Origin of the sequence: Streptomyces sp. SirexAA-E (assembly GCF_000177195.2) — a bacterium.
Classification (GTDB): Bacteria; Actinomycetota; Actinomycetes; order Streptomycetales; family Streptomycetaceae; genus Streptomyces; species Streptomyces flavovirens.
In genome coordinates this window covers 3,893,435-4,008,777 of sequence record NC_015953.1, presented here as the reverse complement: position 1 = coordinate 4,008,777, position 115,343 = coordinate 3,893,435, and the positions used below count along the sequence as shown (strand labels likewise).

At 71.3% G+C, this 115,343-nt stretch carries 91 protein-coding genes, 10 tRNA genes, 3 rRNA genes, 1 other RNA gene, 2 pseudogenes and 1 riboswitch (2 of these 108 running past the window's edge); of the genes and pseudogenes, 55 read left to right on the top strand and 52 right to left on the bottom strand.

The window, feature by feature from the left end; genetic code table 11:
- The 6 genes from SACTE_RS17840 to pstB form a co-directional block, all read left to right on the top strand.
- Window positions 1-679 carry the 3' portion of a CHAD domain-containing protein gene (locus SACTE_RS17840; RefSeq protein WP_014047416.1) on the top strand. The gene continues 302 nt to the left of window position 1, outside the view, so the window shows 679 of its 981 coding nt (coding positions 303-981); its start codon lies beyond the left edge, outside the window; the stop codon is at window positions 677-679.
- Window positions 676-1,077 carry an NUDIX hydrolase gene (locus SACTE_RS17835; protein WP_014047415.1) on the top strand — a complete coding sequence of 134 codons (402 nt, stop codon included), beginning with the start codon at window positions 676-678 and terminating at the stop codon, window positions 1,075-1,077. Before SACTE_RS17840 ends, SACTE_RS17835 begins: the two co-directional genes overlap by 4 nt.
- A 407-nt stretch (window positions 1,078-1,484) precedes the next feature.
- The gene (pstS, locus tag SACTE_RS17830) at window positions 1,485-2,621 is read left to right on the top strand and encodes a phosphate ABC transporter substrate-binding protein PstS (RefSeq protein WP_014047414.1); all 1,137 of its coding nucleotides are present in this window, start codon (window positions 1,485-1,487) and stop codon (window positions 2,619-2,621) included.
- Window positions 2,622-2,744: 123 nt separating this feature from the next.
- Window positions 2,745-3,737: a phosphate ABC transporter permease subunit PstC gene (gene pstC, locus SACTE_RS17825; protein ID WP_014047413.1), complete on the top strand. Its 993-nt coding sequence runs from the start codon at window positions 2,745-2,747 to the stop codon at window positions 3,735-3,737.
- The gene (pstA, locus tag SACTE_RS17820; RefSeq protein WP_014047412.1) at window positions 3,734-4,822 is read left to right on the top strand and encodes a phosphate ABC transporter permease PstA; all 1,089 of its coding nucleotides are present in this window, start codon (window positions 3,734-3,736) and stop codon (window positions 4,820-4,822) included. The genes pstC and pstA overlap by 4 nt, the downstream gene beginning before the upstream one ends.
- Window positions 4,823-4,863: 41 nt before the next feature.
- Entirely contained in the window at window positions 4,864-5,640 is a 777-nt protein-coding gene (gene pstB / locus SACTE_RS17815; protein WP_014047411.1) for a phosphate ABC transporter ATP-binding protein PstB, read from the top strand.
- 173 nt (window positions 5,641-5,813) lie between these two features.
- Here the strand turns inward: pstB and SACTE_RS17810 are convergent, their stop codons facing one another.
- Complete coding sequence (locus SACTE_RS17810; RefSeq protein WP_014047410.1) at window positions 5,814-6,812, bottom strand: inorganic phosphate transporter; 999 nt, start codon at window positions 6,810-6,812, stop codon at window positions 5,814-5,816.
- A 5-nt stretch (window positions 6,813-6,817) separates the two neighbouring features.
- Window positions 6,818-7,438: a DUF47 family protein gene (locus SACTE_RS17805; RefSeq protein WP_014047409.1), complete on the bottom strand. Its 621-nt coding sequence runs from the start codon at window positions 7,436-7,438 to the stop codon at window positions 6,818-6,820.
- A 188-nt stretch (window positions 7,439-7,626) separates the two neighbouring features.
- Here SACTE_RS17805 and SACTE_RS17800 point away from each other — a divergent pair, with 188 nt between their 5' ends.
- Window positions 7,627-7,986, top strand: coding sequence for a metal-sensitive transcriptional regulator (locus SACTE_RS17800; protein WP_014047408.1), 360 nt, complete (start codon window positions 7,627-7,629; stop codon window positions 7,984-7,986).
- A gap of 67 nt (window positions 7,987-8,053) precedes the next feature.
- Here the strand turns inward: SACTE_RS17800 and SACTE_RS17795 are convergent, their stop codons facing one another.
- Together SACTE_RS17795 and SACTE_RS17790 are read right to left on the bottom strand one after the other, a co-directional pair.
- Window positions 8,054-8,263 carry a hypothetical protein gene (locus SACTE_RS17795; RefSeq protein WP_019993444.1) on the bottom strand — a complete coding sequence of 70 codons (210 nt, stop codon included), beginning with the start codon at window positions 8,261-8,263 and terminating at the stop codon, window positions 8,054-8,056.
- A gap of 99 nt (window positions 8,264-8,362) precedes the next feature.
- A complete protein-coding gene (locus SACTE_RS17790; protein ID WP_026359162.1) occupies window positions 8,363-9,265 on the bottom strand; it encodes a hypothetical protein in 903 nt (300 codons plus the stop codon).
- A gap of 155 nt (window positions 9,266-9,420) precedes the next feature.
- Here SACTE_RS17790 and SACTE_RS17785 point away from each other — a divergent pair, with 155 nt between their 5' ends.
- Window positions 9,421-9,612: a hypothetical protein gene (locus SACTE_RS17785; protein ID WP_026359163.1), complete on the top strand. Its 192-nt coding sequence runs from the start codon at window positions 9,421-9,423 to the stop codon at window positions 9,610-9,612.
- Between the two features lie 107 nt (window positions 9,613-9,719).
- Here SACTE_RS17785 and SACTE_RS17780 read toward each other — a convergent pair whose 3' ends face one another.
- The 4 genes from SACTE_RS17780 to SACTE_RS17765 all read right to left on the bottom strand — a co-directional run bounded on the left by SACTE_RS17780 (window position 9,720) and on the right by SACTE_RS17765 (window position 14,571).
- A complete protein-coding gene (locus SACTE_RS17780) occupies window positions 9,720-10,454 on the bottom strand; it encodes a phosphatase PAP2 family protein (protein WP_014047404.1) in 735 nt (244 codons plus the stop codon).
- Between the two features lie 300 nt (window positions 10,455-10,754).
- Window positions 10,755-11,744, bottom strand: coding sequence for a bifunctional lytic transglycosylase/C40 family peptidase (locus SACTE_RS17775; RefSeq protein ID WP_019993445.1), 990 nt, complete (start codon window positions 11,742-11,744; stop codon window positions 10,755-10,757).
- Between the two features lie 665 nt (window positions 11,745-12,409).
- On the bottom strand, window positions 12,410-14,194 hold the full coding sequence (locus tag SACTE_RS17770; RefSeq protein WP_014047401.1) for an alpha/beta hydrolase: 1,785 nt from the start codon (window positions 14,192-14,194) through the stop codon (window positions 12,410-12,412).
- Complete coding sequence (locus SACTE_RS17765) at window positions 14,191-14,571, bottom strand: hypothetical protein (protein ID WP_014047400.1); 381 nt, start codon at window positions 14,569-14,571, stop codon at window positions 14,191-14,193. Before SACTE_RS17765 ends, SACTE_RS17770 begins: the two co-directional genes overlap by 4 nt.
- 171 nt (window positions 14,572-14,742) lie before the next feature.
- On the opposite strand from SACTE_RS17765, the gene SACTE_RS17760 reads away from it, so the two are divergent.
- Together SACTE_RS17760 and SACTE_RS17755 are read left to right on the top strand one after the other, a co-directional pair.
- Window positions 14,743-15,444: a histidine phosphatase family protein gene (locus tag SACTE_RS17760; protein ID WP_014047399.1), complete on the top strand. Its 702-nt coding sequence runs from the start codon at window positions 14,743-14,745 to the stop codon at window positions 15,442-15,444.
- Window positions 15,445-15,535: 91 nt separating this feature from the next.
- The gene (locus SACTE_RS17755) at window positions 15,536-17,125 is read left to right on the top strand and encodes an adenosine deaminase (RefSeq protein ID WP_014047398.1); all 1,590 of its coding nucleotides are present in this window, start codon (window positions 15,536-15,538) and stop codon (window positions 17,123-17,125) included.
- A 103-nt stretch (window positions 17,126-17,228) separates the two neighbouring features.
- On the opposite strand, the gene SACTE_RS17750 is transcribed toward SACTE_RS17755, so the two are convergent.
- Complete coding sequence (locus SACTE_RS17750) at window positions 17,229-17,666, bottom strand: ATP-binding protein (RefSeq protein ID WP_014047397.1); 438 nt, start codon at window positions 17,664-17,666, stop codon at window positions 17,229-17,231.
- A gap of 208 nt (window positions 17,667-17,874) precedes the next feature.
- Between SACTE_RS17750 and SACTE_RS17745 the strand changes: the two genes are divergently transcribed.
- The 9 genes and pseudogenes from SACTE_RS17745 to SACTE_RS17710 all read left to right on the top strand — a co-directional run bounded on the left by SACTE_RS17745 (window position 17,875) and on the right by SACTE_RS17710 (window position 27,638).
- Window positions 17,875-18,726: a helix-turn-helix transcriptional regulator gene (locus SACTE_RS17745; protein ID WP_014047396.1), complete on the top strand. Its 852-nt coding sequence runs from the start codon at window positions 17,875-17,877 to the stop codon at window positions 18,724-18,726.
- Window positions 18,727-18,757: 31 nt separating this feature from the next.
- Window positions 18,758-18,991 (top strand): annotated as a pseudogene (locus SACTE_RS35090) (DUF397 domain-containing protein); the annotation flags it as partial.
- On the top strand, window positions 18,972-19,874 hold the full coding sequence (locus SACTE_RS17740; RefSeq protein WP_014047395.1) for an oxidoreductase: 903 nt from the start codon (window positions 18,972-18,974) through the stop codon (window positions 19,872-19,874). The pseudogene SACTE_RS35090 and the gene SACTE_RS17740, both read left to right, overlap by 20 nt.
- Window positions 19,875-20,364: 490 nt before the next feature.
- Entirely contained in the window at window positions 20,365-20,673 is a 309-nt protein-coding gene (locus tag SACTE_RS17735) for a hypothetical protein (protein ID WP_014047394.1), read from the top strand.
- A gap of 182 nt (window positions 20,674-20,855) precedes the next feature.
- The gene (locus tag SACTE_RS17730) at window positions 20,856-21,725 is read left to right on the top strand and encodes a membrane protein (protein WP_014047393.1); all 870 of its coding nucleotides are present in this window, start codon (window positions 20,856-20,858) and stop codon (window positions 21,723-21,725) included.
- Window positions 21,715-23,052: a hypothetical protein gene (locus SACTE_RS17725; RefSeq protein WP_014047392.1), complete on the top strand. Its 1,338-nt coding sequence runs from the start codon at window positions 21,715-21,717 to the stop codon at window positions 23,050-23,052. Before SACTE_RS17730 ends, SACTE_RS17725 begins: the two co-directional genes overlap by 11 nt.
- Window positions 23,049-24,599 carry an SCO6880 family protein gene (locus SACTE_RS17720; protein ID WP_014047391.1) on the top strand — a complete coding sequence of 517 codons (1,551 nt, stop codon included), beginning with the start codon at window positions 23,049-23,051 and terminating at the stop codon, window positions 24,597-24,599. The genes SACTE_RS17725 and SACTE_RS17720 overlap by 4 nt, the downstream gene beginning before the upstream one ends.
- Window positions 24,600-24,675: 76 nt before the next feature.
- The gene (locus tag SACTE_RS17715) at window positions 24,676-26,094 is read left to right on the top strand and encodes an ATP-binding protein (protein ID WP_014047390.1); all 1,419 of its coding nucleotides are present in this window, start codon (window positions 24,676-24,678) and stop codon (window positions 26,092-26,094) included.
- 2 nt (window positions 26,095-26,096) lie between these two features.
- Complete coding sequence (locus tag SACTE_RS17710) at window positions 26,097-27,638, top strand: type IV secretory system conjugative DNA transfer family protein (protein ID WP_014047389.1); 1,542 nt, start codon at window positions 26,097-26,099, stop codon at window positions 27,636-27,638.
- A 51-nt stretch (window positions 27,639-27,689) separates the two neighbouring features.
- On the opposite strand, the gene SACTE_RS17705 is transcribed toward SACTE_RS17710, so the two are convergent.
- Complete coding sequence (locus SACTE_RS17705) at window positions 27,690-28,253, bottom strand: GNAT family N-acetyltransferase (protein ID WP_019993450.1); 564 nt, start codon at window positions 28,251-28,253, stop codon at window positions 27,690-27,692.
- A 153-nt stretch (window positions 28,254-28,406) separates the two neighbouring features.
- On the opposite strand from SACTE_RS17705, the gene SACTE_RS17700 reads away from it, so the two are divergent.
- The 5 genes from SACTE_RS17700 (at window position 28,407) to SACTE_RS34615 (ending at window position 32,473) form a co-directional block, all read left to right on the top strand.
- On the top strand, window positions 28,407-29,342 hold the full coding sequence (locus SACTE_RS17700) for an ATP-binding cassette domain-containing protein (protein WP_014047387.1): 936 nt from the start codon (window positions 28,407-28,409) through the stop codon (window positions 29,340-29,342).
- Window positions 29,339-30,133, top strand: coding sequence for an ABC transporter permease (locus SACTE_RS17695; protein ID WP_014047386.1), 795 nt, complete (start codon window positions 29,339-29,341; stop codon window positions 30,131-30,133). The genes SACTE_RS17700 and SACTE_RS17695 overlap by 4 nt, the downstream gene beginning before the upstream one ends.
- 115 nt (window positions 30,134-30,248) lie before the next feature.
- On the top strand, window positions 30,249-31,454 hold the full coding sequence (locus SACTE_RS17690; RefSeq protein ID WP_202434119.1) for a histidine kinase: 1,206 nt from the start codon (window positions 30,249-30,251) through the stop codon (window positions 31,452-31,454).
- Window positions 31,451-32,119, top strand: coding sequence for a response regulator transcription factor (locus tag SACTE_RS17685; protein WP_014047384.1), 669 nt, complete (start codon window positions 31,451-31,453; stop codon window positions 32,117-32,119). Before SACTE_RS17690 ends, SACTE_RS17685 begins: the two co-directional genes overlap by 4 nt.
- A 198-nt stretch (window positions 32,120-32,317) precedes the next feature.
- Window positions 32,318-32,473, top strand: coding sequence for a hypothetical protein (locus SACTE_RS34615; RefSeq protein ID WP_014047383.1), 156 nt, complete (start codon window positions 32,318-32,320; stop codon window positions 32,471-32,473).
- 143 nt (window positions 32,474-32,616) lie between these two features.
- Here SACTE_RS34615 and rrf read toward each other — a convergent pair.
- From rrf to SACTE_RS17665, 4 genes are all read right to left on the bottom strand, one after another.
- A 5S ribosomal RNA gene (gene rrf, locus SACTE_RS17680) occupies window positions 32,617-32,733 on the bottom strand.
- Between the two features lie 78 nt (window positions 32,734-32,811).
- Window positions 32,812-35,936 (bottom strand): 23S ribosomal RNA (locus SACTE_RS17675).
- 302 nt (window positions 35,937-36,238) lie between these two features.
- Window positions 36,239-37,764 (bottom strand): 16S ribosomal RNA (locus tag SACTE_RS17670).
- Together the 16S, 23S and 5S rRNA genes form the textbook arrangement of a ribosomal RNA operon.
- Window positions 37,765-38,521: 757 nt before the next feature.
- Entirely contained in the window at window positions 38,522-39,079 is a 558-nt protein-coding gene (locus SACTE_RS17665) for a MarR family transcriptional regulator (protein WP_014047382.1), read from the bottom strand.
- 142 nt (window positions 39,080-39,221) lie between these two features.
- Between SACTE_RS17665 and SACTE_RS17660 the strand changes: the two genes are divergently transcribed.
- The gene (locus tag SACTE_RS17660) at window positions 39,222-40,538 is read left to right on the top strand and encodes an MFS transporter (protein WP_019992420.1); all 1,317 of its coding nucleotides are present in this window, start codon (window positions 39,222-39,224) and stop codon (window positions 40,536-40,538) included.
- 28 nt (window positions 40,539-40,566) lie between these two features.
- Here SACTE_RS17660 and SACTE_RS17655 read toward each other — a convergent pair whose 3' ends face one another.
- Both SACTE_RS17655 and SACTE_RS17650 read right to left on the bottom strand, forming a co-directional pair.
- The gene (locus SACTE_RS17655; RefSeq protein ID WP_014047380.1) at window positions 40,567-42,225 is read right to left on the bottom strand and encodes a SpoIIE family protein phosphatase; all 1,659 of its coding nucleotides are present in this window, start codon (window positions 42,223-42,225) and stop codon (window positions 40,567-40,569) included.
- Between the two features lie 349 nt (window positions 42,226-42,574).
- On the bottom strand, window positions 42,575-44,050 hold the full coding sequence (locus tag SACTE_RS17650) for an NAD(P)/FAD-dependent oxidoreductase (protein WP_014047379.1): 1,476 nt from the start codon (window positions 44,048-44,050) through the stop codon (window positions 42,575-42,577).
- Between the two features lie 339 nt (window positions 44,051-44,389).
- Between SACTE_RS17650 and SACTE_RS17645 the strand changes: the two genes are divergently transcribed.
- Both SACTE_RS17645 and SACTE_RS17640 read left to right on the top strand, forming a co-directional pair.
- Window positions 44,390-45,184, top strand: a complete 795-nt coding sequence (locus SACTE_RS17645; RefSeq protein WP_014047378.1) for a TetR/AcrR family transcriptional regulator — start codon at window positions 44,390-44,392, stop codon at window positions 45,182-45,184.
- A gap of 178 nt (window positions 45,185-45,362) precedes the next feature.
- The gene (locus SACTE_RS17640) at window positions 45,363-47,483 is read left to right on the top strand and encodes a sigma-70 family RNA polymerase sigma factor (protein ID WP_026358947.1); all 2,121 of its coding nucleotides are present in this window, start codon (window positions 45,363-45,365) and stop codon (window positions 47,481-47,483) included.
- Here the strand turns inward: SACTE_RS17640 and SACTE_RS17635 are convergent.
- Window positions 47,470-50,877 carry a BTAD domain-containing putative transcriptional regulator gene (locus SACTE_RS17635; protein WP_014047376.1) on the bottom strand — a complete coding sequence of 1,136 codons (3,408 nt, stop codon included), beginning with the start codon at window positions 50,875-50,877 and terminating at the stop codon, window positions 47,470-47,472. The two genes, SACTE_RS17640 and SACTE_RS17635, sit on opposite strands and share 14 nt — an antisense overlap.
- Before the next feature lie 76 nt (window positions 50,878-50,953).
- Window positions 50,954-53,065, bottom strand: coding sequence for an asparagine synthase-related protein (locus tag SACTE_RS17630; RefSeq protein ID WP_014047375.1), 2,112 nt, complete (start codon window positions 53,063-53,065; stop codon window positions 50,954-50,956).
- 992 nt (window positions 53,066-54,057) lie between these two features.
- On the opposite strand from SACTE_RS17630, the gene SACTE_RS17625 reads away from it, so the two are divergent.
- From SACTE_RS17625 to SACTE_RS17610, 4 genes are all read left to right on the top strand, one after another.
- Entirely contained in the window at window positions 54,058-55,584 is a 1,527-nt protein-coding gene (locus SACTE_RS17625) for a hypothetical protein (protein ID WP_014047374.1), read from the top strand.
- 390 nt (window positions 55,585-55,974) lie between these two features.
- Window positions 55,975-57,213, top strand: a complete 1,239-nt coding sequence (gene lhgO / locus SACTE_RS17620; RefSeq protein ID WP_014047373.1) for an L-2-hydroxyglutarate oxidase — start codon at window positions 55,975-55,977, stop codon at window positions 57,211-57,213.
- A gap of 4 nt (window positions 57,214-57,217) precedes the next feature.
- Window positions 57,218-58,132: a tRNA (guanosine(46)-N7)-methyltransferase TrmB gene (trmB, locus tag SACTE_RS17615; RefSeq protein ID WP_014047372.1), complete on the top strand. Its 915-nt coding sequence runs from the start codon at window positions 57,218-57,220 to the stop codon at window positions 58,130-58,132.
- Between the two features lie 59 nt (window positions 58,133-58,191).
- A complete protein-coding gene (locus SACTE_RS17610; protein ID WP_014047371.1) occupies window positions 58,192-59,661 on the top strand; it encodes a PrsW family intramembrane metalloprotease in 1,470 nt (489 codons plus the stop codon).
- Window positions 59,662-59,720: 59 nt separating this feature from the next.
- On the opposite strand, the gene SACTE_RS17605 is transcribed toward SACTE_RS17610, so the two are convergent.
- From SACTE_RS17605 to SACTE_RS17585, 5 genes are all read right to left on the bottom strand, one after another.
- Window positions 59,721-60,665, bottom strand: a complete 945-nt coding sequence (locus SACTE_RS17605) for an aldo/keto reductase (protein WP_014047370.1) — start codon at window positions 60,663-60,665, stop codon at window positions 59,721-59,723.
- A gap of 144 nt (window positions 60,666-60,809) precedes the next feature.
- Window positions 60,810-61,850 carry a M23 family metallopeptidase gene (locus SACTE_RS17600; RefSeq protein WP_014047369.1) on the bottom strand — a complete coding sequence of 347 codons (1,041 nt, stop codon included), beginning with the start codon at window positions 61,848-61,850 and terminating at the stop codon, window positions 60,810-60,812.
- 11 nt (window positions 61,851-61,861) lie between these two features.
- Window positions 61,862-62,016: riboswitch (cyclic di-AMP (ydaO/yuaA leader) on the bottom strand.
- Between the two features lie 234 nt (window positions 62,017-62,250).
- Window positions 62,251-63,408, bottom strand: a complete 1,158-nt coding sequence (locus SACTE_RS17595) for a PP2C family protein-serine/threonine phosphatase (protein ID WP_014047368.1) — start codon at window positions 63,406-63,408, stop codon at window positions 62,251-62,253.
- Between the two features lie 135 nt (window positions 63,409-63,543).
- On the bottom strand, window positions 63,544-64,290 hold the full coding sequence (locus SACTE_RS17590) for a MerR family transcriptional regulator (protein WP_014047367.1): 747 nt from the start codon (window positions 64,288-64,290) through the stop codon (window positions 63,544-63,546).
- A gap of 137 nt (window positions 64,291-64,427) precedes the next feature.
- Window positions 64,428-64,501, bottom strand: a tRNA-Met gene (locus SACTE_RS17585).
- Window positions 64,502-65,164: 663 nt separating this feature from the next.
- On the opposite strand from SACTE_RS17585, the gene SACTE_RS34610 reads away from it, so the two are divergent.
- A complete protein-coding gene (locus SACTE_RS34610) occupies window positions 65,165-65,320 on the top strand; it encodes a hypothetical protein (RefSeq protein WP_014047366.1) in 156 nt (51 codons plus the stop codon).
- A gap of 76 nt (window positions 65,321-65,396) precedes the next feature.
- Window positions 65,397-65,618: a hypothetical protein gene (locus SACTE_RS17580; protein ID WP_014047365.1), complete on the top strand. Its 222-nt coding sequence runs from the start codon at window positions 65,397-65,399 to the stop codon at window positions 65,616-65,618.
- Between the two features lie 32 nt (window positions 65,619-65,650).
- On the opposite strand, the gene SACTE_RS17575 is transcribed toward SACTE_RS17580, so the two are convergent.
- The gene (locus SACTE_RS17575; protein ID WP_014047364.1) at window positions 65,651-66,235 is read right to left on the bottom strand and encodes a hypothetical protein; all 585 of its coding nucleotides are present in this window, start codon (window positions 66,233-66,235) and stop codon (window positions 65,651-65,653) included.
- A 79-nt stretch (window positions 66,236-66,314) separates the two neighbouring features.
- Here SACTE_RS17575 and SACTE_RS17570 point away from each other — a divergent pair, with 79 nt between their 5' ends.
- Both SACTE_RS17570 and SACTE_RS17565 read left to right on the top strand, forming a co-directional pair.
- Window positions 66,315-69,149: a TIR domain-containing protein gene (locus SACTE_RS17570; protein WP_014047363.1), complete on the top strand. Its 2,835-nt coding sequence runs from the start codon at window positions 66,315-66,317 to the stop codon at window positions 69,147-69,149.
- Window positions 69,150-69,270: 121 nt separating this feature from the next.
- Window positions 69,271-69,771, top strand: coding sequence for a SigE family RNA polymerase sigma factor (locus SACTE_RS17565; protein WP_014047362.1), 501 nt, complete (start codon window positions 69,271-69,273; stop codon window positions 69,769-69,771).
- A gap of 261 nt (window positions 69,772-70,032) precedes the next feature.
- Here SACTE_RS17565 and SACTE_RS35580 read toward each other — a convergent pair whose 3' ends face one another.
- Window positions 70,033-70,212, bottom strand: coding sequence for a hypothetical protein (locus SACTE_RS35580; protein WP_014047361.1), 180 nt, complete (start codon window positions 70,210-70,212; stop codon window positions 70,033-70,035).
- Window positions 70,213-70,337: 125 nt separating this feature from the next.
- On the opposite strand from SACTE_RS35580, the gene SACTE_RS17555 reads away from it, so the two are divergent.
- Together SACTE_RS17555 and SACTE_RS17550 are read left to right on the top strand one after the other, a co-directional pair.
- Window positions 70,338-71,576, top strand: a complete 1,239-nt coding sequence (locus tag SACTE_RS17555) for a mannosyltransferase family protein (RefSeq protein ID WP_014047360.1) — start codon at window positions 70,338-70,340, stop codon at window positions 71,574-71,576.
- Between the two features lie 17 nt (window positions 71,577-71,593).
- Window positions 71,594-71,794 (top strand): annotated as a pseudogene (locus SACTE_RS17550) (tRNA (adenosine(37)-N6)-threonylcarbamoyltransferase complex transferase subunit TsaD); the annotation flags it as partial.
- A gap of 88 nt (window positions 71,795-71,882) precedes the next feature.
- On the opposite strand, the gene SACTE_RS17545 reads toward SACTE_RS17550, so the two are convergent.
- From SACTE_RS17545 to SACTE_RS17525, 5 genes are all read right to left on the bottom strand, one after another.
- Window positions 71,883-71,956: transfer RNA gene (locus SACTE_RS17545), tRNA-Lys, on the bottom strand.
- Window positions 71,957-72,049: 93 nt separating this feature from the next.
- The gene (locus tag SACTE_RS17540) at window positions 72,050-73,618 is read right to left on the bottom strand and encodes an amino acid permease (RefSeq protein ID WP_014047359.1); all 1,569 of its coding nucleotides are present in this window, start codon (window positions 73,616-73,618) and stop codon (window positions 72,050-72,052) included.
- Window positions 73,619-73,718: 100 nt separating this feature from the next.
- Complete coding sequence (locus SACTE_RS17535) at window positions 73,719-75,929, bottom strand: DEAD/DEAH box helicase (RefSeq protein ID WP_019992428.1); 2,211 nt, start codon at window positions 75,927-75,929, stop codon at window positions 73,719-73,721.
- Between the two features lie 209 nt (window positions 75,930-76,138).
- Window positions 76,139-76,699, bottom strand: a complete 561-nt coding sequence (locus tag SACTE_RS17530) for a hypothetical protein (protein WP_014047357.1) — start codon at window positions 76,697-76,699, stop codon at window positions 76,139-76,141.
- 233 nt (window positions 76,700-76,932) lie between these two features.
- Window positions 76,933-77,277: a metallopeptidase family protein gene (locus SACTE_RS17525; protein WP_014047356.1), complete on the bottom strand. Its 345-nt coding sequence runs from the start codon at window positions 77,275-77,277 to the stop codon at window positions 76,933-76,935.
- A 162-nt stretch (window positions 77,278-77,439) separates the two neighbouring features.
- Between SACTE_RS17525 and SACTE_RS17520 the strand changes: the two genes are divergently transcribed.
- From SACTE_RS17520 to SACTE_RS17505, 4 genes are all read left to right on the top strand, one after another.
- Window positions 77,440-78,966: a metallophosphoesterase gene (locus tag SACTE_RS17520; RefSeq protein WP_026358950.1), complete on the top strand. Its 1,527-nt coding sequence runs from the start codon at window positions 77,440-77,442 to the stop codon at window positions 78,964-78,966.
- Between the two features lie 80 nt (window positions 78,967-79,046).
- A tRNA-Glu gene (locus SACTE_RS17515) sits at window positions 79,047-79,119 on the top strand.
- A gap of 39 nt (window positions 79,120-79,158) precedes the next feature.
- Window positions 79,159-79,233: transfer RNA gene (locus SACTE_RS17510), tRNA-Asp, on the top strand.
- A gap of 20 nt (window positions 79,234-79,253) precedes the next feature.
- A tRNA-Phe gene (locus SACTE_RS17505) sits at window positions 79,254-79,327 on the top strand.
- 41 nt (window positions 79,328-79,368) lie between these two features.
- Here SACTE_RS17505 and SACTE_RS17500 read toward each other — a convergent pair.
- The 3 genes from SACTE_RS17500 to SACTE_RS17490 all read right to left on the bottom strand — a co-directional run bounded on the left by SACTE_RS17500 (window position 79,369) and on the right by SACTE_RS17490 (window position 81,396).
- Window positions 79,369-80,214 carry a cytochrome c biogenesis CcdA family protein gene (locus SACTE_RS17500; RefSeq protein ID WP_014047354.1) on the bottom strand — a complete coding sequence of 282 codons (846 nt, stop codon included), beginning with the start codon at window positions 80,212-80,214 and terminating at the stop codon, window positions 79,369-79,371.
- Complete coding sequence (locus SACTE_RS17495; RefSeq protein WP_014047353.1) at window positions 80,211-80,978, bottom strand: DsbA family protein; 768 nt, start codon at window positions 80,976-80,978, stop codon at window positions 80,211-80,213. Before SACTE_RS17495 ends, SACTE_RS17500 begins: the two co-directional genes overlap by 4 nt.
- 61 nt (window positions 80,979-81,039) lie before the next feature.
- Entirely contained in the window at window positions 81,040-81,396 is a 357-nt protein-coding gene (locus SACTE_RS17490) for a hypothetical protein (RefSeq protein ID WP_014047352.1), read from the bottom strand.
- A 284-nt stretch (window positions 81,397-81,680) separates the two neighbouring features.
- Between SACTE_RS17490 and hrpA the strand changes: the two genes are divergently transcribed.
- From hrpA to SACTE_RS17475, 3 genes are all read left to right on the top strand, one after another.
- Complete coding sequence (gene hrpA / locus SACTE_RS17485) at window positions 81,681-85,601, top strand: ATP-dependent RNA helicase HrpA (RefSeq protein ID WP_014047351.1); 3,921 nt, start codon at window positions 81,681-81,683, stop codon at window positions 85,599-85,601.
- A gap of 118 nt (window positions 85,602-85,719) precedes the next feature.
- Window positions 85,720-85,794: transfer RNA gene (locus SACTE_RS17480), tRNA-Asp, on the top strand.
- A 141-nt stretch (window positions 85,795-85,935) separates the two neighbouring features.
- Entirely contained in the window at window positions 85,936-86,220 is a 285-nt protein-coding gene (locus tag SACTE_RS17475; RefSeq protein WP_014047350.1) for a DUF6274 family protein, read from the top strand.
- A 583-nt stretch (window positions 86,221-86,803) separates the two neighbouring features.
- Here the strand turns inward: SACTE_RS17475 and bldC are convergent.
- Together bldC and SACTE_RS17465 are read right to left on the bottom strand one after the other, a co-directional pair.
- The gene (gene bldC, locus SACTE_RS17470) at window positions 86,804-87,010 is read right to left on the bottom strand and encodes a developmental transcriptional regulator BldC (protein ID WP_003949541.1); all 207 of its coding nucleotides are present in this window, start codon (window positions 87,008-87,010) and stop codon (window positions 86,804-86,806) included.
- Between the two features lie 684 nt (window positions 87,011-87,694).
- Window positions 87,695-88,537: a hypothetical protein gene (locus SACTE_RS17465; protein WP_019992432.1), complete on the bottom strand. Its 843-nt coding sequence runs from the start codon at window positions 88,535-88,537 to the stop codon at window positions 87,695-87,697.
- A gap of 176 nt (window positions 88,538-88,713) precedes the next feature.
- Here SACTE_RS17465 and SACTE_RS17460 point away from each other — a divergent pair, with 176 nt between their 5' ends.
- Window positions 88,714-89,805, top strand: coding sequence for a Glu/Leu/Phe/Val dehydrogenase dimerization domain-containing protein (locus tag SACTE_RS17460; RefSeq protein WP_014047348.1), 1,092 nt, complete (start codon window positions 88,714-88,716; stop codon window positions 89,803-89,805).
- A gap of 323 nt (window positions 89,806-90,128) precedes the next feature.
- On the top strand, window positions 90,129-90,380 hold the full coding sequence (locus tag SACTE_RS17455) for a DUF3073 domain-containing protein (RefSeq protein WP_014047347.1): 252 nt from the start codon (window positions 90,129-90,131) through the stop codon (window positions 90,378-90,380).
- A 156-nt stretch (window positions 90,381-90,536) separates the two neighbouring features.
- On the opposite strand, the gene purM is transcribed toward SACTE_RS17455, so the two are convergent.
- The 10 genes from purM to purS all read right to left on the bottom strand — a co-directional run bounded on the left by purM (window position 90,537) and on the right by purS (window position 100,576).
- Window positions 90,537-91,610, bottom strand: coding sequence for a phosphoribosylformylglycinamidine cyclo-ligase (gene purM / locus SACTE_RS17450; RefSeq protein WP_014047346.1), 1,074 nt, complete (start codon window positions 91,608-91,610; stop codon window positions 90,537-90,539).
- A gap of 60 nt (window positions 91,611-91,670) precedes the next feature.
- The gene (purF, locus tag SACTE_RS17445; protein ID WP_014047345.1) at window positions 91,671-93,197 is read right to left on the bottom strand and encodes an amidophosphoribosyltransferase; all 1,527 of its coding nucleotides are present in this window, start codon (window positions 93,195-93,197) and stop codon (window positions 91,671-91,673) included.
- 459 nt (window positions 93,198-93,656) lie between these two features.
- Window positions 93,657-94,472: an META domain-containing protein gene (locus SACTE_RS17440; protein WP_014047344.1), complete on the bottom strand. Its 816-nt coding sequence runs from the start codon at window positions 94,470-94,472 to the stop codon at window positions 93,657-93,659.
- Window positions 94,473-94,509: 37 nt separating this feature from the next.
- Complete coding sequence (locus SACTE_RS17435; protein WP_014047343.1) at window positions 94,510-95,313, bottom strand: maleylpyruvate isomerase family mycothiol-dependent enzyme; 804 nt, start codon at window positions 95,311-95,313, stop codon at window positions 94,510-94,512.
- A 50-nt stretch (window positions 95,314-95,363) separates the two neighbouring features.
- The gene (locus SACTE_RS17430; protein ID WP_014047342.1) at window positions 95,364-95,660 is read right to left on the bottom strand and encodes a hypothetical protein; all 297 of its coding nucleotides are present in this window, start codon (window positions 95,658-95,660) and stop codon (window positions 95,364-95,366) included.
- Between the two features lie 253 nt (window positions 95,661-95,913).
- Entirely contained in the window at window positions 95,914-96,747 is an 834-nt protein-coding gene (locus SACTE_RS17425) for a M23 family metallopeptidase (RefSeq protein WP_014047341.1), read from the bottom strand.
- Between the two features lie 24 nt (window positions 96,748-96,771).
- Window positions 96,772-97,299, bottom strand: coding sequence for a helix-turn-helix domain-containing protein (locus tag SACTE_RS17420; protein WP_014047340.1), 528 nt, complete (start codon window positions 97,297-97,299; stop codon window positions 96,772-96,774).
- 102 nt (window positions 97,300-97,401) lie between these two features.
- Entirely contained in the window at window positions 97,402-99,651 is a 2,250-nt protein-coding gene (gene purL, locus SACTE_RS17415; RefSeq protein WP_014047339.1) for a phosphoribosylformylglycinamidine synthase subunit PurL, read from the bottom strand.
- A complete protein-coding gene (gene purQ / locus SACTE_RS17410; protein WP_014047338.1) occupies window positions 99,648-100,328 on the bottom strand; it encodes a phosphoribosylformylglycinamidine synthase subunit PurQ in 681 nt (226 codons plus the stop codon). The genes purL and purQ overlap by 4 nt, the downstream gene beginning before the upstream one ends.
- Window positions 100,325-100,576 (bottom strand): phosphoribosylformylglycinamidine synthase subunit PurS, encoded by a 252-nt coding sequence (purS, locus tag SACTE_RS17405; RefSeq protein WP_014047337.1) that lies wholly within the window; start codon window positions 100,574-100,576, stop codon window positions 100,325-100,327. Before purS ends, purQ begins: the two co-directional genes overlap by 4 nt.
- Before the next feature lie 371 nt (window positions 100,577-100,947).
- Between purS and SACTE_RS17400 the strand changes: the two genes are divergently transcribed.
- The 8 genes from SACTE_RS17400 to SACTE_RS17365 all read left to right on the top strand — a co-directional run bounded on the left by SACTE_RS17400 (window position 100,948) and on the right by SACTE_RS17365 (window position 105,524).
- Window positions 100,948-101,283 (top strand): Lsr2 family protein, encoded by a 336-nt coding sequence (locus SACTE_RS17400; RefSeq protein WP_014047336.1) that lies wholly within the window; start codon window positions 100,948-100,950, stop codon window positions 101,281-101,283.
- A gap of 152 nt (window positions 101,284-101,435) precedes the next feature.
- Window positions 101,436-101,507 (top strand) — tRNA-Gly (locus tag SACTE_RS17395).
- Between the two features lie 79 nt (window positions 101,508-101,586).
- Window positions 101,587-101,659 (top strand) — tRNA-Gly (locus tag SACTE_RS17390).
- A gap of 129 nt (window positions 101,660-101,788) precedes the next feature.
- Window positions 101,789-102,733, top strand: coding sequence for an ABC transporter ATP-binding protein (locus tag SACTE_RS17385; RefSeq protein ID WP_014047335.1), 945 nt, complete (start codon window positions 101,789-101,791; stop codon window positions 102,731-102,733).
- Complete coding sequence (locus SACTE_RS17380) at window positions 102,730-103,500, top strand: ABC transporter permease (protein ID WP_014047334.1); 771 nt, start codon at window positions 102,730-102,732, stop codon at window positions 103,498-103,500. Before SACTE_RS17385 ends, SACTE_RS17380 begins: the two co-directional genes overlap by 4 nt.
- Before the next feature lie 28 nt (window positions 103,501-103,528).
- The gene (locus SACTE_RS17375) at window positions 103,529-104,803 is read left to right on the top strand and encodes a histidine kinase (protein WP_014047333.1); all 1,275 of its coding nucleotides are present in this window, start codon (window positions 103,529-103,531) and stop codon (window positions 104,801-104,803) included.
- The gene (locus SACTE_RS17370) at window positions 104,800-105,429 is read left to right on the top strand and encodes a response regulator transcription factor (protein WP_014047332.1); all 630 of its coding nucleotides are present in this window, start codon (window positions 104,800-104,802) and stop codon (window positions 105,427-105,429) included. Before SACTE_RS17375 ends, SACTE_RS17370 begins: the two co-directional genes overlap by 4 nt.
- Window positions 105,430-105,451: 22 nt before the next feature.
- Window positions 105,452-105,524: transfer RNA gene (locus tag SACTE_RS17365), tRNA-Gly, on the top strand.
- A gap of 43 nt (window positions 105,525-105,567) precedes the next feature.
- On the opposite strand, the gene SACTE_RS17360 is transcribed toward SACTE_RS17365, so the two are convergent.
- The 6 genes from SACTE_RS17360 to ffs form a co-directional block, all read right to left on the bottom strand.
- Complete coding sequence (locus SACTE_RS17360) at window positions 105,568-106,497, bottom strand: phosphoribosylaminoimidazolesuccinocarboxamide synthase (protein WP_014047331.1); 930 nt, start codon at window positions 106,495-106,497, stop codon at window positions 105,568-105,570.
- Window positions 106,498-106,599: 102 nt separating this feature from the next.
- Entirely contained in the window at window positions 106,600-108,063 is a 1,464-nt protein-coding gene (locus tag SACTE_RS17355) for a N,N-dimethylformamidase beta subunit family domain-containing protein (RefSeq protein WP_014047330.1), read from the bottom strand.
- Window positions 108,064-108,460: 397 nt separating this feature from the next.
- A complete protein-coding gene (locus SACTE_RS17350; protein WP_014047329.1) occupies window positions 108,461-110,176 on the bottom strand; it encodes a hypothetical protein in 1,716 nt (571 codons plus the stop codon).
- A gap of 510 nt (window positions 110,177-110,686) precedes the next feature.
- Window positions 110,687-111,940 carry a phosphoribosylamine--glycine ligase gene (gene purD / locus SACTE_RS17345; protein WP_014047328.1) on the bottom strand — a complete coding sequence of 418 codons (1,254 nt, stop codon included), beginning with the start codon at window positions 111,938-111,940 and terminating at the stop codon, window positions 110,687-110,689.
- Window positions 111,941-112,288: 348 nt separating this feature from the next.
- Window positions 112,289-114,589, bottom strand: coding sequence for a DNA polymerase III subunit gamma and tau (locus SACTE_RS17340; protein WP_019992437.1), 2,301 nt, complete (start codon window positions 114,587-114,589; stop codon window positions 112,289-112,291).
- A 102-nt stretch (window positions 114,590-114,691) separates the two neighbouring features.
- An RNA gene (gene ffs / locus SACTE_RS32635) (signal recognition particle sRNA small type) lies at window positions 114,692-114,788 on the bottom strand.
- A 132-nt stretch (window positions 114,789-114,920) separates the two neighbouring features.
- Here ffs and SACTE_RS17335 point away from each other — a divergent pair.
- Window positions 114,921-115,008, top strand: a tRNA-Ser gene (locus tag SACTE_RS17335).
- A 91-nt stretch (window positions 115,009-115,099) separates the two neighbouring features.
- On the opposite strand, the gene SACTE_RS17330 is transcribed toward SACTE_RS17335, so the two are convergent.
- On the bottom strand, window positions 115,100-115,343 hold the 3' portion of the coding sequence (locus SACTE_RS17330) for a hypothetical protein (protein WP_019992438.1). 1,007 nt of this gene lie beyond the right edge of the window; the window shows 244 of its 1,251 coding nt (coding positions 1,008-1,251); the start codon falls outside the window, past its right edge — the gene reads right to left on this strand; its stop codon occupies window positions 115,100-115,102.

The following is a 115,343-nucleotide window of genomic DNA, read 5'->3' as shown; positions in this document are numbered from 1 at the left end:
CCGACTGGTACGCCTGCTGGAATCCCTGCACCAGCTCTCGGGAGCCCCGCTGCCCTCCGCCCGGCCCCCGGTACCGGCCGACGGCGGCAAGGAGAGGGCCGCCCTCGGCATCGGCGCCGCCCGGGCCGGCGCGCTCCTCGAACGCCGCCTGACCCTCGCCCGGACCCGCGCCCACTCCGAGGCGCTCCAGGCCCTGGGGTCCGCCCGCTTCCACGCGGTGGCCGACGCCGTCGCGCTGCTCGCCTCCGACGTACCCCTGTCCGCCTCGGCCGCCGGTCCGGCCGCCGAGGTCCTGCACGCCCCCGCCGACCTGGCCGAGCAGCGCATGCTGACCGCGGTCGCCGCGCTGCCGCCCGACGAGGCGGTCGAGCCGTACAACGAGGCCCAGGACGCCCCCTGGCACCACGCCCGGCGGCTGCTCCGGCTGCACCGGTACGCCCGCGAGGTCGTCCAGGGCGCCCCCGACCCGGCCCTGGCCGACGCCGGACGCGCACTCGACCTGCACCAGGACGCGGCGGACGCGGCGGCGGCGGCCTCGGCGGCGGCCCGCACCCCGCGGATCGCCCCGGCGACGGCGTACGCACTGGGCGTGCTGCACGCGGCCCAGCGGCACGAGGTGGAGGCGGCACGCGGAGTGTTCCGGGAGACCTGGCCGTACGCGGCGGTGACCGCCCCATGAGCGACCCGGTACGGGCGGCGGGCTGCGTCCTGTGGCGCCGCGCCGCGCACGGCGGGACCGAGATCTGCCTGGTCCACCGGCCCCGCTATGACGACTGGTCCTTCCCCAAAGGCAAGCTGAAGCGGGGTGAGAGCCCCATCGAGGCCGCCCTGCGCGAGGTCCTGGAGGAGACGGGCCACCACTGCGCGCCGGGTGCCGCCCTGCCCACCGCCCGCTACCTTGCGAACGGCCGCCCGAAAGAGGTCAGTTACTGGGCGGCCGAGGCGACGCGGGGCACCTTCGTCCCCAACGACGAGGTCGACCGGCTGGCCTGGCTCGCCCCGTCCGCCGCCCGGACCCGGCTGACCCGCCCCGGCGACCGCGTCCAGCTCGACGCCTTCCTGAGCACCCAGCACTGACCGACAGCGCCCCGCGCCACGCTCGGGCGCACCCGAGCACCCGACAACGCGTCCGCAGACGCACGACGGCCGGCCCTGGGGCGCGCAGGAGGGTCCCCGGCCCCCACCGGCAGAACCGCGACGCCCCGGGCCGGGGCAGCCACGCCGCCCGCGCCCCGGACCGGCCGGCATCCGCACCGCCGAGCCGGGCCGCCCCCCACCGTCCGCGCCACGGACCGGCCCAATACACCGAAACCGGCCCGCCCGGCACGGTTCACCTCCCGTTCACTCCTCCCCGTAGGCCGCTTCACCTGTTCTGCCTAATTTCGGACGTACCCGGTGCACGGCGCCACGCCACCGCACCACTCCTCATCGCACGCCGCCCCGCACCACCAGCCGCGGCGGCTCCTGGAAGGAACACCCCGAAAGTGAAGCTTCAGCGCAAGAACCGGCTTCGTGCCACCGCGCTCGGTGCCCTCGCCGTCTCCGGCGCCCTGGTCCTCACGGCGTGCGGTTCGGACGACAACAGCGGCGCCGACGCGGACGGCGGCGGCAAGACCACGACCGCCGCGTCCACCATCAAGTGCGACGGTGCCAAGGGCCAGCTTCGCGCCTCCGGGTCCAGCGCCCAGAAGAACGCGATGGACCTCTGGGTCAAGAACTACATGGCCGCCTGCTCCGGCGTGCAGGTCAACTACAACTCCTCGTCCTCCGGCGAGGGCATCGTCGCCTTCAACCAGGGCACCGTCGGCTTCGCCGGCTCCGACTCGGCGCTGAAGCCCGAGGAGGCCGCCGAGTCGAAGAAGATCTGCGGGACCGGCCAGGGCATCAACCTCCCGATGGTGGGCGGCCCCATCGCGGTCGGCTTCCACCTGGAAGGCGTCGACAACCTCGTGCTGGACGCCCCCACGCTCGCCAAGATCTTCGACACCAAGATCAAGAAGTGGAACGACCCGGCGATCGCCGAGCTCAACGAGGGCGCCAAGCTCCCGGACAAGGCGATCCAGCCCTTCCACCGCTCCGAGGACTCCGGCACCACGCAGAACCTCGGCAAGTACCTGGCCGCCGCGGCCCCGGCCGACTGGAAGTACGAGGCCGAGAAGAAGTGGCCCGCCCCCGGTGGCCAGGCCGCGTCCGGCTCCTCCGGTGTCGCCTCCCAGGTGAAGGCCGTCGACGGCTCGATCGGTTACTTCGAGCTCTCCTACGCCGCCTCCCAGGACATCAGCACCGTGGCCATCGACACCGGCGGCTCCGCCCCGGTCGAGGCCACCTCGGAGAACGCCTCCAAGGCCATCGCCGCCGCCAAGGTCAAGGGCACCGGCAAGGACCTGGCGCTCGACCTCGACTACACCACCAAGGCCGAAGGCGCCTACCCGCTGGTGCTGGTGACGTACGAGGTCGTCTGCGACACCGGCAACAAGGCCGACACCCTCGGCACCGTCAAGTCCTTCCTGACCTACACCTCCTCCGAGGACGGCCAGAAGGTCCTCACCGACGCCGGCTACGCCCCGATCCCCGAGGCGATCAACGCCAAGGTCCGCGAGACCGTCGCCGGCCTGTCGTAACCCGCACGACGCCCCAGGCGAGCCGGTCCGGCGCACCCCTCCGGACCGGCCCCCGCCACCGACCCCATCCGGTGCACCGCCGCCAGGGGAGCGTGCCGCTCCCCCACACAGACCGGAAAGACCATGGCTTCCACCACACCGCTCGACCTCCCACCGGCTCCGCCGGCCCCACGCGGGCGCCCCGGCTCCACCGGGCGCGCAGGCGACAAGATCTTCATCGGCCTCTCCCGGGGCTCCGGCATCCTGCTCCTCGTGGTCATGGCCTCGATCGCCGTGTTCCTGAGCTACCGGGCCGTCCTCGCGATATCCAAGGACGAGGGCAACTTCCTCACCACCCTCGACTGGAACCCGGCCGGTGACCCGCCGGTCTTCGGCATCGCGGTCCTGCTCTTCGGCACCGTCGTCAGCTCGGTCATCGCGATGGTCATCGCGGTCCCGGTCGCCATCGGGATCGCCCTGTTCATCTCGCACTACGCGCCGCGCAAGCTGGCCGCACCCCTCGGGTACGTGATCGACCTGCTCGCCGCCGTGCCCAGCATCGTCTACGGCATCTGGGGCGCCCTCGTCCTCGTGCCGTACCTGGAGGGCCTGAACCTCTGGCTCGACCAGTTCTTCGGCTGGACGTACGTCTTCGAGAAGACCGAGGTCGGCATCCCCCGCTCGCTCTTCACCGTCGGCATCCTGCTCGCGATCATGATCCTGCCGATCGTGACCAGCGTCAGCCGCGAGGTCTTCCTCCAGGTCCCGAAGATGAACGAGGAAGCCGCACTCGCCCTCGGGGCCACCCGCTGGGAGGTCATCCGCCTCTCGGTCCTGCCCTTCGGCCGCTCCGGGATCATCTCCGCCTCGATGCTCGGCCTCGGCCGCGCGCTCGGCGAGACGATGGCCGTCGCCACGGTCCTGTCGCCCAGCTTCATCATCTCGCTGCACGTGCTCGACCCCGGCGGCGGCACGTTCGCCCAGAACATCGCCGCCGGCTTCGGCGAGGCCGACGAATTCGGGCGCGACGCCCTGATCGCCTCCGGCCTCGTCCTCTTCGTCCTGACCCTGCTGGTCAACGGCGCGGCCCGGCTCATCATCGCCCGCCGCAAGGAGTACTCGGGGGCCAACGCATGAGCCACGCCACCACCACCGACGTCCAGGACGACCGTCCGCGGACCACGCCCGAGCCGCGCACCGGCGGCCTCAGCAGCCGCAGCCTCCCCCGCTGGGCCCCCCTCGGCTTCGCCGCCGTGTCCCTCGCCCTCGGTGTCGGTATCGGCGCCGCCGCCGGCTGGCACAGCCGCACCCAGTGGGGCCTGCTCGCCGCACTGCTCTTCCTGGCCATCTCGTACGCCGCGACCACCGCGGTCGAGAACCAGCGCCAGGCCAAGGACCGCCTCGCCACCAGCGTCGTCTGGGTGTGCTTCCTGGCCGCCGTCGTCCCCCTCGCCTCCCTGCTGTGGACGACGGTCAGCCGCGGCGCCGAACGCCTGGACGGCTACTTCCTCACCCACTCCATGGCGGGCGTCCTCGGCTTCGAGGACACCGGCGGGGTCTACCACGCCCTGATCGGCACCCTGGAGCAGGTCGGGATCGCCACGGTGATCTCCGCCCCCCTGGGCCTGCTGACCGCCGTCTACCTCGTCGAGTACGGCAAGGGCTCGCTCGCCAAGGCCGTCACCTTCTTCGTCGACGTGATGACGGGCATCCCGTCCATCGTGGCCGGCCTCTTCATCCTGTCGATCATGCTGATGGCGAAGATCGAACCGTCCGGCCTGATGGGCGCGCTGGCGCTGACCATCCTGATGGTCCCGGTCGTGGTCCGTTCCACCGAGGAGATGCTCAAGCTCGTCCCCAACGAGCTCCGTGAGGCCTCCCTCGCCCTGGGCATCCCGAAGTGGCGCACGATCCTCAAGGTGGTCCTGCCCACCGCGATCGGCGGCATCACCACCGGCGTCATGCTCGCCATCGCCCGCATCGCGGGGGAGACGGCCCCGATCATCCTGCTGGTCTTCGGCAGCCAGCTGATCAACACGAACCCCTTCTCCGGGGCCCAGTCCTCCCTGCCGTTCTACATCTACGAGCAGTACAAGGTCGGCGAGGCGGCCTCCTACGACCGCGCCTGGGCCGCCGCCCTGGTGCTGATCGCCTTCGTCATGATCCTCAACCTGGCGGCCCGCGGCATCGCCCGCTGGAAGGCCCCCCGGACCGGTCGCTGACGCGGCCCCTCAGCGACCTTTCGAAAGAAGCAGTGATTCACATGGCCAAGCGCATCGACGTCGGCGGCCTCACCGCCTACTACGGCTCCCACAAGGCCATCGAGGACATCTCGATGACCGTGGAACCCCGCTCCGTGACCGCCTTCATCGGCCCCTCCGGCTGCGGCAAGTCCACCTTCCTGCGCACCCTGAACCGCATGCACGAGGTGACCCCCGGCGGCCGCGTCGAGGGCAAGGTGCTGCTGGACGACGAGGACCTGTACGGCTCCGGGGTCGACCCGGTCACCGTGCGCCGCACGGTCGGGATGGTCTTCCAGCGTCCGAACCCGTTCCCCACCATGTCGATCTTCGACAACGTCGCGGCGGGCCTGCGGCTGAACGGCTCATACCGCAAGAACCAGCTCGCCGACATCGTCGAGAAGTCCCTCCGGGGCGCCAACCTCTGGAACGAGGTCAAGGACCGGCTGAACAAGCCCGGCTCCGGCCTCTCCGGCGGCCAGCAGCAGCGCCTGTGCATCGCCCGCGCCATCGCGGTCGAGCCCGACGTGCTGCTGATGGACGAGCCGTGCTCGGCGCTCGACCCGATCTCGACCCTCGCCATCGAGGACCTGATCGGCGAGCTGAAGGAACGCTTCACCATCGTCATCGTGACGCACAACATGCAGCAGGCCGCACGCGTCTCCGACCGCACGGCGTTCTTCAACCTCGCGGCGGTCGGCAAGCCCGGCCGGCTGGTCGAGATCGACGAGACGGAGCGGATCTTCTCCAACCCGTCCGTACAGGCCACCGAGGACTACATCTCCGGCCGCTTCGGATAACCCCAGACGGCCTTGGGGTGCTGCATGGCGGTGCCACCACAAGGCGAAGGGTCCGCCCCCGCTCTCCCCGGAACCCAGGAGAGCAGGGGCGGACCCATGTCCGTACCGTCCGACGGGACCGGGCGGGCCGAAGGCCCGTGGGCTGGGCAGGGCCCCCGCCGTCCGGATCCGCGTCAGCCGAAGAGCAGGACCACGACCCCGTAGCTCAGCGCGGCGACGAGCGCCGCGGCCGGCATCGTGATGAACCACCCGAGGATGATGTTCTTGGCCACGCCCCAGCGGACCGCGTTCACCCGCTTCGTGGCGCCCACGCCCATGATCGCCGAGGTGATCACATGAGTCGTGGAGATCGGCGCGTGGAACAGGAACGCCGAGCCGAACATGATCGAGGCGCCGGTCGTCTCCGCCGCGAACCCCTGCGGCGGGTCCAGCTCGATGATCTTGCGGCCCAGGGTGCGCATGATGCGCCAACCGCCGGCGTACGTCCCGAGCGACAGCATCATCGCGCAGACGATCTTCACCCAGACCGGGATCTGGTCGTTCGGCCCCTCGACGTCGGCGATGACCAGGGCCATCACCACGATGCCCATCGTCTTCTGGGCGTCCTGCAGGCCGTGGCCCAGCGCCATGCCCGCCGCCGAGACCGTCTGCGCGATACGGAAGCCGCGCTTGGCCTTGTGCGGGTTGGAGTTCCGGAACAGCCACATGATGCCGACCATCACCAGATAGCCGACGACCAGGCCGATGACCGGGGAGAGGAACATCGGGATGACGATCTTGGAGAGCACGCCGTCCCAGTGCACCATCGTCCCGCCGGCCAGCGCCGCGCCGACCATGCCGCCGAACAACGCGTGCGAGGACGAGGACGGCAGACCGTAGTACCAGGTGACGAGGTTCCAGATGATCGCGCCGACCAGCGCCGCGAAGAGGATGCCCATCCCCTTCTGGCCCTCGGGCGTGGCGATGAGCCCTTCGCTGACGGTCTTGGCGACCCCCTGGCCCAGGAAGGCGCCCGCGAGGTTCATCACCGCGGCCATCGCCAGAGCCGCACGCGGGGTCAGCGCCCGGGTGGAGACCGAGGTGGCGATGGCGTTCGCCGAGTCGTGGAAGCCGTTCGTATACGTGAAGCCGAGCGCGACACCGATGGTCACGATCAGCGCAAAGGTGTCCACGAGGTTCAGGACTCCTTGACCGCGATGGTCTCCACGGTGTTGGCGACGTGCTCGAACGCGTCCGCCGCCTCTTCCAGCACGTCCACGATCTGCTTGAGCTTCAGCACGTCCATGGCGTCGTACTTGCCGTTGAACAGGTGCGCCAGCAGCTTCCGGTGGATCTGGTCGGCCTGGTTCTCCAGACGGTTGACCTCGATCCAGTACTCGGTGAGGTTGTCCATCGTGCGCAGCCCCGGCATGGCCTCCGCCGTCAGCTCGGCCGCCCGGGCCAGCACCTCGATCTGCTGCTCGACACCCTTCGGCAGTTCCTCGATCTGGTACAGCACGACCAGGTCGACCGCTTCCTCCATGAAGTCCATGATGTCGTCGAGCTGCGAGGCGAGGTTGTAGATGTCCTCGCGGTCGAACGGCGTGATGAAGGAGGAGTTCAGCTGGTGGAAGATCGCGTGGGTCGCGTCGTCCCCCGCGTGTTCCGCTGCCCGCATACGCTCCGCGATCTCGGCTCGGGAGGCAGAATCCGCCCCGAGCAGTTCCATCAGGAGCTTGGAGCCCGTGACGATGTTGTCCGCGGATGCGGAAAACATGTCGTAGAAGCTCGTCTCCCTGGGGGTCAGACGAAAGCGCACGTGGGGTCCTCGGGGTGCTTTGGATTCGGTCAGGCTGATGCTAGGCGCATCATCCGGCCACGGCTAACCGGCATTCTTCAGTGTCGCGCATCGGGCGGGACGATCAGCACGGACCCCCGGTCACGTTTCGGCTGTATTCGTTACGCTATACCCGGCAGGGGTATACAGAAGAAAAGCGGGAGGACCCCATGACCACCACAGACGCCGCCGAAGCGGCCGGTACGGAAACCGGCCCGGAGGAAATCGTCACCGATCACGACCGCGGTATCCACGGCTACCACCACCAGAAGGCCGAGCACCTCAAGCGCCTGCGCCGCATCGAGGGCCAGGTCCGCGGGCTCCAGCGGATGGTGGACGAGGACGTCTACTGCATCGACATACTCACCCAGGTCTCGGCCTCCACCAAGGCCCTCCAGTCCTTCGCGCTCCAGCTGCTGGAGGAGCATCTGCGCCACTGCGTCGCCGATGCCGCCGTCAAGGGCGGCGAGGAGATCGACGCCAAGGTCGAGGAGGCCACCAAGGCCATCGCCCGGCTCCTCCGCACCTGAGCCCCCGCCCGCCGCCTCCCGGCGGGACGGGCCCTGCCCCGGGTCCTCCCAGGCGAGCGGGCCGGCGTCACACCCGGTGGTAGAGCTGCCGGGGTACGGTCGCCGCCCGCTCGGGGCCGTCCGCCCCCACCTTGAGCACCTCGTCGATACGGTCCGGGCTCAGCCGGTCCTCCAGCGCGGCCGACGCCGCGATCATGAGTTCACCGCACAGTTCGATCTCGGCAAGGGCCACACGGTCCTGGGCGGTCGGAGCGCTGAGCGTCACCACCTGCGTCACCTCTCTCTGCCGTCGCCGACTCCGGGCGCACCGGCTTCCTAGGGTAGGGATCACGCCACAGCCCGCGCATGGCACGGACGGACCATTTCGGCCCCCTCCCTACGGCGCTTCCGGGCCATCCGGATCCTCCGCGCCCTGCTGGACACTCCCCGTGTAGAGGTCCGCCTCGGGCGGCATCTCCACGGCGACCGGCACCCCGAACCCGTACAGCAGCATCGTCGAGACCACCGCCACCGGCGGGCCCTCGGCCGCGAAGCTGAACCGGTGGCGCACCTTGCGCAGCAGCCCGTCGTCGTCCAGGTACGCGTCGAACGGCACCGCGCCCGAGCTGAACCCTTTCGCCGCCGCGGCCATCGCCCCGCGCGAGGAGGGTGAGGCCGCCTCCGCCGCCCGCCCCAGATCGGCCGTCCCCCGGTAGTGCCGGACCCGCACCCCGGCCAGCTCGGTCCGTCCCACGTACCGCACGCCGTCCGCCCCGCGCAGCAGTTCGGCGGCAGCCATGGGATCGGTCACACCGCCGGTGACCAGGTTGCCGTCCTCCAGGGCCGTCGTGTCGATCCGGACCCACTTGTCCTCGGGCACCCCGGCGCCCCGGTTCTTCATGTACAGCGCCCCCGGGGTCAGCAGCTCCGTGATCGGCAGGTGCCCGTCCGGCGTCCCGGCGGCGTCCTTCGGCAGCACCACCTTGATCCGGCCGAGCTGCCGGCGGAAGTCGTAGACCCCCTGGCCCCGGATCGTCAGCCGGGTCCCGCCGGCCGCGGTCTCCATCGACGTACGCGCCTCGGCGCTGCCCGCACGGGCCAGGGCGTCGGCCGCCCGCCCGACCACAGCGGCCGGGGTGTCCGCGACGCCGCTCCCGCCTGCCACCGCCCGGCCGCCGGCCCGGTCGGCGCCGTCCGCGTCCGTGCCGGAGCAGCCCGTGGCCGCGGCCATCGCACCCGCCACGGCGAGGGCGCACACAGCCAGTGCCCTGCCCTTGCACCTGTGCTGTCGCACCACCATCGCCTGCCAACCCCCAACGACCGTCACACCTGACCCAGCCCCCACCCGCCTCGCCTAACGACCACCGGGGCGCCCCGTCACGCCGCCTCACCCCCCGCACAAGCCGATCGGCCCACTTGTTCACGCCCAGGAGGACCGCCGGTACCGTGGACCGGGTGTACGAGGACTCCCCGGCCCGCCCGGACTCCGCCGCCCGGGCACCCGCCCCGGCCCACACCACGTCCACCGTCGAGCGGGGGTCGTTCTGCCTCGCCCGCTGTGCCTGCGGCTGGTCGGGACCGGCCCGGCGCGCCCGCGACCGGGCCCGCACCGACGCCCACGACCACGAAACGGCCGCCGCCGGCTGATCCGGCGTACGGGCGTTCCGGGCGGAACCACGGCGCGGCCGTCCCGGCCCGTACGCATGAAGGGGCGCCCCGACCGGGGCGCCCCTTCATGCTCGGTCCCACACGGTCTACGCCGCGAGGTCCTTCTCGTCGGGCGAGCCGCCACGGCCCGCTCCCGGCCGCGGCTCGGGAATCCCGCGCGCGTCGCCCCGCTCGTCGGCCGCGGCCACGACCGGCCGCCGGGAGCGCACCAGCCGGCCCGCCGATCCGGAGCGGGCCACCGCACCCACCAGCGGGGTCAGCAGCATCATCGCGAGCGGAGCCAGCAGCAGGGCCACCGCCGTACCGAGCGCGAAGCCGCCGATGACGTCGGTCGGGTAGTGCACGCCCATGTAGACGCGGCAGAAGCCTTCGAGCACCGCGAGGACGAGCGCGATCAGGCCGAACTTCCGGTTGGCCACGAACAGACCGACCGCGATGGCCATCGCCATCGTGGCGTGGTCACTGACGAAGGAGAAGTCCTCCTTGCCCTCCACCAGGACGTCCAGCCCCTGGTGGTCCTTGAACGGGCGCGGCCTCTCGACGAATCCACGGATCGGAATGTTGATGATCAACGCGATCCCGGCCGCGAGGGGCGCCCACACGAGCCCGGCGACCGACGTCACCGAGTCCTCGGTCGTCCCGCGTCGGCGTACGCTCCACCAGCACCACAGGCCGACCGCGACCATGCCGAACATGATCCCGTACTCACCGACGAACTCCATGACCCGGTCGAACCAGGTAGGAGCGGCTTTCGCCAGCCCATTGATGTCGTAGAGCAGGCTGACGTCGGGGTTCGACCCATCGAGTGCGAGTCCAGCCATCTCCTGCGGCCCCTTGCCTTGTCTGCTGCTGCGACGCACAACGGTGTGCGTCGCCTTGGTCGGACCCCCGTAGTCGGTGCGGATTCCCTCACACGCAACGGCGTGACGTCGTGACGTGGAACCGCGCTGGCCAGTGCCGCATGGTCAGTGCGCATGCTGTCCCAGTCCAGGGAACGGTCTGCCGGCCCTCTGCGTTCCGCCCTCCACCGAATGATCACCATGACGTTATCGAAGAGAGACTCGTCGTCGCAGCTCAGGGCCCAGGCTTTACGGACAGTTCCAGCCATGGCCGACTCCCCGTCAGCTCCCGGGCAGCGCGGTCGGAAGAGCCGCCGCCCCGTCCTTGGTGACCCTGGTCGCGCCGAAGTAGTCGGGCGTGTCGATCTTGTCGAACCGGATGACCGCCCCGGTGTACGGCGCGTTGATCATGTACCCGCCTCCGACATAGAGCCCCACGTGCCTGATGGCCCGGGAGTTGGTCAGGTCGTCGGAGAAGAACACCAGGTCGCCGGGGAGCAGTTCCTCCCGTGAGGGGTGCGGCCCGGCGTTGTACTGGTCGTTGGCCACCCGGGGCAACTCGATGTCGACGGTCCGGTACGCGGCCTGGGTCAACCCGGAACAGTCGAACCGGCCCCCTTGGTCCGCCGTTCCGTTTCCGCCCCAGAGATAGGGCGTACCCAGCTTCTTCTGGGCGAAGTAGATCGCGCCCGCCGCCTGCCGGGACGGCGACACCCGGCCGACCGGCGCGGCGAAGCTCTCCTCCAGCGAACGGATGATCTTGACGTAGTTCTGCGTCTCGCTGATCGCGGGGATGCCGCCGGACCGGATCACCCGGTAGGCCCCGGCGTTGTAGGCGGCGAGCATGTTGTCGGTCTGGTCGCCCGGGACCTTCTTGACGTACCCGGCGAGCTCGCAGTCGTAGGAGGCCGCAGACGGAATCGCGTCGGCCGGATCCCATACGTCCCGGTCCCCGTCGCCGTCCCCGTCGATGCTGTGCGCGGCCCAGGTCCCGGGGATGAACTGCGCGATGCCCTGCGCGGCGGCGTGACTCTGAGCACGCGGATTCCAGCCACTTTCCTGATACAGCTGCGCCGCCAGCAAGGCGGGGTTGATGGCGGCGCAGAGGTTGCCCCACTTCTCCACCAGGGGCTTGTACTGGGCGGGCACCGCCCCCTTGGCCAACCCGACGGACCCGCTCACCCCGGCGATCCCGGCGGCGGCGGAGTACGTCCCCACGACGAGCAGGGCGATGAAGCACAGGACCAGCCCGATCCCACCGCCGACGAACACCCAGTATTTCCGCACGCACCAACCATCCCCCATTCAGGCGGGGTTCACGTGCCGATTCGCAGGTGTGTGCGGATGGCCGGGGGCATGAGGGGGCGTCAGGGGCGGTCACGGGGCTCAGGGGGCGCCGGCTGACCAGAAGGGGGAGCGGACGTTGGGGCGGGGGAGGGGGTAGACGCCCTCGTAGGCCGGACCGTTCGGTGGGGTGGTCGACTCTGCGACGTCGGACTTGTCGACGCAGGGGCTGTCGACCTGAAAGAACGCCTGCCCTTTTCCTCCGAAACGGAGACTTACACCAAAACCATCTTTCGTCTGCGCATAAATTGCAGGGAGTTCGACACTGTCGTTGACCGCTTTCATCAGATATCCGCTTCCACGCCAGTGCCGGTCGACCAGGCCAAGAAAATTCCCTCTACGGTCTGCAGACACCACGGTCATCACGATCCGCCTACGGGATACATCGCAGCCCCCTGTAGTAGTTACCCCATGCGCCCACTGCACCGGAGGCCGGATACCGCTTAGGACAGAATCGAGGATCTCATCCGCACGGCCCGCAGCTTCTTGCATATCCATTTCGGATCGACTTCCACTAGCCATCGAGCCCTCCTCACCAGTACACCCCGTCAGCAAAAAACATAGCAGCAGTGCAGCGCCAGGCGACAATCTCATCATCGGGCCTCCGCCATCTTCACTTCACTGGAACGTCCGGCAGCGATCAGGGCAATACTGTCCGCCGAAACCGCATCTCTTTGCGGGTCAAAATACTGGGAGTGGGCATCAATCGAAAGGCCACGACCACTGACTAACCTCGGACCGTCATCAACCGGAAAGCGTCGTGCTCCAAAGGCCACACTTGCTGGATCCTTACCGAACCAAAGATCATCGTCACCCGGATCGGCCAGGTCACCGGCCACATACGCAAAAGGACCCGCGAGCGCCCCAGCTACGACCTGCGACTTAGAAGGAAGCTTAGTCACGATGTCATTTTCCGCCGCGCCCACAAACACGTGGCCCCTTCCCACTCCAAGCTCCTCAGCACTGTCCACTCCTACTCCAGGGCTACCTACCAAAACAATCTCATCCGCACCCGGGATTCCACCCTCATACTGAGTCGCCGCCCCGACCGTACGGGATCCATAAGAATGACCAATTACCGTGACGTGCGGATCTTCATATCTGCTTGCAGCAGCCAACCCGCCCATGAACGAGTTGAAGGACTTTCCTCCCCTCTCTGCCCGCCCCTCTCCCATGACAGCAAGGCTCCCGAGTCCGTCCGGAATCTGAGGAGCGTCATAACCAAGCCAGACAAGTGCAGCACTTGAATGGTCGAGGTCATGGGTAGCGATAGCCGTATCCCGAGCCCGCTTGAGGTCCCCCTCCGCAAACTCCTTGTCCAGCGACGTATTCAGCCCCGGCACATACGCCGCCACATTCCGCGCCGTGTCCGGGTCCCCGTAGGACACGATCGCCCGGCCGTTGCCCTCTTCGCCGATGCCGAGCAGGAACATCGGAGGGTCGGTCCCGGCCTGCAACTGCCGGTCGATCTCCCGCAGGCCCGCCAGCTTCGCCACGGAATCCGCGTCGTCGCGGCCCGCAAGCGTGCCGATCAGCAGTTGCAAGTTGTCGCGGTTCGCCGCGTCCCTGACCGCTGCCGGGATCCCGTCCAGGTTGCCGATCACGTCCGGGTACACCGCCAGGTACTCCTCGCGCTGCTCCTGGGTCAGGCCCGCCCACCACGCGTTGCGTTCCGCCGGGCTCGCGGTCCGGGGGATGGCGTCTCGCAGGTAGGTCCTCGCCGCGTCCCGGACGTCCGCCGCGTCGGACGCGGCGTCCTTCCACGTCGACGTCGGGACCGCCAGGCCCTCCTCGGCCTTCAGGCGCCGGAGGATTCCCGCGTAGCGCCAGTCGATCTCGGCCGCCGCCCGTACCGCCCCCACCACCCGGTCCGCGATGTCCTGCGCCTTCGCGACGTTCGGGTTCGGGGCCGCCAGGCCCGAGGGCGGCACCAGGTCCGGCAGGCCGTTCGACGTCGTCGTACCGCCCTGGAGCGGGCGGCCGTCGATCATCCCCTCGCCGGCCGCCGGGTACGACACCGAGCCATCCGCCTGCACCGTGAACTTCAGGGCCGCCGCGTCCTCCAGCGCCAGCATCAGCGCACGCTGCTGGGCCTTCATCTCGTGGGCCAGGCTGTTGAGCGTGGTACGGATCAGCCCGCACTCCGTGTGCACGTACTGGAAGTTCCGGTTCAGCCGCCGCAACCGTGCCGCCGCCGACTCCGCCGCCGCACCTTGCTGCGTCTCGCGCAGGCCGTTCAGCAGGTGCTTGTCGATCCGGTCCCGCGCCGCATCGGCCCGGTTGCCGACCCGGCCCCACCCGTCGGCCGCGCTCTCCAGCTCCGCGCACCTCAGGTCCCGTAAGGCCGCCCAGGACAGGGCGGCGGTCCCGGTCGTCACCGCGGTACGGCCCCGCCGGTCACCGGGGCGAAGGACGAGCGCACGGCCTCGTTCGTCCCGCCCTGGGCCCGTGCCACCGCCCTGAGCTTCCCCGCGAGACTCGCGCACTCGCTCTCCGCGGCGGCGAACCGCCGTTCCCAGGAGGTGCGCACGGTACCGAGTTCCGCGAGGGCCGACAGGGCGCCCGCTCCCACCGAGAGCCCCTCGTGCGCCGCGGCGAGCTCGGCGGGCACGGGTCCCAGGTGCGTACGCAGCGCCTCCGCGCCGTCGGCCGCCCGCATCCACGGCCCGTCGCTGTGCCGCAGCTCCGCCCGGTCACCGCCCCCGGCCGGACCCGCCAAATCGCTGAGTCTCCGCACCACGGCCACACCGCTCACCCCGTTCCCGATCGTGGAGCGGCACTGTGCCAAAACCGGCGTACCCGACACGCCCGGCACATCCAGGCCGGGGCCGCCCTCCCCCGGCGCCCCAAGGAATCGGCGCTCCCCGCTTCACCCGAACGCGCGACGACGTCCGCCCGCCCGCTCTCCGCCGACGCGGGCGGAACCATGTCCCGCCCCCTCGACGTCCACCCCTTCACCTGCGCGAAAGCCCGTACGAACTGCGAAGCCGAGGGACGAACCGTGACCGAGAAAGCCGCCGCCCGCTACCTCTACGTCGCCCGTCACGCCGAGGCGTTGCCGGACGAATCGGGGCTGACGGAACGAGGCCGGCGCCAGGCCGGACTGCTCGGCGAGCGGCTCCGAGGCACTCCGCTGACCGCGGTCCACCACGGCCCGCTGCCCCGCGCCGCGCAGACGGCCGAGCTGATCGGCGCACACCTCGACGGCGTACCCCTGCACGTCTCGGAGGAGGCCGGCGACTACGTCCCGTACGTCCCCGGGCGTGAGGAGCTCCCGGGGCACTCGGCGGACCGCCTGCTCGGCTTCCTGGAACAGTTCCCCGCCGAGGAGACCGCCCGTGGTCCGGAGCTGACACGCGCCGCGACCGACCGGTTCACCGGGCCCGTGGACGGGGACGAGCCACGCCACGAACTGGTCGTCACCCACGCGTTCCTGGCCGCCTGGCTCGTACGGGACGCCCTCGACGCGCCCCCGTGGCGCTGGATGGGCCTGAACCACGCCAACGCCGCCCTCACCGTCATCCGCTACTCCCCCGGCAGGCCCGCCGCGCTCATGACGGTCAACAACATGGGTCACCTGCCGCCGGAGCTGCACTGGACCGGCTTCCCGCCGGAGCTGCGTATCTGAACCGGGTGCCACCGACACCGGTCACTCGGACGGATGGTTTACGGTGCGGCGCTTCCGCGTTACGGGGTGGCGTACCCCGGAGTTCGTGATCATGCGATGCGTGATCTTCGAACACCGCACCTCATCGCGTGGCCGACGGCTGTTGCTGTGCTCGGCGCTGGCCGCGGCGGCCACCGTCGTGTCGGCCCTGCCCGCCGGACCGCCGGCCAGGGCCGCCGCTGCCGTCGCCCCCGCACCGCCCCGGCCCACGACCGCCGCCGAGGCCCGGACCGCCGCCTGGCTGGACGCCCACCAGGGCCGCACCGGGGTGGCCGGCCGCTTCTTCCGGGAGCTGCCCAAGGGAGGGGACCTGCACAACCACCTCTCGGGCGCGGTGAGGACCGAGTACCTCATCCAGCTGGCCGCCGACGACGGGCTGTGCGTCGACGCCACCATGACCGCCGTCGCGCCCCCGTGCGGACCCGGCAAGCGGCCCGCCGCCGACGCGCTCACCGACACCGCGTTCCGGCAGAGCATCGTCCGGGCCTGGTCCATGCAGGATTTCCCGCAGGGCGAGTCCGGGCACGACCACTTCTTCGACACGTTCGGGAAGTTCGGCGCGGCGACGGCGCACCGCGGGAAGATGCTGGCCGATGTGGCGGGCACCGCGGCCGCCCAGAACCAAAGCTATCTGGAGACGATGGTCACCCCGGCCTCCGCGGGCGCCAAGAAGCTCGCCGACGACGTCGGGTGGAACCCGGACTTCGCCGCCCTGCACAGCAAGCTGCTCGCCGGTGGCCGCCTGGACCAGCTGATCGCCGACGCCGTGCAGGAAGCGGACGCCTCCGATGCGGAGTTCCGCGAGACCGCGCGCTGCGCCACCGCCAGCCCCACCCCGGCCTGCCGGATCACCGTGCGCTGGGTCTCCCAGGTCTCCCGCAACAGTGCCCCCGAGAGGGTCTTCACGCAGATCGCCCTGGGGTTGCGGCTGGCCGAGCGGGACCAGCGGTTCGTCGCGGTGAACCTGGTCCAGCCGGAGGACGGTGAGATCTCGCTGCGTGACTACCGCCTCCAGATGCGGATGCTCGACTACCTCCACCGGGTCTACCCGCGCGCCCACATCACGCTGCACGCGGGCGAACTCGTCCCCGGTCTGGTGAAGCCCGAGGACCTCACCTTCCACATCGACGACGCCGTCCGCACCGGCCAGGCCGAGCGGATCGGCCACGGCGTCGACCTGGTCCACGAGGACAACTGGCGTCGGCTGGCCCGCGACATGGCACGCCGTCAGGTTGCCGTGGAGGTCCCGCTCACCAGCAACGCGCAGATCCTCCAGGTGGAGGGCGCCGAGCACCCCTTCCCGGTCTACCGGGCGTACGGAGTGCCCGTGGTGCTGTCGACGGACGACCCGGGCGTCTCGCGAGGCGACATCGGCCAGGAGTACCAGCGCGCGGCGCGCACGTACGAGCTCGGCTACCCCGAGCTGAAGGATCTGGCGCGTGCGTCGCTGGAGTACTCCTTCCTCCCGGGCCGCAGCCTGTGGCGCGCCGACCCCGCACGGAAGGGGTTCCGGCTGGTGGACGAGTGCCGGGTCCCGCAGTCGGACCGATGTGGCCGCCTGCTCTCCGCGAGCCCGAAGGCACGGCTGGAGTGGCGCCAGGAGCAGTCCTTCCAGGCGTTCGAGGCGCGGTACGCGGGGTGACCTGCTGAGGTACGGGCACCGGCCCGGACGTCCGCCGAGTCGGGCCTTCGCGCCTTCGTCCTCGAACACCGGGTGCCGGGACGCTCGTCCCCGCACCCGGTGCTCACTCCGGTCTCCCCGCACATTCGACCCACAGCAGCTTCCCGCCCTGCCCCGGCAGCGCCCCGTCCATCGGGTACGCGCCCCAGCTCTCCGCCCAGAGGCTGACGAGGTGGAGACCGCGCCCACGCTCGGCCATGTCCGACGGCGGCTCCGCGCTCCAGCTGAACGGCGCCGGGATGTGCGGGTCGGTGTCCCGGACGCTGAGCCTGACGCGCTGCCGGCCGGCCCCGCGCAGCCGCAGTGAGTACGCGCCCTTCGAATGCAGGTACGCGTTGGTGACCAGCTCGCTGGCCAGCAGCTCGGCCGTATCCGTGAGTTCGGCCAGCCCGTGGGCGCGCAGCACCGCCCGCAGGGTGGATCGGGCGACGCCGGGTGCGCGGGGATCTCTCGGAAGTTGGAGGGTGTAGGCCCAGGGCGGCGATACGGTGGCAGCGGGCATGGAAGTCTCCGTTCACGGAGGATGGTTGGGGTGCTCTGCGTTACCCGGTGACCAGGTCGCTCCGTCGAGCGGGGTTCTTCCGGGCGGGAGGCCTGAGTCACAGGTTAGGGTTCCACAAGGAGTGTTTGTCCCCATCGACAGGAATCCTTGCTCAGAACCACTCGTGTGAGTGACCGCGCCACCCCAGACGACCCCGAGGAAGGTTCACATGGCAGGCCGGGCAGCCCCCACGGCGCGCCGCGCACGGCTGGGCGCCGAGCTGCGCAAGCTACGCGAGCGTGCCGGGATGACCACCACACAGGCGGCCGCGCTGCTGGGGACGAGTTCAGGCCAGCTCAGCAACATCGAGGTCGCGCGGTTCGGCGTCAGCGCCGAACGCATCCGCGTCGCGGCGGGTGCCTACTCCTGCACGGACCAAGCCCTCATCGAAGCCCTGGTGGCCATGACCGGCGACCGGAGAAGAGGCTGGTGGGAGGAGTACCGGGACAGGATTCCGTCGAAGCTCCTCGATCTGGCGGAGATCGAGCACCACGGCATCAGCCTGCGGGCGGCCCACAGCATCCACATCCCGGATCTGCTGCAAACCGCCGAGCACGCACGGGAGATCCACCGGCAAGCCGTTCCCGAGATGTCGCCGCCCGAGATCGAGCACCGCGTCTCGTACAGGATCAAGCGCCAGGACGTCCTGTACCGCGAAGGCGCCGCGCCCTACCGCTCGATCATCCACGAAGCGGCCCTGCGGATGAGATTCGGCGGCCCCGACGTCGCCCGGAACCAGCTCCGCCACCTGTTGGACCTGGGCGAACGCCCTCACGTGTCGATCCGCGTCATCCCCTTCGCGGCCACGGACTACCCCGGGTCGGGCCAGGCCGTGTACTACGTGCAGGGGCCCGTGCGCGCGCTCGACACCGTGCAGCTCGACCAGTCCCACGGGCCGGTGTTCATCGACTCCGAGGCCCATCTCGCGCAGTACCGCCTGCTGTTCGAACGCCTCGAAGCCGTCGCTCTGCCCCACTCCGCGTCACGCGACCTCATCCACGCCATCGCACGGGAACTGTGAAGCGACACGGGATGACCGCCTCCTCCTCCGGGTCGAGATCGCGTTCGACCCCGGCGACCTCGTCCACCTCCGGGAGACCGACGCCCCGGGCACGGTCGTCACCACCACCCGCACCAAGTGGGACGCGTTCACCCAGGGCGTCCGTGCGGGCGAGTTCGACCACTTCGCCGAACCCGACCACCCGGGGCCGCGATCACCGCATCCCGTCACCGCCCCAGGAGAACACCCTCCGGTGCGAGAATCAGATGATGACCTCAGCCCCTGAAACGATCGGCGCGGCGGCATCCGGAACGTGGAAGCTCGGCGATCTGCCCGTCCACCGGATCGGTTTCGGCGCCATGCGCATCACCCAGCCCGGTGCCGCCTTCTCGCGGGGCCCCTCCAGCGACCGGGGCAGGTCCATCGCCGTACTACGGCGCGCGATCGAGCTCGGTGTGAACCACATCGACACCGCCGCGTTCTACTTCTCCCCGCTGCGGTCCGCCAACGAGCTCATCAACAGCGCGCTCGCCCCGTACGCCGACGATCTGGTGATCACGACCAAGGTCGGCCCCGGGCGGGACCCCTCCGGCGCGTGGACTTGGGCGACCCCTGAGCAGCTGCGCGGCCAGGTCGAGGAGAACCTGCGCCAGCTCGGCCGCGACCACCTGGACGTGGTGAACCTCCGGATCGCGCGGAGCCACCGGTCGGCATCGGTCGCCGAGCACTTCGGTGCCCTGGCCGAACTGCGGGAGGCCGGCCTGATCCGCCACCTGGGCATGTCCCACACCACACCGGACCAGCTCGCCGAGGCCCAGGGCATCGCTCCCGTGGTCTGCGTACAGAACCGGTACGGCATCGGGTCGTCGCCCGAGGACCAGGCGTTGGTGCGTGCGTGCGGCGAGCAGGGCATCGCGTTCGTGCCGTTCTTCGCCATCGCCGGCACCGGGGCCGAGGAGGGGGCGAGCGGAGCCGAGAGCGAGGAGGTGCTGGCCGTCGCCCGCGCCCACGGCGCGACACCCGCGCAGGTACGGCTCGCCTGGACGCTGCACCAAGGGCCGCACGTCCTGGCCATCCCCGGCACCGGCAACCCCGATCACCTCGCCGAGAACGTCGCCGCCGGGGCACTTGGACTCACCTCCGACGAAATGGCCCTGCTGACCCCCTGACCGGAGAAGGTGAGCTCGTTCCGGGGATGGAAGGACGAGCGGTCGTTCGCCGATTTCCGGCCACGCTCACACTGATCCAAGCCGCCCCACACGACAGCCCCGGCACGCGCTGCCATCCGAGGACCGGGGCATCAGCCCCTTCCCCGCAAGGCCCGTGACGAAGCGTCGTCCGGAAGCCACCGGCGCACGACCGGCTCTCGAACAGCGCGTACGAACATTTCTCGCCCGCCGAACGCTGCAATCACATCCCCAACCCATGGCCACTGTCGTTGCTAGCCGTCACAGAGCGTGATACACAGAGTAACCGTGCATATGCGCCCGGATCCTGAGGCGAGCCGCAGGTCAGCGCTGCCACACCGGTCAAACGTGCGAGATCCGGGTAAAGAGACCCGGAAGACGTCGTGCGATGCGGGTTTCATCAGCGAAGATAGAGAGCGACCCGTTCCGTACGGCGCGGGCATCGAACTACCCAACAGGGGCGGTGACTTACATGATCCTGGCAGCTGAAAAGGGCGACATCACCACCATCATCGGCGGAATCGCCCCGAACTGGGGGCCGTTCGGGACCCTGGGCAATGAGGCTCGCATCATGATCGAGGTGGTGATGGCGGTGGCCATCCTGCTCTGCCTCGGCATCGCGATCTGGGGAGCGGCGAAGCAGCGCATCGGGGCGACGGCCCTGCGTGACACGTTCAGCGCGGAACAGGGCAAGGGGCTGATCGTGGCGGGCCTGACCGGCGTCTTCATCATCGGGTCGCTGGGCACACTGTTCACGATCGTGTACGGAATGGCCGTCTGACCTGACGTCAGGCCACCACCCCGGGTCCGTCCCACGCCCGCCTCCACACCATCCGTCCGTTGTGCCCACCGGCAGAGGTTGCGTCCCCTGATGTCGAGTCACCACTCCCCGCCCACGCGGGAACCAGCACGGCTACCGTCGTACCAGGCGGCACTGCACACGGCTGAGGGAGCGTACGCGGCATGAGCCAGGGCGACGAGCGCGGCTACGGCAGCGAACCGGGCGGCCGCACGGAGGACCCGTACAGCACCATCGGCGGGACGCGCCAGACACGGACGCGCCTTCCCGGCGGCGACGACACCGACGGTTACGGCCGGCGTCCCGCGCGGAGCTCACGCTCGCTGGTGATGGTGGTGGGTGTCGTCGTCCTCCTCGTGGCGGCCATCGCGTTCGCGAACCTGGGCGACGGCAGGAGCAAGGAGCCGGGAGGAGGCGGCGGCAAGGAGTCGTCCGCCGCCGGAGCGGGCCCCACCTCGGCAACGGGCACGAAGCCGGTACAGGGCAAGAACGGCACGATCGCTGCGGGCTTCGCACACGACGAGCAGGGGGCGCAGAGCGCGGCGGCGAATTATGCGGTGGCTCTGGTCTCTGCCGAAATCCTCAAGCCCGACCGACGCAGTGAGATCGTCCGTCAGATCTTCGTGACCGCCAGAGTTGATGAGCTCGAAGCGAAGTTCAATCAGGCCTACAACCAGGAATTCCTCAACAGAGTCGGGCTTGACAGCAACGGCAACGCTGCGGCAGGTATGACCTATGTGTCACGGACGGCCCCGGTGGGGACCAAGGTGACCTCTTACTCACAAAACGACGCCACAGTCGAGGTGTGGTGCACCGGTGTCTTCGGCACAGCCGGCGTCGGATCCACCAACCCGGTCAGTAACGACTGGTTCACCATGACCCTGCAACTGCAGTGGGCGGACAGCGACTGGAAGGTCGACGCGTTCTCTCAAAAGGACGGCCCTGCCCCGGTGAACACAGACCGCACGGCCTCCGACGCCGACGAGATCGCCGAGGCAGTCGAGGAGTACGGAGGGTTCACGTATGCCCGCTAGCCTGCGTCCGGTGCTTCGCGTCGGGGCCGTTCTCGCCAGCCTCCAGGTAACGGCGGTAGTCGTCGCCAGTCGCGCTGTCGCGGACCCGTCACCGAGCCCCACTCCCTCTGCCAAGAGTGACTGCGATCTCATCGTCGGCCCTGCCAAGGACTACTGCGAGGGCGGCAGCGGCGCCGACAGCCGCACCCCACCGACCACCAGCGACGCCCTGGACCCCCTCTCCTCCCTGGCCCGCGGCTGCGCCGACGCCGCGTCCTGGACCATCGGGAAGCTCAGCGACGCCGTCGAGGGGACCGCGAACGTCGACTTCACGAACCCCACCTTCCTCAAGCAGTACTCCGTGGTCTTCGCGGCCTCCACCATCCTCACCCTCGTCCTGTGGCTGTTCGCCGTGGCCAAGCGCGCGATGCGCGGGGTCCCGTTCGCCACCGCGATGTCCGAGGCCGTCGGCTTCCTCTGGCTGACCGTCCTCGCGTCCGCGTTCACCCCGCTCATCCTCTACGTGGTCGTCTCCGCCACCGACGGCGTCACCTCGGTCATCTCCACCGCCACCGGGTCCCAGAGCGACGTCTTCTTCGGCTCCTTCGCCGAGGCGCTCAAGAAGGGCACCGACATCGGCGGCGGCCCGATCATGCTCATCGTCGTCTCGCTGGTGTCGGTCCTCGCCGCAGGCATCCTGTGGCTGGAGCTCGTCATCCGGGCCGCCCTCCTCTATGTGGGCGCCCTGCTCGGCGTCGTCGTCTACGCCGGGCTGGTCGACAAGAACATGTGGGGCCACGTCCGCCGCTGGGCGGGCATCATGATCGCCGTGATCATGGTGAAGCCGGTCATCGTCATCGTGCTCGGACTGGCCGGTGCCCTCACCGAGGGCGACGGACCGAACGCGATGTCCGCCGTCGTCTCCGGGCTCGCCATCATCCTCCTGGCGATCTTCGCCTCCGCCATGATCTACCGCTTCGTGCCCGGTTTCGGCGACGAGATCCAGGGCGCCCGCACCAACCGCAAGCAGGCCACGGACGGCTCCCAGGCCGCCGCGCTGATCAGTTCGCCCGCCGCGCTCGTCTCCCAGGGCATCAAGACCCACAGCGGCCGCAGCGGCGGCGGAGACGGCGGCAGCGGCGGTGGCGGGCGCCCGGCCAACCCGGTCAGCGGCGGTGTCGCGGCGCACAGCTCCCGCGGTCCCGGAGCGGGCGGCGGCGGTGCCTCCGGCGCGCCTTCTCCCCGCAGCGGGTCCGGGCCCACCTCCGGCACCCCCCACAGCAGCCGTCCCTCGCGGGGCGGTTCCGGCAGCACAGGTAGCACGAGCACAGGAGGTGGCGGGCGTTGACGACCCAGTCCCACACCATCGCACCCCGCCGTACGTATCTCATCGGCCGCGCCCGGCCGAACGCGATCGTCGGCAAGAACCGCGAGACGGGCGAGATCGCACTGATCATCGTCGGGGCGTTCCTCGGCATGATGAGCGGGCTCCTCGTCCCGGTACTCTCCCTGCGCATCGTGTCGCTCGTGGGCTTCCCCATGCTCGCCCTCGCCATCGTGTACCTGCCCTACAAGGGACGTACGTTCTACAAGTGGTTCGAGATCAACCGCAGCTTCAAGCGCACCCTGCGCCGGGGCACCACCTACCGTTCGGCCGCGATGGAGGCGGGGGTGAGCGCCGACGGCCGTGAGGTCGAGATCGGGCCGCCCCCGGGCATCGGCCGGATCAGCTGGCTCGCCGCCCCCTTCGGGCCGGACGAGATCGCCGTCCTGCTGCACGCCGACCGGCGCACGGTGACCGCCGCCATCGAGATCGAGGGCCCCGGCGTGGGCCTGCGGGACAGCGAGGACCAGGAGGCCCTGGTCGACCGGTTCGGCACCCTGCTCAAGCACGTCGCCAACGGCGACGGGTTCGTGACGCGCCTCCAGATGCTGGCCCGCACCCTCCCCGCCGACCCCGACGCCCACGCCAAGGACGTCGCCCAGCGCGGCGACCAGGCCGCCCCCGGCTGGCTGCGCGACTCCTACGACCAGCTGCAGTCGATGGTCTCCACCTCCAGCGAGCAGCACCGCGCCTACCTCGTCGCCTGCATGCACTACAGCCGTGAGCTGGCCGCGGAGGCCAACGCCATGGCCCGCGCCGCCCGCCCTCGCAACGGGCGCAAGATCGACCGCGACGCCGGCCTCGCCGTCGTCATGGCCCGCGAACTGACCGACATCTGCGCCCGCCTCGCCGAGGCCGACATCCGGGTGCGCCAGCCGCTCGGGCAGAGCCGGCTGGCCTCCCTCGTGCACTCGATGTACGACCCGGACCACCCCATCGACCACATCCAGGCCATGACCAAGCGCAACGCCTGGCCCGCCGAACTCGACGCGGTCGAACCGACCTTCCTCCAGGCCAAGACCCGTGAGTCCACCACCCGCGCCCCTTGGTGCCACGCCACGGCCTGGGTGAAGGAATGGCCGATGACCCCCGTCGGGGTGAACTTCCTGGCCCCGCTGCTCGTCCACACACCCGACGTGATCCGTACGGTCGCGGTGTGCATGGACCTCGAACCCACCGAGGTCGCCATCGAGCGGATGCTGACCGAGAAGACGAACGACGAGGCCGAGGCGAGTCGCCAGGCCAAGATGAACCGCACGGTCGACCCGCGTGACATCGCCGCCCACGGGCGGCTCGACCAGCGGGGCGAGGACCTGGCGAGCGGAGCGGCCGGGGTCAACCTGGTCGGGTACATCACCGTGTCGTCCCGGTCCCCCGAAGCCCTGGCCCGCGACAAGCGGACGATCCGGGCGTCCGCCGGCAAGTCCTACCTCAAGCTCGAATGGTGCGACCGCGAGCACCACCGCGCCTTCGTCAACACCCTGCCGTTCGCCACCGGCATCCGCCGCTGACCCGCCGACAACCCGCACCCACCACACCGACCGCACCCACCGCACAGACCGAACCGAGAGGGAGGGCCGTCACGCCATGCGAGACCCACTGTCCGCGTTGTCGGATGCCTTCACGTCCTTCCTCTTCGGGAAGGTGGAGACGACCCGGCTGCCGGTCCGTACGTCGACGGGCCAGGCCCAGGCCGTCTACCTGCCGACCGCCGCTCCCGGCCTCGGTGACTCCGGTGTGATCATCGGGCGTGAGGTGTACTCCGGCAAGGGCTACATCTACGACCCGTTCCAGCTGTACGGTCAGCAGCTCCCCGCACCGCACTGGCTGGTCCTCGGCGAGTCCGGGAACGGCAAGTCGGCGCTGGAGAAGACGTACGTGCTCCGCCAGCTCCGCTTCCGTGACCGCCAGGTCGTCGTGCTGGACGCCCAGGGCGAGGACGGCGTCGGCGAGTGGAACCTCATCGCCCAGGAGCTGGGCATCACCCCCATCCGCCTCGACCCGACCGCGGCCCTGAACGACGGCATCCGGCTCAACCCGCTCGACCCGACGATCACCACCACCGGCCAGCTCGCCCTGCTGCGCACGATCATCGAGGTCGCCATGGGTCACGGCCTCGACGAGCGTTCCGGCTTCGCGCTCAAGGTCGCCCACGCCTACGTCAACGCGACCATCACCGACCGCCAGCCGGTCCTGATGGACATCGTCGAACAGCTCCGCCACCCGGAACCCGAGTCCGCGGAGGCGATGAACGTCGACCTGGACGACGTACGGGCCTGGGGCCTGGACGTCGCTCTCGTCCTGGACCGTCTCGTCGACGGTGACCTGCGCGGCATGTTCGACGGCCCGACCACCATCGGCATCGACCTCGACGCACCGCTGATCGTCTTCGACCTCTCGCACATCGACCGCAACTCCATCGCGATGCCCATCCTCATGGCCATCGTCGGTGTGTGGCTGGAGCACACCTGGATCAGGCCGGACCGGAAGAAGCGCATCTTCCTGGTCGAGGAGGCCTGGCACATCATCAACTCCCCGTTCGTCGCGCAGCTCTTCCAGCGTCTGCTGAAGTTCGGCCGACGGCTCGGCCTGTCCTTCGTCGCCGTCGTCCACCACCTCAGCGACGTCGTCGACGGGGCGGCGGCCAAGGAAGCGGCGGCCATCCTGAAGATGGCCTCCACCCGCACCATCTACGCCCAGAAGGCCGACGAGGCCAGAGCCACCGGCAAGGTCATCGGCCTGCCCCGGTGGGCGGTCGAGATCATCCCGACCCTGACCCCCGGCATCGCGGTCTGGGACGTCAACGGAAACGTCCAGGTCGTCAAACACCTGATCACGGAAGCCGAACGCCCCCTGGTCTTCACCGACCGCGCCATGACCGAGGGCTCCGTGCCGGACCTGCTCCCCGACGACGTACGGGCCGCGGAGCTGGAGGCGGAGGAACGGGCGGCCAGGATCGAGCGTCAGCAGCGGCTGGCCGAGTCCTCCGAGTCGACGGTGGCCTGACCATGGCACGCCCGGTACCTTCCCGTACGGAGAACGGCGGCCAGGCCGGCGGTATCCCGGACGGCCTGCTGATAGGGCTGCTGAGCTTCCTGTTCGGCGTCACGGTCCTGGCCTGGACGGCAACCGGCCTCGCCGGCCTGTTCGCCCACGGCGGCTGGCCGGGCGGCGTCACGTTCACCCGGACACCGCTCGCCCTGCGCGCCCTGGCCACCGCACCGCAGGACCTGCCTGCCGCCTGGCCCGACACCCCGGAGGGTGAGCTCTCCGGATACGGGCTGTTCTGGGGCCTGTTCATCGGCGAGCTCATGGTGCTGATCGTCCTGACCGTCTTCGTCCTGGGCGTGGTGACCCGCTGGCGCCTCGTCCGCAGACGCCGGGCGGCGGAAGCGGCGGAAGCGGCGGATGCGGCCGAGACGGCGGCGGAGACGGCGACGGCGTACGAGCAGCGGCCCCCCACGTACGAGGCCCCGGCCCCACGCGAACCGGTGCGCAGAGCGGAGCGCGCCCCCGCACCCGAGCCCGCGCCCGCGCCCGCAGCACCCTCGCCGACACCCATGGCCCCCGCAACCGCCTTCCTCGAAGTGGCCCCGGACGTCGTCCCCTCGCCCCGAGGCCCGGTCCTCCTCTACGGCGCCGCCCCCACCCGGCGCCCGACCGCGGTCCAGGCCGTCCAGGATGCCGAGGGTCCGGCCCTCGTCGTGACCTCCGACCCCACGCTCTGGGACGAGACGAAGGACGCCCGCGCCAAGCTCGGCCCCGTCCTCGTCTACGACCCCGGCCACCTCTGCGACACCCCGGATCGCCTGCACTGGTCGCCCACCGCCGGCTGCGAGGACCCCGCCGTCGCCGCCGCACGGGCCGCGGCCCTTCTCGCCCCGGTGCGCCCCCGGGCCCGGGTCGACGCGGCCGTCGCCGACACCGCGCAGACCCTCCTGCAGTGCTGGCTGCACGCCGCGGCCGTGGACGGCCGCCCCTTCCGCCAGGTCCACCGCTGGGCCTCCGGGGGCAGCGCCCACGAACCGGTCCGGCTGCTCCGTACGCACCCCAAGGCAGCCTCCGGACTCGCCGGACTCCTGGAGTCCTCGCTCACCGCGTATCCCGAACGCCGCGAGGTGGCACAGGAACTGACGGCACGTGCCTTCGGCGCGCTCTCCTCGGTCCATGTCCGCGAGGCGTGCACCCCGAACCGAAACGACGCCCTCGTGCTGGATTCTTTTACCGCCGAGGGGGGAACGCTTTATGTGGTGGGTGAATCCATCGAGGATCCTCGCCACCGCCCCGGCGCGATGCCCCTCCTCACCGCGCTCGCCTCACACGTGGTCGAGCACGGCCGCCGCATGGCCGCACGGTCACCCGACGGTCGGCTCGACCCACCAATGGCCCTCGTCCTCGACGACGTCGCGGCTGTGGCGCCCCTCCCCCAGCTCCCCGAGCTGCTGAGCTCCGGCCAGGACCGGGGCATGCCCGCACTGGCCCTGCTCCGCTCCCAGGAACAGGCCCGCGCCCGCTGGCAGGACCCCCTCCCCACCCCTCAGCCGTACTGACCCCCGGCCACCGGCCACGGATGCACTCGGGCGGCGGACGGTGTCCGGGAGTCAGACCGCCGCCTGCTCCCTGCGGATCTCGTACTCCAGCTCCCGGGCGTCCGGATCGCCCTCCACCGGTACCGACGCACCGCTCGGAACGAAGCCGATCCGCCGGTAGGAGGCGGCTGCCCGCACGTTGTCCTGGTGGACGTAGAGCCGTACGCGTTCCACCGGCGGGCCGGTCAGCGACCACGACCAGTCGATCGCCTCACGGAACAACGCGTCCACGACGCCGCGCGCCCGGTGCGCGGGCCGGACGAACACCCCCACCACGTGCGTCTGGTCGACCTCGGCAGCCGCCCCGAAGCGCACCCCGTCCGACGGCCGCTCGACGAGCACCGACACGGTCCCCGCCCACCGGCCGTCCGGGGCCTCGGCGACGAACTGCCGTACGTGCTGTCCGGCGGCCCCCGCCACGGTCCGCTCCCGCCAGAACGCGTCAGACCTGGCCGACGCGTCCTCGTACGTCTCCAGGAAGGCGATCGACGCGACCGGGTCCCGCAGCGCGGCCAGCCGGAGCTCCCGGACGCTCTCCCACTCATCGGCCCGTACACCGCGCATCACGTAGTCCATACGGCGATCGTGCCCGGCACCTCCGCACCCGGGCAACCGAGATCCAGGCCGGTGAGGGAACGCCCACCGTGTCGTACCCCGGTACTACGGACGCCGCCACCTCCCGCCCCGGGTCGGACGACCACGCCAGGCCCGATCCGTAGCGTCGTCAGCATGATCAGGGCATACGAACTCACCAAACGCTACGGGGACACCACCGTCGTCCACGGCCTCGACCTCACCGTGCACCCCGGCACCGTCACCGGATTCCTCGGCCCCAACGGGGCCGGTAAGTCGACCACGCTGCGCATGCTGCTCGGCCTGGACGCACCCACCCGCGGCCGGTCCACCATCGGCGGCCGGGACTACACCACCCACCCGGCACCGCTCACCGAGGTCGGTGCGCTCCTGGAGGCCCGCTCGGTGCACCCGGGGCGCACCGCGTTCCACCACCTCATGGCCCTCGCCCACACCCACGGCATCCCGCGCGGCCGTGTCGAACGCGTCCTCGACATGGTGGGCCTCACCGGGGCGGCCCACCGGCGGGTCAAGGGCTTCTCGCTCGGCATGGGGCAGCGGCTCGGCATCGCCGCGGCCCTGCTCGGCGACCCCGCCACCCTCATCCTGGACGAGCCGGTCAACGGGCTGGACCCCGAGGGGGTGCTCTGGATCCGCACCCTGCTCACCTCCCTCGCCGCCGAAGGCCGCACCGTCCTCGTCTCGTCCCACCTGATGAGCGAGATGGCCCTCACCGCCGACCACCTCGTCGTCATCGGCCGCGGCCGGCTCCTCGCAGACACCACCGTCGACGCACTCATCCGCGACGCGGGCGGCGCCTTCGTCAAGGTCGTCACCCCGCAGGCCGACACCCTGCGCACACTCCTGGCCGGGCCGGGCGTGGAGGTCGGCACCGACACGGATACCGGCCCGGACCACCTGGTCGTCCGCGGCACGGACGCCGCCCACATCGGCCGGACCGCCGCCGCCCACGGCATCCCGCTCCTCGAACTGACCCCGCAGCAGGTCTCCTTGGAGCAGGCATTCATGGACCTCACCCAGGAGTCCGTCGACCACCGGACCACCGCACCCCTGACCGGAGCCTCCGCATGACCGCCACCGCGCCTACCACCCCCTCCCCCTACCGCGTCACCACGGGCCGCGTCCTGCGCTCCGAGTGGCACAAGCTCCGGTCCCTGCGCTCCACCTGGATCACGCTCCTCTCGGCGGCCGCACTGGTGCTCGGTGTCGGGCTGGTCATGGGAACCACCTACACCTCGGACGGCGGTGACTCCGACATCGACACCGTCGTCCTGGTCCTCTACGGAAGCCTCCTCGGCCAGCTCTGCGTCGTCGTGCTCGGCATCCTCGTGACGGCCGGCGAGTACTCCACCGGCATGATCCGCGCCTCGCTGACCGTCGTGCCACGGCGTCTGCCCGTACTGCGGGCCAAGGCCGCGGTGTTCACGGCCGTCGCGTTCACCACGATGCTCGCCACCGACCTGGTCACCTTCCTGGCCGCACAGCTCTTCCTCCACGACACCGACCAGGCCGCAGGGCTCACCGACCCCGGCGTCCTGCGCGCGATCGCCGGCAGCGCCGCGGGGGTCACCCTGCTCAGCCTGATCGCCCTCGGACTCGGCTGCGCGCTCCGCTCCGTCCCCGGCAGCATCGGGGCGTTCATCGGGGGCGTCCTGGTCCTGCCCGAGGTGCTCGGCATGCTTCCGTACGATGCCGTGGACAGCGCCCTCACCTACTTCCCGACCCAGGCCGCCGGCGCACTCGGCTCGTCCACCCCGCTACCAGGGGCCACGGCGCCCGGACCGGCTCTGCTGGCCCTGTGCCTGTGGGCAGGGGCGTCCCTGGCCGCGGCCGCCCTGGTGCTGCGCCGCCGGGACGCGTGACGAGCAGGTGCGGGCAGGCCGGCGGGGACGGACCGAGGGGCACACGGTGGCTGACGACGGTACAAGGGGCCCGCGGCGGCACGAGGTCAGGGGCAGCAGCACCGGAACGGCGACCCTGACCGGGTACATCCGCGCACGCCTGGAACGCCTCCGAGCCCTCGACCGTCGGCGGCCGGTGCTCTGGGACCTCACGGTGACGGGCTTCTGGACGGCCTTCGCGGTCCTCGACTTCACCAGCGGCGGCTGGCGCACGGTCGCCCGCAACGTGGAGGCGCCGGAACCGCTGGTCCTCCTCATGAGCCTCTGCTTCTCCGTCCCCCTGCTGTGGCGCCGCCGCCATCCGGTGGCCGTGCTCGTCGCCATGGCACCGGTCTCCGTCCTCAACATCTGGACCGGCGCCGTGGTGCAGGCGGCCTTCTTCCAGCTCATCCCCGCGTACACGGTCGCGCTACGGCTCCCCCTGCGGACGCTCGCGTGGTCGGGCGTGCTGATGTGCCTGCCCGCCGCGGCGGGCGCCGTACACATCCCCGGCACGCTCGACCGGCAGCTGGTCTCCTACCTGTGGGGCCTCGCCTTCGTGGCCCTGCTCGGCATCGCGGTCCGCACCCGACGGGACTACACGGAGGCGCTCCTGGACCGCGCCGACCGGCTCGAACGCGAGCGCGACCAGCAGGCCCAGCTCGCGGCCGCCGCCGAACGCACCAGAATCGCACGGGAGATGCACGACATCATCGGCCACAACCTGTCCGTCATCACCGGCCTGGCCGACGGCGGCGCCTACGCGGCGGCCACGAACCCGGAACGTGCCGGACAGGCCCTCCAAGCCATCGGCACCACCAGCCGCCAGGCCATGGCGGAGCTGCGCCGCGTGCTCGGCGTGCTGCGCGAAACCGGTCCGGCCGCCGAGCTGGCTCCTCAGCCCTCGCTCGACGACCTGGACACACTGGTGGCGGGGGTGCGCGAAGCCGGGCTGCCCGTACGGCTGACCGTCCACGGGCACCCACCGCCGGTCCCGGCCTCACCTGGGCGGCAGCTCGCCGTCTACCGGGTGGTCCAGGAGGCCCTGACGAACACCCTCAAGCACGCGGGCCCGGGCACCACGGCCCACGTGACCCTGACATACACGCCCTCGGCTCTGGAGATGCTGGCCACGGACACGGGCCAGGGCGGTGCCGCACACGTCGGCGCGGGCGGCGGCCGGGGCATCAGCGGTATGCGCGAGCGCGCGTCGCTCTACCACGGCACACTCGAAGCGGGCCGGCTCCCGACGAACGGCTGGCGCATACGACTTCGCCTTCCCCTGGAGGACTCACCCGCGTGACGAGCGTACTGATCGCCGACGACCAAGCCCTGCAACGGTTCGGCTTCCGCATGCTGTTGGAGAGCCAGGAGGACATGACCGTCGTCGCCGAGGCCGCGGACGGGACGGAGGCCGTGCACCTCGTGGCCCGTCACCAACCGGACGTCGCCCTCATGGACATCCGGATGCCGGGCCTCGACGGCATCGAGGCGACCCGTCGCATCCTCACCTCCGGCGCCCGCACCAGGGTGCTCATCGTGACGACGTTCGACCTGGACGAGTACGCGCACGACGGTCTGCGGGCCGGGGCCAGCGGGTTCCTGGTGAAGGACGCGATGCCCGAGGAACTCCTGTCGGGCATCCGGGCCGTGGCGAGCGGGGACGCGGTCGTCGCACCCAGCCTCACCCGCCGGCTCCTGGACGCCTACGCACACCATCTGCCCTCCACACCCGGGGCCCGTCCCGAGCGGGAGAACCCACGCATCGCCTCGCTGACGGAACGGGAGAGGGAGATCCTCACGGTCATCGGGCAAGGCTGGACGAACACCGAGATCGCCACTCGCCTCCACCTCGCCGAATCGACGGTGAAGACGCACGTCACCCGCATCCTCGCCAAGACGGGATCCCGCGACCGCGTCCAAGCCGTCATCCTGGCGTACGACACACGCCTGGTGAACCCGCGCTAGCCGCTACGGTCCCACGGGCTCGTACAACGCCGACGACGGCGGCGACAAGCGGCGCCGACGGCGCTGCTGACGGTGGCGCTGACGACTACTCAGGGCTCGCGTACGAACATCGCACAGTCCGGGCACTCGTCGAGAGTCCTGCGACGGCTTCCCCGATCGTCCTCACGTCTTGCACCTTGCCTTCTGACGGGGCCCGAGGTGCTCGGCCGCTCCGACCAGGTCGACCTCCTCGAGGCCGCACTCCGGCGCCGTCTGCGCTTCGAAGCGGTCCCCGCCGGTCTCGCCCGCGCCCGCATGCTCGCGGACGGGCCCCCGAAGCGACTGGTGGAAGCCCTGATCCGGCGCCTGACCTGACGGGGATTGTCCGGCCCGCGTCGCGGGCAGCACGGCTGGACCAGCTCGAAACTGCTACCACGCCGGCGTGGTGGACACCGACGGACGCTCAGAACGCAGAAAAGCCCCGTGCCACAAGGGCACGGGGCTTTCCCGAAATAATAGTTCGGCGGCGTCCTACTCTCCCACAGGGTCCCCCCTGCAGTACCATCGGCGCTGAAAGGCTTAGCTTCCGGGTTCGGAATGTAACCGGGCGTTTCCCTAACGCAATGACCACCGAAACACTATGAAATTAACCAACACCGGAGAAAACACGGCAGTTCGTTATTTCAGAACCAACACAGTGGACGCGAGCAACTGAGGACAAGCCCTCGGCCTATTAGTACCAGTCAGCTCCACCCGTTACCGGGCTTCCACATCTGGCCTATCAACCCAGTCGTCTACTGGGAGCCTTAACCACTCAAGGTGGTGGGAATACTCATCTCGAAGCAGGCTTCCCGCTTAGATGCTTTCAGCGGTTATCCTTTCCGAACGTAGCCAACCAGCCATGCCCTTGGCAGGACAACTGGCACACCAGAGGTTCGTCCGTCCCGGTCCTCTCGTACTAGGGACAGCCCTTCTCAATATTCCTACGCGCACAGCGGATAGGGACCGAACTGTCTCACGACGTTCTAAACCCAGCTCGCGTACCGCTTTAATGGGCGAACAGCCCAACCCTTGGGACCGACTCCAGCCCCAGGATGCGACGAGCCGACATCGAGGTGCCAAACCATCCCGTCGATATGGACTCTTGGGGAAGATCAGCCTGTTATCCCCGGGGTACCTTTTATCCGTTGAGCGACAGCGCTTCCACAAGCCACTGCCGGATCACTAGTCCCGACTTTCGTCCCTGCTCGACCCGTCGGTCTCACAGTCAAGCTCCCTTGTGCACTTACACTCAACACCTGATTGCCAACCAGGCTGAGGGAACCTTTGGGCGCCTCCGTTACTCTTTAGGAGGCAACCGCCCCAGTTAAACTACCCATCAGACACTGTCCCTGATCCGGATCACGGACCCAGGTTAGACATCCAGCACGACCAGAGTGGTATTTCAACGGCGACTCCACAACCACTGGCGTGGCTGCTTCAAAGTCTCCCACCTATCCTACACAAGCCGAACCGAACACCAATATCAAACTATAGTAAAGGTCCCGGGGTCTTTCCGTCCTGCTGCGCGAAACGAGCATCTTTACTCGTAGTGCAATTTCACCGGGCCTATGGTTGAGACAGTCGAGAAGTCGTTACGCCATTCGTGCAGGTCGGAACTTACCCGACAAGGAATTTCGCTACCTTAGGATGGTTATAGTTACCACCGCCGTTTACTGGCGCTTAAGTTCTCAGCTTCGCACACCCGAAAGTGCACTAACCGGTCCCCTTAACGTTCCAGCACCGGGCAGGCGTCAGTCCGTATACATCGCCTTACGGCTTCGCACGGACCTGTGTTTTTAGTAAACAGTCGCTTCTCGCTGGTCTCTGCGGCCACCCCCAGCTCAGGAAGCAAGTCCCCTCACCAGTGATGGCCCCCCTTCTCCCGAAGTTACGGGGGCATTTTGCCGAGTTCCTTAACCATAGTTCACCCGAACGCCTCGGTATTCTCTACCTGACTACCTGAGTCGGTTTAGGGTACGGGCCGCCATGAAACTCGCTAGAGGCTTTTCTCGACAGCATAGGATCATCCACTTCACCACAATCGGCTCGGCATCAGGTCTCAGACTATATGCACGACGGATTTGCCTACCGTGCGTCCTACACCCTTACCCCGGGACAACCACCGCCCGGGCTGGACTACCTTCCTGCGTCACCCCATCGCTTACCTACTACAAGTCTGGTTCATCGGCTCCACCACTACCCTCAACTCCGAAGAGATCGGGCCGGCTTCACGGACTTAGCATCGCCTGATTCAGTACTGGGCGTTTCAAAGCGGGTACCGGAATATCAACCGGTTGTCCATCGACTACGCCTGTCGGCCTCGCCTTAGGTCCCGACTTACCCTGGGCAGATCAGCTTGACCCAGGAACCCTTAGTCAATCGGCGCACACGTTTCTCACGTGTGTATCGCTACTCATGCCTGCATTCTCACTCGTGAACCGTCCACAACTCGCTTCCGCGGCTGCTTCACCCGGCACACGACGCTCCCCTACCCATCCATACTCCCGTTGAGGATATGTGTATGAATGACACGACTTCGGCGGTACGCTTGAGCCCCGCTACATTGTCGGCGCGGAATCACTTGACCAGTGAGCTATTACGCACTCTTTCAAGGGTGGCTGCTTCTAAGCCAACCTCCTGGTTGTCTCTGCGACTCCACATCCTTTCCCACTTAGCGTACGCTTAGGGGCCTTAGTCGATGCTCTGGGCTGTTTCCCTCTCGACCATGGAGCTTATCCCCCACAGTCTCACTGCCGCGCTCTCACTTACCGGCATTCGGAGTTTGGCTAAGGTCAGTAACCCGGTAGGGCCCATCGCCTATCCAGTGCTCTACCTCCGGCAAGAAACACACGACGCTGCACCTAAATGCATTTCGGGGAGAACCAGCTATCACGGAGTTTGATTGGCCTTTCACCCCTAACCACAGGTCATCCCCCAGGTTTTCAACCCTGGTGGGTTCGGTCCTCCACGAAGTCTTACCTCCGCTTCAACCTGCCCATGGCTAGATCACTCCGCTTCGGGTCTAGAGCGTGCAACTCAAACGCCCTATTCGGACTCGCTTTCGCTACGGCTTCCCCACACGGGTTAACCTCGCTACACACCGCTAACTCGCAGGCTCATTCTTCAAAAGGCACGCAGTCACGACGCACCGAGCAAGCTCGATGCGCGACGCTCCCACGGCTTGTAGGCACACGGTTTCAGGTACTATTTCACTCCGCTCCCGCGGTACTTTTCACCATTCCCTCACGGTACTATCCGCTATCGGTCACCAGGGAATATTTAGGCTTAGCGGGTGGTCCCGCCAGATTCACACGGGATTTCTCGGGCCCCGTGCTACTTGGGTGTCTCTCAAACGAGCCGTTAATGTTTCAGCTACGGGGGTCTTACCCTCTACGCCGGACCTTTCGCATGTCCTTCGCCTACATCAACGGTTTCTGACTCGCCTCACAGCCGGCAGACTGTGAAAAAGAGATCCCACAACCCCGCATGCGCAACCCCTGCCGGGTATCACACGCATACGGTTTGGCCTCATCCAGTTTCGCTCGCCACTACTCCCGGAATCACGGTTGTTTTCTCTTCCTGAGGGTACTGAGATGTTTCACTTCCCCTCGTTCCCTCCACACTGCCTATGTGTTCAGCAGCGGGTGACAGCCCATGACGACTGCCGGGTTTCCCCATTCGGAAACCCCCGGATCAAAGCTTGGTTGACAGCTCCCCGGGGACTATCGTGGCCTCCCACGTCCTTCATCGGTTCCTGGTGCCAAGGCATCCACCGTGCGCCCTTAAAAACTTGGCCACAGATGCTCGCGTCCACTGTGCAGTTCTCAAACAACGACCAGCCACCCATCACCCCGTTCTGACGAACGAGTGCACTGGGGCCGGCAACCAAAGGGACAGACTCAAACGAGCCCGTACCTTCAGATACCCAACAGCGTGCCCGACCCGACCAACCCGTTCCCGTTTTCCACGCCGAAGCAGTACTAACGAAACCGTGCTCATCGTGCCGAATAGTCAACGTTCCACCCATGAGCTAACCACCGTCGAACATTTGCCGACGTAGTGGCCCTGGATTCCTTGCGGAACCTAGATGCTCCTTAGAAAGGAGGTGATCCAGCCGCACCTTCCGGTACGGCTACCTTGTTACGACTTCGTCCCAATCGCCAGTCCCACCTTCGACAGCTCCCTCCCACAAGGGGTTGGGCCACCGGCTTCGGGTGTTACCGACTTTCGTGACGTGACGGGCGGTGTGTACAAGGCCCGGGAACGTATTCACCGCAGCAATGCTGATCTGCGATTACTAGCAACTCCGACTTCATGGGGTCGAGTTGCAGACCCCAATCCGAACTGAGACCGGCTTTTTGAGATTCGCTCCGCCTCACGACTTCGCAGCTCATTGTACCGGCCATTGTAGCACGTGTGCAGCCCAAGACATAAGGGGCATGATGACTTGACGTCGTCCCCACCTTCCTCCGAGTTGACCCCGGCAGTCTCCTGTGAGTCCCCATCACCCCGAAGGGCATGCTGGCAACACAGAACAAGGGTTGCGCTCGTTGCGGGACTTAACCCAACATCTCACGACACGAGCTGACGACAGCCATGCACCACCTGTATACCGACCACAAGGGGGGCACCATCTCTGATGCTTTCCGGTATATGTCAAGCCTTGGTAAGGTTCTTCGCGTTGCGTCGAATTAAGCCACATGCTCCGCTGCTTGTGCGGGCCCCCGTCAATTCCTTTGAGTTTTAGCCTTGCGGCCGTACTCCCCAGGCGGGGAACTTAATGCGTTAGCTGCGGCACCGACGACGTGGAATGTCGCCAACACCTAGTTCCCAACGTTTACGGCGTGGACTACCAGGGTATCTAATCCTGTTCGCTCCCCACGCTTTCGCTCCTCAGCGTCAGTAATGGCCCAGAGATCCGCCTTCGCCACCGGTGTTCCTCCTGATATCTGCGCATTTCACCGCTACACCAGGAATTCCGATCTCCCCTACCACACTCTAGCTAGCCCGTATCGAATGCAGACCCGGGGTTAAGCCCCGGGCTTTCACATCCGACGTGACAAGCCGCCTACGAGCTCTTTACGCCCAATAATTCCGGACAACGCTTGCGCCCTACGTATTACCGCGGCTGCTGGCACGTAGTTAGCCGGCGCTTCTTCTGCAGGTACCGTCACTTTCGCTTCTTCCCTGCTGAAAGAGGTTTACAACCCGAAGGCCGTCATCCCTCACGCGGCGTCGCTGCATCAGGCTTTCGCCCATTGTGCAATATTCCCCACTGCTGCCTCCCGTAGGAGTCTGGGCCGTGTCTCAGTCCCAGTGTGGCCGGTCGCCCTCTCAGGCCGGCTACCCGTCGTCGCCTTGGTAGGCCATCACCCCACCAACAAGCTGATAGGCCGCGGGCTCATCCTTCACCGCCGGAGCTTTTAACCCCGTCCCATGCGGGACAGAGTGTTATCCGGTATTAGACCCCGTTTCCAGGGCTTGTCCCAGAGTGAAGGGCAGATTGCCCACGTGTTACTCACCCGTTCGCCACTAATCCACCCCGAAGGGCTTCATCGTTCGACTTGCATGTGTTAAGCACGCCGCCAGCGTTCGTCCTGAGCCAGGATCAAACTCTCCGTGAATGTTTTCCCGTAATCGGGATGAACACCACGAGAGCGGAACGACCAGGTCGGAATAAGACCGGTCGTTCACAGCGTCCTCGCTGTGTTTCGCCTACCAGCACCCAAGGGCCTGGCAGGTCTTTTCAAAGGAACCACCAACCTGCCGAAGCAGGCCGGGGTATCAACATATCTGGCGTTGACTTTTGGCACGCTGTTGAGTTCTCAAGGAACGGACGCTTCCTTCGGTCCCGTTTCACCGGGGCCCTCCGGGCGCTTCCCTTCGTTCTTGCGTTTCCGACTCTATCAGACTCTTTCGTGTCCGATTCCCGGTCGAAGCGGGTTCCTGCTCGGCGGTTGATTCACCACCATGCTTTCCAGTTCTTCGCTTTCGCGTTTCCCTTTCCGGCGGTTCCGACTCTATCAGATCCTTTCGGGCCTGATTCCCAGTCAGCGGGCTTCGTCTTCCCGGCCGTTGGGCCGTTCCGACGCTCAAACTCTAGCGGATTCTCCCGGCGACTCATAATCGAGCCTTCGAATTGAATTCCGGCATGCCGAAATTCTCCCCGGTGGGAGATCGTGCTGAGTTTGTGTGCCGCATGAGCGGCGGGATCGTCGCCGCGAAGCCGTACCGGCTCCGTGACAACTCGAAGAACCTTACGGACCGGTCCGGGGCGTGTCAACCCCGTTCTTCCGCTCCCCGCTCTCAGTGTCCGCGGCCCCTCCCTGGCCGCTCCACAGCCCATCGGCGTCCGTCCGTGGGCGCGGCTCACCCGGCACGTCAGTCCAGGTCGGTGAGACGGCCGCCCGCGTCCGGCTGCTCGTGCTCCACTCGGCGCAACAGCCGGATCAGGACCTCGCCCAGGGCTCCGCGCTCCTGGTCCGAGAGGTCCTGGAGGAGGTCCCCCTCGAACGTGGTGGCCATCCGCATCGCCTCGAGCCACTTCGTGCGGCCCTCGTCCGTCACCTCGACGATGACGCGCACCCGGTTGTTCTCGTCCCTGTCCCGGGTGACCAGTCCTTCGCCCGCCATCCGGTCGATGCGGTGCGTCATCGCCGCCGGGGTGAGGCCCAGGCGCTTCGCGAGCTCGCCGGGCCCCAGGCGGTAGGGCTCTCCGGCCAGCACCAGGGTCTTCAGGACCTCCCACTCGGCGTTGCTGATGCCGAGGTCGGCGAGCTGTCTGCCGTACGCGACGTTCATCCGGCGGTTCAGCCGGCCGAGGGCGGAGACGATCTGCTCGACCTGGGGATCGAGGTCCCGGAACTCTCGCTGGTACGCGGCGATCTGCTCGTCGAGGCTCGGCTCCTGGAGCCCGGGCTGCTCGGGGGTGTCAGACATGGCGGGAGTATTGCACGCCTGCCCAGCCCATCTAAGTCCTTCGCTCTGAAGTGTTGAGCTTCGAACTTTAGTGGTAAAGTCTATTGGTCTGTGTTCTTCAAAGTTCTTCGATGTCTGAGGTAGGTGAGTGTTGACCAGGGAGATGGGCGCGGCGCTGCGGCGGATCCAGGTGGGGAGCGCGCTGAGTGCGTTCGGCCTCGGGTTCACCGTTCCGTATCTGTACGTCTACGTGGCGCAGGTGCGTGATCTCGGTGCCGGCACGGCGGGTGTCGTGCTGGCTGTCTTCGCCATGGCGGCTCTGGCCGTCCTGCCGTTCACCGGGCGGGCCATCGACCGGCGTGGCCCGCTGTCCGTGCTGGTGGTGGCCTCGGCCGCCGCGGCCGTCGGTGCCGTCGCGCTGGGTGTGTCGAGCGGAGTGGCCTCCGCGGTGCTCTCCGCCGCCGTCCTCGGAGCGGGTACCGCCGTGATGCAGCCGGCTCTCGCGACAATGCTGGTGCGGTGCTCGGACGCCACGACGCGCACCCGGGTCTTCGCCATGCAGTTCTTCCTGCAGAACCTGGGGCTCGGTATCGGTGGGCTGGTCGGAGGGCAGCTGGTCGACGTCGACCGGCCGTCGAGCTTCACCGTGCTCTTCCTGATCGAGGCGGCGATGTTCGTCGTGCTCGGTGTCGTCGCGGCCACCGTGCGCATGCCGCACACCCCCGCCGCCCCCGTCGTCGGCCGGGACGGCGGGGCCGCCCCGAAGGCCGGGCTGCGGGTCCTGCTCTCGCACCGGGCGATGGTGCAGCTGTGCGTGCTGGGCTTCGTGATCTTCTTCGCCTGCTACGGGCAGTTCGAGTCCGGTCTCGCGGCGTACGGCACCGAGGCCGCCGGGATCGCCCCGTCGACCCTGGGTGTCGCGCTGGCGGCCAACACGGCGGTCATCGTGCTGGCACAGTTCGTCGTCCTGCGTCTCGTGGAGCGCCGCCGGCGCAGCCGCGTCATCGCGTGGGTCGGTCTGATCTGGGCCTTCGCGTGGATCGTGGCCGGGTACGCGGGTCTCGGGCACGGCAGCCAGACCATGGCGACGGCCGCGATGATCTCGACGTACGCGCTGTTCGGGCTCGGTGAGTCCATGCTGTCCCCGACCGTGGCGCCGCTGGTCGCCGATCTGGCCCCGGAGGCCATGGTCGGCCAGTACAACTCGGCGTTCGCCCTGGTGAAGCAGCTGGCTCTGGCGGTCGGTCCGGCCGTGGGCGGCCCCATGGGGGCGTCGTTGCACGGGCCGTACATCGTGACCTTCGTGCTCTTCTCCCTGGGCATCACCGTGCTCGCGCTGAAGCTGGGACGACGGCTCACCGCCGTCCAGGACAACCCGTCCCTCGCGTCGGCGCCGTCCCGGGTGGTGGCCGTGTCCCTCCCGGAGGCCGTGTCCCTCCCGGAGAGCGAACAGGCCGCGGCCCCCGCCGCCGCCCACTGATCCACCCGGGCCAGGCGGGTCGCGCGGTTCAGGCCGGCAGGGCGAACTCGCACCAGACGGCTTTGCCGCCCCCGGGGGTGCGGCGGCTTCCCCAGGACGTGGCGATCGTCGCGACGATGGAGATGCCGCGGCCCGCCTCGTCCGCCGGTTCGGCCTGGCGCCGACGCGGAAGGTGCTCGTCGCCGTCGGTGACCTCGATGATCAGCCGCCGGTCGGTGCGTCGCAGTCCCAGACGCATGGGCGGGGTGCCGTGCTGGAGGGAGTTCGCCACGAGTTCGCTCGCGGCCAGCACCCCCAGGTCGCAGAGCTCCACGGGGAAGCGCCAGGAGGTCAGGACCCCGGTGGCGAATGCCCGGGCCCGGGGAGCCGCCTCGACACCGCCGAGGAGATCGAGCGAGGCGTTGTGGAAGAGCTCGGCGCTCGCTCCCGTGCGGGCGGGGTGCTGGACGACGAGCACCGCCACGTCGTCGTCGTGTTCCGCGGTCACGCCCAGCGAACGGATGAGCCGGTCGCAGACCACCTGGGGCGATCCGACCGCCCCGGACAGGGCACGCTCCAGGGCGGCGACCCCCTCGTCGATGTCCTCGCTGCGGCGCTCGACCAGACCGTCGGTGTACAGCACGGCCGTCGACCCGGGAGGCAGCGCGATCGTCCCGGAGGTGTGGACCCAGCCGCCGGTGCCCAGCGGCGGCCCGGGTGGCTCCTCGGCACGGTGGACCGTGCCGTCCTCGTCTCGGACGAGGACCGGGAGATGACCGGCGGAGGAATAGACGAGCTGCCCCTCGTTGGGGTCGTGGACGGCGTAGACGCAGGTGGCGATCTGGCTGGCGTCGATCTCGGCTGCGAGTACGTCCAGGAGCTGGAGCACCTCGTGGGGCGGCAGGTCGAGGCGCGCGTACGCGCGGACCGCGGTGCGCAGCTGGCCCATGACCGCGGCGGCGCGTACCCCGCGTCCCATCACGTCGCCGATGACCAGCGCGGTCCGTCCGGCGCCCAGGGTGATCACGTCGTACCAGTCGCCGCCGACGGCCGCGTCCGTACCACCCGGCTGGTAGGTCGCCGCGATCCGCAGGTCGTCGGGCTGTTCGAGGTCCTGGGGCAGCAGGGAGCGCTGGAGGGTGACGGCCGTGTCCCGGTGGCGGCGCTCGCTGGTGCGGAGCCGCTCCGCCGCTTCTGCGTGGTCGGTGACGTCGGTGGCGTAGACGAGCACGCCCGCCTCGCCGTCCGTCCCGTCCGGGTCGCCGACGGCCACGGGGGTGCAGGTGACCGTGTACGACTGGCCCGCCCGCACCTTGCGGGACTTGACCGTGCGGGGCGTGCCGCTGCGCAGGACCTGGCCCACGAGGGGCAGCAGGCTGAGCTCGGTGAGTTCCGGCATCGCCTCGGCGGCGGGCGCGCCGTGGGGTCGCTCGCCGAAGGCCGCCGTGTAGGCGTCGTTGACGTAGGTGATGCGCAGGTCGGGGCCGTGGAGCAGCGCGACCGGGGCGGGGAGACGGCCGAGGATCTCGCTCGCGGAGAGCGCTTCGAGCGGGGCGCCGGACGGATCCGGCGTGTCCGCCTGGGGGGTCGGACCGGACGCCGGCCGCGTCGACTCGGCGCGGGCGGCGGGCACGGAGCCCTGGTCGTCCCGTACGGCGGCTCGACGCTGTGTTCCGGGGAGGCGGGCGCTCCAGCGCGTGAAGTTCACGGAATTTCTGGCCTCGTGTGTCGGTCTGGTCCGCTCGGGCGAGCTGCTTCGTCTGCTGGGTCCTGAGCCGGTCCCTCGCCGGTGTCTCGCCGGGCCGGGGGCTCCGGGGCCGGATCCTCGGGAGAGGGGGGCCGGCCAGGCCACTTCGTCTTGTCGGTCGTCTGCGACGGTCACTGTAGGTGACTGCCTGCCGAGTCACTCTGTGCAGGTGCGGGCCCACCTATGGTCACACGCCCAGTGTGACCGACCGTACTGACAGTTGCCGTACGGCAGTCGGTCGAGCGGCTGAACTGCGGGCCTTCGATCCTCACAGAAATACGGCGGGACGGCGCGCCGCCCCGGGGCCGGATCAGCCGGACGCACCCGGGGGGCCGCCGTCCCCTTGGGTGCCGCCCCCGGGTTCTCCGTCCCCCGGGTGCGGGCGTTTCCGCTCGGCCCCGGGCTGGGCCGGAAAGGGGTGGCCGCCCGCCGCGAGCGCGAACTCGGCGCGCGGGTGTTCGAGCGAGCCGAGGGAGACGATCTCGCGCTTGAAGAGCCCGGCCAGGGTCCATTCGGCGAGCACCCGCGCCTTCCGGTTGAACGTCGGCACCCGGCTGAGGTGGTACACGCGGTGCATCAGCCAGGCCGGATATCCCTTGATCTTGCGCCCGTACACATGGGCCACACCCTTGTGCAGTCCCAGGGACGCGACGGACCCGACGGTGGCGTGCCGGTAGTCCATGGGCGGCCGCCCGTCGAGTACGGCTAGGACGTTGTCCGCGAGGACCTTGGCCTGGCGTACCGCGTGCTGGGCGTTCGGCGCGGTCTCGGCGCCCTTCTCGGGCGAGGTGAGATCCGGCACGGACGCCGCGTCTCCGGCCGCCCAGGCGTGCTCGGTGCCCTCGACGGCCAGCGCGGCGGTGCAGCGCAGCCGGCCGCGCTCCGTGAGCGGCAGGCCGGAAGCGGCAAGGATCGGCGCGGGGTTGACCCCGGCGGTCCACACGAGCGTGCGTGTCGGGAAGCGCGAGCCGTCGCTGAGAACGGCGATCCGGTCCTCGCAGCTGTCCAGCCGGGTGTCGAGACGGACATCGATGTTGCGTCCCCGCAGCTCCCGGACGGCGTATCCGCCGAGGTCCTCGCCGACCTCGGGGAGGATGCGCCCGGTGGCCTCGACGAGGATCCACCGCAGGTCCTCGGGTTTGATGTTGTGGTAGTACCGCGAGGTGTAGCGGGCCATGTCCTCCAGCTCGGCCAGTGCCTCGACGCCCGCGTAACCGCCCCCGACGAAGACGAAGGTGAGGGCGGCGTCGCGAAGGGCGGGGTCGCGGGTGGCGGAGGCGATGTCCATCTGCTCGATCACGTGGTTGCGCAGGCCGATGGCCTCCTCGACCGTCTTGAAGCCGATGCCGAAGTCGGCCAGGCCCGGCACCGGAAGGGTCCGGGAGACCGATCCGGGTGCGAGGACGAGCTCGTCGTACGGGATGTGGACGGCACCGGTGCCGTCCTCACCGGTGGCCGGGGTCGTGACGGTCGCGGTGCGCTCGGCGTGGTCGATCCGCCGGACCTCGCCGATGACGACCCGGCACAGGCGCAGGACCCGGCGGAGCGGCACGACGACGTGGCGCGGCGAGATCGAACCGGCCGCCGCCTCCGGGAGGAACGGCTGATACGTCATATAGGGCTCGGGGGTGACCACCACGATCTCGGCCTCGCCGCTCCGCAGTCTCTGCCGGAGCTTGTGCTGGAGACGCAGCGCCGTGTACATCCCGACGTAGCCGCCACCGACGACGAGAACACGTACGGCCGGCCGGGTGCCGGGGGCCGTCCCCCGGGAATCTGGAGCCATCACCATCCCATGACGCAACGGAGTCCGGTGTTTGTCCACAGGCCCGGCAATTTGTGTGACCGGAGCTCTTCGCTCATCCGCCGAGACGCGCCCGGCGCACGGCCCCCCTGCCATGCAGGTCAGGCATAGCGGAAGCGACCGGCGAGCCGGGTCGAATCGGGGTCCAACCGGTCCTTGCTCCGATCGGGGGGCGCTCCGTGCGGAACCAACCTCTTCTGAATTGAGTCGGGCTCAACTATGTTCGTACCCCGTCGGGGTGTCGGTTTCGGAGCATGACCCGCACAACGACTGACACGGCGGGGAAGTCTCCGGGGGGAGACGTCATAACCGGGGGAAGTTATGCACATTCAGGATCTGCATGGGCAGAGCGCTGTCGCCACCTCTCCGGAGGTTCATGGGCGATTGGGCGCGGTAGCGGTGGTCGGCGCGGCGGCGGTGGCGGCGCCCGGCGGAGTCGGGCCGCGCTCGGCGCCGCTCCGCGTGGACGCACAGCGCAATCTGGAACACGTCCTGCGCGCCGCGCGCGAGGTGTTCGGTGAGCTGGGGTACGGCGCGCCGATGGAGGACGTGGCACGCCGGGCCAGGGTCGGGGTCGGCACGGTGTACCGGCGGTTCCCCAGCAAGGACGTCCTGGTGCGCCGGATAGCCGAGGAGGAGACCGCCCGGCTGACCGACCAGGCGCGGTCGGCGCTGGGGCAGGAGGAGGAGCCGTGGTCGGCGCTCTCCCGGTTCCTGCGGACGTCGGTGGCCTCCGGCGCGGGGCGGCTGCTGCCGCCGCACGTCCTGCGGGTCGGCGCCGCCCAGGACGAGCCCGCCGCGATACCGGCCGAGGACGAGCAGCGGGTTCCGCACCAGCGTCAGGGGGTGGCGCAGTCCGAGCCCCGGACGGTCTCCTCGCTGTCCGCCGAGGGGGAGCCCGACGACGCGGGCGCGTCCGAGTTGCTGGAGGTGGTGGGCCGACTGGTCGACCGGGCACGCGAGTCGGGTGAGCTGCGGCGTGATGTGACGGTGGCCGACGTGCTGTTGGTCATCGCCACGGCGGCTCCGGCGCTGCCGGACCCCGCCCATCAGGCGGCCGCCTCCGCCCGGTTGCTGGACATCCTGCTGGAGGGGCTCCGCTCCCGTCCCGTGTGAGCACACGTCGGCCCGGCCCGAAGGGGGAATGATCCCCGATGGGGTGACGTCGCGCGGCCTGTGTACGGGAAGTCACCCCGGACGAGTGGTTGCCTTCGCCGGGGGCCGGTGGCGGTGAGGGCCTGTGGCACGCTTGCCCGAGAGTTCGGGTCCGAGGGTGCAGACGGGGGCTTCCGCTATGAGCGGTGACGCGCAGCAGGACGAGCCGTCCGCCGCTGCCACGGGCGGAGGGGCGGAGACCGACGGGCCGTCGGCCGGCCCGGTGCCTGAGCAGAGTGGGCCGGCCTCGTCGGCCGGCCGCCCGGGGAGCCGACCCGGCGGGCCTGCCGGTGCGTCTGCCGGAGGCGGGTCCTCGGGCGGGGGCACCGTTCTTCCCGGGCCCTGGTCGGCACCCGCCGAGGAAGCGGCGCCCGGCGGTCCGGGGCCGGAGCGCGGTGTGGGGCCGGAGCGCGGTGTGGGGCCGGAGCGCGGTGTGGGGCCGGAGCGCGGTGTGGCGTTCGCCGTGCCCGTGCAGCGCGAGGGCCGCGGTGGCGGCTCCGCCGATCTCGGGGCCTCCGACGCGCAGTTGCTCCAGAGGATGCGTACCGGTGACGACCGGGCGTACGAGGAGCTGTTCCGCCGCCACTCGGGGGCCGTACGCCGCTACGCCCGGACCTGCTGCCGGGACGCGCACACCGCCGACGACCTGACGGCCGAGGTCTTCGCCAGGACCTTGCAGGCCGTGCGCGGCGGCAAGGGGCCCCAGGAGGCGGTCCGCGCCTACCTCATGACGGCGGTCCGGCACGTCGCCGCGGCCTGGACGAAGAGCGCCCGGCGGGAGCAGCTGGTCGACGACTTCGCCGTGTTCGCGGCGCAGGCCACCCGCGCGGCGGAGCTGTCGGAGACCGACACCGTCGAACTGGGCGCCGACGTGCGGGCGATGCACGAGGCGGACCGGTCGATGGCCATGCAGGCGTTCCGCAGTCTGCCCGAGCGCTGGCAGGCGGTGCTGTGGCACACCACGGTGGAGGAGGAGTCGCCGAGCGAGGTAGCCCCGCTGTTCGGTCTGACGGCCAACGCCACGGCGGTGCTGGCGGTCAGGGCCCGCGAGGGGCTCAAGCAGGCCTATCTGCAGGCACACGTGAGTCAGGCCCTCACGGCGGGCGGCGACTGCGCCCGGTACGCCGACCGGCTGGGTGCCCATGCCCGGGGCGGTCTGCGCACCCGGGCGGAACGCGGGCTGCGCAAGCATCTGGAGGAGTGTGCGAAGTGCCGGATCGCCGCCGGTGAGCTGGAGAGCGTGAACGCCGGTATCCCGGCACTGCTCCCGGTCGCCGTCATCGGCTGGTTCGCCGCCGGTTACGCCCTGAAGGCGGCGGGCGTCGTGGCCGGCGGGGCGGTCGGCGCCGCGGGCGCCGGCGCGGCAGCGGCGGCGACGGGCGGCGGGTCCTCTTCGGGGGGCGCCGCCGGCGGGGCCGCCGCCGAGGGGCTCGGCGCGCCGGCGAAGGCCGGGATCGCCGCGGCGGTGGCCGTGGCGGCCGCCGCCGGGCTCGTCTGGGCCCTGGTCGGCGGCGACGGACCGGCCCCGGAGCCGGAGCCGGTGGCGAAGCCCCCGGTGGCGGCCCCGGCCGTACCGTCGCCCGCTCCCCCGCCGGCGTCCGAGCCGGCCCCTCCGGCGCCTCCCGCGCCCGTGGCGCCCTCGCCCGCCCCGACGCGTGCACCCCGGCCCGAACCCACCCCGACCCCGGCTCCGCAGCCCCCGGCCGCGAAGCCCGCGCCCGAGCCCACGCGGGAGCGGCCCGAGCCCGCCCCGACGCCGTCACCGACCCCCACGCCCACCCCGGCTCCCGAGCCGCCCGAGGTCTACCAGGTCAACGAGTTGCCGTACTCCGTCGCCGGGGACCACACCGCTCCGGAGATCGTGCTGAGCGAGACCCGTGGCGCGGTCTGGCAGCGCACGGGGCTGTCGATAGGCGGCACGGCGTACGCGCACGGGGTGACCGTCCAGCCGCACTCGTCGGTCACCATCCGGCTCAACCGTCCGTGCACGCGCTACGAGGCGTCGGTCGGCGTCGACGACCTGGCGAAGGGGAGCGACGCGGCGCCGTTCCCGGTGAGTTTCCCGGTGCGGTTCTCCGTATGGGGCGGTGACGGGTCACGGCTCTGGGTGTCGCCCGTGATGCGGGGCGGGGACGCCGCGGTGCCGATGGGTGTCGCCGTCGGCGGCCAGGAGACGATCCGGCTCGTCGTGGAGCCGGCGGGGAGTTTCGGCGGGGTGTCGCCGGCCGACTGGGCGCAGTCGCGGATCAGCTGCCGCTGAGCTCTCCGGTGGCGTCGGCGAGGAACGCCACGACGTCCGCCGGGGTCATCGCCTGTCCCGCGGCCCACTCGGCCGCGTACAGCACCGGGCCGAGGCGGTCACGCACGAGTTCCAGCGCGGCCGCGACCTCGCCCTCCTCCACCGCGGTCCGGGGGCCCCGCTCCCGCCAGCCCTCGGCGGCCGCGAGGACCCGGGCCGCTGCGGCGTGGTTCCCCGCCCGGGACAGGGTGATGCCCGCCGCCTCGGCCGGCTGCGCGGTGAAGACCTCCGCGCAGCCGGCCGCGACGGCCGTGCCCAGGGCCTCGGTCATCCCGCGCAGCCCCGCCACGGGCCCGCCGGACGGTTCGAGGACGGTGACGCGTGCCGACAGGCCGGTGACCGCAGAGGTGAACTGCGGCGGCCGACTGCCGTAGACCTGGGCGTCGCCCGCCCGGTCGACGAAGCGCCGCGCCTCGGGGAGATCACCGGCGGCCAGGGCGACCGAGGCCCGCAGGAAGTCGATGTACGCGCGGGCGTCGTACACCTGCTGCCGCTCGGCCGCCGCCTCCGCCTCGTCCAGACCCGCGCGGGCGGTGTCGAGGTCGCCGGTGCGGTGGGCGAGTTCGGCGAGGCGCGCGATCAGGAACGGTTCCTCCGCGTGGGCACCGATCTCGCGGGCCAGCTCGAGCGCCTCCGCGTAGGCGGCCCGCGACTCCTCGTACCGTCCGCGTGTCATTCCCGCCTCGGCGGCGGCGCTCGCCACCTGGGCGCGCAGATAGCGGTCGCCGATCCGGCGGCCGAGCACGCGCAGTTCGGCGAGGTCCTCGTCGACGCCGTCCATCCCCCGGGGCGTGTCCACCAGCATGTGGGTACGGAACATCAGGATGACGGCGTACTCCCAGTCGCCGCCGTGGGCCCGCGCGTTGCCGACGGCCGCGTCGAAGTGCGCGCGGACGTCGGGGATGTCCTCACGGCGCATGTAACCGGTCAGCGGCCAGAGGACTCCGGGGAAACGCGCGGCCTGCGGTCCGCCCCGGACACGGAAGTCCTCGGTCACCCGGCTCACCAGGGACTGGAGCTCCTCGTCCCCGTGGATGTCGTCGACCGGGTTGCTCTCCGCCGCGAGGAAGAACCGCAGCATGTGCAGGTGCCTCCGCGGCCAGTGCAGCGGGTCATCGGGGTCCTCCGGGTCATCGCCCAGTGCGGCCGCGCGGTCGGCCCAGCCCAGGCCCTCGGACCGCAGGTTGCGCAGCCACCAGAACCAGCCCATGGCGAGCACCAGCCGCACGGCTTCCGGTTCGTCGGGGGCGGTGACGACCGTGCGGTGCAGGGCCGCCCGGATGTTGTCGAGGTCCGCCTCCAGCCGCCGGATCCAGCTCAGCTGGTCCGCGGAGCGGAGCAGCGGGTCCGCCTTCCGCGCGAGCGCGCCGAAGTGGGCGGTGTGGGCGGCGGCCGCGTCCGCGAGCAGCCGCGGTGTCTCGGCGGCGCGTTCGGCGGCGTACTCCTGGATGGTCTCCAGGAGGCGGTACCGCATCTCGCCGGTGTCGGCCGGGGTGGCGACGACGAGTGACTTGTCGACGAGCGCGCCGAGCAGCACGGCGGTGTCGGGACCCGCCGTCACCGCCTCGGCGGCGGTGAGGTCCCAGCCGCCCGCGAAGACGGACACCTGGCGCAGGACGGTGCGTTCGTCCTCCTCCAGCAGGTCCCAGGACCAGTCCACGACCGCCCGCAGGGTCTGCTGGCGGGGCAGTACGGTGCGGCTTCCGCTGGTCAGCAAACGGAATCGGTCGTCGAGGCGGTCGGCTATCTGGCGCGGGGTGAGCAGCCGGAGCCGGGCGGCGGCGAGTTCGATGGCGAGCGGCAGCCCGTCGAGGCGGCGGCAGATCTCGGCCACGGCCCCCCGGGCCCCGTCGGCCTCCGTCGACCATTCGAAGTCGGGCCGTACGGCGCGGGCCCGCTCCGCGAAGAGGCGGTGTGCGGGATCGGGCGGCAGGGGCCCCACGGGGCGCACGGCCTCGCCGGGGACGCCGAGGGGTTCGCGGCTGGTGGCGAGGACGCGCAGCCCCGGGCAGTGGGTGAGCAGGGTCTCCGCGAGGGTCGCGGCCGCCTCGACGACGTGTTCGCAGTTGTCGAGCAGGAGGAGGAACGGCCGCGTGCGGGACCGGTGGGCGAGGTGCTCGACCAGGCGGCCGGTGGGGTCGTCGGGCGCGGCGGTCCCGTCGCGGGTGGTGTCCCGCAGCAGGGCCGTCTCGCGCAGGCCGAGCGCGGTGAGCACCGCCCCGGGTACGGCGGCGGGGTCGTCGAGCGGGGCGAGTTCGGCGATCCAGGCGCCCTGCCCCGCCGCGGCCTCCTCGGCCAGCCGGGTCTTCCCGGAGCCGCCGGGCCCGGTGAGGGTGACCAGCCGGGCGCGGGTCAGGTCGGCGCGGATGTCCCGGAGCTCGTCCGCGCGGCCGACGAAGGAGGTGAGCCGGGGGCGGATGTTGCCCTCGTACGCCGGCTCCGGGGCGGCGGGGGCCGCCGGGCCGGCACCGGGGTGCCCCGGACGCGTCCCGGAGGCCCGGTCGCCGGGACTCGGCGGACGGCCCGGGGCCGCGTAAGCGTCGCCGGGGCCCGGTCCCGTCGGCGGACCGGGAACGGGCCGTACGGTCGCGGCCCGCCCGTAACCCTCCGGCGGGCCGGTCTGCCGGGGCGGGTCGGGGTCGAGGAGTTCCCTGTGGAGCGCGGTGAGTTCCGGGCCCGGGTCGGCCCCCAGGCCGTCGGCGAGCGCCCGCCGGGCCTCCTCGTACGCGAGGAGGGCGTCCGCCTGCCGGCCTTCGGCGCGGAGCACCCGGACGAGCTGCGCGTGCAGGGGCTCGTCGTAGGGGTGGGCCGTCGTGAGCCCCCTCAGCTCGGGTACGAGGCCCGTCAGCGCGCCGCGCCGGAAGTCGGCCTCCACGCGCTGCCGGACAGCGGTGAGCCGGTGGGCCCTGGCCCGCACCGCGTAGGCACGCTCGGCTCCGGGGAGGTCGGCGAGCGCGGGGCCGCGCCACAGGGCGAGGGCCGTGCGCAGGGTGCGGGCGGCGGACTCGGCGTCCCCCGAGGCGAGTTCCGCCCCTCCCCGGCGGGCGAGCCGCTCGAAGACGTACAGGTCGATGTCGTCCGGCCCCGCGTCCAGCCGGTAGCCGGCCGGGGCACCCGGGACCGCCTCTTTCCCCAGGACGCGGCGCAGTCGGCCCACGAGGGCCTGCAGGGCGGCCGTGGCGTCGTGCGGCCGGTCGCCGTCCCACACGTCCTCGACGAGCGCGGCGACGTCGGCCGGACGGCCGGCCCGTAGGGCCAGGGCCGTGAGGAGGGCGCGCAACCGGGGGCCGCCGACGGGCAGCGGGCCGCCGTTCTCGTCTCGCGCCTCGGTGACGCCCAGGATCAGGTACCGCACCCGGCCATTGTGTCCCGCCCGCGGTACGCCGGGTGCCGGGCGGAACCTTCGTGCCAACCGGCCAGGGGCCGGACCGTCACGGCTGGAGCGTGCGGTGGGCCGGGACCACACCGCCGGCCACCGCCCGTCGGCGCGGCGCCGCCGTGCCCGTCCAGCAGGTGCCCCTCCGGGTCACCAGGCGGCGGAGCCAGAGCTCCGTGGAGACCAGGTCGGCCAGGCCGTCCAGGGGCAGCGGTTCGCCCTCGGAGGCCGCGCGCAGGGCCTTGCGTACGACGCGGGCCTCGATCAGGCCCGCGTCCGCCAGCAGCGGTGCGTCGAAGAGGGCGATCAGTTCCGGGAGGGCGGTGCGCAGACCGATGCGGCCCGCCGCGTTCGCCGTGGCCTGGGAGGGCGCGCCCCAGCCGGGCGGCAGGTCGTGGATGCCCGCGCCCGCGAGCACCCGGCGCAGGATCGCGGCCCGGGCCCCCGGCTGGACCCGGAGCGACTCGGGCAGCGCGCGGGCCGCCCGCACCACCTGGTTGTCGAGGAAGGGGGCGTGCAGCCGCTGGCTGCGCACCTCCGCGGCCTGCTCCAGGATCCGCTGGTCGGCCGCGTGCCGGGCGAGGGCCGCGCGGGCCCGGGCCTCGCCCGGGCGCTGCACCGAGGCGGGACGGATGGCCGCACCCTGGAGCCGAACCGATACTTCGGCGAGCGCCTCCCCGGTGAGCCAGCGGGCGGCCGGGCCCGGGCGGGACCAGGCGAGGGCGGCGAGCGAGGCGTCGGCGGGGGTGTCGAGATCGGGCGCGAAGCGGTTGGCGTCGGGCAGCAGGCCGGCGGCCTCCTCGAGGCCGGTGCGGTAGGAGGTGCGGGCCAGCCTGCGGGCGGCGCGGTAGACGGACAGCGGGACGGACAAGGAGTGCGCGAAGGGGCCTTCGGCCCGGGCGAGCGCGGCGACGGGCCGCAGGAGGTGGCGTCTGCGCCGGTCCATGAGGAGGTCGGCCAGCCGGGCCGGGTGCGCGTCGAGCACCTGCCGCGCACCGTGCCCGACGAAGTGGTCGGCGCTGCCCGCGGCCAGCCGGCGCCGGTGGCGTTCGGCGACGACGAGCGAGGGGGCGGGTTCGTCGGTGAGCGGGCCGCTCTCCAGAGCGGCGTACGGCAGGGCCTCCTCGCCCGCGGCGACGACGACGTGGTGCAGCCGCGGGTTGGCGGCGATGGCGCGGGCGCGTTCCAGCTCGCCCTCGTGGCCCTGGGCGGACAGGTCGTTGAACGTGACGGCCAGCAGCCGCTCCCCCGCGCCCGTGCCGTGGCCGAGGACCGTGCCCGGCAGTCCGGGCAGTCCGGCGGCCAGCAGGGCGAGCGTGGCGGACGCGCTGCCCCCGGAGAGGTCCGCGCCGATCCCGGGTACGGGCGCGCCCCGGGCCGCCCGGCGGTCGGCGGGGCCCATCCCCGGGACCGGCCCGGGGTCGGGCGGCAGGGTGCCGGGGGCGTGCCGGGGTGCCGTGAGCCGGGCCCGTACGGCCTCGACCAGCGCGTCCCGGACGCCCTCGACCGCGCTCACCGGGTCGGTCTGCGGGGCGGCGACGGCGAGCGAGGCCACCGCTTCGTAGCCGGTGACCTCGCGCGATCCCTCCCGGAGGATCAGCGCGTGGCCCGGCGGGACCCGCTTCACTCCCTCGTACGGGGTGCCGTCGCCCAGTGCCTCGGGGGACTCGGGGCAGGCGAGCAGGGCCGCCAAGTGGCCGATGTCCAGCTGGGCCTCGATCAGGTCGGCCAGCGGGAGGGCCGCCGTGGCGTACGCGGTGCCGTTGGCCCAGGGCGTGTGGAAGACGGGCCTGGCCCCGGCGAGGTCACCGGCGACGGTGACGCGGCGGCCGATCTGGACGACGGCCGTGTAGCTGCCCGGCCAGGCGGTGAGATGGCGCAGGGCCCCGCCCCGGGCGGCGAGGAGGCCGATCCGCAGTTGTTCGTCGGTGGCCCCGCAGCAGCCCAGTACCGCGAGACGGATGGCGGGTGCGCCCTTCGGGGTCGCGGCCGTGACGACCCGCACCTCGTCGGGGCGCCAGTCGCCGACGGCCCACAGCGGATCCGGGTCGCCCCACAGGAGTTGGGAGCCGACCGGCTGGATCGTGCGCCCCTCCCCCTGGCTGCCGACCGCGCCCACGGTGCCGAAGCTCGCGGCGATACTGCTCCACCCCACCAACCAACGCACCGCCGCCTCCACAGGCTGTGGACGAACCGGCGTGCCAGGACCACGGGAACGCCGCTGCGGGACATGCTGCCACGACAACGGCGGCGGGGAGGGGGTACGGGCGGCGCACACCGGATGCGCATGCGCCCCTGGCAAAGGCCCGACCGGGGCTCCGCCGCTTCTCGGGTAACGGGACCACGGGCTCCGGCAGTTGCTCCGTACCACCCTCTGCGGGCGCGGCCCGGACCCGTCCGCACCAGATGCGATCCGGCCAGATTCGGCGCACCACCCACCGATCCGAACGACCGTCGGAATTCGGCCAATCTCCGTCCGCGTCGCAACCGCGCGTTTCGCCTCCGGGAGCTTCCGGGAGCCCCGGGAGGACTGCCGGTGGACTCGGCCCGCGTGGCCTCCGGGACACCGCCGGGCGCCTGGGACGTACCGGCCGGCGCATCCCCCCGGTGCGCCGGCCGGCCCACCCGCCCCCCGTGGAACCGCTCAAGGCACGGCCCGGGAGGTGTGCGTCACCTCCCGGGCCGGTTCGCCGCCCGCGGGGATTGGAGCGGCGGTCTCCCCCAGCCCGCTGAGTCCAGTGCAGCGGGCCGACCCACGCAGGACCAGCGAAGCGCTTGCGTCCTGGCCGGGCCAGAGCGCACGGCCGGGCGCACGGCCACACACCAGGAGCACGCCCTCAGGTCCCCTCGGGGGACCGCTCCACCCCCTGAGCCGGACACGGGGCGCGGCGCGGCGGACCGGCGCGCGGCTCCCCGGGACGCGCCACTCCGCCCGCACGGGCAACTTTCCCGCCATCCGGACGACTGACCCTTAACGGTAGGGATGCGGCGAACTACGCTGTGTTTACTGATGTTCTCAGCAGGGCGGCATATTCCACGGGGCTCGGCCAAATGCCTGTGCGCCGGGAGTGCCCGGGACCGCACCTGGGGAGAACACGGTACGAATGCCGCGCGCCCCACGGGTGACGCGGCGGCCGTCTGTGTGTCGAGGGGTGGCGCATGTCCAGGGAGCAACGCGGGCCGAACGAGAAGCTCGGCACAGTTCTCGCCCTCGCGGGAATCAGCAACGCCGGGCTCGCCCGGCGGGTCAACGACCTCGGAGCGCAGCGCGGACTGACACTTCGTTACGACAAGACCTCGGTGGCCCGGTGGGTCGCCAAGGGCATGGTGCCGCAGGGCGCCGCGCCCCATCTCATCGCCGCGGCGATAGGGGCCAAACTCGGCCGTCCCGTACCGCTGCACGAGATCGGGCTGGCCGACGCCGACCCGGCACCGGAGGTGGGACTGGCCTTCCCCCGTGACGTGGGCGAGGCGGTGCGTTCGGCGACGGACCTGTACCGGCTGGATCCCGCCGGGCGCCGGGGTGGCGGGATCTGGCAGTCGCTGGCCGGCTCCTTCGCGGTGAGCGCGTACGCCACGCCTGCCTCCCGGTGGCTCATCACCCCCGCCGACCCCTCGGTCGCACGGGACTCGACGGCTGCCCAGGACGCGCTCCTGGGTGCCCAGGGCGCACCCGGGGCGCACGGTGCGGCCTCGTCCGCCGGGATGTCCGCGGGTGTGCCCGCGCAGCCCGGACCGGACACGGCACCCGACGCCTCCGCCTCACTCCTGCGGGTCGGCCACAGCGACGTGGCCAAGCTGCGCGAGGCCGCCCAGGACGCCCGGCGCTGGGACTCCAAGTACGGCGGAGGGGACTGGCGTTCGTCCATGGTCCCGGAGTGCTTACGCGTCGACGCCGCACCGCTGCTGCTGGGTTCGTACAGCGACGAGGTGGGCCGGGCGCTGTTCGGCGCGTCGGCCGAACTGACGCGTCTCGCCGGGTGGATGGCCTTCGACACCGGCCAGCAGGAGGCCGCCCAGCGCTACTACATCCAGGCCCTGCGTCTCGCCCGGGCCGCCGCCGACGTACCGCTCGGGGGATACGTCCTGGCGTCGATGTCGCTTCAGGCGACCTACCGGGGCTTCGCGGACGAGGGGGTGGACCTGGCGCAGGCCGCCGTCGAGCGCAACCGGGGCCTGGCCACCGCGCGGACCATGAGCTTCTTCCGGCTGGTGGAGGCGCGTGCCCATGCGAAGGCGGGCGACGCACCGGCCGCGGGGGCCGCGCTCAGGGCTGCCGAGAGCTGGCTGGAGCGTTCCCGGGCCGGCGACTGCGATCCGACCTGGCTCGGCTTCTACTCGTACGACAGGTTCGCCGCCGACGCCGCCGAGTGCTACCGCGATCTGAAGGCTCCCCGGCAGGTGCGGCGGTTCACGGAGCAGGCGCTGTCCAGACCGACGGAGGAATTCGTCCGCTCGCACGGCCTGCGGCTCGTGGTGTCGGCGGTCGCGGAGCTGGAGTCCGGCAACCTGGACGCGGCCTGCGCGGCGGGAACCCGCGCCGTCGAGGTGGCGGGACGTATCTCCTCGGCCCGTACCACGGAGTACGTACGCGACCTGCTGCACCGGCTCGAACCGTACGGGGACGAGCCACGCGTCGCGGAGCTGCGGGAGCGGGCACGTCCGCTCCTGGTGGCCCCGGCCTAGGGCTTGTTTCGAAAGTAGCGCCGTCCGCCCGGAGGGCGGGTCCGACGGCGTCTGGTGCGTGCGATCGCAAGGCGGAGGGTCGCCCCGATACTGGATGTATCGGGGCGATACCGACAACGCAGCGAGCGTGCGTGCCAGACGCCGCCGGACAGGCGGGACTTTCGAAACAAGCCCTAGTACCTGCCTGTCGTTCGGATCCGGCCGGATCGAGGAAGAACGGGCTTCGACCGGACCAGGCGGGGCAGCTGTGGTTCGGGCCCGGCGCGAGCAGGCCGTGGGGGCGTCCGGAGCGCCCTCCGCGCGCGGGGCGCACCACCACACACGCCCGCACGCCCTGGTTCGGGTCCGTTGTCAGTGGGGCGGTGCAGTATCGGGGTGGGAGGTGGCGTGATGGCGACGCACGCGGCGTACGACTGCGACGTGCTGGTGATCGGTGGCGGGATCGTCGGTCTGTCGAGCGCGTACGCGCTCACGCGCACCGCGCCCGGGACCCGGGTCACGGTGCTGGAGAAGGAGCGGGGCCCCGGCCGGACCCCGCCCGGCGGCGGCATGGTCCACACGGGCATCCAGCACGCCCCCGGCTCGCTCCAGGCCCGCTGGACCGTGCGCGGCGCCGCCGAGCTGGCCGATTTCTGCGCGGAGCACGGCCTCGCGCACACGGTGACCGGCAAGCTGATCGTGGCGACCGCCGGCGCCGAGCTGCCCCGGCTGCACGGCCTGGTGCAGCGCGGCCGGGCCCACGGCCTGCCGGTGCGGGAGCTCGGCCCCGCCCAGATCGCGGAGTACGAACCACGGGTGCGGGGACTCGCCGCGATCCGGGTCGGCACCGGCGGGGTCTGCGACTTCGCCGCGGTGGCCGCCCGTCTCGCCGCCGAGGTGAGCGACGCCGGCGGGCGGATCCGGTACGGCGCGGACGTGGTCGCCGTCGACCGGCGCCCCTGGGGCGTCGCGGTGCGGACCTCCGACGGCCGGGTGGTGCGCGCCCGCGTCCTGGTGAACTGCGCCGGACCGCACAGCGACCGGATCGCGCGCCTCGCCGGCGACGACCCGGGCGTGCGGACGGTCCTGCTGCGCGAGGCGTCCTACGAGCTGACCGCGCCCGACCAGGTGCGCGGGCTGGTCCACCAGGTGCCGGACCCCGCGCTGCGGCACCCCGGGGCGCGGCTGACCCGCGGCCTCGACGGCGTGGTCCGCCTCGGCCCGGCCGCCGTGCCCGCCCGTGCCGAGGCGGAGTACGCCCGGTCCGGCGGATTCCTGCGCGAGCCGGCGTCCGTCCTGGGCCGCACCGGTGCCTGGCGGATCACCCTGCGCCGTCGCCACGACGCGGAGGGGGCGCACGGCCGGCCGACGGTCGCCCGGGCCGTGCGGCGGCTGCTGCCCGGGGTGACCGAGGACGATCTGCGGCCGTCCCCGTCCGGTGCCCGTGCCCAGGCGTTCCTGCGGGACGGCACACCGGTGAACGACTTCCTGCTCCGGGACGCCCCGCACGCCGTCCATGTGCTGCACGCCCCGCCGACCGCCGCCACCGCCTCGCTGCCCCTGGGAAGGGAGGTGGCACGGCGGGCCCTGCTGCGGGCGCGGGCGACGGGGTGGAGACCGCCCGCCGTAGAATCGGGTCATTGTGTCTGAGCCTGTGAACCCCACCCCCAAGACCTCCGGCGCCACGGCCGAACCGGCACCGGCCGCCGCGGCCGCCCCGCCCTCCGGCGCCCCCACCGGAGGGGCTCCGGTGCCCCGTACGGACGAGGAGGCCCGCCGCGAGGCCTCCTTCGAGCGGCAGCGCAGGCTCCGCCAGGAGCCGCGCTTCCCCGGTGGCCCGGCCGCCGATCCGGCGGGCTCGCACCACGAGCGCCGCATCCGCAGCTTCCAGCCGCGCCGCAGCCGGGTCACCACCGGGCAGGAGGACGCCCTCCAGCGGCTCTGGCCCCTCTGGGGCCTGGACATCGACGGCCGCCGCGTCCTCGACCTGCCCACGCTCTTCGGCGGTCTCCCGGTGGTCCTGGAGATCGGCTTCGGCATGGGTGAGGCCACCGCGCAGATGGCGGCCGACGACCCGGGCACCGGCATCCTCGCCGTCGACGTGCACACCCCGGGCCAGGGCAACCTCCTGGGTCTCGCCGAGCGCGCGGGCGCGACCAACGTCCGGGTCGCCAACGGCGACGCGATCATCCTGCTCCGCGAGATGCTGGAGCCCGCGTCGCTGGACGGGCTCCGGGTGTACTTCCCCGACCCCTGGCCCAAGACCCGGCACCACAAGCGGCGGCTGATCCAGCCGGAGTTCCTCGACCTGGTGGCCCCCCGGCTGAAGCCCGGCGCGCTGGTCCACTGCGCCACGGACTGGGAGCCCTACGCCGAGCAGATGCTGGACGTCCTCACCGCGCACCCCCTGTTCGAGAACACCCAGGCGGACGGCGGTTACGCGCCGAGGCCCGCGTTCCGGCCGCTGACCCGCTTCGAGGGCCAGGGCCTGGACAAGGGCCATGTCGTCCACGACGTGCTGTTCACCCGCACCGCGGAGCCGTCCGGACCGTCGTCGATCAGCCACTGACCGCCTCCCCGGCCGCCGTACCGTGGCCCGTTGTCGGTCCCCCTCGTTAGGGTCGTCGGGTGTACGACGGGTCCGCGCAACACCAGCAGCCGGCCGTCCCGGTCCTCGATGAGCAACGGCTCGACGAGTTCCTGGGCGCCCTCCCCGGGCGTGGCCACTGGCGCTACCGGCCCCGCCGCGTCGGCATGGTCTGGCGCAGCAGGGCGTTCCGGGCCGGGGCGGTCTTCACCGCGCTCGCCCTCTGCGGTCTGGTGATCCTCGCCCTGGTGCGCGAACAGACCGGCACCGAGGGCTTCCTGGTCGGGCTGGGGCTGGCCGTGCTGCCGGTGCCCCTGCTGATGGCGGCGTTCCGCTGGCTCGACCGGGTCGATCCGGGGCCTTGGCGGAATCTGCTGTTCGCGTTCGCCTGGGGGGCGTGCGCCGCCGCGCTGGTGGCGATCGTCGCCAACACGTTCGCGACCCGCTGGATAGCGACCGCCACGGCCGATCCGGCGAGCGCGGACACGCTCGGGGCCACGGTGATCGCCCCGGTCGTCGAGGAGAGCGCGAAGGCCGCCGCCGTCCTGCTCATCTTCCTGTTCCGCAGGAGGGAGTTCGGCTCCCTGGTCGACGGCATCGTGGTCGCCGGCTTCACCGCCACCGGCTTCGCCTTCACCGAGAACATCCTCTACCTGGGCAACGCCTTCGGTGAGGACCAGCAGCTGGGGACGACGGGCCTCGCGTCGGTGACCGTGGGGACGTTCTTCGTGCGCGTGGTGATGTCTCCCTTCGCCCACCCGCTGTTCACGGTGCTCACCGGCATCGGTTTCGGCCTCGCGGCGCTCGGCGGACGTCGGCACCGGGTCCGCCGGCTGCTGTTCCCGCTGCTCGGACTGGTGCTGGCCATGGGCCTGCATGCCGCGTGGAACGGTTCCTCGGCCCTGGGCGGATTCGGCTTCTACGCGGTGTACGGCGCGGTGATGGTGCCGTGCTTCGGCCTGCTGACCTGGCTGGCGATCTGGTCGCGGCAGCGCGAGCTGCGTACGCTCGCCGCCGAACTCCCGGTGTACGCGGCGGCCGGCTGGCTGACCCCGGCGGAGCCGCTCGCCCTGTCCTCCATGCGGGCCAGGGGCACGGCCCGTGACATGGCCCGGCGCTGGCACAGCCACCCGGACCCGGCCCGCGGCAAGCAGGCGGCCCGGGCGGTCGCGGAGTACGAGTCGTTCGCGACGTCGCTGGCCGTGCTGCGCCGCCGGGCCCGCCACGACGGGGCGGAGCCGGACTTCGCCGCACGCGAGCGGGAGTTGCTGCACCACCTGTGGCAGCGCCGGGGCGTCGCGGCGCCCGCCCTGACGTACGCGGCGCAGGTGACGGGCCGGGTCCGCCGCCCCGGTCCGCCTGTCCTGCCCCGGCAGGTGCCGTACGGCTACGCGCCCCCGCGGCAGCGGCCCGCCCCGGTCCCGGCACCGCACCGGCACTACGGCGGCTACAACCCGTATCTGCACACGGACGGCGCCGCGCCGGACCCGTACGGCACGCCGCCCGGGTAGGGGGCGCCGTCCCGGACCGGCGCGGTCTCACACAGGGGCGGCGCCCCGGCCCGTGACCATCAGGCGGACGCCTCGGTGAGCTCCGCGAGCTGGCTCTCCGTCAGCTCCAGGTCCGCCACGGCCAGCAGCGCCGGCAGCTGCTCGACCGTACGGGCGGAGGCGATCGGGGCGGCGACCGTCGGGCGGGCGGCGAGCCAGGCCAGCGCGACGGTGGCGATCTCGGCGTTCCGCTCCTCGGCCACCTTGTCGAGCGCGGCGAGCACCTTGCGCCCGCGCTCGGACTCCAGGTGCGCGGCCGCGCCTCCCGCCCGCGCGCTCTCGACCTCGGTGCCCGGGCGGTACTTGCCGGTGAGGAAGCCGGCGGCCAGGGCGTAGTACGGGACGGCGGCGAGCCCGGCGTCGGCCGCGGTGTCCAGCAGCGGGCCCTCGTAGGTGTCACGGGAGACGAGGTTGTAGTGCGGCTGGAGCGCCACGTAGCGGGCCAGGCCCTCGCGCTCGGAGAAGTCCAGGGAGGCCCTCAGCCTCTCGGGGCTGATGTTGGAGGCCGCGATCTCCCGCACCCAGCCGGCCTTCACCAGGTCGTCGAGCGCGGTGATGATCTCCTCGACCGGGACGCTCTCGTCGTCGAAGTGCGTGTAGTACAGGTCGATGTGGTCGGTCCCCAGCCGCCGGAGCGACGCCTCGGCCGCCTTCTTGACCGTCGGCGCGGAGAGCCCCTTGTACGCGGGGTGCGAACCGGCCTTGGTGGCGACGAGGACGTCGTCACGGCGGCCACGCGACGCCAGCCACTTGCCGATGAGGGTCTCCGACTCGCCGCCCTCGTTGCCCGGGACCCAGGCGGAGTACACGTCGGCGGTGTCCACGAAGTTGCCGCCGGCCGCCGTGTACGCGTCCAGCACGGCGAAGGAGGCGGCCTCGTCGGCCGTCCAGCCGAAGACGTTGCCTCCGAGGGCGAGGGGGAAGACCTTGAGGCCGGAGGAACCGAGTGTGCGATAGGTGGTCATACCCGGGACCAACGAGGCGGCCGATCCGCCTATTCCGCGCGTACCGCCGTCCGTGGCGTACCACCGGCGCACGGCGGACCGGCAGCCCTGACGTCGGGGGTGTCGTCAGGGCTGCCGGGGTTCAGGGGTACGCCGGCGCGGGGCTCAGACCGTGAGGCCCTTGCTGCGCAGCCAGCTCATCGGGTCGATGCCGGAGCCGTCCGCGGTGTGGACCTCCAGGTGGAGGTGCGGGCCCGTCACGTTGCCGGTGGCGCCGACGCGGCCGATGGTGTCGCCGGTGCTGACCCGCTGGCCCGCCGACACGTCCATGGAGGACTGGTGGCAGTACCAGATCTGGGTGCCGTCGTCGAGCTCCAGGACCGTGCGGTAGCCGTACGAGCCGGACCAGCCGGCCGACTTGATCGTGCCGCCGTGGACGGCCTTGACCGGCGTACCGGTCGGAGCGGCGAAGTCGAGTCCCGTGTGGTGGCCGGAGGACCACATCGAGCCGGACTGGCCGTAGGTCGAGGTGATCGTGTAGGAGGAGGTGGGGATGGCGTAGCTGGCGGCGAGCTTGGCGAGGCGCTCGGCCTCCGCCTTCTTCTTCGCCGCCTCTTCCGCCGCCTTCTTCTCGGCCGCGGCCTTGGCCTCCGCCGCGCTCTGCTGCTTCGCGGCCTGCTGGGCGGCCTGTTCGGCCGCGGCCGTCTCCTGCGCCGCCCTGGCCTCGGCCTCGGCCCCGGCCTGCTGCTGCTCGGCCTGCTGGAGGATGCGGGCGCGCAGCGCCTCGCCGGCGTCGGTGGCGCCCTGCTCGGCCTCCGCGGCGGTGATACCGGCGCTGGTGAGCGGGGCGGAGGCGACGATCTCGGTGGACCCGGCCTCGGAGTCACCGGCCATGAAGGCGCCTACACCGGGAAGGGATGAGGCGTCGGGGAGATTGGCCTTGATGGAATCGGGAAGGGAGATGGAGACCGGCGGTTTGCTCTGCGCGGTGGCCATGCCTCCCGCACCGACGGCCGCGATGACGCCGACGCCGAGGACGGTGGAGCTACGCGCGAGACCACGCTGCTTGGCCACGCGGTGCCTGCCGCGCACGGGGCGGACGGATTCCTCGGTGGGATTCCATTCCTCCCAGGCCCTGTCCTCGTCACCGAAAGATCCGGACCTGAGGGGCGACGAGGTCTCGGGGGCAGGCTGATTGGACGCCACGTGGGCGCACTCCTTTCCTTCCTTCTCGCCTACCGGGTTAGCTGACGGGTTCGGAGCAGGAAGGTCTCCTACGGGCCTCTGGATGCCTCTTACGAGACACAGGTGCCCGATTCACCCCATGTAGGTGGTTCCCCGGTTCCCTTGCGGAATTCGGCGCTCGCGCACGGTGTCGCCTCTTGCGACGACTGGGACGACCGCGCTGCGTTATCGAACGTTAATAGACACGGGGCTCCGATTCCAAGCCGTTCCCGGTGATCATCAGCATGTTCGGCCGGGACTTTCAGTAAGGAATCACCCGCAAACGGGCGCCCTGAGCGCGTGATGGCGTTACGTCACTTTCTGACGGTTCGTCAAATGTTATGCGGAGCGGGGTCTCCCGGTCACGGACGGTCGCAGCCGCTCATCCACCGTCCCGCCCCACGATCTTCACCGTCTTCCGCGGCCCCTTCTGCCCCCTGGCGGGCCGTCCGACGGCCAGCAGCGCCATGTCGTCCGTCGACCGCCCCCCGGTGTGCAGCCGGACGTCGTCGGTCAGTGCGGAGAGCAGTTCCTCCGGCCCCGGGAAGATCCGGCCGCGCAGCCGGTCCGCCGGGTCGTAGAAGGCACCACGCGCGTCCCGCGCCTCCGACAGCCCGTCCGTGAAGACCAGCAGCGTCGCCCCGGCCGGCATCGTCCACTCGTCCGAACGGTCCGGCCACACCCCCAAGCCCATCCCGATCGGCAGCGCGGGCACGCCCGGCGCCAGCACCTGGAGCCGGCCGTCGGCGTGCAGCAGGATCGGCTCGGGATGCCCCCGGTTGACGATCCGCAGGACGTCCGAGCCCGCCGGGATCTCCGCGAGGACGGCGGTGACGAACCCCTCCACGGAATCCAGACCGCCACGCCGCACGCCCTCCCGGGCCAGCGCCCGCTCCAGCCGCTGCGCCACCCCCTCCAGGGAGGACTCCTGCTCGGCCGCCTCCCGGAACGCCCCGATCACCACGGCCACCGCTCCGACGGCCTCCAGCCCCTTGCCCCGTACGTCCCCGACCACCAGCCGCACCCCGAACGGCGTGTCCACGATGGCGAAGAGGTCACCGCCGACGAACTCGTCCGCCTGCGCCGCCTCGTAGCGCGCCGCGACCAGCAGTCCGCCGATCCGGTCGTCCGGTGTGGGCAGCACCGCGCGCATCGCGGTCTCCGCGATGACCCGGGCCGAGGCCAGCTGTTCGTTGCCGCGCCGCACGACACCGTTGATGACGAGCGCGAGCGCGGAGACGGTGACCAGGGTGAGCAGTTCGGTGAGCGGTGCGACGCGGCCGATCGTGCCGTGGGCGGCCCGGATGGCCACCACCACGAGGAGCGCGGCCCCCGCGGTACGGACGGTGCTGGCCAGGGAGAAGAAGGGGGCGGCGATCAGCGGGGCCGCGGCGAAGAGCGGGATGGCGGAGACGTTGGGCGCGGTCATCAGGTCGACCACCGCCCCGGCCGCGATCATCAGGACGGGCAGTGCCCGCACGAAACGCCGCGTCCGGGCACCCTCGACGGCCGCGCCGCGCTGTCCGTCCCGCTTCCCCACCTGTGCACTCCTGCCCGGTCCGCCCACGGCTGCGGACGGTACCGCGCGGCGCCCGGACCGGCCGGAGCCGCGCCGCGTGGCGGCTCGTCATCGGCCGAAGGGAGGAGCGCGCCGAAGCCCCGGCCGTCCCGGTGGTCAGCCGGGGAGCCGGTGCCGCGCGTAGATCGTCAGTGCATCCCGTACGAGGACGGCGGTGCCGTCCCCGTACCGATCGTAGTTCTTCCGGAAGCGCGGATCATCGACATACATGGCGCCGAGTCCCGTCACATAGGCGCGGGTGGCCGGTGCCGTGGCCGAAAGCCACGCGCAGTGCCGCCGGGCGATGTCCTGGACGGCCGCGCTTTCCGGGGCCTCCCCGTCCACCCTGGCCTGCCCGTAGTCCCGGGCGATGGCGTCGTGCTCGGCCAGGAACGCGGTGCGCTCCCCGGACCCCAGCCCCCGCCACCACCGGTCGCCCTTCTCGTAGGCCTCCCGGCCCCAGCGCTCGGTGACCTCCTCCTGGTGAACGGTGTGGTCGAAGCCGTCGAACACTTCCTCGGCCATGAGTTCCCTCCCCTCCTCGGTCCTGCGGAGCGTGGTCCGCACCGAGGCGATCTGCCGCCCGATGCGCTCACGCTCCTGCTCCAGCAGCCCCAGATGGGCCCGTAGCGCCGTCGCGGTGTCCCGCTGACCCGCCAGTACGTCCTTGACGGCCGGCAGCGAGAGCCCGAGGTCCCGCAGCAGCAGGATGCGCTGCAGCCGGACGAGGGCGTCCTGGTCGTAGTAGCGGTAGCCGTTGGCGCCGGTACGGCTCGGCGCCAGGAGGCCGATGTCTCCGTAGTGCCGGAGCGTGCGGCTCGTCGTACCGGCGCGTCTGGCGATTTCCTGGATGGACCACTCCATGCCGGAAACGCTAGAACTTCACGCTGCGTCAAGGTCAAGCCGGATGCGACCGCGCACGGGAACGAGAACCGCGGCGGCCGGAACGCGAAAACGACGGTGGCCCGGATCCTTGGAAGGATCCGGGCCACCGTCTTCAGTAGCGGGGACAGGATTTGAACCTGCGACCTCTGGGTTATGAGCCCAGCGAGCTACCGAGCTGCTCCACCCCGCGCCGTTGTGATACCAACTCTACGGCATCGGCGAGGCACTCCCGACCACCCACGGCCCGACGGCCACCCGGGCGCCGTCCGCCGTCCGCAGGCCCATGGCCCGCTCCATGGGCCAACCTCCGTACGACTCGCGCTAGTTGCCATGCGTGGCGCTGGGCCCGAGGACATCGCCGCATCCCTCGATCCCGTCAAAGGCACCGGGATCGACGCGTTGAACCACGGCAGATCCGGGCTGATCGGTGGGTTCGCCACCGGTCTCGTCGGGCTGACGGTGCACCTCCGCGAGAAGGCGGGCACGCCGGCCACCGCCCACGCGGGCCCGGGGACGGCACCGAGGCCGGAGGGATCTCCCGGAACATCTCAGCGGCCGGTGGTGTCCCCGGACGCACCCGGGGCACACGTCTGCCACCCCTCGCGAGGGCGCCTCGGCGGGCACATCACCCGCCGTCCCGCACCGAACGTCGCGTCGGGCAGCCCAAATCAAGGGGCAAGCCGTGCCGAGAGGGCTACAGTCTGCATGCACCGCGTGTTGATCCGGACGCCCCCGGAGCGGTGCGGCACCGGGGAGCGGCGCTTCGTCGCCGCCCCGGTCGGGACCGGCAGGCCGTTCTCACCGCCGGCCGGGTCACGGGGCTCCCACCGCACACCTACCTACAGGACACTCGATGACCGACATGCCCGCACGCTCCACGCAGCGGCACCCCGACAGCCAGGCCGCGGCCACGGACCCGGGTACGCCGGCCCCGCTGCCCGCACCGCAGTACGCGGGCCTGTTCATGGAGCCCGACCTGCCGCCGCCCCCGGCCGACGACGCCGAGTGACAGCGGGGTGAAGGCCGGGGAACGGCCGGGTGACCTCGCGCAGTGACCGGCCGGGCCGCACGGTCGTTGGACGACCATGCGCATCCGAATCGGTGTGGTCGTCCTGGCCGTGGTCCTGCTGATCGCCGCGTTCGTCGCGAGCATCCCGTCCCGGTCCGAGACGGAGGCGGCCTGCCGCCGGGCCCTCGACAACGCCTCGACGGCCGACAACCGCCCCGACGTCTGCCAGGACGTCGACGCGGAGACGTACCGGACCTTCCTCCTGATGTACGCGCTGCGGGAGGAGGGCCTGGACTAGCCCGGGGCCCGGCGGACCCGGCCCCGAGCCGCTCAGGCCCGGCCCGGCTCCCTCGTCTGGGCAGGCACGTCGACGGTGATCAGGTCGCCGACACCCGCGACCTTGTTCAGCGCCTGCGCCAGGGCCAGCAGCACCTGGCGCACCGACTCGATCTCGGCGCGGAGTTCCGGCGCCCGGTCCCAGCTCCGCTCATGGGCGACCGGATCGACGCGGTCCTCCCGCTGGACCTCGTAGGCCGTCAGTAAGGGGTGCCATCGGCTGAGCAGCGGCCTGATGGACAGGTTGAGCACGTTGACGGCCAGCAGGCCGAAGGTGACCTGTCCGGGCGCGACGCGCGGTGCGACGGCGGGCCCGTACCGGCGCAGGATCTCCCTCGTCGTGCCGAACACGGTGTACAGGGACGACAGCGCCTCCCTCAGCAGGCCCTCGTCCTCGCCCAGCTCCACCACGGAGATGCGAGTCGCCAGTTCGACGTACAGCTCCCAGGCGGCCTCCCGCTCCGCTTCGACGGGCTCCCACACCCCGGAGATCTCCCCGACGAAGGGGATGGCCAGCTTGACACCGATCTGCTGGGGAGCAAGCCGACCGCGCCCGCCCCTCCTGAGCTTTCCACGCATGGCCTGAACCTTCCCCGCAGAGCAACTAGGCATGCCAGTCTACGAATTGTCGTGCCGTCAGGGGGCCGGAGGACAGATCATGGAGCGGGACGGTTTCATCTCGTACAGCCACAGGCGCGACATGGAGCTCGCGCAGGCGCTTCAGAGGGGCCTGCACACGCTGGCCCGTCCCTGGACCCGCAGACCGGTGCTCAGCGTCTTCCGCGACACCACCAGCCTCTCCGCCAACCACGATCTCTGGTCCTCGATCCTCACGGAGCTCGAACGCAGCCGGTACTTCATCTACCTGGCCTCCCCCGAGGCGGCGGCGTCGCGCTGGGTGCGCAAGGAGATCGAGTTCTGGCTGGCCAACCGGCCGCTGGACCGGTTCCTCATCGCCGTCAGCGACGGCACGGTCGCCTGGGACGTCGAGAACAACGACTTCGACTGGGAGCGCACCGACGCCCTGCCGCCCGTCCTCCGCGGCAGGTTCGCCACCGAGCCGCTCTGGGTCGATCTGGTCAAGGTGCGCGAACAGCGGCTGCTCTCGCTGCGCCAGGCCGACTTCCGGGACGCGGTCGCCACGCTGGCCGCCCCCTTGCACGGTCGCACCAAGGACGAGCTCGACAGCCGGGACATCCGAGAGCGCCAGGTCGCCAAGCGGCTGAGGCGGACCGCCGTCGGCGCACTCGCCGTCCTCCTCGTCACGTCGCTCGCCGCCGGCGTCGTGGCCTGGCAGCAGCGTGGCGAGGCCCTGTACCGGGCCAGGGTCTCCGCCTCGCAGGCCCTGGCCGCCCATTCCCTGGAGCTCGCGGACTCCGACCCGCGCAAGGCGGCCCAGTTCGCGCTCTACGCGGAACAGGTCGAGTCCACGGGCGAGTCGGCGCAGGCGCTGGCACGCGCGGTCGAGGCGAACTCCGGGGTGGTACGCCACGTCAAGGGAGGTTTCGAGAAACTCGCCGACTTCCACGGCCAGTCACAGGTCGCGCAGACGCACGTGGCCGTCAGCCGTGACGGTGGGATCTTCGCCTACTACTCGGACCTGGAGGAGGGCGACGTCCACCTCTACGACATCCGGACCGGCCAGGACCTGCCCGACCTCCCCACCGGGATGATCGGACGGAACAGCAAGCCCCTGCTGCTCAGCCGTGACGGACGCACCCTCGCGCTGGAGGCGGCCTTCAACCGGATCGAGATCTGGGACGTCAGGAAGACGGTGAAGGTGCGCACCATCACGGCGAGCCGGGGTGAGGACCTGGCCGAGGCCTGGAAGGGCCTTCGCTCCTTCACACTGTCCGCCGACGGCCGACGGGTGGCCGCGTCCTACTACGCGAGCGACGAGCCGTCGGCCACGCCCCGGCTGGGCGTCTGGGACACCCGGACCGGGGAGTCCCTGCTCCAGGAGGCGGCACCGGCCAAGGGGGCCGAGTACTCCCTCCAGGACGACGGCACGCACCTGCTGGCCGTGGACACGGAAGCCCGCACCACGCGGCTCCTCGACCTGCGGACCGGGACATGGGCCCGAGCCCGCACGGTGTCCGGGCTCCCGGCCGTGGACGCACCGGCCGTCTCGTTCTCGGGTGACCCCCGCCGGGCGTGGATAGCCTCCGACGGCAAGCAACGCCGGGGCGGGCTCTGGGACTTCGTCACCGGCAGGCGCGTCGCCGAGTCCGCCGACGGCCCCACAGGAGCCACGGCCCTGCCGGCGGACAACCCCGACCTCGTCGTCGGTGCCGAGGGCAACAGTCTGGTGCTCTACGACGGCGCCCTGCGCCGCACCCGCACCCTCGGGGCCTTCACCTGGGGCGTCCTCGGCGTCTCGGTCTCGGGTGACGGCCGCTGGGTGGCCGCGGGATCCGCGGACGGCGCCGTATCGCTCTACTCGACCCGGGCCGTCCACGGCGGCACCCCGTTACCGCACCCCGACCCCGTGGACGACGTCCGCTTCACCCCCGACGGACGCCTCGCCTACCGCACGGACAAGAAGTCCACCCAGCTCTGGAAGGTCGGTGAGGGAGACACCGGGCTCACCCGGCTCGGCCGCATCCCCCGCCCGGTGGACGTGCAGGACGGCGCCATCGCCCTGTCACCGGACGCGACACGGATCGCGCTGCTCGACGTCGGACGGCTGACGTTCTGGGACCCGCGTACCGGCGCCGAGGCGGCGGAGCCGGCGTACACGAGCCGGTCCACGGACGGCCCGGGTCTCTTCTACCTTCCGGGCGGCAGACATGTGGTGGGCACATGGCGGCAGGGCATCACGGTGATCGACACCCGCTCGGGAAAGGCGACCCAGACACTGGCCGAGGACACTTCCTCCGTCAGCCTCGCTCAGAGCGGCGACCGCAGGACACTGGCCTCGGTCGACGAGGCGGTCGGCGACATCGGTGTGTGGCGCTGGTCGGCGAAGGAGAACCGGTTCGAGCACGTGCGGGACGCGCACGCGGCAGGGACGGCCACCATGCAACTGGCGGTGTCCGTCAGCCCCGGAGGGGAGAAGGTCGCCACGGTCGACCGGGACAGCCGCATCACGATCGTCGACGTCCGCACCGGCCGCACGGTCTCCAGCGCCGTCGGCCCCGGACAGGGCGGATACCCCCTCGTCTTCAGCCGCGACACCCGCCTCCTCGTCCAGCCCTACGGGGCCGGTGAGCGCGGCGGACTCGACCTCTGGGACACCGCCACCGGCGACGCCCTCGGCTCCTGGGACCTGAGCGGGCAGGGCGTGCCCGGGAACGACCTGTCGGTGGACATCGTCGAGGCACCGGGCGGCGGTCTCCTCACGCGGGGCCAGGACGGTTCGCTCGTCCGCAGGGCCCTGGGCGGCGCGGAGTGGCGGGCCACCCTGTGCGCCCTGGTCCCCGACCCCCTGCCGGACGCCGACCGCGACCGCTACCTCGGCGAGCTGGACGTGGACGCCCCCTGCGACGCCTGAGAAGGACCCGCCGCACGACACTCCTGTGACGACCGCCACTGCCGTTTCCTCGTGGGTGATGTCGACCGGATGCACGGCGGCGGGCGTATACCCGGTGAAGCGAAAGATCCGGGAGTGACTGTTGACCGTCGAGGAGTTCGAAGAGTTCTACGTCCAGGCGGTCGCGCGTCTCACAGGCCAGTTGTACGTGATGACGGGGGACCTCCAGGAGGCGCAGGACGTCGTGCAGGAGGCGTTCGTCAAGGCGTGGCTCCGGCGCGGGCGGCTGGAGCGTGACGGACAGCCCGAGGCGTGGATCCGTACGGTCGCGTGGCGTCTGGCGGTGAGCCGCTGGCGCTTCCGGCGCCGTTCGGCGGACGCCTGGCACCGGGGGAGCGACGCGGCGGAGCACGTGGCGCCGCCGGACCCGGACCACGTGGTGCTGGTCGGCGCGCTCAGGGAGCTGCCCGCGCAACAGCGGCGGACCCTGACGCTGCACTACCTCTGCGACCTCACGGTCGAGCAGATCGCCGGTGAGACCGGGCTTTCCGCCAGCACGATCAAGACCCATCTGGTCCGCGGACGGGCGGCACTCGCCCACCGTCTGCAGGACCCCCGCATGGAGGAGGCTCCTGATGTCTGAACCACGGGATTCCTTGGGGCCCAGGGACGCGCGCGATCCGTTGCGGTCCTTGTTCCGGCAGGCCGGGGACTTCGGGCAGGGCCGTTCCGTGGCGGGCCCCGCCGCGGACATCACCGCACGCGGGATGCGGGCGCGGCGACGCCGGACGGCCGCGCTCGCGGTAGGGGTGTGCCTGGTCGTCGGCGGTGGCGGCGCGGCGGCGGTCGGCCTGCTCCCGGTCACGCCGGCACCCGCGCCCCCGGCGACGAGCCCATCGCCCAGCTACCACCCCTCGCCCGCGCCCCTGCGGCTCGACACCCCGACGGAGCCGCCGTCACCCGGTAACACGATGCCCGGGACGCCGGGGTCCGTCACCGGGCCCTCGTCCCCGCAAGGCCCGCCGACGACGGAGGCGCCGACGGCCTCGTCGTCGGCGACGTCCACGCGTGGGGCGACGTCCACGCCGTAACCACCGCCCAGCCCGACTGCCCGGCCCCCTCCCTTTCTTCACCTCCCTCCCCTCTCCCGTGACCCGGCGGCTCCACCGGGTGATCCCGCACGCCTCGACCCACCCGAAAGGTGCCCGAGTGTCTACGTTGTCCACCGGGCTGCGGCCCGCCCCGCCGCAGCCCGAGAGCCCCGATCCCCGGTCCGCACCACGCACGCCACGGGCGACCCGGCTCCGGAGGGCAGGCGCATGGCTCACCCCCGCGGACCGCGGAGTGCTGTGGCTCTACCTGCTGACGCGCGTATCCGTGTGGATCACGGCCCACGGTGCCCGGTGGTTGTTCCCCCGGGGCTCCGACGTACGGGACGCGGGAGCCGTCCTGGAGCCGTTCCAGCAGTGGGACGCGAACCACTACCTGCACATAGCGCGAGACGGCTACTTCCCGGCCGACGCGGGCCCCTGGATGACCGGTTGGGACAACAGGGAGGCCTTCTTCCCCGGCTACCCGATGCTCCTGAGGGCCGTGCACACCCTCGTCCCCAGCTGGACGGCGGCGGGCCTGCTGATCTCCCTGGTCGCGGGAGCCGTGGCGGTGCTGGCCCTCTCCCGCGCAGCCCGCTCCTACGTCCCCGAGGACACCGACGGCCGGCGCACGGTCCTGTTCTTCCTGCTCTCCCCGTGCGCGGTGTTCCTGGCGGTCGGCTACACGGAGGCGCTGTTCCTGGCGTTCGCACTCCCGGCCTGGCTGGCCGCCCAGCGCCACCACTGGGCGTGGGCGTGCACGCTGACCGCGCTGGCGACGACGGTACGGGTGAGCGGCCTGTTCCTGGCCGCCGCGATCGCCGTACTCTTCGTGCTCTCGGCGAGGACCCGACGGGACTGGCGCGGGGCGGGCTGGCTCGCACTGCCCGCGCTGCCGCCGGCGGCGTACAGCTGGTACCTGCACGCACACACGGATGACTGGATGGCGTGGAAGCACGCACAGGAGCGGGGCTGGTACCGCGACTTCCACACCCCGTGGGAGGCGTGGGCCACCACGTGGAACGCGGCCTTCGACGGCCTGCACACGACCGGGTACGCGGCGATGTTCCAGGCGGAGCTGGCGGCGATGGTGGTGGGCGCGGCCCTGGTCGGTCTGCTGGTACGGCACCGCCGCTGGCCGGAGGCGGCGTACGTCGCGCTGAGCCTGTGGGCGTTGGGAACCTCGTACTGGTACACGTCCATCCCCCGCGCGACGCTGCTGTGGTGGCCGCTGTGGACCGGCCTCGCGGCCCTGAGCCTGCGCCGCCCGTGGTTCAGGACGGCGTACCTGTGCGTGGCGGTGCCGCTGAGCGCGCTGGTGGCCCTGGCGTTCCTCACGGGGCGGTGGGCGGGGTGAGGGGGGCGTGCCCTCCGAAGACGGCCGCCGCCCGGTGGGCCGAGCAGCACCGTCGGCGTGGCGAGGACGTCCCGCTGGCCGATGGGGCCGCCTCGGTCCAGGAGGCCGTCGCGGACGTCCTGACGCGCAAGGCACTGGCCGCCTGTCGCCGGTACGACGTCCGTACCTTGGTCGTGGTCGGCGGCGTCGCGGCGAACTCGCGGGTCAGGGCCCTGGCCCCTTGACCACAACGGAGCGCCCCGCCCGGAAGGGACCGGACGGGGCGCTCCGTAGCAGGTCGGAGGGTTTCCCCTCCTCTGCCATCGGTAGGCCGTGTGGGACTCGAACCCACAACCAACGGATTAAAAGTCCGCTGCTCTGACCAATTGAGCTAACGGCCCCTGATGGATCACCCCCCGAAGCATAGCCTTCCCCGGCCCGGCAGCCGATCGGGTATCCGGTGCCGGGCCCTGCCGTGGCGGACGGCCCTCGGGTCAGGAAGGGGTGCGGCCGGGATCCGGGCGCCGGTGGTCCCGGCCGTCCGGCCTCAGAAACCAGTGGCGGGCCGACGCCAGCCACCAGGTCGCCGCGAAGCCCAGCACCACCAGGACGGCCAGCGGTGCGTAGTTGAAGGTCTCCCAGGTCACCGGGGACACCTGCGGCAGCATGAACAGCACCGTGATCACCACGACCCAGCCCACCGCCACGACACCGACCGGCCGCGACCAGCGCCCCAGGTGCCAGGGGCCACGCACGAAGTCGTCACCGCGCAGCAGCCGGAGCAGGGTAGGGATGACGTAGGCGATGTACAGGCCGATGACGGCGATGGACGTCACGGCGGCGTACGCGGTGTCGTTGATCAGATACGGCAGGCCGAGGGCGAGCGCGCCGAGAGCGGCCAGCCAGACCGCCGCGACCGGGGTGCGGGTGCGCGGGCTGACCGTGTGCCAGACGCGGGAGAAGGGCAGCGCGCCGTCGCGTGAGAAGGCGTAGATCATGCGGCTGTTGGCGGTGACCGACGCCATCCCGCAGAACAGCTGGGCGCCGATCACCGCGAGCAGCAGCAGCTTGCCCGTCGTGGCACCCAGCGCGTCCAGCAGGATCTGGGCCGGCGGGGCGCCCGTCGGGGAGTTCCGGGCGCCCTCGTACGACTGGATGGCGAAGGTGAAACCGAGCAGCAGCACGAAGCCCGCGATCCACGAGGTCCAGATCGACTGCACGATGCCCCGCGGACCGGCCACGGCCGCGTCGTGGGTCTCCTCCGTCATGTGGGCGGACGCGTCGTACCCGGTGAAGGTGTACTGCGCCATCAGCAGCCCGATCATCACCACGTAGAAACCGCTGCCCCAGCCGGTGTGGTTGACGAACTCCGTGAAGACGAACGACGCCGACCGGTGCGAGTCGGGCACGAAGGTGAGCGCGCCGACGATGACGGCGACCCCGACCACGTGCCACCAGACGCTGACGTTGTTGAGGACGGCCACGATGCCGACCCCGAAGGTGTTCAGCAGGCCGTGCAGGACCAGGATCGCGGCGAAGAGCAGGATCGTACGGCCGGGGGTCACCTCGAAGCCGAACTGGAGGTTCAGGTACGCGCCGAGGAAGGAGGCCGCCCCGAAGTCGATCCCGGCCGTGACGGCGACCTGGCCGAGCACGTTGAACCAGCCAGCGAACCAGGCCCAGGCCGCCGCGGAACGCGGTGGGGCGAGCCGGTGGGCCCAGAAGTACAGGCCGGCGGACGTCGGGTACGCCGAGCAGATCTCCGCCATCGCCAGGCCGACGAAGAGCGTCATCAGCCCGACACCCACCCAGCCCCACGTGATGAGGACCGGGCCGCCGGTGTTCATGCCGAACAGGTACAGCGTCAGGCACCCGGAGAGCACCGAGATGATCGTGAACGAGACGGCGTAGTTGGAGAACGCGGACATCCGGCGCGCGAGCACCTGGGTGTAGCCGAGCTCGGCCAGCCTCTCCTCGTCCGTGGGGACCGAAGCGGCGGACGGGGCGCCTGGGGCGCGAGGGACCGGTGGTGGCTCTTCGGCCACGGCATCGTCATTTGTCATGCCCCCAGCGATGCCCTCGCCGGTCCCCCGGAAACGCCGCGGGGCCCGTACGGCACCGAAGTGCTGTACGGGCCCCGCGTGTTGAACGTGTCAGCGACGGTCAGCCGTTGCGCTTCCAGCGCGGCTTGTCGTCACGGCGGCCGAAGGAACCGGTGCTGGTGCCGGTACCGGTGCCACCGCGGTGGTCGTCACGGCGGCCGGTCGGACGGTCGTTGCCACCGGAGCGGAAGCCGCCCGAGGGACGGTCGTCACGACGGTCGCGGTTGAAGGGACGGTCGCCGCCACCGGAGCGGTAGCCACCGGAGGGGCGCTCGTCACGACGGTCGCGGTTGAACGCCGGACGGTCGTTGTCGCGACGCTCGAAGGAGCGGCCGCCACGGTCGTCACGACGGTCACCGCCACCGGAGCGGAAACCACCCGACGGGCGGTCGTCACGACGCTCGCGGAACGCCGGGCGGTCGTTGTCACGACGCTCGAAGGAGCGGCCGCCACGGTCGTCACGACGGTCACCGCCACCGGAGCGGAAACCACCCGACGGGCGGTCGTCACGACGGTCGTTGCTGCCGCGGAAGGACGGGCGGTCGTTGCTGCCCCGGTAGCCGGAGCCACCGGACGGGCGGCCACTGCGCTCGCCGACGCGGTCGCTGCCACCGCGGTAACCCCCACGGTCGCCGCCGCGGTCGTCACGGCGGTTGAAGTTGCCCCGGTCGTCACGACGGTCGTCGCGCGCGGCCGGCTGCTCCGGGACGGACACCGCGGCGATGAGCGCGGCCTCGGCCTCGGCGGCGACCTCGGCCACCGCCGCCTCCGGGTCGTCGCCCCGCTCGCGGGCGGCACGGGCGACCAGGCGGTCGGCCTCCTCGCGCAGCTCGACGGCACGGCGCTGGACGCGCTCCAGCTGCTTGGTGAGGTCGGCGGCCTCGCGCTCGGCCTGCTTGGCCGCGTTGTTCGCGGAGTCGGCCTGGACCTCGGTGAGCGAGCGGGCGCCGGTGATCTCGGCGACCTCCGGCTCGAAGACGCCCGCGCCCTGCACGATGTGGCGCGAGGCGTCGACGCCCGCGTCCTCCATCAGGCGGAAGATCTGGCGGCGCTGGTGCGGCAGCGCCAGCGAGACGACGACACCGGACTTGCCGGCCCGGGCGGTACGGCCCGAACGGTGCAGGTAGTCCTTGTGGTCACCGGCCGGGTCCACGTTCAGGACCAGGTCGATGCCGTCGACGTGGATGCCTCGGGCGGCGACGTCGGTGGCGACGAGCGCGTTGACGTAGCCCTTCTTGAAGTCCTCCAGGACCCGGGTACGGGCGCCCTGGGTCATGCCGCCGTGCAGCGCGTCGGCCTTCACACCGGACTCGATGAGCTGCTCGGCGATGCGGTCGGCGCCCAGCTGGGTGCGGACGAAGATGATCGTGCGGCCCTTGCGGGCGGCGATCGCGGCCGTGACGGGCGCCTTGTCCTTCGGCTTCACGACGAGGACGTGGTGGGACATGGTCGAGACGTTGCCCTGGGCGCTGTCGACCTCGTGGGTGACCGGGTTGCTCAGGTAGCGCTTGACCAGCGTGCCGATCTCGTTCTCCATGGTGGCGGAGAAGAGCATGCGCTGGCCGCCGCCGGGGATCTGGTCGAGCAGCTCGGTGACCTCGGGCAGGAAGCCCAGGTCGGACATCTGGTCGGCCTCGTCGAGGACCGCGACCTGGACGTCCTCCAGGGAGCAGGCACCGCGGTTGATGATGTCGCGCAGACGGCCCGGCGTGGCGACGAGGACATCGACACCGCGCTCCAGCGCGTAGATCTGGTTGCCCATCGACGTACCGCCGCAGACCACCTTCATCTTCAGGCCGAGCACGTCGCCGTAGGGCTGGAGTGCGTCCGCGACCTGCATCGCGAGCTCACGGGTCGGCGTGAGGATGATCGCGCGGGGCTTCTTCTTCTCGGTGCGGCCACCGGCCAGTGCGGCCAGGGTCGGCAGACCGAAGGAGAGGGTCTTGCCGGAGCCGGTACGGCCACGGCCCAGAATGTCCTTGCCGGCCAGGGCGTCCGGGATGGTCGCGGCCTGGATCGGGAAGGGGGCGGTCACGCCGTTCTGCGCGAGCTTGCGGACGATGCCCTCGGGCAGTCCGAGCGAGGCGAACGTGACGGTCGGCTCGGCGTCCTCGGCCGGGGCGGCGTCGGCCGCATCGGTGGTGGCCACGGCGTCGGCCGGGGCCTCGGAGGCCACGACGGCCTCGGCGATCTCGACGACGTCGGTCTCGACGTTCTCGACGATCTCGGCGTTCTCAGGCAGGGTCGTACGGTCAGAGCTGGAAATTGACATGCGAAATGCGAAACCTTCCGGAGTCTCGGCACGCGCCCGTAACTCCGTGATTCGCAATTTCGACCGCCTCAATGCGGTCCAGCCACGGCAAGGGAGAGTACGCGCCACACGGCGCTCTTCTGTGTCGGCGCCGGGCAATAGGATCAAACGATCTACTACCATACGCACCCCTCCCCCCTTTGTGCAAACCGGGCCCTCGGCCCGCCGCCTCACACCGGCGCGACCTGCGGTGATGCCGTCGGCGTGCCCAGCGACTCGGCCCAGCCGGGAGCCTGCGCGGCACTGCTGTGGAACTGTGCGGCCGGGGAGGCCGAGGGCTCTTCCGGCGGCTCGGACGGCTCCGGTTCCGGAGCGGGCGGGGACGGCTCCGGAGTGGCCTCGGGGGGCTGCGGTTCCACGGGGGCCGGGAGGCTGGGCTCGGGGGCGGGCAGGCCGCCGCCGGGGGCCGGGTCCGGCGTACCGGGACGGGGCGCCGGACGGGTCCCGCGCGCAGTGGCCGAAGGGGTCGCGCCGGAGGCGCCCGGTTCCGGAGCCCGGGAGGACCCGCTCGGCTCGCTCTGCGCGTGGGCGCGGCCGCCGCCGGTGCCGGTGTGACCGGTGCCGCTCACGGTCCCACCGTCCGGCTGACGGACGGTCCGGCCCGCCCGGTCGGCCGGGTGTTCCGGTGCCGGTTCCGCCGCGTCCTCACCGACGCTCATGCAGGCGGTGGACGCGGCGATGGTCAGCGCGGTGACGGCTGCCCGGCGTACGCGGGCGGACAACTGGCGCACGAGGGCACCTCCGGAACAGGGGACGGCGGCGGGGGGAACGGCGGGCGCGAGCCACGCCGACCCGGCTGGGCGATCTGTCCAACTCCCGCGCACCCGCCGGGGACACGCCCGGACACAACTCCCCCACACGCCACCGCCCCGGCGCCACCGGGATCTCGGTCGGTGAAGCCCCCGCGCCCACGCCCGCCGCGCGGGTTCCGAACCGGCGCCCGGCCCTCCGGTCTCCCGTGTGCTCACCCGTACCCGAGCTCGTGCAGCCGCTCGTCGTCGATGCCGAAGTGGTGGGCGATCTCGTGGACCACGGTGATCTCCGTCTCGGCGACGACGTCCTCGCGTGACGCGCACATCCGCAGCGTCGGCCCGCGGTAGATGGTGATCCGGTCCGGCAGCACCCCCGCGTACCACTCGCCGCGGTCGGTGAGCGGCGTCCCTTCGTAGAGGCCGAGCAGCTCCCGGTCCTCCGGGTCCTCCGGTTCGTCCTCCACGAACACCGCCACGTTGTCCATCAGCCGCATCAGCTCCGGCGGGACCCGGTCAAGAGCCAGGCTCACCAGCTCTTCGAACTCCTCGCGCGTCATCTCCAGCACCGGGCCATTGTCCCGTACACCCGCCCGGAAGGGGCAGGCCCCCGACCCACCGCGCCCACCGGTTCCGCCGCCCCGCCGGACGCTCACCCGCCCGGCCCACACCCGCTCCCGGGTCCCCGCATGTTCGTCCGCCGGGTGGGGCATACGGGCCCAATGGTCCGCCCTCCGTTCCGTGCCGCAGTCGCCCGTCTCCGTCCTCGCCGCCGCCCCCGCACCCCCGTGGCCTCGCTCACCGCCGCCCCGCGCCCCTGGGTGCGCGCGCTCGGTCTGCTGGCGGTCGTGGTGCTGGGGGCCTGGCTCGGGCTGCTGGCCGTCGGAAGTGTGCGTACGCCGGTGGGACCCATGGACACCACCATGACCCTGCGGCCCTCGGCGACCGGTGGCACCAAGATCAACGTGTCCCCGCTCGGCGCCCTGCACCTGGACTCCCACCACGCCCCGGTCCGCCTCGACGTCGACGTCGACCAGCTGGACCCGGAACGCTCCCAGGCCCTGGTCAAGCACCCCGAACGCCTCTCCGGGCTCCAGGACGAGGTCACCGACGACGTCGCCGCCGGGACCCGCGACCTGGCCGTCCGCTCCTGCGTGGCGGTCGTCACCGGCGCCACCGCGCTCGGCCTCGCCGTCTACCGCCGCCCGCGCCGCGCCCTCGCCGCCGGCGGGCTTGCCCTGGCGCTGCTGGCGGCGTCCGGGGTCAGCGCGTACGCGACCTGGAACCCGAAGTCGGTCCTGGAGCCCAAGTTCTCCGGGCTGCTCTCCAGCGCCCCGTCGGTCGTCGGTGACGCCCGCTCGATCGTCACGGACTTCGACGTCTACCAGCAGGAGCTGGCCCGCCTCGTCACCAACGTGACCAAGCTGTACGACGCCACCTCCACCCTCCCCGTCTACCAGCCCGACCCGGCGACCATCCGGGTCCTGCACGTGTCCGACATCCACCTCAACCCGGCCGCCTGGCACATCGTGCAGTCCCTCGTGGAGCAGTACGAGATCGACGTGATCATCGACTCGGGGGACACCATGGACCACGGCACGCCCGCCGAGAACGGCTTCCTGGACCCGGCCCGCGACCTCGGGGCCCCCTATGTGTGGGTGCGGGGCAACCACGACTCCGAGGCCACCCAGGACTATCTGAAGAAGCTCCGGAACGTGCACGTGCTCGACGAGGGCTCCACGGTGGACATCGCGGGGCTGCGGGTGGCCGGCACCGGCGACCCGCAGTTCACCCCGGACCGGGTACGCCCCCGGGGCGGCGAGGAGGCCGAACGGCGCGCCGGCGGGCAGTTGGCCGAGGCCCTGCGCGCGCAGCAGCGGGCGGGCACACCGGTGGACATCGCGGTGACCCACGACCCGACCGCGGCCCGGGAGACCGACGGATCGGTTCCGCTGGTGCTGGCCGGCCACGTCCACCACCGCGTCAACGAACTGCTGCCGCAGGGCACCCGGTTGAAGGTCGAGGGCTCCACGGGCGGCGGCGGACTGCGCGCCGTGCAGAACGAGAAGCCCGAGAAGGTCCGCGCCTCGGTGCTCTACATGGACCGTTCCACCCGGCACCTGCAGGCCTGGGACGAGATCACCCTGGGCGGTCTCGGGCTGACGACGGCCGAGGTCAGCCGCCATCTCCCGGAGGAGAACCTGTCGAAATCCACGCCCTCCCCGAGCGCCCCCACGCCCTCCCCGTAAACCGTTTTGGCGATAGCTCCCCGCATCCCATATGCTTCTCACGTCCCCGACGCGCCGGACGGCGCGCAGGTGGGCCCTTAGCCCTCATCGTCTAGTGGCCCAGGACGCCGCCCTTTCAAGGCGGTAGCACGGGTTCGAATCCCGTTGGGGGCACGCTTTACCGTGTGCGAGACTTGTCTCGCACATTAGCTAGGTCCTGTGGAGCAGTTTGGAGTGCTCGCCACCCTGTCAAGGTGGAGGCCGCGGGTTCAAATCCCGTCAGGACCGCTGCGGCGCTTGCGCTGCGTGGCTGGGTAGCTCAGTTGGTACGAGCGATCGCCTGAAAAGCGATAGGTCGCCGGTTCGATCCCGGCCCCAGCCACCTCCCGAAGGCCCCGTCCGGTGGACGGGGCCTTCGTCGTGTCAGGCCGCCTCTTCTTCCTTCCGCGCTCCGCGCCGCCGCCAGGTCTGCACCCCGACGACCAGCAGCGCCACCGCCGCCACCGCACCCAGGGCCACCGCGTCCGGCACCCGCTCGCCGAGGCGCTGGGCCCATCGCTCCACGGCGAACGAGTCGTCCACGTCGAGCAGTCCGGGCAGCGCGGTGGTGCCGTCGTACACCAGGAAGAGCGTGCCGAGGGCGATGAAGAACAGACCGGACAGCATGCTTGTGCTGTGCAGCCGGACCCGGCCCAGCCGCAGGGTCCGCCCGCGCAGCCAGCTCCGGCGGCCCAGGTCGAAACGCTCCCAGAGCAGGGCGAGCACGAACAGCGGGACGGCCATGCCCAAGGCGTAGACGGCGAGCAGCAGCCCGCCGTAGACCGGGCTGCCGCTGACCGCGGCGACGGTCAGGACGCTGCCGAGGATCGGGCCCGCGCAGAAGCCGGCGAGCCCGTAGACCGCGCCCAGGGCGTAGACGGAGAGCGCGGTCGTGGGGCGGATCCGCCCGCTGAGCTCGGCGATCCGGCGGGAGGCGAAGCCCAGGCCCACGATCTGGGCGAGGCCGAGCCCGATGATCAGCCATCCCGCGCCGAGAACCAGGGCGTCCCGGTGCCCGTAGAAGAAACGTCCGGCCAACGAGCCGGCGGCGCCGAGCGGCACGAGGGTGGTGGCGAGACCGGCGTAGAAGATGCCGGTCCTGGCCAGCAGCCGGGACGTGGTGTCCAGCGAGTACGCGAAGAAGGCCGGGAGCAGCAGGGCGCTGCACGGGCTGACCAGGGCGAGCAGCCCGCCGAGCAGGGCCGCGAAGTAGCCGATGCCGGATGTCACCGCGTCCCCTCGGCGTCCTCGCCGGCGTTGCCCACGGGCGCCGCGTCGGCCGCCGCGGCCTCGATGGCACGGGTGAAGACGGACAGCGGCTGGGCGCCCGCGACGGGGCGGCCGTTGATGAGGAAGGACGGGGTGGAGGTGGCGCCGATCCCGTAGGCCTGTTCCTGGTCGCGGGCGACCGCGTCGGTCGCGGCCGTGCTCTCGGTGTCGCGGGCGAAGCGGTCGAGGTCCTCGATTCCCGCCTCGTGGGCGAGGGCCCGCAGCCGGTCCTCGCCGAACCCCTTCTCCTTGGCGCCGTCGGCGTACGCGGCCCGGTGGAACTCCCAGAAGCGGCCCTGCTGTCCGGCCGCCCAGGAGGCGCGGGCGGCGGCCTCGGACTCCTTGCCGAAGATCGGGAAGTTGCGCCACTCGATGCGCAGGGTGCCGTCCTGGACGTACTTCTCGACCAGTTCGGGTTCGGTGTCGCGGGCGAACTTGCCGCAGTAGCCGCACTTGAAGTCGGCGTACTCGATGAGGACGACGGGGGCGTCGGTGCGGCCCTGGGCCAGCTTGTCTGCGGCGTCGCGGCGGGCGAGCTCCGCGAGTTCGGGGTGGATACCGGCGTCCTCCTCGGCGGCCGTGCCGACCGCCGAGGTGTCGGAGGAGGGAGTGTCCGGGGCGGTGGCCCGGTAGGAGACGAAGCCGAGCAGGCCGGCGGCGAGGACGACGACGGTACCGAAGACGAGCGGCTTGCGGGACTTCGGGCGGGCGGTGGGCGTGGGCATGCGGCACTCCGTGCTGGTGCGGGTTCCGGGAGGGGGAAGGGAGCGGGGGAGGCGGGTCCGCCTACACCCTCAGCACGGAGAGCTCGACGGGGGTGGGCGCGGCGGGCCTGGCCGCGTGTACGGCGATGCGGGCGGCGGCCGGGAGGGGCGCCCGCCCGAGGGCGGGGGCCGGCCCGGGCGCGGTGTGTCCGGGCGCGGGGTCGTGCGGGACGCGGTTCCGGGCCGGCAGGGCGGGGCCGGCGCCGGGGTGGTTCCGGTCCGGGTCGCAGCCGGGTACGTCCGGGGCCGCGGTGTTCTCGTCGGCCGCGGCGGCGGCGACCGTCGCCTGATGCGGACCCGCCGCCACGGCGGGCGTGCCGAACAGCCCCAGTACGACCGCGAGCACCGCCGCCAGGCAGTACCACTGCGTACGGGACACGGAGGCCGCCTTCCACGGAAACGAACGGGTGATCAGCTGCCCGAAATGGTACGTGCTGTGATCCCTCGTGCCCGCGCGGTCACGGCCCGGCGGCTCGCCCCACCCGGCGCGGACCAGGGAAAGGGCCGGGCGGCGGTCACGGGAAAGCCGGGCGACGGGCCGTGGAAAGGGCGGGCGACGGGCCGTGGAAAGGGCGGGCGACAGGCCGTGGGACGGCCAGGTGACGGAATCCGCGCGAAATGCGTTCGCCACTCCTCGCGCCCGGGTGAGATCCTGGGATCCGTATGTCTACTTCCTTTGCCGACCTCCAGTCCCAGCTCGGGCAGCTCTCGCTCCGCGACGCGCACCGGCTCGGCCGGCGTCTCGAGGGTGCCCGCCGCATCCGCAAGCCCGAGGCCCGCCAGTCCGTGCTGGACGAGATCTCCGCCGAGGCCGGGAAGGCGGCCGAGCGGCTCGCGGGGCGCGCCGCGCGGATGCCCGCTCTGTCGTACCCGGAACAGCTCCCGGTCAGTCAGAAGAAGGACGAGATCCTGGAGGCGATACGCGACCACCAGGTCGTGATCGTCGCCGGGGAGACAGGCTCGGGCAAGACCACGCAGATCCCCAAGATCTGCATGGAGCTCGGGCGCGGGGTCCGGGGCATGATCGGGCACACCCAGCCCCGCCGGATCGCGGCCCGCACGGTGGCCGAGCGGGTCGCGGACGAGCTGAAGACCCCGCTCGGCGAGGCCGTCGGCTGGAAGGTGCGCTTCACCGACCAGGTGAACCCGGACGCGACGTTCGTGAAGCTGATGACGGACGGCATCCTCCTGGCCGAGATCCAGACGGACCGCGAACTGCTCGCGTACGACACGATCATCATCGACGAGGCCCACGAGCGGTCGCTGAACATCGACTTCCTGCTGGGCTATCTCGCCCGGCTGCTGCCCGAGCGCCCCGATCTGAAGGTCGTCGTCACCTCCGCGACCATCGACCCGGAACGCTTCGCCAAGCACTTCGGCGAGGCCCCGATCGTCGAGGTCAGCGGGCGTACGTACCCGGTCGAGGTGCGCTACCGGCCGCTCCTGGAGGAGGACAGCAGCGACGCCGACCGCGACCAGATCACCGCGATCTGCGACGCCGTCGACGAGCTGGGCCACGAGGCCCCGGGCGACGTCCTGGTCTTCCTCTCCGGCGAGCGGGAGATCCGCGACACGGCGGACGCGCTGAACAAGCGGAACCTGCGCAACACCGAGGTGCTCCCCCTCTACGCGCGCCTCTCGCACGCCGAGCAGCACCGGGTCTTCCAGCGCCACACGGGCCGCAGGATCGTTCTGGCGACGAACGTCGCGGAGACCTCGCTGACCGTCCCGGGCATCAAGTACGTCATCGACCCGGGCACCGCGCGCATCTCCCGCTACAGCCACCGCACCAAGGTCCAGCGGCTGCCGATCGAGCCGGTGTCGCAGGCCAGCGCCAACCAGCGCAAGGGCCGTTGCGGCCGTACGTCGGACGGCATCTGTATCCGGCTGTACTCCGAGGACGACTTCCTCACGCGTCCGGAGTTCACCGACCCCGAGATCCTGCGGACGAACCTCGCCTCCGTCATCCTCCAGATGACCGCGGCCGGCCTCGGTGACATCGAGAAGTTCCCCTTCATCGACCCGCCGGACCACCGCAACATCCGCGACGGCGTCCAGCTGCTCCAGGAGCTCGGCGCGCTGGACCCGCAGGAGAAGGACCCCAGGAAGCGCCTCACCCCGCTGGGCCGCAAGCTCTCCCAGCTGCCCGTGGACCCGCGCCTGGCCCGCATGGTGGTGGAGGCCGACCGCAACGGCTGCGTCCGCGAGGTCATGGTGATCGCCGCCGCGCTCTCCATCCAGGACCCGCGCGAGCGCCCCGCGGAGAAGCAGACCCAGGCCGACCAGCACCACGCCCGCTTCAAGGACGAGACGTCGGACTTCCTGGCGTACCTGAACCTGTGGCGTTACGTCCGGGAGCAGCAGAAGGAGCGCGGATCCTCCAGCTTCCGCCGGATGTGCAAGCAGGAGTACCTCAACTTCCTGCGCATCCGCGAGTGGCAGGACATCTACGCGCAGCTGCGCTCGGTGGCCAGGCAGATGGGCATCCAGCTGAACGACGAGGACGCGCCGGAGCAGTCGGTGCACACCTCGCTGCTGGCCGGTCTGCTGTCGCACATCGGGCTGAAGGACACCGAGAAGAACGAATACCTGGGGGCCCGCAACGCCAAGTTCGCGCTCTTCCCCGGATCGGCGCTGTTCAAGAAGCAGCCGCGCTTCGTGATGTCGGCCGAGCTGGTCGAGACCTCGCGGCTCTGGGCACGGGTCAATGCGAAGGTCGAGCCGGAGTGGATCGAGCCGCTCGCCCAGCACCTGCTGAAGCGCACGTACAGCGAGCCGCACTGGGAGAAGGACCAGGCAGCGGTCATGGCGTACGAGCGGGTCACGCTCTACGGGGTACCGATCGTCGCCCAGCGCAAGATCAATTTCGGCCGGATCGACCAGGAGGCGTCCCGCGACCTGTTCATCCGCAACGCCCTGGTCGAGGGCGACTGGCGCACCCATCATCAGTTCTTCCATGACAATCGCAAACTGCTCGGCGAGGTCGAGGAGTTGGAGCACCGCGCCCGGCGCCGCGACATCCTCGTGGACGACGAGACGCTCTTCGACTTCTACGACAGGCGGATCCCGGAACACATCGTCTCCGGGGCGCACTTCGACTCCTGGTGGAAGCACAAGCGCCGCGAGGAGCCGGACGCGCTCGACTTCGAGCGGTCCATGCTCATCAACGAGAAGGCCTCGGCCGTCACCAAGGACGACTACCCCGACTCCTGGCGGCAGGGGAAGCTCAAGTTCCGGGTGACCTACCAGTTCGAGCCGGGCGCGGACGCGGACGGCGTGACCGTCCACATCCCGCTCCAGGTGCTCAACCAGGTCACCCCGGAAGGCTTCGACTGGCAGATCCCCGGCCTGCGCGAGGAGGTGGTCACCGAACTGATCCGCTCGCTGCCCAAGCCGATCCGCCGGCACTACGTCCCGGCCCCGAACTACGCGACGAAGTTCCTCGACCGCGCGGTGCCGTTGCAGGAGCCCCTGCCGCTCACGCTCGCCCGTGAGCTCCAGCGGATGGTCGGCGTGCCGGTGACGGCGGACGACTTCGACCTGTCCCGCGTCCCGGACCACCTCAAGATCACCTTCCGGATCGTGGACGAGCGGCGCCGCAAGGTGGCCGAGGACAAGGACCTGGAGGCGTTGAAGCTCTCGTTGCGCCCCAAGGCCCGTCAGGCGCTCTCCAAGGCCGCGGCGGCGACCGCGGGACCGTCGGGCGAGTCCGTCGAGCGCTCGGGGCTCACGGACTGGACGATCGGCACCCTGGGCCGCGTCTTCGAGACCCGCCGGGCCGGCCAGCCGGTCAAGGCCTACCCGGCCCTCGTCGACCAGGGCGAGACCGTGGCCGTACGGCTCTTCGACACGGAGGCCGAGCAGCAGCAGGCGATGTGGCGGGGCACCCGGAAGCTGATCATGCTCAACATCCCGGTGAACCCGTCGAAGTTCGCCTCGGACACGCTCTCCAACCAGCAGAAGCTCGCGCTGTCCCGCAATCCGCACGGCTCCGTCCAGGCGCTGTTCGACGACTGCGCGACGGCGGCGGCGGACCGGCTGATCGCGGCCCACGGCGGCCCGGCCTGGGACGAGGCGGCGTTCCGGACGCTGTACGAGAAGGTCCGCGCCGACCTGGTGGACCTGACCGTCCGCACGATCGGCCAGGTGCAGCAGATCCTGGCGGCCTGGCAGGCCTGCGAGCGCCGGCTGAAGAGCACCGGCAGTCTGGTCCTGATCAACAACGTCACGGACGTACGGGAGCACCTGGCCCGTCTCGTCCCGCCCGGGTTCGTCACCGCGACCGGACTGCGCAGGCTGCCCGACCTGATGCGCTACCTGGTCGCCGAGGACCGCCGGCTCCAGCAGATGCCGACGAACGTCCAGCGCGACACCACGCGCATGGAGAAGGTCCACGAGATGCAGGACGAGTACGCCTGGCTGCTGGAGCAGCTGCCGCAGGGGAGGCCCGTACCGCAGGAGGTGCTGGACATCCGCTGGATGATCGAGGAGCTGCGGGTGAGCTACTTCGCCCATGCGCTGGGCACGTCCCAGCCGGTCTCCGACAAGCGGATCGTCAAGGCGATCGACGCCGCGGCACCGTGATCCGCACCGCCGCGCAGGCGTGAGCGGGCCACCACCGTGGGTGAGTTCGACCTGGCCCCGGGACCTCCTGTACAGTCTGTCTTCGCAGCCGGACGCGAGGAAGGCAGCGGAACAGCCTGGTCCTGTGGAGCAGTTTGGAGTGCTCGCCACCCTGTCAAGGTGGAGGCCGCGGGTTCAAATCCCGTCAGGACCGCAGTAGACGAAAGCCCGGATCCCCTGGATCCGGGCTTTCGCGCGTCTTGACGCCACCGCCGGCCGCCGGTACTCCCGTAGGACGGAGGCCGCCCCTGTTTCCCTCGGCGCGGGGCGGCCGGTGGACCCGGAGGTCGCACGCATGGCCGCGTCGACGGCACGGCACGAGACCCGCGCGCTGCTGCGCGCCCATCTGGCGGCCGCGTCCGGCTACCGCCACCTCACCCGCCACTGCCCGATCTGCCACCGGCTGCTCCGGCTGGCCATGGAGCCCCTGACGCCCCCACAGGCGCCGTACGCCGCCGGGGAGTCCGACAGCGCCCCCCGGAAGCCCGCAGGCCCGCAGGAGGCCGCGGTGGACGCGCCGGAGCCCGGCAGGACGGCCGCCGGAGATCCCGCCGGTGACGAAAGTCCCCGCACGACATGACCAACAGCCGCAGCGATCCGGCTGCGGCTGGTGGCAGTCTGGTGGACGGGCAGGGCTCGACCGGTGTGACGGGAGTCACTCAACCAGTTTTGGACGCTGCGGACTTTACGCACTTCCTACAACTGGCGAATTTAATATGTGCAATTGCACTCCCCTTTCGGGCACATCCCGGACCGTTCCGTCCGAGCCGGTCCACGTCGTCAGGGACCCGTACGAACAGTCCCGAACAGGCTCGCTCCGAGTCGCACACGAGCCGAGGAAACCGACCCGTCGGCCTGTTCGGCGACCACCGCCCGGCCGGGCCGGCGGAGCGACCGCCGAGACCCCGGGGCGGGAGCGGGAAGTCGGCGGTACGGGACCGCGAGGGCCTGGCGTGCGAGGACGGAAAAGGCGCCCGGAGACAGAAAAATCGCGCTGGACCCGGCGGAGTCCAGCGCGATTTCAACGACATGACCTGTGTCTCACAGGAACGACGCCCGTTGGGGCAGGCGTCCGTCGTGTGGAGCTATGGGTGGGCACCAGCGGGTTGGGGGACCCTTCGGCGGCCCTGGTGGAGCGGTGCGGCTGCGGCGACAGGGGTGTGTCAGGCCTCGCTGCGCTGCTGCGGGATACCCGCAAGCAGTGCGCGGACCTCTGCCTCGCGGTACCGGCGATGTCCACCGAGCGTGCGGATGGACGTGAGCTTGCCAGCCTTCGCCCACCGGGTGACCGTCTTCGGGTCCACGCGGAACATCGTGGCAACCTCAGCCGGGGTCAGCAGCGGCTCGGCATCAGGGGTGCGAGCGGTCATGAGCGGCCTCCTCGGGAGAACCGAACCATCTCGGTTCTTTCCTCTAAATTCTGCACCTTGACCCGCGTTGCCCGAAATGGCGGACGCGGGCCGAGTCGGTTATAGGACGAACGGCTTGTCCTCGGCACTACAACTACACCATCCGTCCAGCCACGTCGGCCAAACCGATGGAATTGCCCTCCCAGGTGTTCATCAGCGACGGAAGCCGATGGACCGTGCCATAGCGGACAGTCACGCCCCAGTAACGATCAGTCACAGGGCGAACAGGAGTCGCCAGAAGTCGTCAGACCCCCCATAGCGAGCAATGCGGAGCATCCCGCCCATAGTTGGACGGACAGAGCCCTCCCCGGACTCCTTGTCCTATTTTGGCATGAGGAGTAGGGAACGGCGCAAGGGCCCCGTTAGTGCTATCCGTCACGCTTGAGGCAAAGGCCCGGTTCGGGACGTAGGTCCCGGGTCACACCCGAAACCCTGCCGTCACACACACCACACGTGTCACACAGGACTCAGGTTCACGGCCCGTCAGTTCCCCTCACGTCATCTCCGTTCACCTCCACCGGTCCGCCGGGCGCCCCCGGGGTCACGGTGTCCTCGATGCCGGACACCGCATGGCTTGTCTCTTCCCTCCCGATGACAGCTCTATGCGGTGGTTGTGGCCACTTGTGACATCAGGTGCGCCGGCCCTCAGTTGGCGAGGCGCCGGCGCCGCACCGCCTGCCACCGCTCGACCAGCCGCCCGTACGCGGCACCCGCCGCGTCCCGGTCGCCCGAGCGCAGGGCCGCGATGCCCTCCGCGACGTCCGCCGCCGAACGGTCGGCGGCGAGCTGCTCAGCGCTCAGCGCGTGGACCAGCCCGCCGTAGTCCAGCTCGACCAGGGCCCGCGGATGGAACTCCTCCAGCCAGCGGCCCACATCCACCAGCCCCTCGGTGAGCGGCCCTTCGTCGACCGTCTCCCGCAGCGTCCTCAGTGCCCGCGCCAGCCGGCGCCGGGCCTCCACCATCGGCGTCCGGTACCGCAGCAGGGGGCGGCCGCCCTCACCGGCCGCCACGTACTCGCGCTCCTCGTCCGCGAAGAGCACGAACCAGCGGACCGGTACGTGCCACACGGTGGTGCGGATCCAGGGACGGGCGTCCGGGTTCCGCTCCGCCCACCGCTCATGGTCCGCGGCGGCCTGGGCACGCACCACCGGGGGCAGAACCAGGTCCAGCACATTGGCCGGAAACAGACCCTCTAGTTCCTCCAGCGCCAGCCAGCCGCGCATCCGGGTCCGCCACGGGCAGACACACACCACCCCGTCGAGCTCCGCCACGAAGGCGTCCGGGCTCTCGTGCACCGGCACCGCCACCGGCGGGGTGGGCACCAAGTCCGCCAGCGAGCGCCGCAGTTCGTCCTGGGCCGTGGGCAGGGACGAGCGTCCCGCGTAGCGCGCCCAGTGGCTCCGCTCGGGTTCGCGAAAGGCGACGAGCGGCTCGTACACCCGCAGATAGGACGTGTAGGGGACGAGCACCGAAGACACCACCGACATGCAGCAGATCGTGTCACGCCGGTACTCCGCCAGGGGGTGATCCTCGGCACGGACGGAGATCTGCGTGTCCCGAGGACTTACGCTCTTGCCCAGTCGGGCCGGCCGTGCCGGCCGGCCCGCGGTCCTCCCCACCTTCAGGAGGGCCTTCCGCCGCTTCGTACTTGGGAGTCACCACAGTGACCGATGTGACCGGCGCGCCTGTCGATGTACTGCACACCCTGTTCCGCTCGGACCAGGGCGGCCACGAGCAAGTCGTCATCTGCCAGGACCGTGCCACCGGCCTCAAGGCCGTCATCGCCCTCCACTCCACCGCTCTGGGCCCCGCCCTCGGCGGCACCCGCTTCTACCCGTACGCCTCCGAGGCGGAGGCCGTCGCGGACGCGCTGAACCTGTCCCGCGGCATGTCGTACAAGAACGCCATGGCCGGACTCGACCACGGCGGCGGCAAGGCCGTGATCATCGGCGACCCCGATCTGATCAAGACCGAGGAACTCCTCCTGGCCTACGGCCGGTTCGTGTCCTCGCTCGGCGGGCGCTACGTGACCGCCTGCGACGTCGGGACCTACGTCGCCGACATGGACGTCGTCGCCCGGGAGTGCCGCTGGACCACCGGCCGCTCCCCCGAGAACGGCGGCGCCGGCGACTCCTCGGTGCTCACCGCGTACGGCGTCTTCCAGGGCATGCGGGCCAGCGCCCAGCACCTGTGGGGCGACCCCACACTGCGCGGCCGCAAGGTAGGCGTGGCGGGCGTCGGAAAGGTGGGCCACCACCTGGTCGAGCACCTGCTCAGCGACGGGGCCGAGGTCGTCGTGACGGACGTCCGCGAGGAGTCCGTACGCCGCGTCACCGATCTGCACCCCGAGGTCACCGTGGCCGCGGACACCGAGGCACTGATCCGCACCGAGGGCCTGGACATCTACGCCCCCTGCGCCCTCGGTGGCGCCCTCGACGACGGGAGCGTCGCCGCGCTCACCGCGAAGGTGGTGTGCGGAGCCGCCAACAACCAGCTCGCGCACCCGGGCGTGGAGAAGGACCTTGCCGACCGTTCGGTTCTGTACGCGCCGGACTACGTGGTCAACGCCGGCGGCGTGATCCAGGTCGCCGACGAGCTCCACGGCTTCGACTTCGACCGGTGCAAGGCGAAGGCCTCGAAGATCTTCGACACCACGCTGGCCATATTCGCACGTGCGAAGGCGGACGGGATCCCGCCGGCCGCCGCGGCGGACCGGATCGCCGAGCAGCGCATGGCGGAGGCGCGCCGCCCCTGAACAACGGCACCTGTGGGCCTCCGCCCCCGTCACGGGCCGTCGTCGGCGCCGTGACGGGGGCGGGGCCCGCGCGGGGAGACAAGACTCACTCCGGTCGGCGGGTCGGCCGTCCGGAAGAGGTTAAAATCGGCGTTGACCAGCGAGGACAGGGTCCCCGACGGTCATGTGGACAGGCGCGTGAGGCGGGCGGCGTACCGTATGGCCGACGAAGCAGGTACGGTTAAAGCCACGGGCGCGGTCTCTCAGCCGAGAGTCCGTCCCGAAACATGAACGCGTGTCAAGACTCTGGGGCCGTCGAGCCCCGTCACCGAGGGGGTCGAGCCATGGGGCGCGGCCGGGCAAAGGCCAAGCAGACCAAGGTCGCCCGCCAGCTGAAGTACAGCAGCGGCGGGACTGACCTGTCGCGTCTGGCCAATGAGCTGGGCGCATCGACTTCGAGTCAACCACCGAACGCCGAGCCGTTCGAGGACGACGACGAGGAAGATGACCCGTACGCACAGTACGCGGATCTGTATAACGACGACGCGGACGAGGACGATCAGTCCGGTCCGTCGTCACAGCGTCGCGGCGCTTGACCTCGCGCTGACACATCAACCCGGTCCGGGCCTGCCCGGACCGGGTTCTGTGCTGTCCCGGCCGGGTGGCGCAGCCCCCCGGCGCTCCGGACCGGACGCCCCGGCAGCCGCGGGCCCGGTGGAGACCGGACCCGCCGACGTGCCGTCGTGGTGCCTCTACCGTGCGTAGCTGCCGGTCAGGGCCGCGCCCGTGGTGTGTGCGCCGCGGTCGGTGATCTCTCCGGCGACCCAGGAGTCGACGCCCCGGTCCGCCAGCGTCGTGAGCGCCGCGTCGACCGAGTCGGCCGGGACGATCGCGATCATGCCGACGCCCATGTTGAGGGTCTTCTCGAGCTCCAGCCGCTCGACCTGTCCGGCGGTGCCGACCACGTCGAAGACGGCGCCGGGCGTCCAGGTGGACCGGTCGACCGTGGCGTGCAGGGAGTCCGGCACGACCCGGGCCAGGTTGTTGGCCAGGCCGCCGCCCGTGACGTGGCTGAAGCCGTGCACCTCGGTCGTACGGGTGAGGGCCAGGCAGTCCAGGGAGTAGATCCTGGTGGGCTCCAGAAGCTCCTCGCCGAGCGTCCTGCCGAACTCCTCGACCTGGCGGTCCAGCGACCAGCCGACCCGGTCGAAGACCACGTGGCGCACCAGCGAGTACCCGTTCGAGTGAAGACCGGAGGACGCCATGGCGATCACCGCGTCACCCTTACGGATACGGTCCGGGCCGAGCAGCCGGTCGGCCTCGACCACGCCCGTACCGGCGCCCGCGACGTCGAAGTCGTCCGGGCCGAGGAGGCCCGGGTGCTCGGCGGTCTCGCCGCCGACGAGGGCGCAGCCGGCCAGGACACAGCCCTCGGCGATGCCCTTGACGATGGCCGCCACCCGCTCGGGGTGGACCTTGCCGACGCAGATGTAGTCGGTCATGAAGAGCGGTTCGGCACCGCAGACGACGAGGTCGTCGACGACCATGCCCACGAGGTCGTGGCCGATGGTGTCGTACACGCCCATCTGGCGGGCCAGATCGACCTTGGTGCCGACGCCGTCGGTGGCGGAGGCGAGCAGCGGACGCTCGTACCGCTTGAGGGCGGAGGCGTCGAAGAGGCCGGCGAAACCGCCGAGCCCGCCGAGGCCCTCGACCTCGGGGCGCCTCGTCTTCTTCACCCACTCCTTCATCAGCTCGACGGCGCGGTCGCCCGCCTCGATGTCGACGCCCGCCGCCGCGTAGGAAGCACCTGTTGTCTCAGACATTGCCCGGGATCTTTCGTGTCGGAATACGGGGCTGGTGGGGAGGGCGCCGGTCGGTCCGGGTCACGGACGACGCAGCGCGTCGGCCGCCGCGGTGGCGGCGGGGCCGGCCGCCAGCTCGGTCTCCAGCAGCTGCTTGCCGAGCAGCTCGGGATCCGGGAGTTCCATCGGGTACTCGCCGTCGAAGCAGGCGCGGCACAGGTTCGGCTTGTCGATCGTCGTCGCCTCGATCATCGAGTCGATCGAGATGTAGGCGAGCGAGTCGGCGCCCATGGAGGTCGCGATCTCGTCGACGGACATGCCGTTCGCGATCAGCTCGGCGCGGGTCGCGAAGTCGATGCCGAAGAAGCAGGGCCACTTCACGGGCGGGGAGGAGATCCGGATGTGGATCTCGGCGGCGCCCGCCTCGCGGAGCATCCGGACCAGCGCGCGCTGGGTGTTGCCGCGGACGATCGAGTCGTCGACGACCACCAGGCGCTTGCCCTTGATGACTTCCTTGAGGGGGTTCAGCTTGAGGCGGATGCCCAGCTGCCGGATGGTCTGTGAAGGCTGGATGAAGGTCCGGCCGACATAGGCGTTCTTGACCAGTCCGGAGCCGAACGGGATCCCGCTCGCCTCGGCGTAGCCGATGGCCGCGGGGGTCCCGGATTCCGGCGTCGCTATGACCAGATCGGCTTCGGCCGGGGCTTCCGCCGCCAGCCTGCGGCCCATCTCGACCCGGGAGAGGTAGACGTTCCGTCCCGCGATGTCGGTGTCGGGACGTGCGAGGTAGACGTACTCGAAGACACAGCCCTTGGGCTTCGCTTCTGCGAACCGAGAGGTGCGCAGACCGTTCTCGTCGATCGCGACGAGCTCGCCCGGTTCGATCTCACGCACGAAGCTGGCGCCGCAGATGTCGAGGGCGGCGGACTCGGAGGCCACCACCCAGCCGCGCTCCAGCCGGCCGAGGACCAGGGGGCGGATGCCCTGCGGGTCGCGGGCGGCGTAGAGGGTGTGCTCGTCCATGAAGACGAGCGAGAAGGCGCCCTTGACCTCGGGGAGCACCTTCGCGGCGGCCTCCTCGACGGTGAGCGGCTTGTCGTCGGCGTCCCGCTGACCGGCCAGCAGCGCGGTCACCAGGTCGGTGTCGTTGGTGGCCGCGACCTGGGTCGCACGGCCGTCCTTGCGCGGGAGGTCGGCGACCATCTCGGCGAGCTGCGCCGTGTTGACCAGGTTGCCGTTGTGACCCAGGGCGATCGAGCCGTGCGCGGTGGCACGGAACGTCGGTTGCGCGTTCTCCCACACCGAGGCACCGGTGGTGGAGTAGCGGGCATGACCGACCGCGATATGGCCCTGGAGCGATCCCAGAGACGTTTCGTCGAAGACCTGCGAGACCAGTCCCATGTCCTTGAAGACCAGGATCTGGGACCCGTTGCTCACTGCGATGCCCGCGGACTCCTGTCCACGGTGCTGCAGGGCATACAGTCCGAAATAGGTGAGCTTGGCGACCTCTTCGCCCGGAGCCCAGACACCGAAGACGCCGCAAGCGTCCTGGGGGCCTTTCTCTCCGGGGAGCAGGTCGTGGTTGAGTCGTCCATCACCACGAGGCACGGCACCGAGTGTAGGGGACGATCGACCACCGGTCCGAATTGGACGACCGTCGCACCGGCCTTGGCCCCATGGTCCCCGGGGCGACCGAAAGGCCTTTCCGGGACGGCTCCACCACACCCACAACGGTCACCTTGAGTGATCGTCCCGGGGTGGTGGCGGACGGCCCCTGACGGCCGGAGGGCGGTCGGCGCCCGGAATGAAAGGCTGTTACCGGCCGGTCGGAGAACGTCTCCGTGTCCGGCGCGAGCCGCCTCCTCGTGGCGCTCGGTGAACTGCCCCCCGGACGGGACGGGCACAGCCCGAACGCCCGTTTCGTGGCGAGCCTCACACTGCGAGACCCGCGATACGCCTCCCCGACGGGTGCCGGGGCGGCCCGGACCACGCCGTCCGGGCACGCTGTGCCGGGTGTCCGGTGCGCTGGGTGAGCGCCCCGGGCCGCCGTACGGGCCCCTGCCCCCTTCAGCCCCGAGCCTCCCGCGCCGTCGCCACGAGCCCCTCGCCGTTCGGCGCGGTGAGGGTCAGGGAGCGGTGGCGCAGTTCGTACGCCGTCCCGCCCTTGAGCACGCCGAGCAGTGCGCGCTCCACGTCCATCTCGGGTCCCGGGCACAGCTTCCGGGTGGAGGCGAGCCGGCCGAAGGTGATCGTGGAGCCGGAGACGTCCGCCGTGCCGTGGAAGGAGTTGCAGCCGAGGTTTCCCTCCACGGAGCCGTCCTCGCCGAAGGTGAGGCGCGCGGTGTCCCGCGCGGCGGCGGGCAGGCTGGTGGCGGTGTCTCCGGAGACCAGCGAGGTGACCGTCCAGGCCGTGCCGGTGAGCGGGGCCGGTGGCTGGGCGGTGAGGTCGATCCGTTCACCGCCGGCCGTGGTCAGGGTCAGGGTCCGGTCGTCGCCCCGGCCCTCGACGGATGCGTCGAGCTCTCCGTCGAAGGTGCGGGCCAGGGCCGTCTCGAACCGCTGGACGTCCTTCTCACAGCCCATCTCCGTCGTCGTGGCCAGCCCCACGGTGACGCTGTCGCCGTCGACACGGGCGTCGGCGGTGAAGCGGTTGCAGCCGAAGCTGCCCGACGCCCGGCCCTTGTCGTCGATCTCCACATGGGCGTCGGCGGGGGCGGTTGTTCTCTTCCCTCCGACGGTCAGGGAGGACACGCTCCAGTGGACACCGGTGACGGGCGGCTCGTTCCGTACGGAGCCACTGCCGTCCCCGGGGCCCGCCTCCGTGCCGCAGGCGGCGAGGGTGAGGAGGGCCAGGACTCCGACGGCCGTACGTTGTTCGCGCATGGTCCTGGGACGGGCCGACCCGCCGATCCGGTTCCCCTCAGCCCATGAGCGGCAGCAGCGCGTCCAGGTCGGCCCGTTCGCCGCTCGCGCTGACCTGCGCCTCTTCCAGGGCGTGCGTCCACCGCGTCCGGCCGGTGGCGAGACGGACCCAGGTGAGCGGATCTGTCTCCACGACGTTGGGCGGGGTCCCCCGGGTGTGCTTGGGCCCGCCGATGCACTGGACGACGGCGAACGGCGGGACGCGCACCTCGACGGATCCGCCCGGCGCCCGGTCCGCGAGGGTGTCCGCCAGCAGCCGGGTGCACGCCGCGAGCGCCTGCCGGTCGCAGGGGACGGCGAGGCCGGCCGCGCGGTTCAGGTCGTCGGTGTGCGCGACGAGTTCGACGGTGCGGGTGACGAGGAAGTCGCCCAGCCGCATGGTCCCCGCCCGGGTCGCGACCAGCCGGTCCGCCGCACTGCCGCCGGCCAGCCGGGCGAACCGCTCGGCGGTCTCCTCGTACAACGCGTCGAGGTCGGGGCGGGCGGTGGCCAGGGTCCGGGCGTCGTCGGCGATGTCTCCCCCGCGCCCGACGGTGGTCGAGGCCCACTCCAGCAGCCCGACCTGCGGCTCCCGGCCACCGGCCGGTTCCGGCGACTCCAGTGCGCCGCTGACGCGTTCGAGCGCGGCCGTGACGTGGGCGGCGAGGTCCCGCACGGTCCACTCCCCGAGCCCCGCCGGCCGGGCGAGCTGCTCGGGCGTCAGCGTACGGACGCCGTCCCGCAGGTGGCCGAACTGGGAGAGGACCGCGGTCCGGGTCCGGGAGACGTCGTACGCGCGGAGGCGCTTCTTGGCCGGTGGCATGGGGCGAGACTAACCGGGCCGTCCGACAACGGCCGCGGCCCGCCCGGTGCTCAACTCGTCGCGAACTCCGCCGCCTCGGGGTGGGCGACGCCGGTGCAGCCACGACGTGCGGCCGCGTCGCCGGCGTACGCGTGGAGCAGCGCTTCGAGCCGGTCCCCGGTGACGATGCGGTCGTACGGGTAGGCCACCTGCAGCAGGTGCACGGCGGGCCGGCCGTCGCTGACGGAGGTGGCCCACCAGGCCGCACCGTCGGCCTTCCCCGGGGCGGCCGGATCGATCCGGGCCGACAGCGGCACGTCGGTCCACAGCCCCCGGCTGCCGTCGCCGACGAAGGTCTCGGCCTTCATCCACAGCGGCAGCGCCGAGAGGGTCGAGTGGAGGCCGCGCGCATGCTCCGCGGGCTTCTCGTAGGCGGGCCAGATCCTGCGGGTCTCGTCCTCGCCGAGCGCGACCAGGACGGACAGCGTGTTCAGGACGGCCCGCGGCGCCCGTGGGCGTTCCGCCCGTCCGGTGTTCCGGACGGGCGGGCCGTGGCTGTGCCGTCCTCGTCCATCGTTCCCCCGTGCCCCCGTGCAGCGACAACCCGTGCCGCCAGGGAAACTACCGGTCGCCGCCGACGGGCTCGCGCGTGACGAACGTCTCGCCGTTCGCCGGGACTCCGATGTCCCGCCAGGTGAAGGGGATGCCCCGGGCCACGTCGAGGTCCGGGTGGTCCATCAGCTGGAAGTGGACGTGCGGCTCGGTGGAGTTGCCGGAGTTCCCGCACCGGGCGAGCTGCTGCCCGGCCCGGACCGTGTCCCCCGCCTTCACCTGGAGCGAGCCGCGCCGGACGTGCGCGTACATGGCGTACGTGCCGTCGCCGAGGTCCAGCACGATGTGGTTGCCGACGACCCGGTGCGCGCCGGCCATGTCGCGTACGGACGCCTCGAACAGCATCAGGTACGCCAGGGCCGGGCCCGAGTTCCGGCTGAGGTGATCGCGCTGTCCGTCGCTCGCGTGGACGACGGTGCCGTCCGCCACCGCCAGCAGCGGGGCGCCGAAGGCCGGGAAGTCCTCGTTGCGGCGGGCGACGGGCCACAGCCAGCGGAAGTCCGGACGGCTCTTCCCCTCCTCCGGCTCGGCGACGACGTCGATCGCGTACGTCTGCCCGTAGCCGTGCACCCCGTGGCTGGGCACCCGGTCGGCCGGGCTGTTGAGCGCCGTCCAGCGACCCGTCACCGGCGGGCCGACCTCGACCGCCGGGCGGGCCTTCACCGCCACCTCCCGGCTGCTCAGCCGGCCGAGCACCACGGTGATCACGACGGCGAGCGCCGCGGGGACGAAGGTCAGCCCGAAGGGGAGCACCGGGTCGGTGAAGACACCCACCAGCACCAGAGCGACGAAGACGATCCAGCAGCAGCGGCACAGGATCATCGCGGCTTTGCGTACGGACATGGTGTTCCCCCACTACGTGTGCGGTCAGGGCCGGGCGGCGGCCGTGAGGACCACCAGCAGCGGTACGACCCGGGTGCCGGGGACCTCGTAACGCCCGCGCCCGGTCGTGTGCAGCCATCCCGCCCCGGTCAGCAGGCGCAGATGGTGGTAGATCTGACCGGTCGTCCCGGTCTCGTCGAGCTCGGCCAGTTCGGCGGCCGTGCGCCGGCCCGCGAGGATCTCGCGGAGCAGCCGCAGCCGTACCGGGTGTCCGAGCGCGGCCAGCGGTTCGGCGGCCTCCGCCCAGTCGGGGCGGTACTCCTCCGTACCCAGCAGACCGGTCGTGAGGGCGCCGTACTGCCACTCGTACCGCTCCCCGGCGGGCAGCCGGACCGTACCCGTGAACAGCACCCCACCGTCGGCCGCGGCGTCCCCGAGCCGGTCGAACTGATCCTTCAGTCCGTCCAGCGCCCAGAAGTCGCCGTCGTCCAGAACCGGCGGCGCACCATCCGCCGCCTGCTCCAGCACCGCGATGCGGCGCTCCAGCTCGGCGACGCGTTCCTCGAGCTCCATGTCCACAACCTTACGTAATTACGTAATCTCAATCAACAGGGAACGTCGGAGCCCCCGCCCGGTCGGCCCGGACGGGGGCTTCGGATGGATCGGGGAAGGATCTCAGGCGAAGAGGTCCTTCAGGGTCCCCTCGTGCGCCGTACGCAGCTCGCTCAGCGGGATGGCGAACTCGCCCTGGACCTCGATCTCGTCACCGTCCACGACACCGATCCGGGTCACGGGCAGGCCCCGCGCACCGCACATGTCGTTGAAGCGGAGCTCCTCGCTGCGCGGGACCGAGACGACCGCGCGGCCGGCCGACTCCGAGAACAGGAAGGTGAACGCGTCCAGGGAGTCCGGCACGACCAGCCGGGCACCCTTCCCGCCGCGCAGGCAGGACTCGGTGACCGCCTGGATCAGACCGCCGTCGGAGAGGTCGTGGGCGGCGTCGATCATGCCGTCGCGGGAGGCCGAGATGAGGATCTCGCCGAGCAGCTTCTCGCGGCCCAGGTCCACCTTGGGCGGCAGCCCGCCGAGGTGCTGGTGGACGACCTCGGACCAGGCCGAGCCGCCGAACTCCTCGTGCGTGTCGCCCAGCAGGTAGAGCAGCTGCCCCTCCTCGGCGAAGGCGACCGGCGTGCGCCGGGTGACGTCGTCGATCACACCGAGCACGGCCACGACGGGCGTCGGGTGGATCGCCGTCTCACCGGTCTGGTTGTACAGCGAGACGTTGCCGCCGGTGACCGGGGTGCCCAGTTCCAGGCAGCCGTCCGCGAGACCACGGGTGGCCTCGGCGAACTGCCACATGACGTCCGGGTCCTCGGGCGAACCGAAGTTCAGGCAGTCCGAGATCGCCAGCGGCTTGGCACCGGTGGCGGCGACGTTGCGGTACGACTCCGCGAGCGCGAGCTGCGCGCCGGTGTACGGGTCGAGCTTGGCGTACCGGCCGTTGCCGTCGGTCGCCATCGCCACGCCCAGGTTCGACTCCTCGTCGATCCGGACCATGCCGGCGTCCTCGGGCATCGCCAGCACGGTGTTGCCCTGCACGAAGCGGTCGTACTGGTCGGTGATCCAGGACTTGGAGGCCTGGTTCGGGGAGCCGACCAGCTTGAGGACCTGCTCGCGCAGCTCGGCGCCGTTCGCCGGGCGGGCCAGCCTGCCGGCGTCGTCGGCCTGGAGCGCGTCCTGCCAGGACGGCCGCGCGAACGGCCGGTGGTAGGTCGGGCCCTCGTGCGCGACGGACCGCGGCGGCACGTCCACGATCTGCTCGCCGTGCCAGAAGATCTCCAGCTGGGAGCCCTCGGTCACCTCACCGATGACGGTGGCGATGACGTCCCACTTCTCGCAGATCTCCAGGAAGCGGTCCACGTGCTGCGGCTCGACGATCGCGCACATGCGCTCCTGCGACTCGCTCATGAGGATCTCCTCGGGCGAGAGCGAGGAGTCGCGCAGCGGCACGGTGTCCAGCTCGACGCGCATGCCGCCGGAGCCCGCGGAGGCCAGCTCGCTGGTGGCACAGGAGAGCCCGGCGCCGCCGAGGTCCTGGATGCCCGCGACGAGCTTCTCCTTGAAGATCTCCAGGGTGCACTCGATGAGGAGCTTCTCCTGGAACGGGTCGCCGACCTGGACGGCGGGCCGCTTGGCCGGGCCGGTCGACTCGAAGGTCTCCGAGGCCAGGACCGAGACCCCGCCGATGCCGTCGCCGCCGGTGCGGGCGCCGTACAGGATGACCTTGTTGCCGGGCCCGGACGCCTGCGCGAGGTGGATGTCCTCGTGCTTCATCACGCCGATGCATCCGGCGTTGACGAGCGGGTTGCCCTGGTAGCAGGCGTCGAAGACGACCTCGCCGCCGATGTTCGGCAGGCCCAGGCAGTTGCCGTAGCCGCCGATGCCCGCGACGACGCCCGGCAGGACGCGCCGGGTGTCGGGGTGGTCGGCCGCGCCGAAGCGCAGCGGGTCGACGACCGCGACCGGGCGGGCGCCCATGGCGAGGATGTCGCGGACGATGCCGCCGACACCGGTGGCCGCGCCCTGGTAGGGCTCGATGTACGAGGGGTGGTTGTGCGACTCGACCTTGAAGGTGACCGCGTATCCCTGGCCGACGTCGACCACACCGGCGTTCTCGCCGATGCCGACGAGCATCGCGTCGTTGGCGGGGACCTTCTCGCCGAACTGCTTGAGGTGGACCTTGCTGCTCTTGTAGGAGCAGTGCTCGGACCACATCACGGAGTACATGGCGAGCTCGGCACCGGTGGGACGGCGGCCCAGGATCTCGCGGATCCGCGCGTACTCGTCCTCCTTGAGGCCGAGTTCCTTCCAGGGCTGCTCGGTGTCCGGGGTTTCGGCCGCGTGCTCGACCGTGTCCAGGCTCATGCGTTGACCAGCTTCTTGATGATCGAGGTGAAGAAACCGAGGCCGTCGGTGCGGCCGGTGCCGATGAGCGGCTCCACGGCGTGCTCCGGGTGCGGCATCAGGCCGACGACGTTGCCCGCGGCGTTGGTGATGCCGGCGATGTCGCGCAGCGAGCCGTTGGGGTTGCCGTCGAGGTAGCGGAAGGCGACGCGGCCCTCGGCCTCCAGCTCGTCGAGCGTGCGCTCGTCGGCGGTGTACCGGCCGTCCATGTTCTTCAGCGGTACGGAGATCTCCTGGCCCGCCGTGTAGTCGGAGGTCCAGGCCGTCCCCGCGTTCTCCACCCGCAGCTTCTGGTCGCGGCAGATGAAGTGGAGGTGGTTGTTGCGCAGCATCGCGCCGGGCAGCAGGTGCGCCTCGGTCAGGATCTGGAAGCCGTTGCAGATGCCGAGGACCGGCAGGCCCGCCCTGGCCTGTTCGATGAGCGTCTCCATCACCGGCGAGAAGCGGGAGATGGCGCCCGCGCGCAGGTAGTCCCCGTACGAGAAACCACCGGCCAGGACGACCGCGTCGACCTGGTGCAGGTCCTTGTCGCGGTGCCAGAGGGACACGGGCTCGGCGCCCGCGACCCGGACGGCCCGCAGGGCGTCCTGGTCGTCGAGGGTGCCGGGAAAAGTGACGACGCCGATACGGGTGGTCACTTCTCCTCCTCCACCTTGACGACGAAGTCCTCGATGACGGTGTTGGCGAGGAAGGTCTCGGCCAGCTCGTTGATACGGGCGAGAGCGGCGTCGTCGACCGGCCCCTCGACCTGGAGCTCGAAACGCTTTCCCTGGCGGACGTCCGCGATTCCGTCGAAGCCGAGACGGGGCAGCGCGCGCTGCACGGCCTGTCCCTGCGGGTCGAGGATCTCCGGCTTGAGCATGACGTCGACTACGACGCGTGCCACTGGCACTCCCGGTGGTGTGGTGCGGCTGAGTCTCCGTGGGGTTCCCCATCCCCACGGGTCCACTCAGCGTACCTGGCTGAAAATTCTACGCGGGTAGATATCGCCCGTGGGCGATCACACGGGGATATCGACGGCGACAACGCGCAGGAAAAGTCTCGGGAAAGAATCTTCACCCGGATTGCATGCGGACACGCGGACGTAATTGGCTGGGCTTCACAATGAAGCTCTCCCCGCTGTACAAATGATTACCGGGGAAAGCACGATTGCCCCCGGAACAGTCGACATCAGTCGATCCGTCTCCGCCCAGCCGCCGGAAGGCCGGCATCAGCGCATGTCAGACGCGATGGTGCCGAAGGAAAGGACCGATATCCGTGGCTCAGCGCGTCGTGGTCACACTCTCCGACGACATCGACGGAGGAGAAGCAGCGGAAACGGTCGCCTTCGCCCTGGACGGGAAGTCGTACGAGATCGACCTCAACCCCGCCAATGCAAAGAAACTCCGCAACGCCCTGGCTCCGTACATGGCGGCCGGCCGAAAGCAGACAAATAGCGGCAAGCACGGCAGGGCCCCGGTGGCGTACCACCACACGTCCGTCGCCCCCGACCCCGCGGCCGTGCGCGCCTGGGCGCGCTCGCACCGGATGGAGGTGCCGGCCCGCGGCCGGATCCCCAAGAAGGTCTACGAGGCGTTCCAGGCCGCCAGTTGAGTACCGCGACCGGAATGTTCCGTTCCGGTCCGGCCCGGGAGCGCCCCCTCCGGGGCGCCTCGGGGAGCCGACTTGCACAACACCCCCGCAGGTCGGCTAGAGTCTGGAGCACGCCGAAGGGCAAGGCCGAAAAGCCGGGCCCCAAGCAGCGTGCGGGTGTAGTTCAGTAGTAGAACATCCCCCTTCCAGGGGGAAGGCGCAGTGTGCAATTCCTGTCACCCGCTCTGCATCGCCTTACCGGATCCCCTCGTGGATCAGGTAGAGTGGTGGACGCTCCACCGGTGAAAGCCGAGTGGCAGCAATGCGGACGTAGCTCAGTTGGTAGAGCGCAACCTTGCCAAGGTTGAGGTCGCCAGTTCGAACCTGGTCGTCCGCTCTTGTTTCAAAGGCCCCGGTCGTTAATCGACCGGGGCCTTTGTCGTACCCGCCCACGCATGACGTTTGTCATGAGCAGTGATGACAGCGCGCACTGCGCGCGGCCGCGATCCGGCGGAAGCCTTGAGTCATGACCAGCGACGACTTTCCCCACTCCGGCGCCGCCATCGTGGCGGACGCGGTCCGGCGGCGTTATGCGGGCGGCTTCGAGGCGGTGGCCGGTATCTCCTTCTCCGTGCCACGCGGTGAACTCTTCGCCCTGCTCGGCACGAACGGCGCGGGCAAGACCTCCACGGTCGAACTCCTGGAAGGACTGGCCCGCCCTGACGGCGGGAGGGTCCGGGTGCTCGGCCACGATCCGTACCGCGAGCGCGCCGCGGTCCGCCCCCGGGTCGGCGTGATGCTCCAGGAGGGCGGCTTCCCGTCCGACCTGACGGTCACCGAGACCCTGCGCATGTGGGCGGGCTGCACCAGCGGGGCGAGGCCGCCCGCGGAGGTCCTGGACCTGGTGGGCCTCGGCGCCCGGGCCCAGGTCCGGGTCAAGCAGCTCTCCGGTGGTGAGCGCCGCCGCCTCGACCTGGCCCTGGCCCTGCTGGGCCGTCCCGAGATCCTCTTCCTGGACGAGCCGACGACCGGCCTCGACGCCGAGGGGCGGCGCGAGACCTGGCGGCTGGTGCGGGAGTTGCGCGAGGCCGGTACGACGGTCCTGCTGACCACGCACTACCTGGAGGAGGCCGAGGCGCTCGCCGACCGGTTGGCGATCATGCACCAGGGGCGGATCGTCACCTCGGGCACGATCGCCGACGTGACGGCCGAGCGTCCCGCCCGTATCCGCTTCGAACTGCCGGCGGGCGTGCCGGCGGCACGGCTCCCGCTGACGCTGCGGGCGGCCGCGGACGGCCGGCGCGTCGACATCCGTACGCACACGCTCCAGGAGTCGCTCCACACGCTGCTCTCCTGGGCCCGGGAGTCGGGCGTGGATCTCATCGGGCTCGACGCCCGTTCCGCCTCGCTGGAGGAGGCGTTCCTCGACATCGCGAAGACGCACATGGAGACGGAGAAGGTGGCGGCATGACGGGAACCACGACGGCGGGCCGGCTGAACGCACTCGGCCGGGCCGAGATGACACTCCTCGCACGCAACAGGACCACGGTCTTCATGGTCCTGCTGATGCCGGTGCTGCTGATCTTCGTCATGAAGTCCACGCTCCAGGAGGTCGGCCTCGAGGATTCCGGGCTGACCGTCGCCGGTGCGTCCCTCAGCGGCGGTATCGGCATGGTGCTGCTCCAGGTCGTCTACATGAACCTCGTCGCGGCCTATGTGGCCCGGCGCGAGGAGCTCGTCCTGAAGCGGCTGCGCACCGGAGAGGTCTCCGACCGCGAGATCCTCGTCGGGACGGCACTCCCGGCGGTGCTCCTGGCCCTCGTGCAGTGCGCGCTGATCGTCGCCGTCGGCACCCTCGCCTTCGACCTCTCGGCCCCGCGGCGGCCCGAACTGCTGGTGCTGGGGCTGCTGCTCGGCGGTGTCCTGCTGACCGCGCTGGCCGCGGTCACCTCCGCGCTGACGCGCACGGTGCAGACCGCCCAGCTCACCACGCTGCCGCTGTTCCTCGTCTCGCTGCTGGGCTCCGGGCTCTTCGTACCGCTGGACCTGCTTCCGGATCTCGCCGCCTCGCTCTGCGAACTGCTGCCGGTGACCGGTGTGATGACGCTCGTCCGGGCCGGCTGGCTGGGGGGCGTGCCGGGTCACGACGTGCTCGGGGCCACGCTCACGGCGCTGGCCTGGACGGTGCTCGCGGTGTTTGCTGGGCAGCGGTGGTTCCGGTGGGATCCGCGACGCTGAGCTCCACGGGGACGAAGGGAACACGACGGTGTGGGTAGGCACGCAGGTGGGCAAGTGGAAGCGGCGTGACGGCTTCGGCAAGATCGACCTCTACACGCGCGGCAGCCTGCACTCCCTGATCTGGGCGATGATCCTGTGCGAGGGGATGCTGTCGGTCACCCGTCCCGTACGGCACTCGGACGCGCCCGCCACGCTGATCGGGGCCACGGTCCTGGCCGCGGTCGCCCAGGGCGTCTGTGCGGCACCGCTGGTCAGCCGGGCCCTCGACGCCTACCTCGGGCGACGGCCGATCGACCGGCGGCTGCTGGTGCCGGCGGCCGCCCTGATGATCCTGAACACCACCGGTCTGCTGGCACTCGGCGGTTACGCCGGCACCGGGGGCTTCCCCGAACTCCAGCTGGCCCTGGGCGCGTCCGTGCTGCCCTTCCTGACGTCCTTCGTCCTCGTCGTGCCGGTGTGGCTGTCCGGGGTCTGCTTCGCCGCCCTCGCGGGCGCCGTGAGCGGCGGCACCCTGCTGGCCGGGGCGAGCGGCACCTTCGCCCTCGGCACCTTCCTCGGTGTCGGGTTCGGCAGCACGCTGATCGCCACGACCTCGCGGCTGTCCGCCTGGACACTCGGCGTGATGCTGAAGCTCCGCGAGGCACAGGACGTGGAGACCCGGCTGGCCGTCGCCGAGGAACGGCTGCGCTTCGGCCGGGACATGCACGACGTCCTGGGCCGCAACCTCGCGGTGATCGCGCTGAAGAGCGAGCTGGCGGTGGAACTGGCCCAGCGCGGGAAGGCGGCGGCCGTGGACCAGATGACCGAGGTGCAGCGCATCGCCCGCGCCTCGCAGCAGGAGGTCCGCGACGTGGTCCGCGGCTACCGCGAGGTCGACCTGCGTACGGAGATCGCGGGCGCCCAGGGGGTGTTGGAGGCGGCCGGTATCGGCTGCGCGGTCGAGGACGGCGATCCGCACCCCGGAGAACACCTGCCCGCCCCCGTCCGCTCGGCGCTCGGCTGGGTCGTCCGGGAGGCGGCCACCAACGTCCTGCGCCACGGCGACCCCCGGCGGTGCTCCATCCGGCTCCGGGCGGACGGGGACACCGTACGGCTGGTCGTGGAGAACGACGGGGTGCCGCCGGACACGGCCGTCCCCCCGGGCCACGGCTCGGGCCTGGCCGGGCTCCGGGAGCGGCTGGGCGCGCTGGACGGCCTGCTGGAGGCGGGGCCGACGGGTGACGGCGGCTTCCGCCTGACCGCGACCGTGCCGCTGCCCTCGCCCCGGCGGGACGCGGCGTCCCTGGTGGAGGAGAGACGATGACATCCGCACCGCCGCCCCGGCCCGTCCGGGTGCTGCTGGCCGACGACGAGCACCTGATCCGGGGCGCGCTGGCCGCGCTCCTCGCGCTGGAGGACGACATCGTCCTGGTCGCCGAGGCGGCCACCGGCCCCGAGGCGCTCGCGATGGCCCTGGCCCACCGGCCCGACGTGGCGGTCCTCGACCTGGAGATGCCGGGCGCGGACGGTGTGAACGTCGCCACATCGCTGCGTACGCGACTGCCCGACTGCAGGACCATGATCGTGACGAGCCACGGGCGGCCGGGTCATCTGAAGCGGGCCCTCGCGGCGGGGGTGCGGGCCTTCGTGCCGAAGACGGTCAGCGCCCGGCGCCTGGCCGAGATCATCCGGACCGTGCACGCCGGAAACCGGTACGTGGACCCGGAGTTGGCCGCCGACGCGATCTCCGCCGGGGACTCCCCGCTGACCGCCCGGGAGGCCGAGGTGCTGGAGCTGGCGGCGGACGGCGCACCTGTCGCGGAGATCGCCGCCCGGGCCTCGCTGTCCCAGGGGACGGTCCGCAACTACCTGTCGTCGGCGGCATCCAAACTCGGTGCCGAGAACCGTCATGCGGCCGTGCGTCTCGCCCGCGAGCGAGGTTGGGTATAGTAGTCAGCGCGCCACGGCGCATGCGGACGTAGCTCAGTTGGTAGAGCGCAACCTTGCCAAGGTTGAGGTCGCCAGTTCGAACCTGGTCGTCCGCTCCGTACAAGAAGGCCCCGGTCCTGAGGACCGGGGCCTTCTTCGTCATCGCTGCGGGGCGTCCGCCCAGTTGAGGCCGGTGAGGTGCTCGTAGGCGTCCAGGTACTTGGCCCGGGTCGCGTCCACGATCTCCTGCGGCAGCGCCGGCGGCGGCTGCTCGCCGTGCCGGTCCCAGCCGGACTCCGGCGCGGTCAGCCAGTCGCGCACGAACTGCTTGTCGTACGAGGGCTGGGCCTTGCCGGGCTCCCAGCTCGCCGCCGGCCAGAAGCGCGAGGAGTCCGGGGTCAGCACCTCGTCGGCGATGACCAGTTCCTCACCGCCGTCCTCGGTGGGCGCGAAGCCGAACTCGAACTTGGTGTCGGCGAGGATGATGCCGCGCTCGCGGGCGATGTCACGGGCGCGGCCGTAGACGGCCAGCGTGGTCTGGCGCAGCTCCGCCGCCGTCTCGGCGCCGACCTCGCGGGCGACCTCCTCGTAGCTCACGTTCTCGTCGTGGTCGCCCACGGCGGCCTTGGTGGCCGGGGTGAAGATCGCACCCGGCAGCTCGGAGCCGTCGACCAGGCCTTCGGGCAGCCCCATCCCGCAGACCGTCTGCGTGGCCTTGTACTCGGCCAGCCCGGAACCGGTCAGATAGCCGCGCGCCACACACTCGACGGGCACCATCCGCAGCGACCGGCAGATCATCGTCCGGCCCGCCCAGTCGGCGGGCGCCCCGGCCGGCAGCTCGGTGGAGATGACGTGGTTGGGGACAAGATCGGCGAGCTGCTCGAACCACCACAGCGACAGCTGGGTGAGCACCCGCCCCTTGTCCGGGATCTCGGTGGGCAGCACCCAGTCGTACGCGGAGATACGGTCGCTGGCGACCATCACGAGGTCACCCGCCTCGTTCCGGTACAGGTCGCGCACCTTGCCGGTGTGCAGATGGGTGAGCCCCGGCACCTGCACGGGCTCGGGCTTTTCTACGAAACCGGACACGCTGCCTCCGCGTAGGTTGATCCAGGAGTCGTTCCGATTGTCCCGCATGGACCCGGAGCGCGCCGCCAGGGGGTGTCCGGCGGACCGGGGCCGCCCGCGCGGTCAGTCGCGCTTGCAGATCCGGTCGAGCAGATTGGCCGTGGCCCGCTGGATACGGGGATCGACGTGGCCGGGGCGGTCCAGCGCCGGGGACCAGGCGAAGGTGCCCGACGCGAAGACGAGCGCCCCCGAGGGAGCCCGGTACAGCGAGGTCTCCTGGTGCCGGGTGGCCCCCTCGCTGTCCTGGTACGGGGAGTGGGCCAGCAGCATGCGGTTCTGGTGCTCGGGCAGGGTCGTGCGCGGGAAGTACCGGTCGGCCTCCCCCGCGACCAGCCCGTCGATCTCGTCACCCTCGCCCGCCCCGGTCGCCTCCCACAGCCAGTGCCCGGCGTTCCGTACGACCAAGGGGTGCGGGTCGGGGACCCGGCCCGCGTACTGGATGCCGAGCAGCTGCTGTTCGGGGCGGTCGATCTCGCGCCAGAGCGCGGGCTTGCCCGGCCCTCGGCGCTTGCGGCAGGTGAGGAGCCGGTCCGGCACCCCGGATGCGGACGGGGAGAGGCCGACCTGCCAGTACATGGTGTTGGCCGACAGGAAGACGAGTGAGGTACCGGTGTCCCGGGCGAGCTCCGCGGTCCGGCGCATCGGCACCGACCAGTACTCGTCGTGGCCGGGGAAGACCAGGCCGCGGTACCGGCCGGGGTCGACGCGGCCGGCGTGCAGATCGCGGGCGTCGGCGTACGCGAGGTCGTATCCGTACCGCTCGGCCCAGCGGATGAAGTCGTAGGCGTGGCCCACGTGCAGGGGCAGTCCGGCGCCCGCGTAGGGGCGGTCGAAGGAGATGGTGGCGGCCGCGTCCTCCTCGCCCAGCAGCCGGCCCTGCTCGTCCCAGGCGTGGTAGAGGCTGGCGCCGGTGCGGCCGTCCTCCGGGTAGAGGTTGTAGGCCTGCCAGGTGATGTCGGGCAGCAGGAGCAGCAGGTCCGCCGGGTGGTCGTCGCGGACCGTGAACGGGACGTGCGAGCGGTGCCCGTCGGCGGTGGTGAGCACCGCGACGTACGCCCCGACCGACCAGTAGCTGGGGATCTGCAGCCGCCAGGAGAGCCACCAGTGGTGGCAGGAGACCGTCCGCTCGGCGGTGAGCGGGGCGGGCTGGACGATGCCGGGGAGCCGCGGGCTCGTGGTGATCTTGGATGCGCCGTCGCCCGCGTAGTGGCCGATGCGGTAGACGTCCACGGAGAACTGCTGGGGCGGGTCCACCGTGATGTGGAAGTCGATGGCCTCGCCGGGGGCGGCCGCGCCCGGTGACGCGAACCCCTTGATCTGCTGGTGCACGTCGTCGGCGGTACGGGTACCGCCGCCGCTCCCGCCACGGCCGAGGTCGGGGTCGGCGTACCAGGGGACGACCTGGCCGGTGTCGTCGAAGTAGTTCTCGCTGCCGCGCAGCCAGGGCAGCGGACCCTGCCCGAAGGGGTCGCTCACGGCATGCGCCAGCGCCCCCGATTCCCACCGCCGGATGTGCTCAGCCCCCATGCCGCTCCCCTCCCTCGTCCCCCGACCACTTCGTCGCACCGGATACCGGCGACGACTCCAGCACATCACATCACGCATGCACTCCGTCACCGTTCGTCGCGAATTGACGCGTGCGAAGCCGATTCTTCCGAGTATTGGGGGCGTATGTATGACATCTCACGGCTTATGTGAACGCACGCCCGTGCAGAAGAGGGTCATGCCGACTCGACACCGTCGGACGGAGCACCGTTCAGGGCCTGGCGCATGACCTCCGGCCGGGCAGCGGACACGGTCCGCCGCAGGCGATTGCCGAGGCGCCGCCCCGTCCTCGCCGCGGGAGCTGCCAGGGCGTTCCTGGAACGCGGGCAGCGTGCGTGGCCGCACGGGCGGAGGTGGTCCCCGACAGGCTCTCAGGCTCTCAGACGAGGCGTACCGGCCTGTCGGACCGTACGCCGACGGCGGAGAGCCAGGACCGCAGCGGCTCCGCGTCACCGTCCTCGACCAGGCTGAGCACCGGGCCCCCCACGTCGGACCTGCGGCTGCCGTCGACCAGCAGCGCGGGCCCGTCGAGCCAGTCCAGCCCCGGGGCGGCACCGGCGGTGTCCACGGCCGCGCAGCAGACCATGGCCACCACGTGGTCGGCGAGCAGCTCCGTGCCCGTACGGGGCGGCTGGAGCGGGAAGAGCGGCAGCGGCACCTGGCCCCAGAGTTCGAGGGGGTCGGCGGCGGCCGTGCCGCCCTTGGCGCCGGAGGTGTCCGAGGGGCTGCCCTGGGAGCCTGGCCGGGCGTCGGCGGCCTCGTCGCGGGCGACGGCGGCGCCGAGCCCCACAGCGAGCTCCTCGGCGTTCCGTCCGGGCAGCGCGAGATGGTCGATGACGCGCGCCAGCGTGTGCCCGGCGGACCCGTCGGCCACCGGCGCGCCCGGGGCGCCGACGGAGACGCTGGCGGCCACGCCCAGGGCGTCGAGCACGCGGTGCAGGCGGGCGGCCTCGGTGCGCCACTTCCGGTCGACGACCTCGTGCGGGTACTGCTGCCAGTCGACGGGGGACCAGCCGGGGCCGTTCTCCGCGGGGCCGCCGTGGAACAGCCGGGCGGCCAGCAGCGAGGCCGCCTCGTCGGCCGCGCCCGGTTCCTCGATGAGGTCGCAGGCGGGGCGCTCCCCGAGGCGGGAGGTGAAACCCTCGGCCAGCCGGTCGCGGCGGGAGAGCTCCGTGAGAGCCGAGACGACACCGGCGTCCAGCCGGGAGGGCCAGCGGCCCATCCGCCAGGCCGGCAGCGCTACCCGGGTCAGCAGCCGGTCCCAGCCGGCGTACGCGAGACCGACCTGTTCCTGCGCGACGATCCGAAGCCCGTAGTCCACGTCCTGTGCGCGGACCGACGCGGCGGCGGCCACACAGCGTTCCATCTCGGCGGCGTGCGAACGGCAGCCGCGCAGCAGCAGTCCGGCGATCCGGCCTACGAAGAGGGCCGGGATCCTGCGGACCACGCCCTGGCCGGGCACGGTGGCGTCGGCGACCGCGGCGTCGAGCCCCCGCACGAAGCGCCGGGCGGCGGCTATGTCCGGATGCGCGGAGGGGCCCGTACCCGCGACGACCGGGGCGAGCACCGCGCGCAGCTCGGCGACCCGCATCCACCACAGGAACGGCGAGCCGATGACCAGCACGGGAGCATCCGCCTCCCGGCGCTTTCGGCGCAGGCCCGTCGCCTTCGGCCGGGCGGCGGGGTGTGTGCGGTCCTCCAGCCAGCTGTCGCAGTCCGGGGTCAGCGCCATGGCCGAGGGCGCGGGGACGTCGAGCCGGTCCGCGAGCTCGCGGACGAGCCGGTAGAGGTCGGGGGCCGCCTCCTCGGTGAGCGGCACGGTCGGACTGACCGCAGGCCTGGCACGGGCCACCGCCACGGCGACCGCGGCGGTGAGCAGCAGCACCACGACGGCGCAGCCCGTCACCGCCCAGCGCACCGCGTCCCAGGCCGCGCCGCCGATGTGCCCCTGGGCACCGGCGACCTGCAGCACGACGGCGGCCGCGGCGGGCAGGACGGCCAGGGCCACGGCTCTGCTGCGGACGCGCAGCAGGGCCAGGGCGCGGGCACGCGCGGATCGCGCACCCAGCTCTTCAACCGAACCTGTAGCGGACACGGCCGGACGTCACCCCCTCTGCCCCCGCGACGGTGTTGGTCACTCCCCCACTGTGGCACCGCCCACCGACATCGCAATGTCGGTGGGCCAAGTGCCGGAAAGCTTGCGCCGCACCCTAGTTGGGGCCTCGGCGGGCGTCATCCGGATGGGCGAGCCGTCACTCGATGGAATGGCTTTGGGCAAAGCTGCTGACGCACGGACGGAAGGCCCTCCGGCGATACGGACGCCGCTTCGTCCGATGCCGCACGGGCGCCCTGACCGGGGTCCCGGAGGGCTGCCCGGCGGCCGGGGGAGGTGCTGGGGCCGGGGGTCTGCTGGGTGGCTGGGGGCTGCCGGGTCCCGGGTGCCGGGTGGCCCCGGACACGTCCGTGCCCGGCGCCCTCGGGGGAGGGAGCCGGGCACGGATACGGAGTGACGGAGGCCGGGGTCCGGACCGTCCGGCCTGCGGGGAGGCTCAGGGACTCGGGCTCGGCCTCGGACTCGTCCTCGGACTTGGACTCGGACTCGTCCTCAGGCTTCTTCGGCGGCCCTGCGGGCGATGTCCGTGCGGTGCTGGGAGCCGTCGAGGCGGACCTTGCCCACAGCGGCGTAGGCGCGCTCACGGGCCTGGGAGAGGTCCTTGCCGGTGGCGGTGACGGAGAGGACGCGCCCTCCGGCACTGAGCACCGCGTCACCGTCCTTCCGGGTGCCCGCGTGCAGGACGAACGCGTGCGGGGCATCCTGTGCCGCCACCTCGTCGAGCCCTTCGATCGGGTCGCCCGTGCGCGGGGTGCCGGGGTAGTTGTGCGAGGCGATGACGACGGTGACGGCGGCGTCGTCGCTCCAGTTCAGCGGGGGCAGGGCGTCCAGGGTGCCGTTGGCGGCCCCGAGCAGGACCCCGGCGAGCGGCGTCTTCAGCCGGGCCAGGACCACCTGGGTCTCCGGGTCGCCGAAGCGGGCGTTGAACTCGATGACCCGCACACCGCGCGAGGTGATCGCGAGACCCGCGTACAACAGCCCGGAGAAGGGCGTGCCCCGGCGGCGGAGTTCGTCGACGGTCGGCTGGAGCACGGTCTGCATGACCTCGTCCACCAGCTTCGGGTCCGCCCACGGAAGCGGCGAGTACGCGCCCATGCCACCGGTGTTGGGGCCTTCGTCGCCGTCCAGGGCGCGCTTGAAGTCCTGGGCGGGCTGCAGGGGCACCACGGTGGTGCCGTCGGTGATCGCGAAGAGGCTCACCTCGGGGCCGTCGAGGAACTCCTCGATGACGACACGGTCGCAGGACAGCGCGTGGGCGCGGGCGGCCTCGACGTCGTCGGTGACGACGACGCCCTTGCCCGCCGCGAGCCCGTCGTCCTTGACGACGTACGGGGCACCGAAGGCGTCGAGCGCCACGTCGATCTCGGCGGGCGTCGTGCAGACGTAGCTCCGGGCGGTCGGCACGTTGGCACCGGCCATGACGTCCTTGGCGAACGCCTTGGAGCCCTCCAGCAGGGCAGCCTCGCGCGAGGGGCCGAAGCAGGGGATGCCGGCCGCGCGCACGGCGTCGGCGACACCGGCGACAAGCGGTGCCTCCGGACCGACGACCACCAGCTCGGCGCCCAGTTCGGCGGCGAGGCGGGCGACGGCATCGCCGTCGAGCGCGTCGACCGGGTGCAGTTCGGCCACCTCTGCGATACCGGCGTTGCCGGGGGCGCAATACAGATCGGTGACGTCGGGGTCGAGGGAGAGAGAGCGGCACAGGGCGTGTTCGCGGGCGCCGCCGCCGATGACGAGGACCTTCACGGGGTGCAGCCTAGCCGCCGGGGCCGGACCGCCTTGACGGCCTCCGCTCCGTGGACAGGGCCCCGGCACACCCGGCGCCTCCACCCCGACGGGGACCGCACCCCCACCCGTCGGGTCCGCGCCTCCACCCCGACGGGGACCGCACCCCCACCCGTCGGGTCCGCGCCTCCACCCCGACGGGGACCGCACCCCCACCCGTCGGGTCCGCGCCCCTAACCCGACGGGGACCGCAACCCTCACCCGACGGGGACCGCACCCCTCACCCGACGGGGTCCGCGCCCCTCACCCGACGGGTTCCGTACGCACGTCACACACGTCGGCGGGGCCGCCGCGGACCCGTCTCACTGTTCACTGTTCGTTCGTGAACTCCTCGACCACGGTGGCTCCCAGCTCGCGGACGATCAGCTCGTGCCCGGACAGCGCGGAGTCGACCAGGTCCGGGTCGTCGGCCTCGGCGGTGTCGTCCTCGGGCGCGACCGAGCGCGGCGGCTCGGGGGCCGGGGCACGGTCGTACGCCGACGGATCCGGCCGCCCGGAGTGCTGGGGCGGGGACGGAGGCTGGGGGGCGGGCGCCGGAGCCTGCGGGGCGGGTGCGGGCCGCGACTCGTACGACGGGGCGGGCGCCGCGGACGGAGCCGGTGCGGAGGGCGCGGCCTGGTACCCGCCCGGGCCCGGGGGGCGGCCTCCTCCGCCGCCCGACGACGGGGGCGTACCGCCACCGCCCGACGGGTCGACGACGGCGTCGACCCGCCAGGTGGCGTTGAACTGCTCGGCGAGCGCCTGCTTCAGCACCTCTTCGCTGCCGCTGCTGGCGAAGGTGTCGCGGGCTCCGGCGTTGAGGAAGCCGAGCTGGAGCGTGCTGCCGTCGAAGCCGGTGACCTGGGCGTTCTGGCTGAGCAGGATCCAGGTGAACCGGCGGCGGTTCTTCACCGCCTCCAGGATGTCGGGCCACATGTTCCGCACCTGGGCCGCGCCTTGGGCCATGTCCTGCCCACCCGGAGCGGGGACGGACGCGGCGGGCCCGGGCGCCGGGGCGGCCGGGGCAGGCGTCTGCACGGGTGCCTGAGGAACAGGCGTCCGGCCGGGTGCGGCTGCGGTCGGCCAGCCGCCGGGGCGGCGTGCGGCGTCCGCCCCGCCGGCCCCGCCACCGGCGGGAGAGGCCGTCGGCCAGGCCCCGGGCCGGGCACCGCCGGGTGCCGCTCCGGATCCGGCGGCTGGAGCCTGCTGGGGCTGAGGAGGCTGAGCCTGAGAGGCATGTGGCTGCGGGGCCTGGGGCTGCGGGGCCGCCGGCACGGCGGTCGGGGCCTCGGCGACGCCGGGTGCGGCGGCCTGTGGGGCCTCGGCCGGAACAGGGCCGGGGGGCAGCGCCTCGCCCCGCACCGCCGCACGCGCGGCTGCGGGCCCGCCGGCGGGCAGCCCGGCACCGGACGCGTGGGCCTCCGGCCCCGGCACGTATCCCAGAGCGGGCCCGGTACCGGCCGTCGCGAAGGACGCGCCGCGCTCCAGCCGGTCCAGCCGGGCCTGGAACGAACGCTCGTCGTCGAAGGCCGCGGGCAGCAGCACCCGGGCGCAGATCAGCTCCACCTGGAGCCGGGGCGAGGTCGCCCCGCGCATCTCCGTGAGCCCCTCGTTGACCAGGTCGGCGGCGCGGCTCAGCTCGGCGGCGCCGAAGACGGCTGCCTGCGCCTGCATCCGCTCGACCACGTCGGCTGGGGCGTCGATCAGCCCCTTGTCCCCGGCGTCCGGCACGGCGGCGAGGATCACCAGGTCGCGCAGCCGCTCCAGGAGGTCCGCCACGAAGCGCCGGGGATCGTTACCGCCCTCGACCACCCGGTCCACGACCTCGAAGGCCGCCGCCCCGTCGCCCGCCGCGAAGGCGTCCACGATCGAGTCCAGCAGGGACCCGTCGGTGTAGCCGAGGAGCGAGGTCGCCATGGCGTATGTCACACCGTCGTCGCCCGCGCCGGCCAGCAGCTGGTCCATCACGGACATGGAGTCACGGACGGATCCCGCACCGGCCCGCACGACGAGCGGCAGCACACCGTCCTCGACGGGGCTGTTCTCCTTGCCGCACACCTCGGCGAGGTAGCTCCGCAGCGTCCCCGGCGGGACCAGCCGGAAGGGGTAGTGGTGCGTACGCGACCGGATCGTGCCGATGACCTTCTCGGGCTCGGTGGTCGCGAAGATGAACTTCAGATGCTCCGGCGGCTCCTCGACCACCTTCAGCAGGGCGTTGAACCCTGCCGGGGTGACCATGTGCGCCTCGTCGATGATGTAGATCTTGTACCGGCTCGACGCGGGCCCGAAGAACGCCTTCTCCCGCAGGTCACGGGCGTCGTCCACACCACCGTGCGAGGCGGCGTCGATCTCGATCACATCGATCGAACCCGGGCCGTTGCGCGCCAGGTCCTGGCAGGACTGGCACTCCCCGCACGGCGTCGGGGTCGGCCCCTGCTCACAGTTCAGACAGCGCGCGAGGATGCGCGCGCTGGTCGTCTTTCCACACCCACGCGGCCCGCTGAACAGGTACGCGTGGTTGACCCGGTTGTTCCGCAGGGCCTGCTGCAACGGGTCAGTGACATGCTCCTGACCGATGACCTCGGCGAAGGACTCGGGGCGATAGCGGCGGTACAGCGCAAGGGACGACACATCTACGAGGTTATCGGGACGCACTGACAACCGGTCCCGCTCCCGGGCAGCACCCCGGCGGGACGGCCGACTGCATCGGAGGGCCGACGGGCCCCCCGGGCACGCAAGGGCCCCCCACGCACCCGCCAGAGCCAACCTACCCTTGCTGCCTTCCGGCCCTGGGGGAGTTCAGTCAGATAGCGCCACGTGAGGGGCTGACGCCCACCTTAGCCGATCCGAACCCCCCTCCGTCCACCCGCCCATCCGTCCCACCCCCCTCCGGGCCCCTCCCGGAACGATCTCCGGGGAACGTGTTCGCGAGCACCCTCAAACGTCTTGTATTGTTTGCGGCGGAGGATTCGCCTAGTGGCCTAGGGCGCACGCTTGGAAAGCGTGTTGGGGGCAACCCCTCACGAGTTCGAATCTCGTATCCTCCGCCATTGCTCTCACCGGGCAATACGTTGAAGGGCCCCACCGCTTGCGGTGGGGCCCTTCGACGTTGGTGGTTGCAGTTTTGGTTGCAGTTCCCGGCTATCGCCCGTTGAGGACGGACCGGCACACGTTGCAGTACATGGCGGCGTTGCGCCCGTAGCGTCGCATCATCTGGCCGCAGCCGGCGCACAGCCCGAGCTCCCACGGCGGACACCCCAGAGCGGCGGAGGCGGCGGCGCGTTCCACGGTGGTGATCCGCATCGGGTCGCGGGACCGCTGGACCGGCATGCGGGGAAGCGTAAAGCCGCCGGTCGGCTGGTCGAGGTCACGGATGGGCCGGCCG

Bases quoted from the DNA above. Each gene is read 5' to 3' on its own strand.
- SACTE_RS17835 (WP_014047415.1), top strand. From the start codon at position 676: ATGAGCGACCCGGTACGGGCGGCGGGCTGCGTCCTGTGGCGCCGCGCC.
- pstC (WP_014047413.1), top strand. From the start codon at position 2,745: ATGGCTTCCACCACACCGCTCGACCTCCCACCGGCTCCGCCGGCCCCA.
- pstA (WP_014047412.1), top strand. From the start codon at position 3,734: ATGAGCCACGCCACCACCACCGACGTCCAGGACGACCGTCCGCGGACC.
- pstB (WP_014047411.1), top strand. From the start codon at position 4,864: ATGGCCAAGCGCATCGACGTCGGCGGCCTCACCGCCTACTACGGCTCC.
- SACTE_RS17800 (WP_014047408.1), top strand. From the start codon at position 7,627: ATGACCACCACAGACGCCGCCGAAGCGGCCGGTACGGAAACCGGCCCG.
- SACTE_RS17790 (WP_026359162.1), bottom strand. From the start codon at position 9,265: ATGGTGGTGCGACAGCACAGGTGCAAGGGCAGGGCACTGGCTGTGTGC.
- SACTE_RS17780 (WP_014047404.1), bottom strand. From the start codon at position 10,454: ATGGCTGGACTCGCACTCGATGGGTCGAACCCCGACGTCAGCCTGCTC.
- SACTE_RS17760 (WP_014047399.1), top strand. From the start codon at position 14,743: ATGTCCCGCCCCCTCGACGTCCACCCCTTCACCTGCGCGAAAGCCCGT.
- SACTE_RS17755 (WP_014047398.1), top strand. From the start codon at position 15,536: ATGCGATGCGTGATCTTCGAACACCGCACCTCATCGCGTGGCCGACGG.
- SACTE_RS17750 (WP_014047397.1), bottom strand. From the start codon at position 17,666: ATGCCCGCTGCCACCGTATCGCCGCCCTGGGCCTACACCCTCCAACTT.
- SACTE_RS17745 (WP_014047396.1), top strand. From the start codon at position 17,875: ATGGCAGGCCGGGCAGCCCCCACGGCGCGCCGCGCACGGCTGGGCGCC.
- SACTE_RS17740 (WP_014047395.1), top strand. From the start codon at position 18,972: ATGATGACCTCAGCCCCTGAAACGATCGGCGCGGCGGCATCCGGAACG.
- SACTE_RS17735 (WP_014047394.1), top strand. From the start codon at position 20,365: ATGATCCTGGCAGCTGAAAAGGGCGACATCACCACCATCATCGGCGGA.
- SACTE_RS17730 (WP_014047393.1), top strand. From the start codon at position 20,856: ATGAGCCAGGGCGACGAGCGCGGCTACGGCAGCGAACCGGGCGGCCGC.
- SACTE_RS17725 (WP_014047392.1), top strand. From the start codon at position 21,715: ATGCCCGCTAGCCTGCGTCCGGTGCTTCGCGTCGGGGCCGTTCTCGCC.
- SACTE_RS17715 (WP_014047390.1), top strand. From the start codon at position 24,676: ATGCGAGACCCACTGTCCGCGTTGTCGGATGCCTTCACGTCCTTCCTC.
- SACTE_RS17710 (WP_014047389.1), top strand. From the start codon at position 26,097: ATGGCACGCCCGGTACCTTCCCGTACGGAGAACGGCGGCCAGGCCGGC.
- SACTE_RS17705 (WP_019993450.1), bottom strand. From the start codon at position 28,253: ATGGACTACGTGATGCGCGGTGTACGGGCCGATGAGTGGGAGAGCGTC.
- SACTE_RS17700 (WP_014047387.1), top strand. From the start codon at position 28,407: ATGATCAGGGCATACGAACTCACCAAACGCTACGGGGACACCACCGTC.
- SACTE_RS17695 (WP_014047386.1), top strand. From the start codon at position 29,339: ATGACCGCCACCGCGCCTACCACCCCCTCCCCCTACCGCGTCACCACG.
- SACTE_RS17665 (WP_014047382.1), bottom strand. From the start codon at position 39,079: ATGTCTGACACCCCCGAGCAGCCCGGGCTCCAGGAGCCGAGCCTCGAC.
- SACTE_RS17660 (WP_019992420.1), top strand. From the start codon at position 39,222: ATGGGCGCGGCGCTGCGGCGGATCCAGGTGGGGAGCGCGCTGAGTGCG.
- SACTE_RS17650 (WP_014047379.1), bottom strand. From the start codon at position 44,050: ATGGCTCCAGATTCCCGGGGGACGGCCCCCGGCACCCGGCCGGCCGTA.
- SACTE_RS17645 (WP_014047378.1), top strand. From the start codon at position 44,390: ATGCACATTCAGGATCTGCATGGGCAGAGCGCTGTCGCCACCTCTCCG.
- SACTE_RS17640 (WP_026358947.1), top strand. From the start codon at position 45,363: ATGAGCGGTGACGCGCAGCAGGACGAGCCGTCCGCCGCTGCCACGGGC.
- SACTE_RS17625 (WP_014047374.1), top strand. From the start codon at position 54,058: ATGTCCAGGGAGCAACGCGGGCCGAACGAGAAGCTCGGCACAGTTCTC.
- lhgO (WP_014047373.1), top strand. From the start codon at position 55,975: ATGGCGACGCACGCGGCGTACGACTGCGACGTGCTGGTGATCGGTGGC.
- SACTE_RS17605 (WP_014047370.1), bottom strand. From the start codon at position 60,665: ATGACCACCTATCGCACACTCGGTTCCTCCGGCCTCAAGGTCTTCCCC.
- SACTE_RS17590 (WP_014047367.1), bottom strand. From the start codon at position 64,290: ATGGAGTGGTCCATCCAGGAAATCGCCAGACGCGCCGGTACGACGAGC.
- SACTE_RS34610 (WP_014047366.1), top strand. From the start codon at position 65,165: ATGACCGACATGCCCGCACGCTCCACGCAGCGGCACCCCGACAGCCAG.
- SACTE_RS17580 (WP_014047365.1), top strand. From the start codon at position 65,397: ATGCGCATCCGAATCGGTGTGGTCGTCCTGGCCGTGGTCCTGCTGATC.
- SACTE_RS17575 (WP_014047364.1), bottom strand. From the start codon at position 66,235: ATGCGTGGAAAGCTCAGGAGGGGCGGGCGCGGTCGGCTTGCTCCCCAG.
- SACTE_RS17570 (WP_014047363.1), top strand. From the start codon at position 66,315: ATGGAGCGGGACGGTTTCATCTCGTACAGCCACAGGCGCGACATGGAG.
- SACTE_RS17540 (WP_014047359.1), bottom strand. From the start codon at position 73,618: ATGACAAATGACGATGCCGTGGCCGAAGAGCCACCACCGGTCCCTCGC.
- SACTE_RS17535 (WP_019992428.1), bottom strand. From the start codon at position 75,929: ATGTCAATTTCCAGCTCTGACCGTACGACCCTGCCTGAGAACGCCGAG.
- SACTE_RS17525 (WP_014047356.1), bottom strand. From the start codon at position 77,277: ATGACGCGCGAGGAGTTCGAAGAGCTGGTGAGCCTGGCTCTTGACCGG.
- SACTE_RS17520 (WP_026358950.1), top strand. From the start codon at position 77,440: ATGGTCCGCCCTCCGTTCCGTGCCGCAGTCGCCCGTCTCCGTCCTCGC.
- SACTE_RS17495 (WP_014047353.1), bottom strand. From the start codon at position 80,978: ATGCCCACGCCCACCGCCCGCCCGAAGTCCCGCAAGCCGCTCGTCTTC.
- hrpA (WP_014047351.1), top strand. From the start codon at position 81,681: ATGTCTACTTCCTTTGCCGACCTCCAGTCCCAGCTCGGGCAGCTCTCG.
- SACTE_RS17475 (WP_014047350.1), top strand. From the start codon at position 85,936: ATGGCCGCGTCGACGGCACGGCACGAGACCCGCGCGCTGCTGCGCGCC.
- bldC (WP_003949541.1), bottom strand. From the start codon at position 87,010: ATGACCGCTCGCACCCCTGATGCCGAGCCGCTGCTGACCCCGGCTGAG.
- SACTE_RS17465 (WP_019992432.1), bottom strand. From the start codon at position 88,537: ATGTCGGTGGTGTCTTCGGTGCTCGTCCCCTACACGTCCTATCTGCGG.
- SACTE_RS17455 (WP_014047347.1), top strand. From the start codon at position 90,129: ATGGGGCGCGGCCGGGCAAAGGCCAAGCAGACCAAGGTCGCCCGCCAG.
- purM (WP_014047346.1), bottom strand. From the start codon at position 91,610: ATGTCTGAGACAACAGGTGCTTCCTACGCGGCGGCGGGCGTCGACATC.
- SACTE_RS17440 (WP_014047344.1), bottom strand. From the start codon at position 94,472: ATGCGCGAACAACGTACGGCCGTCGGAGTCCTGGCCCTCCTCACCCTC.
- SACTE_RS17435 (WP_014047343.1), bottom strand. From the start codon at position 95,313: ATGCCACCGGCCAAGAAGCGCCTCCGCGCGTACGACGTCTCCCGGACC.
- SACTE_RS17430 (WP_014047342.1), bottom strand. From the start codon at position 95,660: ATGAAGGCCGAGACCTTCGTCGGCGACGGCAGCCGGGGGCTGTGGACC.
- SACTE_RS17425 (WP_014047341.1), bottom strand. From the start codon at position 96,747: ATGTCCGTACGCAAAGCCGCGATGATCCTGTGCCGCTGCTGCTGGATC.
- SACTE_RS17420 (WP_014047340.1), bottom strand. From the start codon at position 97,299: ATGGAGCTCGAGGAACGCGTCGCCGAGCTGGAGCGCCGCATCGCGGTG.
- purL (WP_014047339.1), bottom strand. From the start codon at position 99,651: ATGAGCCTGGACACGGTCGAGCACGCGGCCGAAACCCCGGACACCGAG.
- SACTE_RS17385 (WP_014047335.1), top strand. From the start codon at position 101,789: ATGACCAGCGACGACTTTCCCCACTCCGGCGCCGCCATCGTGGCGGAC.
- SACTE_RS17380 (WP_014047334.1), top strand. From the start codon at position 102,730: ATGACGGGAACCACGACGGCGGGCCGGCTGAACGCACTCGGCCGGGCC.
- SACTE_RS17370 (WP_014047332.1), top strand. From the start codon at position 104,800: ATGACATCCGCACCGCCGCCCCGGCCCGTCCGGGTGCTGCTGGCCGAC.
- SACTE_RS17355 (WP_014047330.1), bottom strand. From the start codon at position 108,063: ATGGGGGCTGAGCACATCCGGCGGTGGGAATCGGGGGCGCTGGCGCAT.